The 115,343-nt window shown below is 41.7% G+C and carries 120 protein-coding genes and 7 pseudogenes (2 of these 127 running past the window's edge); 60 read left to right on the forward strand and 67 right to left on the reverse strand.

All coding sequences use genetic code 11. The annotated features are described in order from the left end of the window. From AB1I63_04105 to AB1I63_04115, 3 genes and pseudogenes are all read right to left on the reverse strand, one after another. Nucleotides 1-105 (reverse strand): annotated as a pseudogene (locus AB1I63_04105) (GTP pyrophosphokinase); it reaches 27 nt to the left of the window's first position. A gap of 16 nt (nucleotides 106-121) precedes the next feature. Further along, a complete protein-coding gene (locus tag AB1I63_04110; protein MEW4354071.1) occupies nucleotides 122-952 on the reverse strand; it encodes an EbhA in 831 nt (276 codons plus the stop codon). An 88-nt stretch (nucleotides 953-1,040) separates the two neighbouring features. Continuing rightward, nucleotides 1,041-1,721 carry a helix-turn-helix transcriptional regulator gene (locus AB1I63_04115; GenBank protein ID MEW4354072.1) on the reverse strand — a complete coding sequence of 227 codons (681 nt, stop codon included), beginning with the start codon at nucleotides 1,719-1,721 and terminating at the stop codon, nucleotides 1,041-1,043. A gap of 161 nt (nucleotides 1,722-1,882) precedes the next feature. Between AB1I63_04115 and AB1I63_04120 the strand changes: the two are divergent. The 5 genes and pseudogenes from AB1I63_04120 to AB1I63_04140 all read left to right on the forward strand — a co-directional run bounded on the left by AB1I63_04120 (nucleotide 1,883) and on the right by AB1I63_04140 (nucleotide 4,116). Then, nucleotides 1,883-2,081 (forward strand): annotated as a pseudogene (locus AB1I63_04120) (helix-turn-helix transcriptional regulator). Between the two features lie 59 nt (nucleotides 2,082-2,140). Next, nucleotides 2,141-2,482, forward strand: a complete 342-nt coding sequence (locus AB1I63_04125; protein ID MEW4354073.1) for a hypothetical protein — start codon at nucleotides 2,141-2,143, stop codon at nucleotides 2,480-2,482. A gap of 12 nt (nucleotides 2,483-2,494) precedes the next feature. Continuing rightward, entirely contained in the window at nucleotides 2,495-3,214 is a 720-nt protein-coding gene (locus AB1I63_04130) for a Rha family transcriptional regulator (protein ID MEW4354074.1), read from the forward strand. A 269-nt stretch (nucleotides 3,215-3,483) separates the two neighbouring features. Beyond that, nucleotides 3,484-3,663 carry a hypothetical protein gene (locus AB1I63_04135; GenBank protein ID MEW4354075.1) on the forward strand — a complete coding sequence of 60 codons (180 nt, stop codon included), beginning with the start codon at nucleotides 3,484-3,486 and terminating at the stop codon, nucleotides 3,661-3,663. A gap of 150 nt (nucleotides 3,664-3,813) precedes the next feature. Continuing rightward, a complete protein-coding gene (locus tag AB1I63_04140; protein ID MEW4354076.1) occupies nucleotides 3,814-4,116 on the forward strand; it encodes a hypothetical protein in 303 nt (100 codons plus the stop codon). Nucleotides 4,117-4,440: 324 nt separating this feature from the next. Here AB1I63_04140 and AB1I63_04145 read toward each other — a convergent pair whose 3' ends face one another. Continuing rightward, entirely contained in the window at nucleotides 4,441-5,694 is a 1,254-nt protein-coding gene (locus AB1I63_04145; GenBank protein MEW4354077.1) for an IS110 family transposase, read from the reverse strand. A gap of 356 nt (nucleotides 5,695-6,050) precedes the next feature. Between AB1I63_04145 and AB1I63_04150 the strand changes: the two genes are divergently transcribed. From AB1I63_04150 to AB1I63_04175, 6 genes are all read left to right on the forward strand, one after another. Continuing rightward, nucleotides 6,051-6,311: a hypothetical protein gene (locus AB1I63_04150; GenBank protein MEW4354078.1), complete on the forward strand. Its 261-nt coding sequence runs from the start codon at nucleotides 6,051-6,053 to the stop codon at nucleotides 6,309-6,311. A gap of 130 nt (nucleotides 6,312-6,441) precedes the next feature. Next, nucleotides 6,442-6,927 carry a hypothetical protein gene (locus tag AB1I63_04155; protein MEW4354079.1) on the forward strand — a complete coding sequence of 162 codons (486 nt, stop codon included), beginning with the start codon at nucleotides 6,442-6,444 and terminating at the stop codon, nucleotides 6,925-6,927. Between the two features lie 24 nt (nucleotides 6,928-6,951). Further along, a complete protein-coding gene (locus tag AB1I63_04160) occupies nucleotides 6,952-7,158 on the forward strand; it encodes a hypothetical protein (protein MEW4354080.1) in 207 nt (68 codons plus the stop codon). Between the two features lie 133 nt (nucleotides 7,159-7,291). Continuing rightward, nucleotides 7,292-7,495 (forward strand): hypothetical protein, encoded by a 204-nt coding sequence (locus tag AB1I63_04165; GenBank protein MEW4354081.1) that lies wholly within the window; start codon nucleotides 7,292-7,294, stop codon nucleotides 7,493-7,495. A gap of 158 nt (nucleotides 7,496-7,653) precedes the next feature. Further along, nucleotides 7,654-8,475, forward strand: coding sequence for a phage replisome organizer N-terminal domain-containing protein (locus tag AB1I63_04170; GenBank protein ID MEW4354082.1), 822 nt, complete (start codon nucleotides 7,654-7,656; stop codon nucleotides 8,473-8,475). A 10-nt stretch (nucleotides 8,476-8,485) separates the two neighbouring features. Beyond that, nucleotides 8,486-9,310 carry an ATP-binding protein gene (locus AB1I63_04175; GenBank protein MEW4354083.1) on the forward strand — a complete coding sequence of 275 codons (825 nt, stop codon included), beginning with the start codon at nucleotides 8,486-8,488 and terminating at the stop codon, nucleotides 9,308-9,310. Nucleotides 9,311-10,007: 697 nt separating this feature from the next. Here AB1I63_04175 and AB1I63_04180 read toward each other — a convergent pair. After that, on the reverse strand, nucleotides 10,008-10,877 hold the full coding sequence (locus AB1I63_04180) for an IS982 family transposase (GenBank protein MEW4354084.1): 870 nt from the start codon (nucleotides 10,875-10,877) through the stop codon (nucleotides 10,008-10,010). Nucleotides 10,878-11,483: 606 nt separating this feature from the next. Between AB1I63_04180 and AB1I63_04185 the strand changes: the two genes are divergently transcribed. The 5 genes and pseudogenes from AB1I63_04185 to AB1I63_04205 all read left to right on the forward strand — a co-directional run bounded on the left by AB1I63_04185 (nucleotide 11,484) and on the right by AB1I63_04205 (nucleotide 13,533). Further along, on the forward strand, nucleotides 11,484-11,843 hold the full coding sequence (locus tag AB1I63_04185; protein ID MEW4354085.1) for a DUF1492 domain-containing protein: 360 nt from the start codon (nucleotides 11,484-11,486) through the stop codon (nucleotides 11,841-11,843). Then, nucleotides 11,824-12,237 carry a transcriptional regulator gene (locus AB1I63_04190; GenBank protein MEW4354086.1) on the forward strand — a complete coding sequence of 138 codons (414 nt, stop codon included), beginning with the start codon at nucleotides 11,824-11,826 and terminating at the stop codon, nucleotides 12,235-12,237. Before AB1I63_04185 ends, AB1I63_04190 begins: the two co-directional genes overlap by 20 nt. Before the next feature lie 362 nt (nucleotides 12,238-12,599). After that, a complete protein-coding gene (locus tag AB1I63_04195; protein ID MEW4354087.1) occupies nucleotides 12,600-12,788 on the forward strand; it encodes a type II toxin-antitoxin system HicA family toxin in 189 nt (62 codons plus the stop codon). Nucleotides 12,789-12,842: 54 nt separating this feature from the next. Continuing rightward, the gene (locus AB1I63_04200) at nucleotides 12,843-13,247 is read left to right on the forward strand and encodes a type II toxin-antitoxin system HicB family antitoxin (protein ID MEW4354088.1); all 405 of its coding nucleotides are present in this window, start codon (nucleotides 12,843-12,845) and stop codon (nucleotides 13,245-13,247) included. A gap of 73 nt (nucleotides 13,248-13,320) precedes the next feature. Beyond that, nucleotides 13,321-13,533, forward strand: a pseudogene (locus tag AB1I63_04205) (type II toxin-antitoxin system HicB family antitoxin). 221 nt (nucleotides 13,534-13,754) lie between these two features. Here the strand turns inward: AB1I63_04205 and AB1I63_04210 are convergent. Beyond that, nucleotides 13,755-14,925 (reverse strand): annotated as a pseudogene (locus AB1I63_04210) (IS4 family transposase). A 356-nt stretch (nucleotides 14,926-15,281) separates the two neighbouring features. Further along, complete coding sequence (locus AB1I63_04215) at nucleotides 15,282-15,494, reverse strand: YdbC family protein (protein ID MEW4354089.1); 213 nt, start codon at nucleotides 15,492-15,494, stop codon at nucleotides 15,282-15,284. Between the two features lie 88 nt (nucleotides 15,495-15,582). On the opposite strand from AB1I63_04215, the gene AB1I63_04220 reads away from it, so the two are divergent. Next, entirely contained in the window at nucleotides 15,583-15,918 is a 336-nt protein-coding gene (locus AB1I63_04220) for a hypothetical protein (GenBank protein ID MEW4354090.1), read from the forward strand. A gap of 20 nt (nucleotides 15,919-15,938) precedes the next feature. Here AB1I63_04220 and AB1I63_04225 read toward each other — a convergent pair whose 3' ends face one another. Together AB1I63_04225 and AB1I63_04230 are read right to left on the reverse strand one after the other, a co-directional pair. Continuing rightward, nucleotides 15,939-17,225: a U32 family peptidase gene (locus tag AB1I63_04225; GenBank protein MEW4354091.1), complete on the reverse strand. Its 1,287-nt coding sequence runs from the start codon at nucleotides 17,223-17,225 to the stop codon at nucleotides 15,939-15,941. A 156-nt stretch (nucleotides 17,226-17,381) separates the two neighbouring features. Next, complete coding sequence (locus AB1I63_04230; GenBank protein ID MEW4354092.1) at nucleotides 17,382-18,311, reverse strand: peptidase U32 family protein; 930 nt, start codon at nucleotides 18,309-18,311, stop codon at nucleotides 17,382-17,384. Between the two features lie 135 nt (nucleotides 18,312-18,446). Here AB1I63_04230 and AB1I63_04235 point away from each other — a divergent pair, with 135 nt between their 5' ends. Beyond that, on the forward strand, nucleotides 18,447-18,752 hold the full coding sequence (locus AB1I63_04235; protein ID MEW4354093.1) for a DUF3270 family protein: 306 nt from the start codon (nucleotides 18,447-18,449) through the stop codon (nucleotides 18,750-18,752). Between the two features lie 25 nt (nucleotides 18,753-18,777). Here the strand turns inward: AB1I63_04235 and AB1I63_04240 are convergent, their stop codons facing one another. The 8 genes from AB1I63_04240 to AB1I63_04275 all read right to left on the reverse strand — a co-directional run bounded on the left by AB1I63_04240 (nucleotide 18,778) and on the right by AB1I63_04275 (nucleotide 36,061). Further along, nucleotides 18,778-19,569 carry a C39 family peptidase gene (locus tag AB1I63_04240; protein MEW4354094.1) on the reverse strand — a complete coding sequence of 264 codons (792 nt, stop codon included), beginning with the start codon at nucleotides 19,567-19,569 and terminating at the stop codon, nucleotides 18,778-18,780. 61 nt (nucleotides 19,570-19,630) lie between these two features. Next, nucleotides 19,631-20,062: a YtxH domain-containing protein gene (locus tag AB1I63_04245; protein MEW4354095.1), complete on the reverse strand. Its 432-nt coding sequence runs from the start codon at nucleotides 20,060-20,062 to the stop codon at nucleotides 19,631-19,633. Nucleotides 20,063-20,079: 17 nt separating this feature from the next. Then, complete coding sequence (locus tag AB1I63_04250; protein MEW4354096.1) at nucleotides 20,080-20,469, reverse strand: DUF948 domain-containing protein; 390 nt, start codon at nucleotides 20,467-20,469, stop codon at nucleotides 20,080-20,082. Between the two features lie 13 nt (nucleotides 20,470-20,482). Next, complete coding sequence (gene lgt, locus AB1I63_04255; protein MEW4354097.1) at nucleotides 20,483-21,259, reverse strand: prolipoprotein diacylglyceryl transferase; 777 nt, start codon at nucleotides 21,257-21,259, stop codon at nucleotides 20,483-20,485. Continuing rightward, complete coding sequence (hprK, locus tag AB1I63_04260; protein ID MEW4354098.1) at nucleotides 21,256-22,188, reverse strand: HPr(Ser) kinase/phosphatase; 933 nt, start codon at nucleotides 22,186-22,188, stop codon at nucleotides 21,256-21,258. The genes lgt and hprK overlap by 4 nt, the downstream gene beginning before the upstream one ends. A 130-nt stretch (nucleotides 22,189-22,318) precedes the next feature. Next, entirely contained in the window at nucleotides 22,319-23,959 is a 1,641-nt protein-coding gene (locus AB1I63_04265) for a hypothetical protein (protein MEW4354099.1), read from the reverse strand. Continuing rightward, nucleotides 23,940-24,692, reverse strand: a complete 753-nt coding sequence (locus AB1I63_04270; protein ID MEW4354100.1) for an ABC transporter ATP-binding protein — start codon at nucleotides 24,690-24,692, stop codon at nucleotides 23,940-23,942. Before AB1I63_04270 ends, AB1I63_04265 begins: the two co-directional genes overlap by 20 nt. A gap of 425 nt (nucleotides 24,693-25,117) precedes the next feature. Beyond that, nucleotides 25,118-36,061, reverse strand: coding sequence for a GEVED domain-containing protein (locus AB1I63_04275; protein MEW4354101.1), 10,944 nt, complete (start codon nucleotides 36,059-36,061; stop codon nucleotides 25,118-25,120). 577 nt (nucleotides 36,062-36,638) lie between these two features. On the opposite strand from AB1I63_04275, the gene AB1I63_04280 reads away from it, so the two are divergent. Further along, the gene (locus tag AB1I63_04280; protein MEW4354102.1) at nucleotides 36,639-37,502 is read left to right on the forward strand and encodes an IS982 family transposase; all 864 of its coding nucleotides are present in this window, start codon (nucleotides 36,639-36,641) and stop codon (nucleotides 37,500-37,502) included. A 103-nt stretch (nucleotides 37,503-37,605) separates the two neighbouring features. On the opposite strand, the gene AB1I63_04285 is transcribed toward AB1I63_04280, so the two are convergent. After that, nucleotides 37,606-38,025 (reverse strand): GNAT family protein, encoded by a 420-nt coding sequence (locus AB1I63_04285; GenBank protein ID MEW4354103.1) that lies wholly within the window; start codon nucleotides 38,023-38,025, stop codon nucleotides 37,606-37,608. Between the two features lie 219 nt (nucleotides 38,026-38,244). Continuing rightward, nucleotides 38,245-40,233, reverse strand: coding sequence for an excinuclease ABC subunit UvrB (uvrB, locus tag AB1I63_04290; GenBank protein MEW4354104.1), 1,989 nt, complete (start codon nucleotides 40,231-40,233; stop codon nucleotides 38,245-38,247). Nucleotides 40,234-40,394: 161 nt separating this feature from the next. On the opposite strand from uvrB, the gene AB1I63_04295 reads away from it, so the two are divergent. Both AB1I63_04295 and AB1I63_04300 read left to right on the forward strand, forming a co-directional pair. Continuing rightward, complete coding sequence (locus AB1I63_04295) at nucleotides 40,395-42,566, forward strand: ABC transporter substrate-binding protein/permease (GenBank protein ID MEW4354105.1); 2,172 nt, start codon at nucleotides 40,395-40,397, stop codon at nucleotides 42,564-42,566. Further along, nucleotides 42,566-43,306, forward strand: coding sequence for an amino acid ABC transporter ATP-binding protein (locus tag AB1I63_04300; GenBank protein MEW4354106.1), 741 nt, complete (start codon nucleotides 42,566-42,568; stop codon nucleotides 43,304-43,306). The genes AB1I63_04295 and AB1I63_04300 overlap by 1 nt, the downstream gene beginning before the upstream one ends. 186 nt (nucleotides 43,307-43,492) lie before the next feature. On the opposite strand, the gene AB1I63_04305 is transcribed toward AB1I63_04300, so the two are convergent. The 12 genes from AB1I63_04305 to rplK all read right to left on the reverse strand — a co-directional run bounded on the left by AB1I63_04305 (nucleotide 43,493) and on the right by rplK (nucleotide 52,369). After that, entirely contained in the window at nucleotides 43,493-43,975 is a 483-nt protein-coding gene (locus tag AB1I63_04305; protein MEW4354107.1) for an 8-oxo-dGTP diphosphatase, read from the reverse strand. Nucleotide 43,976: 1 nt separating this feature from the next. After that, nucleotides 43,977-45,074, reverse strand: coding sequence for an FAD-dependent oxidoreductase (locus AB1I63_04310; GenBank protein ID MEW4354108.1), 1,098 nt, complete (start codon nucleotides 45,072-45,074; stop codon nucleotides 43,977-43,979). Nucleotides 45,075-45,082: 8 nt separating this feature from the next. After that, the gene (locus AB1I63_04315) at nucleotides 45,083-45,877 is read right to left on the reverse strand and encodes a Nif3-like dinuclear metal center hexameric protein (GenBank protein ID MEW4354109.1); all 795 of its coding nucleotides are present in this window, start codon (nucleotides 45,875-45,877) and stop codon (nucleotides 45,083-45,085) included. Next, on the reverse strand, nucleotides 45,864-46,553 hold the full coding sequence (locus AB1I63_04320) for a tRNA (adenine(22)-N(1))-methyltransferase TrmK (protein MEW4354110.1): 690 nt from the start codon (nucleotides 46,551-46,553) through the stop codon (nucleotides 45,864-45,866). Before AB1I63_04320 ends, AB1I63_04315 begins: the two co-directional genes overlap by 14 nt. A 93-nt stretch (nucleotides 46,554-46,646) precedes the next feature. Further along, entirely contained in the window at nucleotides 46,647-47,252 is a 606-nt protein-coding gene (sodA, locus tag AB1I63_04325; GenBank protein ID MEW4354111.1) for a superoxide dismutase SodA, read from the reverse strand. Nucleotides 47,253-47,322: 70 nt separating this feature from the next. Beyond that, nucleotides 47,323-48,360 (reverse strand): DNA polymerase III subunit delta, encoded by a 1,038-nt coding sequence (holA, locus tag AB1I63_04330; protein MEW4354112.1) that lies wholly within the window; start codon nucleotides 48,358-48,360, stop codon nucleotides 47,323-47,325. A 10-nt stretch (nucleotides 48,361-48,370) separates the two neighbouring features. Next, nucleotides 48,371-49,231: an RNA-binding virulence regulatory protein CvfB gene (gene cvfB / locus AB1I63_04335; protein ID MEW4354113.1), complete on the reverse strand. Its 861-nt coding sequence runs from the start codon at nucleotides 49,229-49,231 to the stop codon at nucleotides 48,371-48,373. A 103-nt stretch (nucleotides 49,232-49,334) separates the two neighbouring features. After that, the gene (gene frr / locus AB1I63_04340; GenBank protein ID MEW4354114.1) at nucleotides 49,335-49,892 is read right to left on the reverse strand and encodes a ribosome recycling factor; all 558 of its coding nucleotides are present in this window, start codon (nucleotides 49,890-49,892) and stop codon (nucleotides 49,335-49,337) included. Nucleotides 49,893-49,911: 19 nt separating this feature from the next. Continuing rightward, the gene (locus AB1I63_04345; GenBank protein MEW4354115.1) at nucleotides 49,912-50,298 is read right to left on the reverse strand and encodes a VOC family protein; all 387 of its coding nucleotides are present in this window, start codon (nucleotides 50,296-50,298) and stop codon (nucleotides 49,912-49,914) included. A gap of 11 nt (nucleotides 50,299-50,309) precedes the next feature. Next, nucleotides 50,310-51,035, reverse strand: coding sequence for a UMP kinase (pyrH, locus tag AB1I63_04350; GenBank protein MEW4354116.1), 726 nt, complete (start codon nucleotides 51,033-51,035; stop codon nucleotides 50,310-50,312). Between the two features lie 120 nt (nucleotides 51,036-51,155). Next, nucleotides 51,156-51,845 (reverse strand): 50S ribosomal protein L1, encoded by a 690-nt coding sequence (rplA, locus tag AB1I63_04355; GenBank protein ID MEW4354117.1) that lies wholly within the window; start codon nucleotides 51,843-51,845, stop codon nucleotides 51,156-51,158. 98 nt (nucleotides 51,846-51,943) lie between these two features. Beyond that, entirely contained in the window at nucleotides 51,944-52,369 is a 426-nt protein-coding gene (gene rplK, locus AB1I63_04360) for a 50S ribosomal protein L11 (GenBank protein MEW4354118.1), read from the reverse strand. Nucleotides 52,370-52,567: 198 nt separating this feature from the next. Between rplK and AB1I63_04365 the strand changes: the two genes are divergently transcribed. Continuing rightward, nucleotides 52,568-52,921, forward strand: a complete 354-nt coding sequence (locus tag AB1I63_04365; GenBank protein MEW4354119.1) for a DUF3397 family protein — start codon at nucleotides 52,568-52,570, stop codon at nucleotides 52,919-52,921. A gap of 68 nt (nucleotides 52,922-52,989) precedes the next feature. On the opposite strand, the gene AB1I63_04370 is transcribed toward AB1I63_04365, so the two are convergent. From AB1I63_04370 to AB1I63_04405, 8 genes are all read right to left on the reverse strand, one after another. Further along, nucleotides 52,990-53,376 (reverse strand): VOC family protein, encoded by a 387-nt coding sequence (locus AB1I63_04370; protein MEW4354120.1) that lies wholly within the window; start codon nucleotides 53,374-53,376, stop codon nucleotides 52,990-52,992. 7 nt (nucleotides 53,377-53,383) lie between these two features. Then, nucleotides 53,384-55,675 (reverse strand): DNA translocase FtsK, encoded by a 2,292-nt coding sequence (locus AB1I63_04375; GenBank protein MEW4354121.1) that lies wholly within the window; start codon nucleotides 55,673-55,675, stop codon nucleotides 53,384-53,386. A gap of 281 nt (nucleotides 55,676-55,956) precedes the next feature. Continuing rightward, nucleotides 55,957-57,216: a LysM peptidoglycan-binding domain-containing protein gene (locus AB1I63_04380; protein MEW4354122.1), complete on the reverse strand. Its 1,260-nt coding sequence runs from the start codon at nucleotides 57,214-57,216 to the stop codon at nucleotides 55,957-55,959. 186 nt (nucleotides 57,217-57,402) lie between these two features. Then, nucleotides 57,403-57,621, reverse strand: coding sequence for a PspC domain-containing protein (locus AB1I63_04385; GenBank protein ID MEW4354123.1), 219 nt, complete (start codon nucleotides 57,619-57,621; stop codon nucleotides 57,403-57,405). Between the two features lie 80 nt (nucleotides 57,622-57,701). Beyond that, the gene (locus tag AB1I63_04390) at nucleotides 57,702-58,241 is read right to left on the reverse strand and encodes a hypothetical protein (protein MEW4354124.1); all 540 of its coding nucleotides are present in this window, start codon (nucleotides 58,239-58,241) and stop codon (nucleotides 57,702-57,704) included. 3 nt (nucleotides 58,242-58,244) lie between these two features. Next, complete coding sequence (locus tag AB1I63_04395; protein MEW4354125.1) at nucleotides 58,245-58,658, reverse strand: VOC family protein; 414 nt, start codon at nucleotides 58,656-58,658, stop codon at nucleotides 58,245-58,247. 124 nt (nucleotides 58,659-58,782) lie between these two features. Then, nucleotides 58,783-59,115: a DUF2500 domain-containing protein gene (locus AB1I63_04400; GenBank protein ID MEW4354126.1), complete on the reverse strand. Its 333-nt coding sequence runs from the start codon at nucleotides 59,113-59,115 to the stop codon at nucleotides 58,783-58,785. A 7-nt stretch (nucleotides 59,116-59,122) separates the two neighbouring features. Next, nucleotides 59,123-59,455, reverse strand: coding sequence for a DUF2500 domain-containing protein (locus AB1I63_04405; GenBank protein MEW4354127.1), 333 nt, complete (start codon nucleotides 59,453-59,455; stop codon nucleotides 59,123-59,125). Between the two features lie 130 nt (nucleotides 59,456-59,585). On the opposite strand from AB1I63_04405, the gene AB1I63_04410 reads away from it, so the two are divergent. Continuing rightward, on the forward strand, nucleotides 59,586-60,386 hold the full coding sequence (locus AB1I63_04410) for a peptidylprolyl isomerase (protein MEW4354128.1): 801 nt from the start codon (nucleotides 59,586-59,588) through the stop codon (nucleotides 60,384-60,386). A gap of 90 nt (nucleotides 60,387-60,476) precedes the next feature. On the opposite strand, the gene AB1I63_04415 is transcribed toward AB1I63_04410, so the two are convergent. The 5 genes from AB1I63_04415 to AB1I63_04435 all read right to left on the reverse strand — a co-directional run bounded on the left by AB1I63_04415 (nucleotide 60,477) and on the right by AB1I63_04435 (nucleotide 64,291). Then, nucleotides 60,477-61,556 carry a serine hydrolase gene (locus AB1I63_04415; protein ID MEW4354129.1) on the reverse strand — a complete coding sequence of 360 codons (1,080 nt, stop codon included), beginning with the start codon at nucleotides 61,554-61,556 and terminating at the stop codon, nucleotides 60,477-60,479. 126 nt (nucleotides 61,557-61,682) lie between these two features. After that, nucleotides 61,683-62,516 (reverse strand): DNA/RNA non-specific endonuclease, encoded by an 834-nt coding sequence (locus AB1I63_04420; GenBank protein MEW4354130.1) that lies wholly within the window; start codon nucleotides 62,514-62,516, stop codon nucleotides 61,683-61,685. 62 nt (nucleotides 62,517-62,578) lie between these two features. Next, a complete protein-coding gene (locus AB1I63_04425) occupies nucleotides 62,579-62,767 on the reverse strand; it encodes a DNA-directed RNA polymerase subunit beta (GenBank protein ID MEW4354131.1) in 189 nt (62 codons plus the stop codon). After that, nucleotides 62,757-64,040, reverse strand: a complete 1,284-nt coding sequence (murA, locus tag AB1I63_04430) for a UDP-N-acetylglucosamine 1-carboxyvinyltransferase (GenBank protein ID MEW4354132.1) — start codon at nucleotides 64,038-64,040, stop codon at nucleotides 62,757-62,759. The genes AB1I63_04425 and murA overlap by 11 nt, the downstream gene beginning before the upstream one ends. Nucleotides 64,041-64,060: 20 nt before the next feature. Then, on the reverse strand, nucleotides 64,061-64,291 hold the full coding sequence (locus tag AB1I63_04435) for a DUF1146 family protein (GenBank protein ID MEW4354133.1): 231 nt from the start codon (nucleotides 64,289-64,291) through the stop codon (nucleotides 64,061-64,063). Nucleotides 64,292-64,410: 119 nt separating this feature from the next. Here AB1I63_04435 and AB1I63_04440 point away from each other — a divergent pair, with 119 nt between their 5' ends. Together AB1I63_04440 and AB1I63_04445 are read left to right on the forward strand one after the other, a co-directional pair. Beyond that, nucleotides 64,411-64,857: a MarR family transcriptional regulator gene (locus AB1I63_04440; protein MEW4354134.1), complete on the forward strand. Its 447-nt coding sequence runs from the start codon at nucleotides 64,411-64,413 to the stop codon at nucleotides 64,855-64,857. Between the two features lie 62 nt (nucleotides 64,858-64,919). Then, complete coding sequence (locus tag AB1I63_04445; protein ID MEW4354135.1) at nucleotides 64,920-65,471, forward strand: NADPH-dependent FMN reductase; 552 nt, start codon at nucleotides 64,920-64,922, stop codon at nucleotides 65,469-65,471. Between the two features lie 213 nt (nucleotides 65,472-65,684). Here the strand turns inward: AB1I63_04445 and yaaA are convergent, their stop codons facing one another. Beyond that, nucleotides 65,685-66,413: a peroxide stress protein YaaA gene (yaaA, locus tag AB1I63_04450; GenBank protein ID MEW4354136.1), complete on the reverse strand. Its 729-nt coding sequence runs from the start codon at nucleotides 66,411-66,413 to the stop codon at nucleotides 65,685-65,687. An 85-nt stretch (nucleotides 66,414-66,498) separates the two neighbouring features. On the opposite strand from yaaA, the gene AB1I63_04455 reads away from it, so the two are divergent. The 3 genes from AB1I63_04455 to AB1I63_04465 all read left to right on the forward strand — a co-directional run bounded on the left by AB1I63_04455 (nucleotide 66,499) and on the right by AB1I63_04465 (nucleotide 68,743). Beyond that, the gene (locus tag AB1I63_04455; GenBank protein ID MEW4354137.1) at nucleotides 66,499-66,960 is read left to right on the forward strand and encodes a DUF1836 domain-containing protein; all 462 of its coding nucleotides are present in this window, start codon (nucleotides 66,499-66,501) and stop codon (nucleotides 66,958-66,960) included. Beyond that, nucleotides 66,938-67,585 (forward strand): hemolysin III family protein, encoded by a 648-nt coding sequence (locus AB1I63_04460; protein ID MEW4354138.1) that lies wholly within the window; start codon nucleotides 66,938-66,940, stop codon nucleotides 67,583-67,585. The genes AB1I63_04455 and AB1I63_04460 overlap by 23 nt, the downstream gene beginning before the upstream one ends. Nucleotides 67,586-67,711: 126 nt before the next feature. Continuing rightward, nucleotides 67,712-68,743, forward strand: a complete 1,032-nt coding sequence (locus AB1I63_04465) for a DNA/RNA non-specific endonuclease (GenBank protein ID MEW4354139.1) — start codon at nucleotides 67,712-67,714, stop codon at nucleotides 68,741-68,743. A 441-nt stretch (nucleotides 68,744-69,184) separates the two neighbouring features. Here AB1I63_04465 and rlmD read toward each other — a convergent pair whose 3' ends face one another. The 6 genes from rlmD to AB1I63_04495 all read right to left on the reverse strand — a co-directional run bounded on the left by rlmD (nucleotide 69,185) and on the right by AB1I63_04495 (nucleotide 75,255). Next, the gene (rlmD, locus tag AB1I63_04470) at nucleotides 69,185-70,543 is read right to left on the reverse strand and encodes a 23S rRNA (uracil(1939)-C(5))-methyltransferase RlmD (GenBank protein ID MEW4354140.1); all 1,359 of its coding nucleotides are present in this window, start codon (nucleotides 70,541-70,543) and stop codon (nucleotides 69,185-69,187) included. Nucleotides 70,544-70,620: 77 nt separating this feature from the next. Further along, nucleotides 70,621-71,874: an LCP family protein gene (locus AB1I63_04475; protein MEW4354141.1), complete on the reverse strand. Its 1,254-nt coding sequence runs from the start codon at nucleotides 71,872-71,874 to the stop codon at nucleotides 70,621-70,623. Between the two features lie 12 nt (nucleotides 71,875-71,886). Continuing rightward, entirely contained in the window at nucleotides 71,887-72,720 is an 834-nt protein-coding gene (gene pheA, locus AB1I63_04480) for a prephenate dehydratase (GenBank protein MEW4354142.1), read from the reverse strand. After that, a complete protein-coding gene (locus tag AB1I63_04485; GenBank protein MEW4354143.1) occupies nucleotides 72,717-73,193 on the reverse strand; it encodes a shikimate kinase in 477 nt (158 codons plus the stop codon). The genes pheA and AB1I63_04485 overlap by 4 nt, the downstream gene beginning before the upstream one ends. Next, nucleotides 73,186-74,469: a 3-phosphoshikimate 1-carboxyvinyltransferase gene (gene aroA / locus AB1I63_04490; protein ID MEW4354144.1), complete on the reverse strand. Its 1,284-nt coding sequence runs from the start codon at nucleotides 74,467-74,469 to the stop codon at nucleotides 73,186-73,188. Before aroA ends, AB1I63_04485 begins: the two co-directional genes overlap by 8 nt. Nucleotides 74,470-74,916: 447 nt before the next feature. Continuing rightward, nucleotides 74,917-75,255 (reverse strand): YlbF/YmcA family competence regulator, encoded by a 339-nt coding sequence (locus tag AB1I63_04495; protein ID MEW4354145.1) that lies wholly within the window; start codon nucleotides 75,253-75,255, stop codon nucleotides 74,917-74,919. Nucleotides 75,256-75,558: 303 nt separating this feature from the next. On the opposite strand from AB1I63_04495, the gene AB1I63_04500 reads away from it, so the two are divergent. Beyond that, complete coding sequence (locus AB1I63_04500; protein ID MEW4354146.1) at nucleotides 75,559-76,788, forward strand: IS110 family transposase; 1,230 nt, start codon at nucleotides 75,559-75,561, stop codon at nucleotides 76,786-76,788. Nucleotides 76,789-76,885: 97 nt separating this feature from the next. Here the strand turns inward: AB1I63_04500 and AB1I63_04505 are convergent, their stop codons facing one another. The 6 genes from AB1I63_04505 to AB1I63_04530 form a co-directional block, all read right to left on the reverse strand. Continuing rightward, nucleotides 76,886-77,992 carry a prephenate dehydrogenase gene (locus tag AB1I63_04505; GenBank protein MEW4354147.1) on the reverse strand — a complete coding sequence of 369 codons (1,107 nt, stop codon included), beginning with the start codon at nucleotides 77,990-77,992 and terminating at the stop codon, nucleotides 76,886-76,888. A 388-nt stretch (nucleotides 77,993-78,380) separates the two neighbouring features. Next, on the reverse strand, nucleotides 78,381-79,547 hold the full coding sequence (gene aroC, locus AB1I63_04510) for a chorismate synthase (GenBank protein MEW4354148.1): 1,167 nt from the start codon (nucleotides 79,545-79,547) through the stop codon (nucleotides 78,381-78,383). Between the two features lie 48 nt (nucleotides 79,548-79,595). After that, a complete protein-coding gene (gene aroB / locus AB1I63_04515) occupies nucleotides 79,596-80,663 on the reverse strand; it encodes a 3-dehydroquinate synthase (protein ID MEW4354149.1) in 1,068 nt (355 codons plus the stop codon). 9 nt (nucleotides 80,664-80,672) lie between these two features. After that, on the reverse strand, nucleotides 80,673-81,527 hold the full coding sequence (locus AB1I63_04520) for a shikimate dehydrogenase (protein MEW4354150.1): 855 nt from the start codon (nucleotides 81,525-81,527) through the stop codon (nucleotides 80,673-80,675). Next, a complete protein-coding gene (gene aroD, locus AB1I63_04525; protein ID MEW4354151.1) occupies nucleotides 81,517-82,194 on the reverse strand; it encodes a type I 3-dehydroquinate dehydratase in 678 nt (225 codons plus the stop codon). The genes AB1I63_04520 and aroD overlap by 11 nt, the downstream gene beginning before the upstream one ends. Beyond that, nucleotides 82,191-83,354: a class I SAM-dependent rRNA methyltransferase gene (locus tag AB1I63_04530; protein MEW4354152.1), complete on the reverse strand. Its 1,164-nt coding sequence runs from the start codon at nucleotides 83,352-83,354 to the stop codon at nucleotides 82,191-82,193. The genes aroD and AB1I63_04530 overlap by 4 nt, the downstream gene beginning before the upstream one ends. Nucleotides 83,355-83,530: 176 nt before the next feature. Here AB1I63_04530 and AB1I63_04535 point away from each other — a divergent pair, with 176 nt between their 5' ends. After that, a complete protein-coding gene (locus tag AB1I63_04535; GenBank protein ID MEW4354153.1) occupies nucleotides 83,531-85,726 on the forward strand; it encodes an LTA synthase family protein in 2,196 nt (731 codons plus the stop codon). 54 nt (nucleotides 85,727-85,780) lie between these two features. Here AB1I63_04535 and AB1I63_04540 read toward each other — a convergent pair whose 3' ends face one another. The 3 genes from AB1I63_04540 to AB1I63_04550 form a co-directional block, all read right to left on the reverse strand. Beyond that, nucleotides 85,781-86,116, reverse strand: a complete 336-nt coding sequence (locus AB1I63_04540; GenBank protein ID MEW4354154.1) for a hypothetical protein — start codon at nucleotides 86,114-86,116, stop codon at nucleotides 85,781-85,783. A 406-nt stretch (nucleotides 86,117-86,522) separates the two neighbouring features. Further along, entirely contained in the window at nucleotides 86,523-88,061 is a 1,539-nt protein-coding gene (locus AB1I63_04545) for an ABC-F family ATP-binding cassette domain-containing protein (protein MEW4354155.1), read from the reverse strand. 118 nt (nucleotides 88,062-88,179) lie between these two features. Beyond that, nucleotides 88,180-89,088 carry an LPXTG cell wall anchor domain-containing protein gene (locus tag AB1I63_04550; GenBank protein ID MEW4354156.1) on the reverse strand — a complete coding sequence of 303 codons (909 nt, stop codon included), beginning with the start codon at nucleotides 89,086-89,088 and terminating at the stop codon, nucleotides 88,180-88,182. A gap of 70 nt (nucleotides 89,089-89,158) precedes the next feature. Between AB1I63_04550 and AB1I63_04555 the strand changes: the two genes are divergently transcribed. The 19 genes from AB1I63_04555 to AB1I63_04645 all read left to right on the forward strand — a co-directional run bounded on the left by AB1I63_04555 (nucleotide 89,159) and on the right by AB1I63_04645 (nucleotide 99,022). Then, the gene (locus tag AB1I63_04555; GenBank protein MEW4354157.1) at nucleotides 89,159-89,575 is read left to right on the forward strand and encodes a hypothetical protein; all 417 of its coding nucleotides are present in this window, start codon (nucleotides 89,159-89,161) and stop codon (nucleotides 89,573-89,575) included. Between the two features lie 207 nt (nucleotides 89,576-89,782). After that, complete coding sequence (locus tag AB1I63_04560; GenBank protein ID MEW4354158.1) at nucleotides 89,783-89,977, forward strand: hypothetical protein; 195 nt, start codon at nucleotides 89,783-89,785, stop codon at nucleotides 89,975-89,977. 270 nt (nucleotides 89,978-90,247) lie between these two features. Then, nucleotides 90,248-90,556 carry a hypothetical protein gene (locus AB1I63_04565; protein MEW4354159.1) on the forward strand — a complete coding sequence of 103 codons (309 nt, stop codon included), beginning with the start codon at nucleotides 90,248-90,250 and terminating at the stop codon, nucleotides 90,554-90,556. Nucleotides 90,557-90,601: 45 nt separating this feature from the next. Then, complete coding sequence (locus AB1I63_04570) at nucleotides 90,602-90,898, forward strand: hypothetical protein (protein ID MEW4354160.1); 297 nt, start codon at nucleotides 90,602-90,604, stop codon at nucleotides 90,896-90,898. 270 nt (nucleotides 90,899-91,168) lie between these two features. Next, complete coding sequence (locus AB1I63_04575; protein ID MEW4354161.1) at nucleotides 91,169-91,819, forward strand: hypothetical protein; 651 nt, start codon at nucleotides 91,169-91,171, stop codon at nucleotides 91,817-91,819. A 21-nt stretch (nucleotides 91,820-91,840) separates the two neighbouring features. After that, nucleotides 91,841-92,398 (forward strand): hypothetical protein, encoded by a 558-nt coding sequence (locus AB1I63_04580; protein ID MEW4354162.1) that lies wholly within the window; start codon nucleotides 91,841-91,843, stop codon nucleotides 92,396-92,398. A 45-nt stretch (nucleotides 92,399-92,443) separates the two neighbouring features. Beyond that, the gene (locus AB1I63_04585; GenBank protein MEW4354163.1) at nucleotides 92,444-92,740 is read left to right on the forward strand and encodes a hypothetical protein; all 297 of its coding nucleotides are present in this window, start codon (nucleotides 92,444-92,446) and stop codon (nucleotides 92,738-92,740) included. A gap of 21 nt (nucleotides 92,741-92,761) precedes the next feature. Continuing rightward, the gene (locus AB1I63_04590; protein MEW4354164.1) at nucleotides 92,762-93,319 is read left to right on the forward strand and encodes a hypothetical protein; all 558 of its coding nucleotides are present in this window, start codon (nucleotides 92,762-92,764) and stop codon (nucleotides 93,317-93,319) included. 198 nt (nucleotides 93,320-93,517) lie between these two features. After that, nucleotides 93,518-94,240 (forward strand): hypothetical protein, encoded by a 723-nt coding sequence (locus AB1I63_04595; GenBank protein ID MEW4354165.1) that lies wholly within the window; start codon nucleotides 93,518-93,520, stop codon nucleotides 94,238-94,240. Between the two features lie 141 nt (nucleotides 94,241-94,381). After that, the gene (locus AB1I63_04600) at nucleotides 94,382-94,771 is read left to right on the forward strand and encodes a hypothetical protein (GenBank protein MEW4354166.1); all 390 of its coding nucleotides are present in this window, start codon (nucleotides 94,382-94,384) and stop codon (nucleotides 94,769-94,771) included. A gap of 87 nt (nucleotides 94,772-94,858) precedes the next feature. Beyond that, nucleotides 94,859-95,161, forward strand: a complete 303-nt coding sequence (locus AB1I63_04605; protein ID MEW4354167.1) for a hypothetical protein — start codon at nucleotides 94,859-94,861, stop codon at nucleotides 95,159-95,161. Nucleotides 95,162-95,206: 45 nt separating this feature from the next. Further along, the gene (locus AB1I63_04610) at nucleotides 95,207-95,503 is read left to right on the forward strand and encodes a hypothetical protein (protein MEW4354168.1); all 297 of its coding nucleotides are present in this window, start codon (nucleotides 95,207-95,209) and stop codon (nucleotides 95,501-95,503) included. A gap of 159 nt (nucleotides 95,504-95,662) precedes the next feature. Then, the gene (locus AB1I63_04615; GenBank protein ID MEW4354169.1) at nucleotides 95,663-96,136 is read left to right on the forward strand and encodes a hypothetical protein; all 474 of its coding nucleotides are present in this window, start codon (nucleotides 95,663-95,665) and stop codon (nucleotides 96,134-96,136) included. Nucleotides 96,137-96,223: 87 nt separating this feature from the next. Next, a complete protein-coding gene (locus AB1I63_04620) occupies nucleotides 96,224-96,424 on the forward strand; it encodes a hypothetical protein (protein ID MEW4354170.1) in 201 nt (66 codons plus the stop codon). A 9-nt stretch (nucleotides 96,425-96,433) separates the two neighbouring features. Next, nucleotides 96,434-97,003 carry a hypothetical protein gene (locus AB1I63_04625; GenBank protein MEW4354171.1) on the forward strand — a complete coding sequence of 190 codons (570 nt, stop codon included), beginning with the start codon at nucleotides 96,434-96,436 and terminating at the stop codon, nucleotides 97,001-97,003. Between the two features lie 153 nt (nucleotides 97,004-97,156). After that, on the forward strand, nucleotides 97,157-97,345 hold the full coding sequence (locus tag AB1I63_04630; GenBank protein ID MEW4354172.1) for a hypothetical protein: 189 nt from the start codon (nucleotides 97,157-97,159) through the stop codon (nucleotides 97,343-97,345). 168 nt (nucleotides 97,346-97,513) lie between these two features. Next, nucleotides 97,514-97,924, forward strand: coding sequence for a hypothetical protein (locus AB1I63_04635; protein MEW4354173.1), 411 nt, complete (start codon nucleotides 97,514-97,516; stop codon nucleotides 97,922-97,924). A gap of 21 nt (nucleotides 97,925-97,945) precedes the next feature. Beyond that, a complete protein-coding gene (locus tag AB1I63_04640) occupies nucleotides 97,946-98,845 on the forward strand; it encodes a hypothetical protein (GenBank protein MEW4354174.1) in 900 nt (299 codons plus the stop codon). A gap of 45 nt (nucleotides 98,846-98,890) precedes the next feature. Continuing rightward, complete coding sequence (locus AB1I63_04645; protein MEW4354175.1) at nucleotides 98,891-99,022, forward strand: hypothetical protein; 132 nt, start codon at nucleotides 98,891-98,893, stop codon at nucleotides 99,020-99,022. A gap of 293 nt (nucleotides 99,023-99,315) precedes the next feature. Here AB1I63_04645 and AB1I63_04650 read toward each other — a convergent pair. Beyond that, nucleotides 99,316-100,227 (reverse strand): annotated as a pseudogene (locus AB1I63_04650) (hypothetical protein). Between AB1I63_04650 and AB1I63_04655 the strand changes: the two are divergent. Beyond that, nucleotides 100,133-100,507: a hypothetical protein gene (locus AB1I63_04655; protein MEW4354176.1), complete on the forward strand. Its 375-nt coding sequence runs from the start codon at nucleotides 100,133-100,135 to the stop codon at nucleotides 100,505-100,507. The pseudogene AB1I63_04650 and the gene AB1I63_04655 overlap by 95 nt on opposite strands. Before the next feature lie 401 nt (nucleotides 100,508-100,908). Here AB1I63_04655 and AB1I63_04660 read toward each other — a convergent pair. After that, nucleotides 100,909-101,055, reverse strand: a pseudogene (locus AB1I63_04660) (KxYKxGKxW signal peptide domain-containing protein). Between the two features lie 379 nt (nucleotides 101,056-101,434). Between AB1I63_04660 and AB1I63_04665 the strand changes: the two are divergent. Continuing rightward, on the forward strand, nucleotides 101,435-102,694 hold the full coding sequence (locus AB1I63_04665; protein ID MEW4354177.1) for an ISL3 family transposase: 1,260 nt from the start codon (nucleotides 101,435-101,437) through the stop codon (nucleotides 102,692-102,694). A gap of 87 nt (nucleotides 102,695-102,781) precedes the next feature. On the opposite strand, the gene AB1I63_04670 is transcribed toward AB1I63_04665, so the two are convergent. Further along, nucleotides 102,782-103,372 carry an LPXTG cell wall anchor domain-containing protein gene (locus tag AB1I63_04670; GenBank protein ID MEW4354178.1) on the reverse strand — a complete coding sequence of 197 codons (591 nt, stop codon included), beginning with the start codon at nucleotides 103,370-103,372 and terminating at the stop codon, nucleotides 102,782-102,784. Here AB1I63_04670 and AB1I63_04675 point away from each other — a divergent pair. The 9 genes from AB1I63_04675 to AB1I63_04715 all read left to right on the forward strand — a co-directional run bounded on the left by AB1I63_04675 (nucleotide 103,344) and on the right by AB1I63_04715 (nucleotide 110,234). Continuing rightward, nucleotides 103,344-103,640, forward strand: coding sequence for a hypothetical protein (locus AB1I63_04675; protein ID MEW4354179.1), 297 nt, complete (start codon nucleotides 103,344-103,346; stop codon nucleotides 103,638-103,640). The two genes, AB1I63_04670 and AB1I63_04675, sit on opposite strands and share 29 nt — an antisense overlap. Before the next feature lie 36 nt (nucleotides 103,641-103,676). Further along, entirely contained in the window at nucleotides 103,677-103,955 is a 279-nt protein-coding gene (locus tag AB1I63_04680; protein MEW4354180.1) for a hypothetical protein, read from the forward strand. A 600-nt stretch (nucleotides 103,956-104,555) separates the two neighbouring features. Further along, nucleotides 104,556-106,229, forward strand: coding sequence for a hypothetical protein (locus tag AB1I63_04685; protein MEW4354181.1), 1,674 nt, complete (start codon nucleotides 104,556-104,558; stop codon nucleotides 106,227-106,229). A gap of 36 nt (nucleotides 106,230-106,265) precedes the next feature. Next, nucleotides 106,266-106,580 carry a hypothetical protein gene (locus tag AB1I63_04690; GenBank protein MEW4354182.1) on the forward strand — a complete coding sequence of 105 codons (315 nt, stop codon included), beginning with the start codon at nucleotides 106,266-106,268 and terminating at the stop codon, nucleotides 106,578-106,580. Nucleotides 106,581-106,583: 3 nt separating this feature from the next. Then, nucleotides 106,584-106,949, forward strand: a complete 366-nt coding sequence (locus AB1I63_04695) for a hypothetical protein (protein MEW4354183.1) — start codon at nucleotides 106,584-106,586, stop codon at nucleotides 106,947-106,949. Nucleotides 106,950-107,180: 231 nt separating this feature from the next. After that, nucleotides 107,181-107,495 (forward strand): hypothetical protein, encoded by a 315-nt coding sequence (locus AB1I63_04700; protein MEW4354184.1) that lies wholly within the window; start codon nucleotides 107,181-107,183, stop codon nucleotides 107,493-107,495. A 3-nt stretch (nucleotides 107,496-107,498) separates the two neighbouring features. Next, a complete protein-coding gene (locus AB1I63_04705; GenBank protein MEW4354185.1) occupies nucleotides 107,499-108,059 on the forward strand; it encodes a hypothetical protein in 561 nt (186 codons plus the stop codon). Nucleotides 108,060-108,095: 36 nt separating this feature from the next. Continuing rightward, the gene (locus AB1I63_04710; protein ID MEW4354186.1) at nucleotides 108,096-109,196 is read left to right on the forward strand and encodes a hypothetical protein; all 1,101 of its coding nucleotides are present in this window, start codon (nucleotides 108,096-108,098) and stop codon (nucleotides 109,194-109,196) included. 504 nt (nucleotides 109,197-109,700) lie between these two features. Continuing rightward, on the forward strand, nucleotides 109,701-110,234 hold the full coding sequence (locus AB1I63_04715) for a hypothetical protein (GenBank protein ID MEW4354187.1): 534 nt from the start codon (nucleotides 109,701-109,703) through the stop codon (nucleotides 110,232-110,234). 188 nt (nucleotides 110,235-110,422) lie between these two features. Here the strand turns inward: AB1I63_04715 and AB1I63_04720 are convergent. The 4 genes and pseudogenes from AB1I63_04720 to secA2 all read right to left on the reverse strand — a co-directional run. Then, nucleotides 110,423-110,578: pseudogene (locus AB1I63_04720) on the reverse strand (KxYKxGKxW signal peptide domain-containing protein). Between the two features lie 324 nt (nucleotides 110,579-110,902). Further along, entirely contained in the window at nucleotides 110,903-112,222 is a 1,320-nt protein-coding gene (gene gtfB / locus AB1I63_04725) for an accessory Sec system glycosylation chaperone GtfB (GenBank protein ID MEW4354188.1), read from the reverse strand. Continuing rightward, nucleotides 112,215-113,717, reverse strand: coding sequence for an accessory Sec system glycosyltransferase GtfA (gene gtfA, locus AB1I63_04730; GenBank protein MEW4354189.1), 1,503 nt, complete (start codon nucleotides 113,715-113,717; stop codon nucleotides 112,215-112,217). Before gtfA ends, gtfB begins: the two co-directional genes overlap by 8 nt. Before the next feature lie 15 nt (nucleotides 113,718-113,732). Then, on the reverse strand, nucleotides 113,733-115,343 hold the 3' portion of the coding sequence (secA2, locus tag AB1I63_04735; GenBank protein MEW4354190.1) for an accessory Sec system translocase SecA2. It continues 789 nt past the right edge of the window; only the last 1,611 of its 2,400 coding nucleotides appear in the window; the start codon falls outside the window, past its right edge — the gene reads right to left on this strand; its stop codon occupies nucleotides 113,733-113,735.

The following is a 115,343-nucleotide window of genomic DNA, read 5'->3' on the forward strand; positions in this document are numbered from 1 at the left end:
CTTTAAGTTTACTTTTTCAACCTTACCGGTTTCAAAATAATCTTGAGAGTAGGCGAGATGTATTCGGTTGATTTCAGCTATTAGGCGTTCTACTTTTTCTAGCATTGTGGCTCCTTTTGATTTATTTAAGTTCTTTAAGTTCGATTAGTTTTTTATAAATTTTATCTGTTAGTTCTTTTTGCTGGCTTGCTGTTAGATGTCTTGATGTACGAATTACAATAGTTCCATAAACATAGTGAGAACCAGGGTCTAATAAGCCTTGACCGTCAAACGCACTAAGATAAGTATTTCTTTTCTCAGCATCTTCAGTTGTACCGTAAACTTCAATATTTCCTCCGCCATCATTGCCTTTGGCTACAATATCAGCCCCTTCAACAGGGATAGTGACTTGATTATCAATAAAATAGACCGAGGCAGTATATCCTCCTTGTTTGTTTAGCTTCCCGTTTGGATCGTTGGATTCTGTAACCGATTGAATTTCTTTGATAGTATCAAGTTCTTTCAAGCGTTCTTCTACAAATGTTTGAGACGGATTTGTAATTTGCTTTAATTGAGTAACACTATTCTGATATTCTTTTATAGCAGCAGCAATTTTCGTTTCAATTTCCGTATAATCTAAGGGTTGTTCAAGTTCCTCTGTTTGCTTAAGAATATCTTCGGTTTTCTTTGCTATTTCAGGGATTTTTCTTTTTTCCTTGTCGGCTTCTTCCACAGTCGCTTTTAAGTAGTCTAGCGTCTTATCCTCTAATGGTTTTTCGCCCGTTTTTACAAGCTCTTGAGCTTCAGTTATTGAACTCTCTAGCTTTTTATTTTTATCAACAACTTTCTCTTCGGCTGCTTCAAAGGCTTTTACAGCTTGCTGATGTGGTGCAAAGATATAAAAATAATACGCAACTGCAGCTAATACCATGATTGCTGATACAGAAATAATCCAGATTTTTTTATTTTTCATTTTGTTTTCTCCTTGATGTATATGTGGCGGGAATAATCAAATTGTGGCGCGTGGGTTAGTTTGAAACGGCTACGGTATGCCTTGAGGGTTAGTCAATTTTGACAGTTTTATCAATTTGGACTTCTTTAGGAACGTGAGAGCTTCCGTAATTATCAAAAAATGAGATAAGAACTTTGTCATTTTTATTTAGTTTAATTTTAGTTAAATATTCCTTTGTGGGATGAAAGTCATATCTATAGGCAGAAATCACAGTTTCAGAATTTATATAATGTTTTTTTAATATTTCGATTACATCATTGTAAAAGTGTGTTTTAAACGCCACTGGCAAAGATGACACGAAATTATAAAAATCCTTGTACCCAAAATTTCCACTATCTTCATCTAGAGATAAGCGTACCCAAAGTTTTACAGTTTCATCATCGGTTGGTGAGTCGATGTGTTTGGGGGAGAAAAAGAAAAGGTTAAAGATATAAATTCGCTCACTGTGAATAGATTTTAGATTTATAGCGATTATGTTATCGCTCTCTTCTTTGTATTCATAATTCTCTTTGTTATAAATCTTCCAAATATATGGACTATACACAAAAAAATCTTTCAACTCAATTCCCAAATAATTACAGAGTTTGTCAACTGTATCAAATTGAACCCCTTTACCTGTATTTTCAGATAGTGCCATTAGAGTTGTTTTTGAAATGCCTGTATCTTCATATACATCAGCAATTTTTAAACCTCTCTCAGCCATCAGTACAGCAAAATTTGTCTTTATCATAGTTACTTTCCTCCATAGCTAGATTATAACCTATATTGTAAAAAAAAACAAATATCAAAAAAATATAATAGACTATTGACAAATATTTTTTAATGGTGTAATATGTTTTTTGTTAGCGAGTTCGCTAAAATATAACAAATATCAAAAAGGAGGATGGAAGTTTGAAAAATAATTTTCGAGTTATTCTAGCCAAGCAACGGAAAAAGGTTGCTGATGTTCATACTGGTACAGGTATTTCTAAAAGTACCTTAACTGCTATCTATTATGAGCGTTCAAAAAAATCCTAGCATGGAAACCATGACTAAGATTGCAAACTTTTTGAATGTAACGCTAGATGAGCTTATCACTACCCAGCACTAAGATTTTTCACTACCTTTCACCCATGAAAAATCTGAAACTAATTAGAAACGAGGTACACAATGGAACTTAAAATTATTACAACACACGATATGCCAGCTATTGGCAGTCAATCACTCGCTAAAGAGTTTGACAAGGAACATAGCGACATTATCGGAGCTATTGAAAAGATGATTGACCTGATGACAGAGGAAAAAGACAATCTGAAATCACTAATCCCGTCAGATATTGACATCAATAACTATTTCATCAAAGACACGAACGGCTATTTCATCACTCAAAACGGTTTTGCTCTGTTAGTCGGTGAAGTTCAGCTAGATTCCCAAAAATCTTTTGAAGTGATGATGAAACTGATAACAGAGCGAGAGATTATCGAGCAAAATAAAAAGGCATTTGGATTTTAAAGGAGGAACTCAATGGATTTAGGAATTATTTTGAGAGATAGGACCTTGGTAGTAAGTAGCTTACAAGTTGCGGAAGTTTTTGGAAAAAGACACAAGCGGGTATTAGAGGATATAAGAATCAAGATTGAAAGATTAAAAAAAGGTGAGCCCAAAATTGGGCTCACGCCAAAAGATGAAGTAGATACGTACTTTTGGGAAGAAACTTACACAGATAGCCAAGGTAAAAAACGTCCTATTTATTTTATGACACAAAAAGGATGCACTTACTTAGTTATGGGTTATACAGGAGAAAAAGCCGATGCATATCAGTGCGCTTACATTGAAGAATTTGACCGCATGCAAAAAGCCCTTGAACATCAAACCATCGCAGACCCCGAAAACCCAACGCCAGCCCAGCTAGTCGAGATCATCCGTGACCGCCTATCACGCGCTGACATCATCATCCAACCAAAGGATGACGAGCTAGGGCGGGACTACTTCGCTATCGGTATCTATGGCTTGCTCCGCTACTACGGACATGATAAGAGTATCTCCTACCCCTATATTCGCTCTATCCGCCCTAAGGTGATGGAGATTGGCTTGGCAGAGTTCGAGGAAATCGTAAACTATTGTGCGGTTAAGAAAAAGCTAAAACTGCCCTATGTTCGTGCGACCCTAAAGGATTGGCAGCCGTCAGAGGTTGACCAGCTACGCCCACCAATATTTGGTATTGCTGGACTCTTGACAGTATGACAGACACAAAAAAACGCACCACAGGGCGCGTGAGAGCAACAAAAAAAGGCTTAGCAGTCGGCAAACTCTCAAGCCTTTAAACACCAACTAAAACAAAATACAACAGGCAAGCCGTAAGAGTTTTAGTGAATTTATTTGATTAGATTATACCATAAGAACTTTGAAAACTGAATAGAGTACGCAAATTTTAAAAAAAAGTTTGGTTTAGGGGTTGACTTATGTATCCACGTTAGTATATAATTTTTTTGTGGATACAGAAAGGAGAAAAAATGACCACATCTAAAAAGATTGGCAGACCTACCACAAATCCAAAAAATCAAAGTAAACGTGTGAGAATGACTGATGAACAAGTAGAAATGCTTGAATATTGTGTAAAAGCAACAGGCAAAACTCAAACAGATATTTTGATGATAGGACTTGAAAAAGTCTACCATGAGCTAAAAAAATAGCGTATAACCCGCCTTCGCCAAAATTTGGGCTATACACTATCGCAGCACCCACAAAGTAGGTACGTAAATATTATACCATGCGTACTCTATTTTGTGAACCCAAAATTTACAGAAAGGTAGTACGCTTTTTGTGTACTCAAAAATAGAAATATGGGCTACTTACCAGAAGAACGTGAAACGGTTATTCGTTACGATGAGTTTGACAATTGTTGGTTCTTTGAAAGCAATGTAAGACGACATGTTACAAAGATTTTAAAAATGGAACATGCTTTTGATAGTGTAGAAAAAGAGCTTGAGAATGATTTTTGTATCTACGTTCGGGCAAAACTTTCAAATTTAGAAGATTTTTCAGTCAATCCGTTTGTAAAAAACAAAAGGAAGTTATCCGAGGAACAAAAAGCAGAGATAAGCCGACGGGCTAAAATGCGTTTTTCTTCTGATAACGAAGCATAGGGCTTTAAAAAACAGAACTGAAATATCTCCCTAAGGTAAATATATCCGAGAACATTTCAGAAGCTGAAAACAGCAATTAGAGCCGTTAAAAACGACAAACAAAAAAGGCTTAGAGAGCGACCAAACTTCCTAGCCTTTAAACAAAGCACGAAGAAACACCGCTTAGGTATTTCTTTGTGCCCCTATTATACCACAAGTCTAGTGGTAAAAAGTCAAGAAAAAGTTGAATAACTTTTAGTTAATTTTCTAGAAAAAAGGGTGCAGTAAAAACACCTAGTGAAAATCGCTTTTTTCACTAGCTTATCCAAGGACTTGTGCCGATAATCAATTATCTTCCATAAGCCTCCTTGGTGGCGTATAGAGTTGGCGGTTGCGTAGTAGCACATCCACCAGACGCACAAACTTTCTAGCAGTTAAGACGATGGCTCTTTTGTGTTGGTGTTTAGGCACTTCTTGATACTTCTTCTTGTAAAAGGCTTGATATTCGCTATCATGTCGTCTGACAGAGTTGGCGGCTTCAACTAAGTAATAACGGAGATAGCGGTTGCCTCGTTTCACAAGGTCAGTATTTGGAGAATGAGCGTTCCCAGATTGATTCTGTTTCCAGTTCAATCCCGCATATTTAGCGACTTGAGGATGGTCTTTAAAGCGTTCAATCTGTCCAATCTCAGCGATAATCCCTGCAGCGTAGACTTTCCCGACACCAGGTATAGAGGTTAGACATTGATATTCAGGAATGACCTCTACCATATCCTCGATAGCTTTATCAATATCCTTAATCATCTTCTCAAGATGTCGCATTTCTCTAGCTAATAATCCAAGCACCACATTGACGGAATCCTGTTGGAGTTTAGAGAGTCGATAAGACCCACGAATAGCAGCTTGAATGGCTTTCGCTAATTTCTCAGGCGCTTTAAATCGGCCTCTTCCCATTTTTTGGATGAAGTCAGCCAAGTCATTGAGTGGAATATTAGCCAAGTCATCAAGAGTATAGTCTTCCGTCATCAAAGAGATGACAGTGCTAGACCAGAGATTGGTAGTTAGCTCTTCATTCTTGATTTCAGTTGATAAGGTATTGCACTTATAATAAATATTTTCAATAAAGTGCTGTTTGGTTCTTGTTAGCTGTTCAATGAGTTGAAGTCTCGTTCTAGTCAGATGTTGGAGGGCAAGGTATTTCTCTTCTTTGAGAAAGGCAGGGGAAAAGCGCTCAATCCGAAAATAATCAGCGATGTAGAAGGCATCAATGGTATCATTTTTGCTTTCTTCAAAGGCTTCGCGATATTTCTTAATCTTATTGGGCTGTTCCACCATCACTTCAACGTTAAGAGCCTTCAATTGACTATCTTCATGAAAGAACATAGCAGGGTGAAAGCTATAGAGACTAGTTGCTTCCATGCCGATGACGATTCGTTCAAAGATATGGATTTCATGAAGCTGAAGGATCTTTTCCTTAATTTCAGAAGCACCAGCTAGGTCATTAGAAAGAGAAGCTGTAAAGGGAGTTGTTGTATCACTGAGCATGATACAGACATCAAGTTTGGTAGAGCTAACATCTAAACCGACAAAACATTTCATTTGGAAGGTCTCCTTTCATATGGATTTGGAAAATTTCTTGACTACTGTAAGGTTCCCCAGAAACACCTTGAACCAACAGCCTCGCATAATAGAATTCACATCACTAGCTCACCTGCCGCCTGTACGCTACTAAGTACAGAAGTGAGACTAGTGGAAACAGCTAGTGTGTTGGAAGTAGGGACAAGGCTTGGGTAACAGACTTTCTTCGGAAGTCTAAGCAACAAGGAGGAGAAGAAACAACCATGAGTCCATTCCATGACTCTATTGTTCTGGAAAACCTTGCAATAGTCAAGTTAAAAATTGTTAAAACTTGGGATTAAAAATCCCCATAAACTTATTTTACGAGGAGGGAGAAAATGGAATCAATTTTGAGCGAATCCGCAAGTCATGAGCTTGTGAGGGGAACACTGGAGCTAGCCAAAGAACTAGCGAGGGAAGAAATCGAGCGAGAAAGGCGCAAACCTTTACGACAAGGGGAGATCATGGAGCTCTACCGCTTTGATTTTAAATACATGGAATATCTCAAAAGTCTTGGTTTAAAACATCGCAGACAAGGCAAATCTATCTACTATGATGTCCGAGACGTTGACAATTTACTAGAAAAACTAAAAGAATAACGATTAAGCTTGCCCGCATAATTAAGAAAACAAATACAGCCAGCTTGGCTACTTAAAACAAAAATAATTGGATCGTAAACAACCGCATGAAGCCCGAGAGGGTTAACAGAAAAATGAATTGAGGGGAAATATGGAAGCAACATCAACGCTAGCAACTATTACAGATAGGTTAACCATCATTAAAGATAGTCTATCAGGCTTTAGAAATATGAACGCTAAGAGACAGTTAAAAGCATTGATAGCAAATCTTGATGATTTATATAATGACGTGGCAGAACTTGAATTAAGCACAATTAAGCGAGATGAAAGCGCCGAATATCAATTGATTAAGAAAAATGCGATACGGCGTGTGATTGAAGACATAGAGGGCAGAGAAAAAAGATACGCTAATTCCTGGTGCGTTATGAATGAAGATTATAAAACGTACACCGAGTTAGCTCAATTTGATGGCTTTCTTTTCCTAGATGCCTATTTAAAAGAAAAATCAAAAGATAATAAGTATCCTATGGATAGCAGCCACGTAGCAAATTACATTGTATCGCTGATTAGGGATGATATACATCGCAAAAACGAAGGTTTGCCTAACAACCTTGACTATTGGACTGGGAGCTTGTAAAAAATAAGAATTAGGAGGACAGCCATGCTAGATGAACTTAACCTACCGCTTGACCAAGTGATCATTTTGACAGTTGTCACGTTGACTATTGCCATCTATTTATGGCGTCATCTAGGCTATTTTCAGCTGGATACAGAGACAAAAAGCGAGCGAGTGGACAAATATACCAAGGAGGAGCTAAACCCTTGCTACGGGGCTTATATCCAGCTTGGCATGAGACGAAGCAATTAGGAGGGACCGAATGACCTTACCAGAGAATTATAGGCGCGTGCTTGAGCTTATCCCAAAAGGGAGTGAGTGACCGATTACAAATCGAGAGGTGCAAGAGACAACAGGACTAAGTGAACGAGCGATACGAGAAATTGTGCAACGGCTGACTGTCCGCTATAAAATCCCTATCGGTATCTTACGAAATCACACACCAGGCTACTACTTTCCCACCAATGACGCGGGACGCTTCCAAGGCATGGTAGAACTGGATAAGCAGGTCACAGAGGAACAAAAACGCCTTGAAGTGATTAAGTACGGAAATCTGAATGAACAGGATAAATATTTGAAAGGGGGCTAATATGGAAATCCTTATCATAGACGGCAACAACTGGCGAGGGAAGGCGCACTACTCGCCTAGCCTAGATATTATCTATATCAGCGACAAGGTATCAAAAGACGAGCACGCGCAGCTAATCCATACAATAAAGCAAAAAGGGACTATTTGGAGGTGAGACGGTGGCAAAAACAAAAATTTATTTTTGGCTAAAGGTGGATAAGAAATTTTTTGACAATATTTTCATCAAACGATTAAAAAATATGGCGGGCGGTTATACGATGACTGTTATCTATATCCGCTTGATGTTGGAAAGCCTAGAAAGTGATTGCATTTTGTACTATGAAGGCTATTTTGAAAATCTCGCTGAAGAGCTAGCTCTCAAATTAGATGTTAGCGAGGACGACATCAATATGACATTAGCCTATTTTACGAAATGTGGATTAGTTCAAATTGACACAGAAGGAAATGCTGAATTGCCACAAGCTAAGGCCATGATCCAACAGGAAACGGACCAAGCTGCATACATACGAGAATATCGGAAAAATAAACGTCTGGAAAGTGCAAAATCTTACAATGTAAACCCAAAGTCTAACAACGTTGAAAAGTGTAAGACAGAGATAGAGATAGAGAAAGATATAAAGTTAGATATAGAGCAACAGCTACAGCTAGAAAAGGCTGCTGGCTCTGTTGGAAATCCAATCTTTGAAAAACTAAAGGAGGCTTTCGGTGAAATGTCTATATCTGGAACGATTGCTGAGGAGGTTGAGGAATTGCTTAGAGTACATGGCGAGGCTCTACTCATGCACGCCCTGAATGAAACCATCTTAAATGGCGGTAGGTCTATCAGATATACCCGTTCTATCTTGGAACGTTGGCAGGGTCAAGGCTTGCGAACTGTTGAACAAGTTGAGCAAAACAAGCAGGCTTACAAGAATAAACAATACAAGACCGATGGTATCCCCTTTGACCAATTAGGCAGGGCGGAAGATTTAGGATTTTAGGAGGTAGAAAATGCAACAGATAACCCATCACATCACAGATAGGCTATGCCCAAAACACCACGTATATACATGGCAATTAAATGAAAAAGTGAGAGCCACTGATCGAAAAGAGCCTTACTATGCAGAAGAATGTCCCGTCTGTTTTCAGGAAAAGATAGATAGGGAACTGGCAGAGCTAACGGGTGAATCTATGCTAAATGCTGAGCTATCAAAAACTTATGATCTCTTTGAGCGAAAAAGTATCATCACGCCTAAATTACAGCTAGCGAGTTATAGGACGTTCACGGTAGGCAATGAGATAGACAAGCAGGCAAAAAAATTCGGCTTGCGGCTCAATGAGTATTATTTCAAAAACGAAGGCACAGGCAACGCTATTTTACAGGGACGTCCGGGAGTTGGGAAAAGCCATCTGACGCTGGCTATCGCTCGGAAATTGAATGAGGATTGGAAAGCTATCAAGAAACCTAAAAGCGTGCTATTTATGCCCGTTAATCGGCTTTTTCAGACGATACAAGCCAGCTTTAACAAATCGGATGGCGTTAGCCGTGATGATATGATGAAACTACTGGAGCGCGTGGATTATCTCTTTTTGGATGACTTAGGGAAAGAGACAACCTTTGGAAACCATGGCAACGAGGCTAGCAACTGGAAACAAGAATTCTTGTATGAGCTGCTGGATATGAGAGGTAAGACCATCATCAACACCAATCTAAACGGTGAGCAGTTGAAAAAAGTTTATGATCCATCATTGATTAGCCGTATCATGGATGGAGTCGGTAAAAACATCTTCGTCTATCCAGAACATGCCGAGGACAGACGAAAACTCCCCTTCTAGCGATTTTAAGGGCAAGGCGGTAGAATTTACCGCCCAAGCCTTACACGCGCTAAAAGGGGCGAAATATGGACGATTTGAGGGTATCAGAAAGGAGCAAACACTATGAACTACTACCACTATCAGACAGGGGCAAGGGATTTGACCACAGCCGAGAGGAAGCACGCGCTTCTTCTTTTTTGCTATAATGAGTTAAGCAAATAGATTTGGGCATTTAAACGTATATAGGGAGTAGCTAGGAATGAAAGTAGCTAGAATTAGTATTGAGGATTTCACCCGACCCTTGAAGAAAACAGGGGAAACTAAATTTCAGATCAAAGCCGTAGAGGTTGATTTGGAGGAGCTAACGATCAGATACGGTCAAAACACCTTTACTCTTGAGCAAATATCAGGAACAAAAGGAGGATACCGCTACTTCTTTTCTTGTCCTCAATGTGGCAGACGGTGCAGGGTGATGTATGAAGTCCGTAAGTTCTACGCTTGCGGAACATGTCAAGATATTCATAGGGACACACTAAACCGCACCAAGACAGATTGTACTTACTATTGGGAAAGAGCGCTGAGGGAAACCAGAAAAGTACAACCAGACTATAAGCCAAAATTGGGTGGCTATGTATTTGACAGCTTCCCGAGCAGACCTAAGCGCATGAGATTAGCTACCTACTTGAAGCATTGGCGGAAGTATATAGAACTCGTGGTGCTAGTTAATCTCGAAGTATCTCAGATTGTAAGCCAGTATAATTTGCTCCAGCCTTAACTGCAGACCTGCTAAACTTCTAGTCAGTGTGTGTTCTATATCAAAAAGACCGCAAAGCTCTGAGAAGCGAGTCTCAATGGTTCGTCTCATAGCCATCAATTTCCAATGATTATGTTGTTTAGCTCCTGCCATATTTTGGCGCAAGGGAGTCCATAGATGATAGCCTTTTTGGGTCAAATGATCTTTAAGTTCCTTACTAAGATAGCCTAAATCTGCCAAAATATAAGGTTGTCGGCAATTTTCTAGTAAGTCATCAACTGCCCTAATATCATGGACTGATGCAGGTGTCACAACATAATTCAGAATATAGCCTGATAAAGTTACCAGCATGTGTACTTTGAATCCATAGAACCACAGACGTTTGGAAGCATTGTAGCCAATATCTGCTAAGTCGTTAAAAATACGTGTTCTATAGTTACGGATAGGTTGGCAAAGTGGCAAGGGAAAGGGAAAGCTATCTATAATAACAATGGAACCAGGTGAGATTTGAGTATTCATTGCTTGTCTAATGACTTGAACTAACCAAATCAACTGTCTTGCTCGTCTATTAAAACGGCTTCGTTCAAGAAGATGACCACAAGGAAATAAGTAACAGAGACGGTAGAAATGACGTTGTGACTTAATCCCTAGTTCAGCTTGCAAGAGAAGTAAGACTAATAGAGATTGATCTGAAACCTTAGATAGACTGACATTATGACGATGTTTGAAAGATTTAGGACAATAATCCCTATACAGTTGATGGCAAATTTTTGATAATTGCTTCAAATTCCATTGTAAGTGATGAGATTTAGCGGTATACTGTAAGTGGCTCATTTGGACTTCCTCCTGTTTGTTTCGGCACTTACAGTATAGTCCTTTTGGGCTTTTTATTGTAGTTTGAAATTAACTAGCACCACGAGTATATAGATTATCTAGACAAAGGGGATAGGTATTGGTTGAGTTGATAGCTGTTACTGACAAGCGCGGCCATATTTTGCCGGTAGGTCTGAAAAGTTCCTACATAATCTGCTAAAATATGACTGCTGATTTTTATTGACTTTTTCCAAATAAATACGGAACGGGTGCAGATTACAAAAATAAACAAATGGTAAGGTTCAGATAAGGGACAAGGGGTAAAAAAAGTACTAAGGTTTGGGGAGATTTAGGGGAGGTGTAGGGAATAAAACGGATGAGGTCTAGGCTAGGTGGAAATGGTGAGGTTTTGGTTAGGTACAGGGAATTGAACAGCAGACGAATAGCAGGAAATTGTAAAAAGATGATTGGTGCATGAAGTCGTAACAAATCGTAACTTTTTTCAACCAGCGGCGCGTGCTTGAAGCTTGAACGAAGCTCGAGAAAATCAAAAAAGCCAACACTTCTGCGCTGACTCCTTGTGATGTAATAACTCCACTAACTATTATATCACAAATGGGGCGTACTATGGATTTAAAACAGAGATTAGAAGAACTATACACAGCCGAATTATTGATAGCCACCTTTGAAGATGGGCTGGAAAAAGATAGGCAGCTATACAACTCCCTACCGTCTGCTTTGGCCGAGGTTGAGCAGAACCATTTAAAGCATATCGAGGAGCTAAGAGAACAGCAGAGAGCCACGCTGGAGCTTATCGATAAGCTGGACAATCCAATCTATCAGACGCTACTACTTGAACGCTATCGGAATGGCAGAAGCTGGAAAGAGGTAGCAGGTATTATTAACTATTCGCTTACCACCACATACAGACTACACAAGCAAGCCTTAGAGCGTCTGGAGGTCATCTATGAACAAGAAACAAATTAGACAGTACGCTGACCGCAAACTAAAAGAGTTTAGACGTTGGCAGAGGATTGCAAGAAGTCTTGATTTGGCCTATTCTGATGATTATATCTTACAAGCAGAAAGCAACGATTTTCAGCCCGTGGAACGCTTGAAAATTAACCAAGAGATAGCAGAGCAAGAACTGAATGCGATAAAGTCAGCAATAAATAGCATTGATAACAAACGACTACGCCAACTGCTGATACTGAACTATCTGGAGCGTAAAGAGCTGAAAGACGTCCGTCGGTTGATTGAGAGACAAAATAAACCTTATGAACCAATCAAAGAAAGCCAATGCAACTATCTCAAAAATAAGGCTTTACTAGCTTTTGCCAAACACTACAGAAGTGGAGCGCTTGAAACGTTGTCAGATTGAAATTTTGCTAGGTTCTAGCCATTGTTTTAGCTTATCCGATAAATTAACCATGGACACACTAAAAGCCCGTATAAGCGATTTTAGGGGCTTTTTCTGATGTTCGGAAATACCCCCGCTGATTTTGAACGGGGCGTGTATTGTTCGGAAATAAAGAACGCTGCCCTTTTCCGTGCGAAAAATTCCCTTTTTGAAATTTTGAAATAAAGAGAAAATCCTTTATTATTGGGCTTTTGAGATAAGAAAATAGGGGAAAACCTACCAGCTAGAAAAAACAAAACATGTGTAGAAAACACGCGCAAACAATTGACAAGTGTTCAAAACAAGTGTATAATATAATTAAAGATAAGGAAAGGAGATAGCTAATGACCACAAGGCGAGAACTTGAAAAATTAGCAAAAGCTAAGGGGTTCTATCCAACGGATAAAGGTAAAGGGTCGCACACACTTTGGGAGCATGAAGACGGGCGGACAATTCTCATCAGTAACCCAAAACAGAAAGACTACAAGCCTAAAACCTTAAACAACGTTCTTAAAGTCCTAAATGGGAAATAGGGGGTAAATCCTACCCCTACTCTTTTAGAGTGGTCGTTAGCGAACTATCAGATCATGAAATACACTTACCTAGCACTTTTTGAAGTGGATAAAGAAAACGGCGGATATACAATTACTTTCCCAGACTTCCATGGAGCAATCAGCGAGGCAGACACGCTAAACGAGGCTATCTATAATGCCCGTGAAGTGCTTGAAATCTATACAATCATGTTTGAAGACGAGGGCAAGGCTTTTCCAGCCCCTTCTAGCTTTAAGGCATTAGCTGGGGAGCTCTCTAGTGATGAGGACATCTTGCAGGCCATTTCAGTAGATACCGAGCTTGTCCGTGAGCGTGAACGGTCTAGAGTGGTCAACAAGACTGTTACGCTACCAAGCTGGCTTGTGGAAGTTGGGAAAGAAAACAAAATCAATTTCAGCCAGTTATTACAAAAAGCAATCCGTGAAGAATTGCAGGTATAACTAACCTTTAGAAGCAACGGAGGTAGCGAGATGTTAGTTACTTATCCAGCCTTATTTTATTATGACGATACTCAAAGATGACGAAGAATTAAAAATGACTTATGCCCCAGAAAAATCTTTTATTTCTCTTGTAATGGTCAATGTTGCAGAGTATCTAGGAAGTCAAGAGCCAATCAAAAAGACCCTCACTATCCCACGTTGGGCGGATAAGTTAGGGCGTGAGTTAGGCTTGAACTTCTCTCAAACACTCACCGAAGCAATCGCTGATAAAAAATTACAAGCCTAGCCACGCGCTAGCTTTTCGGACACAGTGAAATTTGGTATAATATACTTATCAGCAATCAAAAAAAGCCTACTTGGCTTCCAATGTCATTAAGCTAAGAGTTTAAAATAGATACCAACTATTCCAACATGTAGCTATTTCGCTTACATTTGGAGTAGTTTTTGTCCGTTCAGAGAATTTTGGGCGCACAAAAAGAACTGCTCCTACTCCCTTTTTTCACCGATTTATGGTACTCTATAAGTGAAACTAACAGCAGCTTGAGTTTTTATCTTTCTTGGGAATTGCCGATTGGGGCGAATAATAGATAAATGCTTGGCAATGAAGGTTTCTAACTGGAAGGAAGTGATCACTCCCCTTAAAAATCGTAAGCAAGCATAAGAGGCGTCTGAAAAGCATATCTGATAATCGTAACGACTTTTAGGCTTATGGATAGCGATAAGGGAAGTTAGCCATTGGCAGAAATTGAAATCGATGAAGCGTGCAAAGATTTCTTGGAGAATCCCTTCCTTTTTTTTCGCGTGAAAATGAACGAGTCCCATACTGTATTTAAGATCACGAAAACGAGTCTCTATGCTCCATCTACTGGCATAGAGCTCTTTTAATGTTGAAGGCGGATAGTCCGTGTTTGTCACGAGGGTTTCATATTGTCCTTTGGCAATCTCTATACGCACAATGCGAAAGTCAAGCCGATAACAAATGGTTGGCTCCTTTTTATGATTATACTTTGGTAAGAAGTCAAAGGTAACGTTACTGGGTAAAAAGCGAAACTGATTTGGCAAGTCTTGATAGACTTGTTTCATCTCCTTCGTTTGCTTCCGACAAAGATTTAAATGAATGGTTTCATCAAAGCACGGTGTGTCTGGGAGTATCAATCTAGACTTGATGGATTGACGCCCATCTCGAATCCGGATAATGTAGAACCACCCCCTTTCTTGACAATGGGCCATCACATGATAGGCTTCATATCCTCTGTCCAGAATAACGAGTGCTTGTTCGAAAGGGAGAGTTCTCCATCATGTTCAGAAAAGCAGCACGTTCATCTTGGTCTCGTTTGTCTTGAATCAGAAGGTCATGATATATTCCATTCGTTATATCATATAGAGCATTGATGTGAATCAAGTTATAAGGCGTACTCTCTGGGCTATTTTGGACAAGGGTTCCTGAGTCCAATCGATTTCTAGGGATACAGACATCGCTCCCATCAACAGCTAGTATCGGGAGGGCGTTAGATAGGCTATCGCCTCCCATTGCCAGCAGGGCATAGAGCATGGTCTTCAAATCAAGAGGACTAGTACGACTAAACGCTGTAGCGGGATGATGAATAAAGTCTTGAGAATGTGACACAATAGAAGAGATACAATCCAATAAGTGATGTTTAACCTGCTTCAATTTCATAAGAATCACCTCTTTTTCTTTTAGTGTAGCACAAAAAAAGAACCTACTACTCAAATTTCGAGTAATAGATTCTTTAACTTAATGACATTGACTTGGCTTCTACTTTTGCACTCTTAATAATACGGGCAAGCGTTGCGAAAATGATTGCGACATATAAAAATTTATGATAAATGTTGAAAACTATATCATCATGAAAAAGCTTGATATGACTGAGTTTTCGAATTATCTAAATCTATACATAATATAAATTGTAATAAATACGGTCTCAAATAATGATCAAGAATGGTTCTCAGAACCATTCTTTTTTATCCTCTAAAAAACACTTGCAGTGACAACTACAAGCGTTCAAAAATGATTTAGTTTCTAAAGGCATCCAGCATGACTTGGAATTCTTCATTTGACAGGGTAATGCCTTTGCCCATCTTGGTATGGTCAGGACTCCACGTACGAATATCGTACTTAGCAGCAGCACCATTAAAGCTTACGCGATTTAACTCCTTGGTCCAGCCTTTTTCATTTTCTGATAAAACGAGGAGATGTTCCTCAATTTCGAATTTAAAATCTGCCATTTTATTCTCCTTTTCATTTTCTTTCCTGATTTATTCGTAAACATTTTACATTTCCAATCAGTTTTTATATAATATATTGTAACAAGTTATGGAGAATTTAGCTATGAAAAAATTTCTCAAGATGATTTTACACAGGGCACATGAGTTTGTCAGCGATCAAGAACCGATAAAAGAAAGCTCCATTGAGCAAACGGATATTTTGCGTGTCATTCGGATCGCTCTGCAAAGAAAATCAGGTATTCATGTCATTTTTTCTGATAAGAGTTTTACGGGAGATATTGTCAAGTACGATGAAGAGCGCCAGCAATTGATTGTCAAGAATTTCAAAAAAAATATTTCAACCATTATTCGAATTGCAGATATTAAGCGAATTCGCTTGGTGCCAGATACGATTAGCCAAGCACAGAAAAGAGCCGATTCTTAGAACGGCTCTTTTTTGTTTGATTAAGCACGAATGGTTTGGCTAGTGCCATCTTCCTTGTAGAGATTGATAAGCCCCTCTTTTCGACTTCGCACCATATCTCCAGGGCAAACTGCAGTCGGCATAGCGATGGTTAAAAGCTCCATTGGATTGGGCGCACGGTCAATCTTATTGCCCTTAGCGTCATGCAAATCCGTAATAACAGCATCAAAATGGCGGAAACCTGGACCATAAAACTCAACTTGATCTCCTTCGTTGATGACATTTCTTTGGCGAATGGTTGCTACTTGCTTGTCCGCATCGTAAGATACCACTTCTGCGACAAACTTGTATTCTGGAATTTTCCGGCGAGCGCCAAACAACTGCTCATTTTCAGATGGAATTCCATAGTAAAATCCTGTTGCCAATTCACGCTGGGCAACTTTCCACATCTCATCCACCAAGTCTTGCTTGATAGACTCAAATTTTTCTGGACTCTCTAAGTAAGCATCCACAGCTGCCTTGTAACAATTTGAGACGGTAGAAACATAGTGAATGGACTTCATCCGTCCTTCAATTTTTAAGCTATCAACTCCATTTTCAATCATATCTGGAATATGGTCAATCATACTCATATCAACCGCACTCATGGAAAATTCTTCTGGAATTTCACCTTTTAGGCTCTTACGTTCTTGTCCAAAGGGCATATCGTATAAATCGTATTTCCAGCGGCAAGACTGAGAGCAACCGCCACGGTTGGCATCACGCAAGCTCATGTGGTTGGATAAGGTACAGCGTCCTGAATAGGAAATGCACATCGCTCCGTGAACAAAGGCTTCAATTTCCACATCAGTATTGCGACGAATTTCAGCTAATTCTTCCATGGAAACTTCACGCGCCAAGACAACACGGGTCAAGCCCAACTCTTTCCAAAATTCCAAGGTTTCATAGTTGGTTGCACTAGCCTGTGTTGATAAATGGACTTCAAGCTCTGGGGCTTCAGTACAAGCAATCGCAATCAAGGCAGGGTCTGATACAATCACTGCTGCAATCCCAATATCTCTCAATTTTCGGAACCACTCACCAGCTCCAACTTCATTGCCCTCATGGGTGACCATGTTGGCTGCGACATAGACCTTAGCTCCATGTTCGCGTGCGAACTGGATTCCCTCTTCCATCTCTTCAAAGGTGAAATTTCCCGCGCGGCTCCGCAATCCATAGGCTTGTCCACCAATATAAACTGCATCCGCTCCATAACGAATGGCGACTTTTAACTTCTCTAAAGTACCAGCAGGTGCTAAGACCTCTGGACGTTTCAATGTTTTTGTCATCATATCCTCCTATTTGCAATATAAAAGTTTGATGTTTCCCTTTCATTGTATAGTAAAAATTGGTCAAAATCAAGATAAAGTCAAGTGTTTTCACAATTCTAATTTTCAGATTATTTCACTTTACGAAAAAAATCGGCTATCTGCCGATTTTTAACTTTATTGAACCTTGTCTGGGGCAAATTCGTAAAAGCCTGTATCAAGGAAACGATTTTTAGGATGTAATTGATGGATTTTTTCATCAAACAAAAAGGATTGGTTAGCTGTAAATTCACCTTTTTCTAACAAGTTTCTAGCTTCGACAAAAAGAGCGGCAATGGCTACGAAATTCTCCCCTGGTGTGTAGAGACCTTCTAATTTCCAATGGGTGAAGCCATGTTCGACCAATTCATCGAGCTTTGTCATCATATCAAGATCATTGTTAGCAAAAATGTGCGTGCCATGATTGTCCTCAAAAATCGAATAGTGACTCTCTGGATCTCCCGGCTCTGCTAAAAACAAATCTCTCTCACGGCTCTTTTCATCGTCAATCTTTGTAAAATTGTAGTAATTTTGCAATAGAGGCCGCTTAGAATGATGAATGACACTAGCTCCATAAACAAGGATTTCAGCAGGAATTTCTAAAATCTCTTCCATTTGAAAAAGCTCAGCCGAAGGGATTTCACGCGCTAAAACAGCTTCACTAGCTCCTGCCTTTTCTCCCCAAAAGTTAATCTGACGGCTGCTAGCCACCATCGTTGACGCATCATAAATCGTTTTAAACGAATAACCATCTCGCTTCAACACATAAAAAACACCCGCATCGCCCACTGTAATGTAGTCTGTTTGAATTTCTTCTAAGAAATCAAGAAAGGGCTTGATACGGTTCATCATATCTTGGTGCATGAGGGCATTGACAGCCACTGTCAACTCCTTACCCGCTCCGTGAACGACCTCTGCAATCTCTCTTAACTCCTCATAAGAGAAGGTATGTGGCAACCGAAGGCCAAAATCCTTTTCCCCCACATAAATGCGGTCCACACCTAATTCTACCAATGCTTTTGCTTGTGCAAGGCTCTCAGCCGTTGCTGTAATGATAATTTTTTCCATACTTAAAAGTATAGCACTTTTCGATTCCTCTTTCCAACTTTTTTTGAAAAAGAGACTTATTTCTTTTGTAACATTTTTGTAACATACTTTATCTCCAAAACATGGTAAAATAGTAAAGTATCGTAAGGAGAGAGTATGAACGCTAGAAGATTTCAGTCCCAAGAAGCGGACTACCAGTACGAGTATGATGAGATAAAACAAGAACAAACCTCCCTCTATGAAGAGTATTCCCCAGAAGCAGAACTAAGTCCAGATTTAAAAGAATTACTATTTTTTGTAAACATCGCTGTTTTTTGTGTATTAACAGCTCTCTTTAGTTTTCTCTTTTTATCATTGAAGTTCAATGCTTTTCTGGCTTTTGCTTGTGCCATGGGAGCGAGTTTAGGCTTGTTAAAAACCTACCAAACGATCCAAGAACACTATAAAAAACAGGAGGAGTAGCCACAACTACTCCTCTTATTTCTATTTACCAAGCATAATTGGGTTCTTCACAAACCACCATAGCTTCTAGTAATTCCTCTGGAGTAATTTTTTGCAGTCCTCCATAGATCGGATCCTGCACACTTTCCAAAGGATCAACATAGTAAATCGCAGCAATGTCCTTGCCATCAGCTGTTAGTTCATAGCCTGTTCCAATGACATTGTGTTCCCCCTTATGGCCAGGGTAAACTTTAGCAATTTCCATGGTATAGTACATAGGATAACCATCATCAATATTTTTCTTGAGACGTTCTTTAAAAAGACGCATGTCGTCTGAGCTGCTATCGCTTGAACTCACCTTAGCAAGACGATAGCCTGCCTGACCTTCTTTGGGAATTTCATAGCCAAATAAATGCTTGTTCAATATCTGAACAGCATTTTTATTATGCGTTCCAAAGGAATCATCGGTCTCCATCTCTTCTGCCAGCTGCTCTTGCGATACTTGAATCCCTTGACTCTCTAATATCATACTCACAGTCGTTGGAGCACAGGTGTACCATTTTCGTTGCACCTGCATGGGCACTTCCAAGCACCGTTTGAGAGAAGTCAGCTGACTTGTCGCTTCTTGTGATGTCTCTTTCATAGAAGAGCTGGGCTGACTTGCTTCTTTCTCGCTTGTTTCTACAAGCGATGAAACAGTAACATTCATCGTCTCCTTCTCACTACTTTTTTTGATGATTTCAGAGGACGAAGATAAGGATTTTTCTTGATTTTTTTGACTACAAGCACTCAAGACAAAGCTTGTCAAAATAATCATTCCTAGTGTTTTTATCTTCATAAATCACCTCTTTTTATAAAGCGTTTACATTTGTTGTAAGAATAATAAGGCTCTCGCCTTATTATTCTTCGTCTAAATCAATTTCGATGACAATCTCTTCATCCGCTGCATCATCAACTACATCAACGGTTTCTTCCTTAACAGTGGATACAATGTCTTGATCATTGAGTTTACCTTTGATTTCTTCAAACTTATCTTGTGAGAAATCAATAACCTGTTTGGTTGTTTCTTTGACAGATTCCAAGATTGTTTCTCCTGTAATCTCCCCATTTTCAACCTTTTCTTTAGTTTCAGAGATTGTACTTGCTGCTTGGTTTGAAAATTCTGTCCATGTATCGACGGCTTGTACCTTAAAATCTTCTGGATTTTCCTTAACATCATTGACAAAATCTACGACTTTAGCGGTTACTTCTTTTCCTTTTTTACTGGTCAAAAAAGCTGCCGCTGCTGCTCCTGAAATCGTCCCTAAAAGGATAGAGGATAATTTTCCCATATGCTCAACCTACTTTCTTATTTTTTCTTTTTAAAAACTTTGGAAGCCATGCGAAAGGCGGATAATCCTGCACTTGCTTTCAAACTATTTTTCCCGGCTACGGTAGCTTTCTGACTCAAATGACGGGCAGAAGTGTTCAATTCTGATACTGACTCAGAAAGGTCTGCTACTGCGGTAAAGAGAGGATCAATGGTTGCCACCTTGCCGTTAATATCATCTGCCAAGACATTAACCTTAGCTAGCAATTCATTGGTTTGGTACAAGGTAACATTGACATCACTGGTCAAGACTTGAACCGTTTTTTCTGCTTCCTCGACCACATGTCCGATTTTCTTCACCAATAAAATCACATAGATAATCAAGGCAACTAAGGCAACTGCGACTAAACTATAAGCAATTTCTAACATATATTCTCCAATTCTATTCGTAATAAGGGGTATCTTGTTTGCGATGTTGGTAGATAGTAAGGGCAAGACCTATCACGATTAAAATCGCTGATAACCACTGAGACACACGCAATCCACCAAGCATCAGACTATCTGTCCTCATCCCCTCAATCATCATCCGACCAATCCCATACCAAATGAGGTAAAAAGCGGTAACATCTCCACGTTTCAAGAAATGAGGACGTCTGCGCAAGACCATAATCAAGGCAAAACCAAGCAGATTCCACAGAGATTCATATAAAAAGGTTGGCTGGCGGTACTGACCATCAATATACATCTGATTGCGGATAAAACTTGGTAAATAATCCAGATTCTTCACAATAGCACCGTAAGCTTCCTGATTAAAGAAATTCCCCCAGCGTCCCAAACTTTGGGCAATCATGACACCTGGAGCTGCAATATCCAAAAAATCCAAAGGATTGATGAGCTTGCGCTGCGAAAAGACATACAAGACCAAAGCTCCTGTCAAAAGCCCACCATAGATGGCAATTCCACCATTCCAAATCTCAATAATCTCGCCCAAATGCTGGCTGTAATAATCCCAGCTAAAGACTACATAATAGAGCCTTGCTCCCACTAAAGATAAGGGAAAAGCAAGCAGGATAAAATCCAAGACATCATCTGGAAAAATATTCTTGCGTGGCGCTTCTTTGCGAGCCAGATAAACCGCCACTAAGAGACCTGTGATGATACAAATGGCATACCAACGAATGCTCAAGGGACCGAACTGAATCGCTATCGGATCAATCATTCTTTCACCTCATTTTCGCGAATCAAATTTGTCAAGCGCTCTTCAAAGGTCTTGGTCGCATCAAATCCCATTTCTTTGGCACGGAAATTCATGGCTGCCGCTTCAATCACGACAGAGATATTCCGCCCTGTTTTAACAGGAATACGAATGCGAGGAATGGATACACCGGACACTTCAAACTCTTCGGCGTTATTGCCCAAACGGTCAAATGTTTTGGTTGTATCGTAGTTTTCCAAGTAAACAGCCAGCTGAACTTGAGAAGAATCCTTGACCGCACTTGCTCCGTAAAGGCTCATAACATCAATAATCCCCACGCCACGGATTTCTAACAAGTGTTTGAGAATTTCAGCAGGTTCTCCCCACAAGGTAGATTCATCCTTGGCATAGATATCCACACGATCATCAGCGACCAAGCGATGACCACGCTTGACAAGCTCTAATCCTGTCTCGCTCTTTCCAATACCGCTATCTCCCTGAATCAAGACCCCCATGCCATAAATATCCATCAGAACTCCATGAATGCTGGTCCTTGTTGCCAAGCGTGAATCCAAGTAAGCTGAGATTTCCCCTGACAAGCGACTCGTTGGCACATGACTACTCACGATTGGCACACGCTTTTCCTTAGCTGCTTCAAGCATTTCCTCAGGAATCTCTAAATTGCGCGCCACAATCATCATCGGCGTTTCTTCCTGCAACATTTTAAGCAACACTTGATAACGATTATGAGAAGTCATCTTGGTGAGGTAGGACCACTCCTTCATCCCCATGAGCTGAATCCGCTCAGGAGTATAATAATCAAAATACCCCGTCATCTCAAGCCCCGGACGGGCAATATCAGATGTGGTAATTTCTTTTTCCAACATTTCCTCGTCTCCATAGACCAAGGTTAAACGGACTTTTTTTAGTAAATCTTTGACTTTTACGCTCATACTTCCCCCTTTTTCTTCTCTTTCCATTATAGCAAATTTTTTAGATTTCGTATGCCAAAAGCCCTGTTTATGGACTGAAAAAAGAAAAAGCAGGAGATTTCAAAGATACTCCTTTGAAATCCTACCTGCTTTAATCAGCCATATCGTCTAATTTTTTCAAATAATAAATCATAGCCCAAATGGATAAGCTTAACACAACTATGAAAACAAGCACTGTCAAAACATAGCCCATATGCTCTGGTAGATGATAAATCATGATGGTTGCAAAAATAGCAATAGCCATATAAGCACAAAATGCAAGCATGGCCAACAGCATCTTAAGGGTGTTATTGCCACGGTTAAAGAGCTCTGTGACATTGGACCAATTGGTCACCATGTGCTTCTTATCCCACTGATAGCCCCAAGCACTCCATCCTAGGGAGGTTATAACCCAAACTACTACCATTAAGAACGTTATGGAAAGAGGCAAGCCCATAAAGAGACAGAATATCAAAAGTAAGATAAGCGGAACGATAGATTGTAAAAGAGTCAGATACCAGAATTTTAAGCGCATATAGCGTTTCATATCAATCGGTAAGACCTTTAAATAATCATAATTTTCACGTTCAAGTGACAAACCAATAGCGGTCAGATTTGCTCCTCCAACACTCACACTAGCAATAAAAACTGTTAATAAGATAAAGGTCACCCCATAACGCAAAGAAAAGAAGGAAGTAAACAGCTCAGGATGCCGCACATCTCCAGATATAAGCACAGGGAGACAGAACATGTAAGCTAGTAAACTCGGCATCAAGACGGACTGTAAAAATACAGATCCATCACTAATGAGATTGAGCTGGTAACGCCAGACAAAATTTGGAAAATCCTTGACACTGCCGAGCGATAAAGCCTTGCTACGTTTGACTTTATTGACAATGGAAGTCGTCTTTACTGCTGCCTCATAAAATTCTGGTAATACTTTCTTATAAATCACAAAGCCTAATAAGGCAGTCACCAAAAGCCAAGCACCGATTCCTAGAAGTGAGTCTTTAGAAAATGGGGCTACTCCAAAATCATGAAAAGGTTTCATAAATGGGAAGTAACTGCTACTATCCACTATCGTTCCATCTTCACTAATCCTGCTATTTCCCATATTTGCTAGTATAATGGCTCCAAAACCAACGAGACTGGCAATCGCAATAAAAAGGTTTGATAAGATTTTCTTATACTGACGAAAAATGCTGGTCTTGGTCACAAAATGCACACCCACTAAAAGCAAGAAGGACAAATTAACAAAAATCAGAGCACTAGATAGAAGGACAATTAGAATCGAAAGCCAAATGGGATTACCTGCTTGAAGCTGAAGTCCGATGATGTAAGCCACAATCGGAAAGACCCCTATCAAGCAGGGAAGTAAGACCGAAATGCCTTTTCCAAGCATAATCTCTGCTTCACTAAAAGCGTAGGGACGATAGGCTTGCAAATCTTTGCTCTCATAAAAGACATTGTAGAAGGATAAAAATCCTTGTGAAAAAATATAGAGGAAAAACATACCAATCAGATTTGTAAAAATACCTGGAAACTCTGGCAGAGGAAAGACCACCGCCTGCATCCCAAACAAGAAGAGATAGAGAATCCCTACACTTCCATAGGTCAAAATTAGCCTTTTTGCTACATTGAGAGGTTTAGTTGGATTTTTTGCTTGTTTTCTCCGATATTGGGCAAGGTTAGAAGGCGGTACAGAGTAGAGAATATTGATTCTTGTTAGGGTTTTAATAGCTTTCAGACGCATCTTCGCTCACCTCTTCTCTTCGACCTGCTAAATCCAGATAAATCGTTTCTAAAGATTTTTCTGGATGTTGACCTTTTAGTTCCTGAATCGTGCCAAAAAAGATGAGCTCTCCTTTTTTCAAAATAGCGATACGATCACACAGTTGCTCAGCGACTTCTAAGACATGGGTTGAAAAAAGGACGGTATTTCCCTTATCCGCATGCTCACGCATCATCTGCTTGAGATCAAAGGCTGCCTGCGGATCTAGCCCAGTCAACGGCTCATCCAAGACCCAAATATCAGGATCTGACAAGAGTGCTCCGATGACAAAGACTTTTTGACGCATCCCGTGAGAAAAAGACTCAATCACTTCATATCGATGACTTGCAAAATCAAACAAATCTAGCAAGCTTTCTAAACGACCTTGGAATTCCACTGTTTCCATATCGTAAGCTGTCGCCACCAACTCCCAAAATTCATTTGCCGTCAAACGCAAGAATAAATCCGGAGAATCTGCTACATAACCAATTTTTTGCTTAATCGCCAACCGATTTTCCGAGAGTTCGTCTCCATCGACAAAGATCTGTCCCCTTGTTGGATTGATGACACTGACCAGCGACTTAATCGTCGTGGACTTACCTGCCCCATTGTGACCAATCAAGCCGACAATCTCTCCACTGTTAATGGTCAAATTGAGCTGATTGAGCGCAATCTTATCGTCATATACCTTGGTTACATCCTTAAATTCAATCATCTGAATTCTCCTTTTCTATTTTTCACTTGCTTTCCTTCATCAAACAGGAAAACAACCAATGGCTCTTATGCTAGAACTATCACAATCTCACGATTCGGATATTTCTTGAGGATAGACGGTCATGCTTTTGTGAAAATTTTATATTAAATTTATTATAACATATTTTTTAAAGATGGATGAAAAATATTCAACATTTTAATAAAAAATAAGAGAGGATATAATCCTCTCTCATCTTATTTCCGTCGTTTTTGGATGTCTTCAGTATCTTCTACTGCAAACGCTACTACAAACAGTGGTTCGTTTATCTGAATTCCCCGAAATAGTAGTCATATGTCAGTCGCATTTTTACTGCAAAGACACGATTCTTGTAAAAGTAAGATTGTGAATCAAGAGATTGGTCTTTTATATACTCAATCTATCTAAGACTAATCTTCTTTTTTACGACGTTTTGTCACTCCAAGAAGTCCAAGACCTGCTGAAAGTGCTCCAAGAAGTGTCAATGCTGAAGAGCTTTCACCTGTCTTCGGTAAAGTTTCCATCTTCTTCTCTGCTACTTGAGCTGGTACTTCTTTTGAAACTGGTGCTTGTGGAATTACTGGTGCAGCTGGTTTAGCAGGCTCAGCTGGTACATCCACTCCTGGTTCTTGTGGTTTTGGTGCCACAAAGACTGGTACTTCTACCTCTACCAACTCTCCATTTGGCAATTCAACTGTTACTGTGACGCTTGGTTGTTTACCTGGGATTTCAGTTGTTGGAATCTTACCAACTTTACTAATCTTAGCTCCGTCTGGCAATTTCACATTTTTAGCCACATCATCTGGCGTGATTGGTGTATCTTGCTCAACGATGATTGGATCTGTTGGAATGGCTGGGGTTACTGGTTTCGGTGTGACAACTACTGTCTTCTTAACTTCAGTTGTCAAGCCACCCTTATCAGTCACTACGAAGGTCACTTCATACACACCTGGAACATTGTAATCAACTGGGTTATCCTTGATCATTACGGTAACATCCGTTCCGTCTTCCTTGTCATTTAGAATGACAGAAGCAATCAAATCTTCATCAGTGATTGGTGTGCTACCTTGTAGTACGGTTACCGTTGGTGAGGTTCCGGTTGGCGGTGTATTTGGTACAACTGGTTTTGGTGTCACAAATACTGGTACTTCTACCTCTACCAACTCTCCATTTGGCAATTCAACTGTCACTGTGACGCTTGGTTGTTTACCTGGGATTTCAGTCGTTGGAATCTTACCAACTTTACTAATCTTAGCACCATCTGGTAATTTCACATTTTTAGCCACATCATCTGGCGTGATTGGTGTATCTTGCTCAACGATGATTGGATCTGTTGGAATGGCTGGAGTTACTGGTTTCGGTGTGACAACCACTGTCTTCTTAACTTCAGTTGTCAAGCCCCCCTTGTCAGTTACTACGAAGGTCACTTCATACACACCTGGCACATCGTAATTAACTGGGTTATCCTTGATCGTTACGGTAACATCCGTTCCGTCTTCCTTGTCATTTGGAGTGACTGAAGCAATCAAGTCTTCATCGCTGATTGGCGTGCTGCCTTGTGATACGGTTACAGCTGGCGATGTACCTGTTGGAGGTGTATTTGGTACAACTGGTTTCGGTGTGACAAAGACTGGTACTTCAACATCTACCAAATCTCCATTTGGCAATTCAACTGTCACTGTGACGCTTGGTTGTTTACCTGGAATTTCAGTTGTTGGAATCTTACCAACTTTACTAATCTTAGCTCCGTCTGGCAATTTCACATTTTTAGCCACATCATCTGGCGTGATTGGTGTATCTTGCTCAACGATGATTGGATCTGTTGGAATGGCTGGAGTTACTGGTTTCGGTGTGACAACTACTGTCTTCTTAACTTCAGTTGTCAAGCCTCCCTTATCTGTCACCTCGAAGGTCACTTCATACACACCTGGCACATCGTAATTAACTGGGTTATCTTTGATCGTTACGGTAACATCTGTACCATCTTCTTTGTCATTTGGAATGACTGAAGAAATCAAGTCTTCATCAGTGATTGGCGTGCTGCCTTGTGGTACGGTTATTGTTGGTGAGGTGCCAGTTGGTGGAGTGTTTGGCGTTACAACCACTGTCTTCTTAACTTCAGTTGTCAAGCCTCCCTTGTCTGTCACCACGAAGGTTACTTCATAAGTGCCTGGAACGTTGTAATCAACTGGGTTATCTTTGATCGTTACGGTAACATCTGTACCATCTTCTTTGTCATTTGGAATGACTGAAGAAATCAAGTCTTCATCAGTGATTGGCGTGCTGCCTTGTGATACGGTTACAGCTGGCGATGTACCTGTTGGAGGTGTATTTGGTACAACTGGTTTCGGTGTGACAAAGACTGGTACTTCAACATCTACCAAATCTCCATTTGGCAATTCAACTGTCACTGTGACGCTTGGTTGTTTACCTGGAATTTCAGTTGTTGGAATCTTACCAACTTTACTAATCTTAGCTCCGTCTGGCAATTTCACATTTTTAGCCACATCATCTGGCGTGATTGGTGTATCTTGCTCAACGATGATTGGATCTGTTGGAATGGCTGGAGTTACTGGTTTCGGTGTGACAACTACTGTCTTCTTAACTTCAGTTGTCAAGCCTCCCTTATCTGTCACCTCGAAGGTCACTTCATACACACCTGGCACATCGTAATTAACTGGGTTATCTTTGATCGTTACGGTAACATCTGTACCATCTTCTTTGTCATTTGGAATGACTGAAGAAATCAAGTCTTCATCAGTGATTGGCGTGCTGCCTTGTGGTACGGTTATTGTTGGTGAGGTGCCAGTTGGTGGAGTGTTTGGCGTTACAACCACTGTCTTCTTAACTTCAGTTGTCAAGCCTCCCTTGTCTGTCACCACGAAGGTTACTTCATAAGTGCCTGGAACGTTGTAATCAACTGGGTTATCCTTGATTGTTACGGTAACATCTGTTCCGTCTTCCTTATCATTTGGTACAACTGAAGAAATCAAGTCTTCATCAGTGATTGGTGTGCTTCCTTGTGGTACGGTTACTGTTGGTGACGTACCAGTTGGTGGAGTGTTTGGTGTGACAACTACGGTCTTCTTAACTTCGGTTGTCAAACCACCCTTATCTGTCACTACGAAGGTTACTTCATAAGTGCCTGGAACGTTATAATCAACTGGGTTATCCTTGATTGTTACGGTAACATCTGTGCCGTCTTCCTTGTCATTTGGAATGACTGAAGAAATCAAGTCTTCATCAGTGATTGGCGTGCTGCCTTGTGGTACGGTTACTGTTGGTGACGTACCGGTTGGTGGGGTGTTTGGTGTTACAACCACTGTCTTCTTAACTTCGGTTGTCAAACCACCCTTATCTGTCACTACGAAGGTTACTTCATAAGTGCCTGGAACGTTGTAATCAACTGGGTTATCCTTGATTGTTACGGTAACATCTGTGCCATCTTCCTTGTCATTTGGAATAACTGAAGAAATCAAGTCTTCATCAGTAATTGGCGTGCTACCTTGTGGTACGGTTACGGTTGGTGAAGTGCCAGTTGGTGGAGTGTTTGGCGTGACAACCACTGTCTTCTTGACTTCGGTTGTCAAACCACCCTTATCTGTCACCACGAAGGTTACTTCATAAGTGCCTGGAACGTTATAATCAACTGGGTTATCCTTGATTGTTACGGTAACATCTGTTCCGTCTTCCTTGTCATTTGGAATGACTGAAGAAATCAAGTCTTCATCAGTGATTGACGTGCTGCCTTGTGGTACGGTTACTGTTGGTGACGTACCGGTTGGTGGGGTGTTTGGTGTTACACCTGGTGTGTAAGTTGATTTAGCTGGTGTGCCATTCTTATCTTTAGCGATAACTGTTACACCTGTTCCAGTTCCTGTAAAGTCTTTTTCTGGAGTGAAGGTTACCTTACCTGTTGGATCAACAGTGTAGGTTCCTTCACCTGGAATCGTTACACTTGTGACTTCGTCACCTGTCTTAGGATCAATCAACTTAGCTGGATTAGAAGCGTCTGGAACAAGTGGAGTTCCATCACCATTCTTGAAGGTTGGAGTTCCTTCTTGCTCTTCACCTTGTTTTCCTGTTGAAGTCACATTTTCACCTGTTGGGGTTACTGGAGTGACAGTCGGGGTGTACTTAGCGGTGACTGGCGTACCGTTCTTATCTGTACGTTTCACTTCAACCCCTGAACCTTTACCTAAGAAGCTTGGGTCTGGCGTAAAGGTTACGTTTCCATCTTCATCAACTGTGTAGGTTCCTTCACTTGGAATTGTTACACTTGTGACTTCGTCACCTGTCTTAGGATCAATCAACTTAGCTGGCTCGTCGCTCAATGGTACAAGCTCATCGCCTTCCTTGAAGACTGGAGTTCCTGTTTGTTCTTCGCCTTGCTTACCTGTTGAAGTTGCATCTTCGCCTGTTGGGGTTACACCTTCTACTGTTGGAGTGTATTTAGCTGTGACTGGAGTACCATTTGAATCTGTACGCTTCACTTCAACACCTGAACCTTCGCCTGTGAAGCTTGGGTCTGGAGTGAAGGTTACGTTTCCATCTTCATCAACTGTGTAGGTTCCTTCGCCTGGAATGGTGACGCTTGTAACTTCGTCACCTGTCTTAGGATCAATCAACTTAGCTGGCTCGTCACTCAATGGTACAAGCTCGTCACCTTCCTTGAAGACTGGAGTGCCTGTTTGTGTTTGACCTTGCTTACCTGTTGAAGTGGCGTCTTCGCCTGTTGGTGTTACACCTTCTACAGTTGGGTTGTACTTAGCGGTGACTGGGGTTCCGTTCTTATCTGTACGTTTCACAGTGACACCTGTTCCATCGCCTGTGAAGCTTGGATCTGGAGTGAAGGTTACCTTACCTGTTGGATCAACTGTGTAGGTTCCTTCGCCTGGAATGGTGACGCTTGTAACTTCGTCACCTGTCTTAGGATCAATCAACTTAGCTGGCTCGTCACTCAATGGTACAAGCTCATCGCCTTCCTTGAAGACCGGAGTGCCAGTCTGTTCTTGACCTTGCTTACCTGTTGAAGTGGCATCTTCGCCTGTTGGTGTTACGCCTTCTACTGTTGGGGTGTATTTAGCGGTCACTGGAGTACCATTTGAATCTGTACGTTTCACAGTGACACCTGTTCCATCACCTGTGAAACTTGGGTCTGGAGTGAAGGTCACATTTCCATCTTCATCAACTATGTAGGTTCCTTCGCCTGGAATGGTGACGCTTGTAACTTCGTCACCTGTCTTAGGATCAATCAACTTAGCTGGCTCGTCACTCAATGGTACAAGCTCGTCACCTTCCTTGAAGACTGGAGTGCCTGTTTGTGTTTGACCTTGCTTACCTGTTGAAGTGGCGTCTTCGCCTGTTGGTGTTACACCTTCTACAGTTGGGCTGTACTTAGCGGTGACTGGCGTACCGTTTGAATCGGTCGCTTGAACTGTAACAGGATCTGGCGTTCCTACAAAGTCTTTATTTGGTTGGAATGTTACCTCACCTGTTGCTGGATCAAGTGTATATGTACCAACTTGTTTTCCATCTTTCATAGCTGGAATCGTAGTTGCATCCGTTGGTTTACCAGTCTCTGGATCGATTAACTTAGCTGGATTTTCAGCTGAGATAGTAACTGGTACTGCTGGATCTCCACCTTCAAAGGTCGGTGTACCAGTCTGTTCTTGACCTTGTTTACCTGTTGAAGTTGTATCTTCACCTGTTGGTTTCACTTCGGTTACTGTTGGACTGTACTTAGCGGTTGCTGGCGTACCGTTCGCATCTGTTGCTTGGACAGTTACCGGATCTGGTGTTCCTACAAAGTCTTTATTTGGTTTAAAGGTTACTTCTCCTGTTGCTGAATCAATTGTATAGGTACCAACTTGTTTTCCATCTTTCATGGCTGGAATCGTAGTCGCATCCGTTGGTTTACCAGTCTCTGGATCAATCAACTTGGCTGGATTATCAGCTGAAATTGTAACAGGAACTGAATCATCACCTGGTTTGAAAGTTGGAGTACCAGTTTGTTCTTGTCCTTGAACACCAACTGATGAAGTATTTTCTCCTGTTGGTTTTACTGGAGTTACTGTTGGGGTATAAGTCGTAGTAACTGCTGTGCCATTTGCATCTGCTGCTTGGATAGTCACTGCTGGTGCTTCACCTACAAAGTCTTTTTCTGGCGTGAAGACCACGACACCATCTACAATTTCATAAGTTCCGACTTTCTTGCCGTCTTTCATGACTTCAACAGTAGAAGCTGGTTTTCCATCTGCATCTAGAAGCGTCACTGTTGCTGGATCTACCTTAACAACCTTATCACCGTCTTTGAAGTTGATTGTTTTTGCACTATCATCCTCACCAAAGGTAATTGGAGAACTTTGTTTAGCACCTTGAAGTCCTGTTGTTGCAGAAGGTTCTGCAGTTGGCTTCACTTCGGTTACGGTTGGGGTGTAAGTTGCGGTTGCTGGTGTACCATTCACGTCTTTCGCTTGAACTGTAATCGCATCTGGAGTACCTACAAAGTCTGGGTTTGGTGTGAAGGTGACCTTACCAGTGGCTGGATCAAGCGTATATGTACCAACTTGTTTTCCATCTTTCAGAGCTGGAAGTTCGGTTGCATCTGTTTCTTTTCCAGTGGTCGGATCGATAAACTTAGCTGGATTGTCAGATGAGATTGTAACTGGTACTGCTACATCGCCACCTTCAAAGCTTGGAGTGCCTTCTTGTGTTTGTCCTTGAACACCTGTTGAGGTTGTATCCTTACCTGTTGGAATTACTTCGGTTACGGTTGGGGTGTAAGTTGCGGTTGCTGGTGTACCATTCGCGTCTTTCGCTTGAACTGTAATCGCATCTGGAGTACCTACGAAGTCTGGGTTTGGTGTAAAGGTAACCTTACCAGTCGCTGGATCAAGCGTATATGTACCAACTTGTTTTCCATCTTTCAGAGCTGGAAGTTCGGTTGCATCTGTTTCTTTTCCAGTGGTCGGATCGATAAACTTAGCTGGATTGTCAGATGAGATTGTAACTGGTACTGCTACATCACCACCTTCAAAGCTTGGAGTGCCTTCTTGTGTTTGTCCTTGAACACCTGTTGAGGTTGTATCCTTACCTGTTGGAGTTACTTCGGTTACGGTTGGGGTGTAAGTTGTTTCAACTTTTGTACCATTCTTATCTGTCGCTTGTAATTTAGCTGGTTGAGGTGTTCCGACAAATGTTGCATCTGGAGTGAAGATAATAGCTCCATCCTTAAGTTCATAGCTACCGATAACATTCCCTTTTTCATCCAAAGCATCTGTCTTGGTAACTGCTTGACCATTCGCATCAAGTAATTTCACACTTGCTGGATCAATTGGAGCTGTGGATGCTCCTTCTTTGAAGTTGACAGAATTTGGTTGGCTGTCATCTCCAAAGACAATCGGAGACGTTTGAGTAGCTCCTTGAATTCCTGATGTTTTAGAAGGATCTGCTGTTGGCGTAATTGGATCTACAGTTGGCGTGTAAGTCGTTTCTGCTTCATCACCACTTGCATCTGAAATACGAACACGAACTGGATTTTTAACGGTTCCAGTGAAACTTCCTATCGGTTGGAAGGTAATAATACCATCCTCTCCTAACGTGTAGGTTCCTTCACCATCCACTGTCACAGTCTTGGTTGGATTGCCTGAAGCATCAAGAAGAGTAAGGCTTGTCATATCAAGCTTTTCTTTGTCCGTTTCAGTAGTGGTTGGATTTCCTTGAGCATCTGTTGTGTACTCTTTAAACATCGCTTTTGCATCTGTTGTTTGAGCAATACCTTGAGGGCCTTTGGTTTCTGCTGGAGTTCCTTTTGGCTTGTTATTGATAACAGTTGGTGTGTAAGTCGCTGTTGCTTCATCACCACTTGTATCTGCGATACGAACAGTGACAGAAGTCGCTGTACCTTCATATCCTTTGTTCGGAGTGAAAGTAATGACACCATCTGCCAATGTATACATTCCTTCTGCTACTGTTACAGTTGTTGCAGGAGCTCCTGAAGCATCTAATAAGGTAAGGCTGTCTTTGTTAAGTGCTTCTTTGTCCGTTACCGTCTCTGTTGGATTTCCTTGGTCATCTACTGTGTATTCTTTGAACATTTCAAGAGCGTTTTGTGTTTGTGGAACATCTACATAGTCTGAGGTCTCTTTGTTTTCACCTTTTGGTTTGTTATTGATAACAGTTGGGGTGTAAGTCGCTGTTGCTTCATCACCACTTGTATCTGCGATACGAACAGTGACAGAAGTCGCTGTACCTTCATATCCTTTGTTCGGAGTGAAGGTAATCACACCATCTGACAATGTATAAGTTCCTTCTACTACTGTCACAGTTGTTGCAGGAGAGCCAGAGGCATCTATCAAGGTAAGGCTGTCTTTATTAAGCGCTTCTTTGTCCGTTACCGTCTCTGTTGGATTTCCTTGGTCATCTACTGTGTACTCTTTGAACATTTCAAGAGCGTTTTGTGTTTGTGGAACATCTACATAGTCTGAGGTCTCTTTGTTTTCACCTTTTGGTTTGTTATTGATAACAGTTGGAATATATACCGCATCCATGCTTGGTGTTGTATATGTATGACTTCCATCATTGATATTTGGCAGTTCAATCTCAGAAGCGTTTACATCTGCTGCCGTCCAAGCTGTCGTTGCTTTATTTTTATCTGTGACGCGAAGAGCTACCCCTTTCGCTGTTCCTGTAAAGCTTACTTCTGGTGTGAAGGTAATAGTCTTACCTGTTACGACATAAGTTCCTTGACCAGGCTCTGTCCATGTATCTACAAGATTACCACTTGGATCTACAATTTTCACCTCGGCAGTGTCTTCAATGATATTATCTTGATCAAAATCATACTCTTGACGACCATAAGCTGTAAACTCAATACGACCATTATCCGATGTATCTACAACAGGATTTGTACCACCCACACGGAACTCGATGTTCATCGTTTGTTTTTCACCAACATAGCCTTTTGATGTTTCCTTATCCCCACGTGGTGGATGAGTCACTTGAACTTCAAAATCTTCAACTTCCCCTGTATAGGCAATTCCTGTTGGCTTTTCAATATCGAACTGATTCAAAGCAATACGTGTACGAATAGCAACTTTTCGAACAGACGGATCAACCATCTGTGGAACGTTATTCCATGTAAGATCATAGTCTCCTTGAGCATTGACCGTCAAAAGCTCTGAGCGTTCGCTATCGTCAAACTTACCATCATTATTAAAGTCTGCCCACGCATAAACAAAAGCTTCTGCATTGGCATTTGGACTTGCTTTGATTTTAAGCGTATAAGTGCTTTCATCTGCTTTATGAAGTTTATAGGTTTCTTCTCCACTAGCCGTCACATGAACTTCTGCATCGCCTACTAATTGACGCGCTCCTTCATCTGCTTCATTAAAGAGATCGTCTGTTTTAAATCTCTCTTTTGGAGCATCTTCAGCTGCAATATCCAAATCTGCTTTTCTACTTCCAAGATACGGTTGGCTTACCTTATCTGAGATGATATGAGACGCCGCTCCATAAGACTCTGGCGCATCTCCCTCGTCAAAAGCGATTACCCCAAGCATTAGGGACTGCTGACCTGATGTCATAATATAGACTTCTGCATTTTTGGCATTACGGGAGATTACAATTGGAAGCGAGCGATTATTTTGACTGGTAGCTACTGGTCCAAAGACATTCGTTCCAATACCATCTCCGGTTCTAAAGTCCCCAATTGTCCCAGTCCTATCTTTACGACCTTCTAAGGTGATCCGTGAAGCTTCTGGATTGACATTGGCTAAGTATTCCAAACGAACATCTACTGGATTTGCACCTGTAGCTGCTTTATCCTTCAAAAAATACAAGCTAGAATCAAAAGTAAGTGGATAGTAAGAACCTTTTGTATTAGCATTGGAGAGTTCTCCCAAGAGTTCAAATGGTTCACCGTCTGCCACATACATCTCTATCTCACCACCACCGGCTTCTTCACCAGTTGTCATAAAGATAGCCGATGGCACTTCTCGACCCAGGTAAGTCGCTTTTACGCTGAATTGAACCCCAACATCAGCACCATTTACATTAGTACCAACGGTTGGCTTAGCTCCTGCATTAATTCCTACTTTAGCAGCCGCTGAGTAGAATCCTTGAGGAAGAACCAATACCTCTTTAGGTGCGTTCTTATCCCCAAGCGTGTTATTAATCGCATTTGGATCATAGGTAGATTCAGCATCCGTTCCTTCTACACGCTGACGATAAGTTTCAGAAGCTCTAAAAGGCTTTAATCCTGTTACTTCCACACGAACGACGTAACCAGGGAAGATTTCTTTTTCAAAGTATGACCCTACTTGAAGAGCTTGTTGGTTTCCAACTGTCTTTAAATTGTGAGCTGCTGTTGGATCACCCCAGTCCAACCATGTCAACTGTTTAATCAGATTCGCATGGTCTTTCTTGGCTTCTTCTTTGAAGACCTGAGAATTTTGTGCCTGAGATGTCGTATAGTTGTACTCGCCTTCGGTCTTTTCTGTCGGAAGCGATCTAAATCCAGTGTAAGCTTCTGTATCGTTGTTTCCAGCTGCTGCTTGGTCATCACGGACAACATTGATATTAACAAGATTCTTACGTCCACCACGCTCCACCACAACCGCTGCTTGAACTTCTGCTTGATTTTCTGCCAACTTATAGCCTTGAAGAGCAGGCTGTACTTTCAAATCTGTTTTTGCATCAACAGAAATATGAAACTCAACTGCTTCTTCCTGTGGAAGAGTTGTTTTCTCTGAAACTGAGTGATTTGAGGCATAAACAACGTCACCTGACTCTTGGTTTGTATAAGTCACCTTGTAAGTAGTTGCTGCCACACGCTCTGAAACGACCGCTATTTCAGCTAGTTTTGCAACTTCTTCTTTTGAAGATACTACTTTTTCAGCTAGCTTTGCTTCTACTGGTTTTGTAGATTTTACTTTTAATGTTTCCTCAACTTTTACTTCTTCAGCTACTGGTTTTGTTTCATCAGTCTTTGATACTTCCTCTACTGACTTTGCTTCCTCAGCCTTTGGTGCTTCCTCTACTGGCTTTGCTTCCTCAGCCTTTGGTGCTTCCTCTACTGACTTTGCTTCATCAGCCTTTGGTACTTCCTCTACTGACTTTGCTTCATCAGTTGAAGTTTGCTCAGTAACTACGGTTTCTGTTGAGTCACCTACTGTTGAGATAGTGGCATCACCATTTGACACCACTTCAATCGCCGGTTTAGCCTCAACAACTTCGGCATTCTCCAAAGCTTGAATCTGAGGAGTTACTAATAAGAATGAACCTAAAAATACAGAGCCTACACCAATCTTAAACTTCCGAATTGAAAAACGGTCTTTTTTCTGATACGACATCGTTTCTCCTCCTTTTAGTAATATAAATATGAATCAGTTTTTATATTTAATACTACTTAGTGATACAATTATTTTAGAAAAAGTCATAACCAGAAAAAGTGTCTATTTTTATTTTTTGCTCTGCTTGAATAGATCTTAAAATCTAATATCACTAATTGTCTATAATATAAAATACCTATCAATAATACAATATCATATTGATGCTTAAATTCCGAATATTTTTGACTTGTTTATAGACACTTTTGATATTTTGAACAATTTCTGAGGTTTCTAGGATATTTTTATAAAATTTCCTAGCATAAATTACTTTTTAGACAGCAAAAAATCTCTAAATCAAACTTTAGAGATTTTTCATCACTTATAAATCAATACCTTTTCTCACAAAATAGATACCACAATTAGTTCTAGCTAGTGCAGATTTGAATTTCCCATCCAGTTCAATCTGCTAACTTAAAGCCAACGGCTCGCTTGCTACTTTTTATCAATATTTACTCGTGGTGCTAGTTAATTTCAAACTACAATAAAAAACTCAAAAAGACTATACTGTAAGTGCCGAAACAAACAGGAGGAAGTCCAAATGAGCCACTTACAGTATACCGCTAAATCTCATCACTTACAATGGAATTTGAAGCAATTATCAAAAATTTGTCATCAACTGTATAGGGATTATTGTCCTAAATCTTTCAAACATCGTCATAATGTCAGTCTATCTAAGGTTTCAGATCAATCTCTATTAGTCTTACTTCTCTTGCAAGCTGAACTAGGGATTAAGTCACAACGTCATTTCTACCGTCTCTGTTACTTATTTCCTTGTGGTCATCTTCTTGAACGAAGCCGTTTTAATAGACGAGCAAGACAGTTGATTTGGTTAGTTCAAGTCATTAGACAAGCAATGAATACTAAAATCTCACCTGGTTCCATTGTTATTATAGATAGCTTTCCCTTGCCACTTTGCCAACCTACCCGTAACTATAGAACACGTATTTTTAACGACTTAGCAGATATTGGCTACAATGCTTCCAAACATCTGTGGTTCTATGGATTCAAAGTACACATGCTGGTAACTTTATCAGGCTATATTCTGAATTATGTTGTGACACCTGCATCAGTCCATGATATTAGGGCAGTTGATGACTTACTAGAAAATTGCCGACAACCTTATATTTTGGCAGATTTAGGCTATCTTAGTAAGGAACTTAAAGATCATTTGACCCAAAAAGGCTATCATCTATGGACTCCCTTACGCCAAAATATGGCAGGAGCTAAACAACATAATCATTGGAAATTGATGGCTATGAGACGAACCATTGAGACTCGCTTCTCAGAGCTTTGCGGTCTTTTTGATATAGAACACACACTGACTAGAAGTTTAGCAGGTCTGCAGTTAAGGCTGGAGCAAATTATACTGGCTTACAATCTGAGATACTTCGAGATTAACTAGCACCACGAGTAATATTTATATGTATTTACCACCAATCCATTTTCATAAAAGACAGAACTTCACTGGATGCCATCTGTCAAGAGTACTACTACTGGACTTACCTCTAGATTACTGTAAAATCAATCTGATATTTCCTCTTTTTCTTGCTAAGTCTTTGAAACCATTCATCTCGCAAGACACCATATGTCATACTATCATAGTAAATACCTTCAAAAAAGCGAACTTTACAAATCCGACCTTCCTGCTTGAAGCCCACTTTCTCAGCCAAGCGCATCATGTCGTGATTGCCACTCCAAGTCGTAAGACCAATGTGCTCTAACTCTGGAAAGTCTACAAAGGTCTTTGAAACCCAAAGGGGCAAGGCATAGGTACCATACCCCTGTCCCCAATCTGTCTCATCGTAGAGTGCTAAGCCAATCTCTAGCCACCTTGTTTCCCTACTTTCCCAATAACGAGACACCGTTCCAATCAGTCGATTTCCTGCAAAAATCCCAGCTCGATTGGGGCTGCAAGAAACGCTCATACATGCCACTTGCACGAAAGTCTTGGAAAGTAGGAAAAGATTGATAGTCTCTAAACATTTAGGATGCTGACCAAGTCAGCTTTAGCCACAACTTTCGATAGTTCGCTGGACTATCGAAACGTCATACTCTTTCCATCTAGGTTTCTCCTTAGAATAACCAATTTCCTATAATGCCTCTAAATACTTTTCTTCTAAAAGAACGAATGTGAATCTTCATATCTAATCCAAAGCCTTGATTTCCAAAATCATGTCGCGGAGTTGGGCTGCGAGTTCGAAGTCTAGGAGTCCTGCTGCTTCCTGCATCTGACCTTCTAGCTTCTTAATCATGTCTTTACGCTCTTGCTTATTGAGACTTTCAATGTCGACCGTTTCTTCCTTATCAGGAAGGACTGCCTTGGTCACGCTAATCAAATCGCGGATTTCTTTCTTGATAGTCTGCGGAACAATGCCGTGTTTTTCATTGTAGTCCATTTGAATTTGACGACGGCGGGCGGTCTCATCCATGGCACGCTGCATGGATTCCGTAATCTTGTCCGCATACATAAGGACATGGCCTTCGCTATTGCGGGCTGCACGTCCAATGGTCTGAATCAGACCGCGCTCGTTGCGCAAAAATCCTTCCTTGTCTGCATCCAAAATCGCAACCAGACTCACCTCTGGCACGTCAATCCCCTCCCGCAGGAGGTTGATTCCGATGAGGACATCGAAAACGCCCAAGCGGAGATCGCGAATAATCTCTGTCCGCTCCAAAGTCTTGATATCACTATGCATGTACTTGACCTTGACGCCCATTTCTTTGAGATAGTCGGTCAAGTCTTCTGCCATTTTCTTGGTCAGGGTTGTGATAAAGGTCCGCTCACCTTTTTCCACACGCGCGTTAATCTCACCTAGCAAGTCGTCCATTTGTCCCATGGTTGGACGAACTTCAACTTCAGGATCTAGGAGCCCTGTCGGCCGAATAATTTGCTCGACAATAGTATCAGTCTGCTCATTTTCATAATCACCTGGTGTCGCAGACACATAGACAATCTGATGCACATGACTTTCAAATTCCTCACGGCGCAGCGGACGGTTATCAAGCGCACTAGGCAGGCGAAAACCATAATTAACCAGCATCTCCTTACGCGAACGGTCACCGTTATACATCCCCTTGATTTGCCCCATAGTCATGTGGCTTTCGTCAATCATAATCAGAAAATCATCTGGGAAAAAATCAAGCAGGGTATAAGGCGGCTCACCTTCGCTACGCCCGTCCATATGGCGAGAGTAATTTTCGACCCCGTTGGTGTAGCCCATTTCCCGTAGCATCTCAATATCATACTCTGTCCGCTGTTTGAGACGTTGGGCTTCAAGGAGCTTGCCTTCTTTTTCAAAGAGTTCTAGCTGATCCGCAAGTTCTGCTTGAATCTTGCTAATGGCTGTTTCCATATAATCATCACTGGTCACAAAGTGCGTAGCAGGGAAAATTGCCAAGTGATCCACTTCTCCCAAGACCTGCCCTGTCAGAGCCTCAATCTCACGAATCCGATCAATCTCATCACCGAAAAATTCCACTCGAAAGGCATGCTCGTCTCGGCTAGCTGGGAAAATCTCGACCACATCGCCACGGACACGGAAACGTCCACGCTGAAAGTCAATATCATTGCGCTCAAACTGAATATCGACCAAATCATTGAGCAGCTTATCTCGTGAGATTTCAAGCCCTGGACGCAGGCTCACCACGCTATCCGCATATTCCTTGGGCGAACCCAGACCGTAGATACAAGAGACAGACGCCACCACAATCACATCGTTACGCTCTAAAAGCGCTGAGGTTGCCGAGTGGCGAAGTTTATCGATCTCATCATTGACCGAGCTGTCCTTTTCGATATAAGTATCACTAGACGGCACATAGGCTTCTGGCTGGTAGTAATCATAGTAGGAAACGAAATACTCGACGGCATTTTCGGGGAAAAATTCCTTGAACTCGCCGTAGAGCTGTCCTGCCAAGGTCTTGTTATGGGCGATAACAAGGGTCGGCTTATTCACCCGAGAAATGACCTGACTCATGGTATAGGTCTTCCCTGTCCCTGTTGCTCCTAGTAAAATCTGAGCTTTTTCGCCCCCCTCAATATTATCAACCAAGGTCTCAATCGCCTCTGGTTGATCACCTGAAGGCTGGTATTTGGACACTAATTTAAACTTATTATTTGTTATTCTATCAATCATAGGTTACCTCTTTCTTCTATTTTATCATAAGTTTTTAGTCAGGTCATTTTTCATCTCTAAATCACTTCATGTCATGTTATCTTACATGAGAAATATTAAAATTTGCCAAAAACAGTTTTTTTTGCTATAATCGTAAACATATCTTATAGAAGGAGACAACCATGAAGAAAAAAATACTAGCATTATTGCTGTTTTTATTTCCAATCTTGGCTGTGAGCAGTATAAATGCTGACACGATCAAAATCGTTTCAGACACTGCCTATGCCCCATTTGAATTTAAAGATTCAGACCAAACTTACAAAGGAATCGACGTTGATATTATCAACAAAGTAGCCGAGCTTAAAGGCTGGGATATTGATATGACTTTCCCAGGCTTTGATGCCGCAGTAAATGCTGTCCAAGCAGGACAGGCTGATGCCATCATGGCAGGAATGACCAAGACAAAAGAACGTGAAAAAGTCTTTACCATGTCAGATACCTACTATGATACCAAGGTCGTCATCGCAACCACCAAGGCAAATACCATAAGCACCTATGAACAACTCCGTGGCAAGACTGTCGGAGTCAAAAACGGTACAGCTGCACAGCGCTTCCTTGAAAAAATCAAGGACCAATATGGCTTTACCATCAAAACCTTTGATACAGGTGATTTGATGTACAACAGCCTCTCAGCTGGTGCGATTGATGCTGTTATGGATGATAAGCCAGTTATCGAATACGCTATCAATAAAGGTCAAGACCTCAAAATCGATATGGACGGTGAAGCAGTCGGTAGCTTTGCCTTTGGGGTGAAAAAAGGAAGCAAATACGAATACCTCATCACTGAGTTCAACGAAGCTTTATCCCAAATGAAAAAAGACGGTAGCCTAGAGCAAATCATCAGCAAGTGGACTTCATCAAGTGAAAGTGCAACAACCACTACTCCAGAAACCACTACACCAGCTGGACAAAAGGCTACACCTGTCAAAGCCAAATATACCATCGTCAGCGATTCGTCATTTGCACCTTTCGTTTTCCAAAATGACAACAATCAATACACTGGTATTGATATGGACTTGATTAAGGCGATTGCCAAAGACCAAGGTTTCTCAATCGACATTAGCAATCCTGGTTTTGACGCTGCCTTAAATGCGATTCAATCAGGTCAAGCAGACGGTATGATTGCAGGTATGTCTGTAACCGACGCCCGCAAAGAAACCTTTGATTTCTCAGAGCCTTACTACACGTCTAATGCCATCCTTGCAGTAAAAGAAAATAGCAAGATTAGCAGCTACGAAGAGTTAAAAGGAAAGACTGTTGGCGTTAAAAACGGTACAGCTTCTCAAACCTTCCTTACAGAAAACCAAGACAAATACGGTTATAAAATCAAGACTTTTGCAGAAGCTTCAGCTATGTACGATAGCCTCAATGCTGGATCTGTCGTAGCGGTTATGGACGACGAACCTGTTGTCAAATACTCTATCAGCCAAGGTCAAAAATTAAAAACCCCTATCGCTGGGACTCCTATCGGAGATATGGCATTTGCTGTGAAAAAAGGCAGCAATCCTGAACTGATCGAAATGTTCAACAACGGACTTGCCAACCTAAAAGCAAGCGGTGAGTATCAAGCAATTCTTAATAAATACCTCGCTAAAGAATCTTCATCTGAAGCAGAAGCAGTCGATGAAACAACTATTCTAGGACTGCTTAAAAACAATTATAAACAGCTCTTGAGCGGACTTGGTGTCACACTTGCTCTTGCCCTTGTATCCTTTGCTATTGCCATTGTCATCGGGATTATCTTTGGAATGTTCAGCGTAAGTCCTATCAAAGGTCTTCGCATTCTTTCTGAAATCTTTGTCGATGTCATCCGTGGGATTCCACTCATGATTCTTGCAGCCTTTATCTTCTGGGGGATTCCAAACCTCATCGAATCAATGACTGGCCAACAAAGCCCAATCAATGACTTTGTTGCAGGAACTATCGCCCTTTCTCTAAACGCAGGAGCGTACATCGCGGAAATCGTCCGTGGGGGGATTCAAGCCGTACCATCTGGACAAATGGAAGCCAGCCGCAGCCTTGGAATTTCTTACAGCAAGACTATGAGAAAGATTATTCTTCCACAAGCGACTAAGATTATGTTGCCAAACTTTGTCAACCAATTTGTCATTGCACTGAAAGATACAACCATCGTATCGGCTATCGGTCTTGTGGAACTCTTCCAAACAGGGAAGATCATCATCGCACGAAACTACCAAAGTTTCAAAATGTATGCGATTCTTGCAGTCTTCTACCTCATCATTATCACGCTCTTGACTAGACTAGCAAAACGCTTAGAAAAGAGGATTAAATAATGGCAAAACTAAAAATTGATGTCAATGACTTGCACAAATACTACGGGGAAAACGAAGTCTTAAAAGGCATTACCACTAAATTCTACGAAGGCGATGTGGTTTGTATCATCGGACCTTCTGGTTCTGGAAAATCCACCTTCCTACGCAGTCTCAATCTCCTTGAAGATGTGACTAGCGGTCATATCACCGTCAATGGTTATGATTTGACAGAAAAGTCAACCAATGTCGATGTGGTCCGTGAAGATATCGGAATGGTCTTTCAACACTTCAACCTCTTCCCACACATGACGGTTTTAGAAAATATCACATTTGCCCCAGTTGAGCACAAGCGTTACAGCCAAGCTGAGGCTGATAAGATCGGTATGGACTTACTGGAGAAGGTAGGGCTTGCAGACAAGGCAGATGCAATGCCAGATAGCCTTTCTGGAGGTCAGAAACAACGTGTAGCCATTGCAAGAGGGCTTGCAATGAATCCAGACATTATGCTCTTTGATGAACCTACATCAGCCCTTGACCCTGAAATGGTCGGCGATGTATTAAACGTTATGAAAGAGCTAGCTGAGCAAGGCATGACCATGATTATCGTCACACATGAAATGGGATTTGCCCGTCAAGTGGCGAACCGCGTGATTTTCACCGCAGACGGTGAATTCCTTGAGGACGGTACACCTGACCAAATCTTTGACAATCCGCAACATCCGCGTCTCAAAGATTTCTTAGACAAAGTCTTAAATGTCTAGTGGATTGACACTAGATTATCACTAAAAAATCCGTTTGGAACAAATTTCCAAACGGATTTTTATAGTTGTTTAGTTTTGATTTAGTACGAGGCAACGAGTCGCAGGCATAACTAGAGTTAGGCAAGATGAGTTAACGACGTAATAAATTAAAACTAAATGACTATACTATTCACATTCAAATAGAGACTATTTACTCCCTTCATCGTACAAAATAGTCTTGGTTTCAGCGATACAGTGGCGGTCCTCATCCCAATAATGAATCCGCTCAAACGATCCTTTTCGCCAATAAAGTGGAAGGCGCTCTCGAATATCATCCTGCATGTCTAGGCTATCTAGTTCCTTGATAGACCACCATTTGGGTTGCCCTTCTCGTGATTCACTGAGTAATTCCCCTTCAAAGTCCTCGCAGAGAAAATCATAATAGACATAGCGCTCTGGCTTTTTTGGATTGGTAAAGCCAGAAATGCCCTTGAGTTGCAAATTGAGAGCTGTCAAGCCTGTCTCTTCCTTTAATTCTCGCTTAGCAGCCTCAAAGAATGACTCTGGAAATTCAATCTTTCCACCTGGCTGAATCCAGCCCTTAAGATCATCATGCTGGCGATTGAGTAACAGAACTTGATCGCCTTTTTTTACACAAATATTGACATAATTTACAATGTTTTCTGCCATCCTAGCCTCTTTTCTGAACATAACTGCTCACAGGATAGTCACAGCTATCTAGCCATCCTTTTTCCCCCTGCACCATTTGGGCTAATTCATAGCCAATTAAAGGCCCTGTTGTCAAACCTGAGGAGCCTAAACCACTCGCCACATACAATGCTTTTTCATGGGGAACTGAGCCGTAAAAAGGCGAAAAATCGCTCGTATAGGCACGAATACCCACGCGCTCACGAATCTTACTAGCTTGTGCTAATACTGGATAATAGATCATCGCTTCTGCTTCCAAAGCTTCTAAAACAGCTTGCTCTGGTGTGAGGTCAAATCCACGGTCATTCTCATGGCTAGCTCCAACACTCATCTTGCCACCAAGAAAAGGAATGATATCTAGCTCCCCCTCTGGCATGACGACAGGATAATCATTTGTCTCCATCTCTAACTGATAATCTCGTAACTGCCCTTTTTGCGGTCTGACATCGACCTCATAGCTCAAAGGAGACAAAAGCTGACCCAACCAAGCCCCTGCTGTCACAAGCACACAGTCAAACAGCTGTCCGTCCACCTCATAGCCATCTGGAGTACGCTGTAAGCATACCTTTTTCTTTATCTTTGTCACTCCACTTGCAGCAAGAAGAGTTGAGGTCAGCTGGCTCCCTTCCACACGTGCACCACCGCTCGCATATAAAAGCTTCTCAAACCCTTGTAGACTTGGAAAGACAGCGTTCACTTCTTCTCTATTGATGATTTTCAGCTCTCCGATTAAAGGAGATTCTGTTCGTCTGCTCTTCCCCAATTCATAGAGTTCTTCTAGTTTCTCTTCATTTTTCTTGAGAAGATAGACACCTGATTGTTGGTAAAAATCTGTTGAAAAACCATCAGCTTTTAAATCTTCTACCAATGTCTGATAAAAATCTGCTCCCAAACGAGCCATTTTGTACCAGGCTTTATTGCGGCGCTTAGAAAACCACGGGCTGATAATTCCTGCTGCTGCCTTGGTTGCCTGCCCCACTCCCTCATCAAACACTGTCATCTCATAGTCTGTTACTTTTGAAAGATAATAGGCAGCGGTTGAGCCGACAATGCCCGCTCCGATAATTGCAATTTTCTTCATCCTGACTCCTAAAGATGGGAGAATGGATTGGTACTAGCTTGACTAGCCAAAATGTCCACGTCCCACTTCTCCTCTTTTTTCCATTCTTCAAACAAAGCTGCTAAACGACTGACAAAGAGCACCTCAATATAATGACCCGGATCAAGCGCCAAGAGCCCTTCTGATAGCATATCTTGCGCCGTATGGTAGTAAATATCTCCTGTGATATAGACATCTGCTTGCTTTTTCACAGCATCGCGGAAAAAAGAATCCCCACTACCACCACAAATGGCCACTCTCTCAATCATCTTCTCTTCATCATTCCCGTAGGAAATCATGCGCAAACTATCAAGTCCAAAGACTTCCTTAACTTTCTGAGCAAATCTTCCAAAAGACTGAGGAGAAATCCGTCCAACCCGCCCAATGCCTTCATTGGGAGCTATCTCACGCAAGACATCTTCCACCTCAACCTCCAGCAATTCGCAGAACCAATCATTCAAACCACCTTTGACCACATCAATATTGGTATGACTGACATAAACAGCAATATCGTGCTTGATTAAATCCATATAGATTTGATTTTGAGGACTGTCCGCACAGAGATGTTTAATCGGTCGAAAAATCGGAGCATGTTTGACAATCAACAAATCCACTTGTTTTTCAATCGCTTCCTGAACGGTCTGCTCTCGTACATCTAAAGCCAACATGACTTTTTTAATATCCTTGTTAAGAGTTCCAATCTGAAGCCCTACACTATCGCCCTCCATTGATAATTCCTGAGGGCAAAAAGCCTCATAGCGTTTGATAACATCACTTGCTAACATCTAAAATCTCCTTGATTTCTTGAATCTTATGAGCCAGTTGACTCCGCTCTGTTTCATGCTTTTCAGGAATACGAGACAGGGCTAGACTGAGCTTTTCCTGCTCCTGCTGCCATTTTTGCTGAAAAATAGCTGATTTTCCCTTTAGCAAATAAGGACCAAAGCTCAATTCTTGGCTCGAGAGCGTTTGTTCTCCTTTTTCAGCCACTAAAATTTCATAGATTTTCCCAGCTTCTTCTAAAATGTCTTCTGCCACAATTACCCAGCCATGTGTATTTAGCCAGCTACGAAGTCGTTTTTCATGGTTATTGGGCTGTAAAATCAAGCGATTCAGGCCCGATAGCTTTTCTTCATCAGCAGCGAGAATTTCTGAAATCAAGCGTCCTCCCATTCCTGCAACTACCAAGGTATCCATCTCATCATCCTTATCAAAAGCCTCTAAGCCATTAGCCAAACGAACCTCAATCTTTTCTGTCATCAAGTGATCCGCCACATTTTGGCAAGCCGACTGGTAAGGACCTGCCACCACTTCACCTGCCACTGCTTTTTCTAGCGCTCCTTTTTGCATGAGATAAATCGGAAGATACGCATGATCACTCCCCACATCTACTAATCTTGCTCCAGGAGGAACAAAGCTTGCCACAGCTGCCAATCGTTTTGAAATCTGTTTTTTTTGCATATCACTTCTCATTTCTAGTCTAATCCTCTCTAGTATAGCATGTTTAGAGACAGAAAAAAAGAGGAGAAGGTCTCCCTTTCCTCTTCGGATGGATTATTTAGCTGCTGCGTACAGTTCATCTACCTTATTCCAGTTAATCACTGAGAAAAATGCCTTGATATAATCTGGACGTACATTGCGGTATTTGACATAGTAAGCATGTTCCCACACATCCAAGCCCAAGATTGGTGTTTTACCTTCTGAGATTGGTGTGTCTTGATTAGCTGTTGAGGTTACTTCTAGCTTGCCTTCTTTGTTCACCACAAGCCAAGCCCAACCAGAACCAAAACGAGTCGTTGCTGCTTGTGTGAAAGCTGCTTGGAATTCTTCAAAAGAGCCAAATGTTGCTGCAATATCTGCCGCAAGCTCAGCAGATGGTTCAGTTGTTGCAGGTGTCATAAGCTCCCAGAAAAGAGCATGGTTCAAATGACCACCACCATTATTGATAACCGCTTGGCGGATATCTGCTGGGATAGACTCCACATCTGCCAAGAGTTTTTCTAGGTCCTCACCGATTTCAGGGTGTTTTTCAAGAGCAGCATTGACATTTGCTACATAGGTCGCATGGTGTTTGTCATGGTGCAAATGCATGGTTTCCGCATCAATATAAGGCTCCAAAGCATCATAAGCATAAGGAAGGTCTGGTAAAATAATCGCCATTGGTATTCTCCTTTTCGATTTCTTCTATAAAAATGATAACGCAATCACCTCAAATGTTCAAGAGATTTGTTTAGAAATTCTCTTGAGCAATCTTTAAAAGCGCAAGGTCAAAAAGATAATCCTTGTCATAAACTCCAGATTTAATCTGATAATCTGTCTCAATCAAGCATGAAATAGCATTTTGTAAAAAGGACAAGCTGAGCCTCCGACTATCTCGCAACGCATATTTAACCTGATAAGGATTGACTTTTCGACCGAGATACTGAGACAAGTCTGAGGCTATCTGCACCTCACTCCTTGCTTCTTTTGACAATAGCTTAACTTGAAGGAAAGTCCGAAATTGTCCTAACATAATGGCAATCAGCTTGATTTCATCCTCACCTTGCAGTCGCAAATCTTGCACCAAGCTCCTTGCTAGATCAATCTTTCGACTTAAAATCAGCTGAGTCAGATCAAAGATATTGTCCTGAAGCGTCTTTGGAATAGCTTCGACAATATCCTCCGACGAGATTGTACCCGTCTCTTTATAGCTCTCTAAAAAGGCTAGATTTTTGCTCATTTCACTGAATTGAAAACTGGATTTAAGCAGCAATTCCTCAAAAACCTGTGGAGCAAATTGGAGTCCTTTTTCATGAGCCAGCTGGCTAAAATAATTCCGAATCTCTTCTTCTTTAGGCTCATTTGCCTCTATGAGCTTACCATCTCGCTTGAGTAATTTGACCAAGCGCCGTTTGCTGTCTAGTTTTCCTTCTGAAAAGATAATCAAGCGAGTCGTCGGAACTGGCTCCTCCAAGTAAGCCTCAAAAGCCTTTAAATCCTCATCAGACAGATAGCGCTTTTTAGCAGTGGTCAAATCAAGAAAGTGATCCAAAATCACCAACTTTTCATCCTCAAAAAAGGGCAGGCTAATCAAATCATTTTCCACATCAGAGTACTGCGCCTCTTTCATATCAAAATAAGAGATATTCAAGTCTGCGCGATCATAGCCTATCTTATCCAGAAACACACGCTTTAGCTCTTCAAACTGACCCACATCATCACCTGTCAATACCGTTAAACTAGGCAAATTTGCCCTTGTTAGGGTTTGAATGGTCTCAATTGCTAACATGGTTATCTTCCTACTTACTGATCAATTCAGTTCCAAAGGCATCTTGCTTGATTTTCTTTGCTTTCATCAAACCTCCCAAGGCTTTTTTGAATTGACCTTTTGAAATGCCAAAAACTGCCTTGATGTCTGCTGGATCTGACTTGTCATTTAAGGTCATAAAACCACCATTGCTTTCCAGATAGGTCAAAATCATCTGAGCATCGTTTTCCAACATTTCAAAGGAACGTGGTTTGATAGACAGATTTAACGTGCGATCAATGTCTCTAAAACCAATCACACGCGCATCCAAGACCTGCCCAAGGCGTGGTTCTGCATAGCGTTCACTGGGATGAATAAAGCCAAGCATATTATTTTCAGGCAAGTAGACAAACGTACCAGATAGCTTCAAGCGATAGACAATAGCTGGCCAATTTTGATTGTGCATATTGTCATAGGCAGGCTTAGCTAGGCGCTGAAAATCCATCTGATCAGCCAAAATTCCCCAAATGCGGTCCTTGCTGTCCACTTCATATCGAATGTAGAGTTTGTCTCCTTTTTTAGGCCACAATTCTTTTAGCTCTGGTAAAATATCCAAAGACACCACCACTTGCTTATCCGGAAGCCCAGTATCCACAAACACTCCTAAATCCTTGCGGACATCTGTCACTTCTCCCCAGCCAAACGTTGTTTGCGTCGTTGCTACCTCACGCGTTGTCAAGCGTAATTTTTGCTTATAATCCGTATAAGCAAAGCCTTTGACACTTTCTCCAATCGCATGCTCACCTTCTGCCTTATCAAGAGCATAGGTCGCTCCATCCTTTTGGACAAAGTAAAACTGAGCATTTTCATCAATAATCATCCCTGTAATAAAGGTTGCTAGATTTGTATTCATCATTTTCTTTCTATTTTGAGTATTGTTTATACAAAAGACGGTAAAACTGTTTTAGCCAATCTTTCATAAACAAAAGGCAGGGAAACCTCCCTGCCCCATAACATTACACTTCCAACAACTCTTTTTCTTTGGTTGCTGTCATTTCATCGATATGTTTCACGGCATCATCCGTTACTTTTTGGATGTCTTTTTCAAGACCTTTCAATTCATCTTCTGTAATTTCTTTGGCTTTTTCTTGCTTTTTCGCTTCATCCATAGCATCACGGCGGATATTACGGATAGCAATTTTTGCATTTTCGCCCACTTTTTTCACTTCTTTGGCTAATTCTTTCCGTGTTTCCTCTGTCAAGGCTGGAATCACCAAGCGAATGACAGAACCATCACTAGCTGGCGTAATTCCCAAGTCAGAAGCGTTAATCGCACGTTCAATGTCTTTCACGGATGACTTATCAAATGGAGTCACCAAAAGCACACGCGCTTCTGGAATCGTGATAGAAGCGATTTGATTCAAAGGCGTATCCACCCCGTAGTATTCTACACTGATACGATCCAACAAACTCGCATTAGCACGACCTGCACGAATCCCTCCAAACTCACGCGCCAAACTCTGATGAGAATGCGACATTCTCTCTTTTGCTTTTTCTACAATTGTATTTGCCATTTTTTCTTCTCCTTATTGTTCAATAATTCATTTCACCTGGGACCAAGATATCCCAGCTAATTCCAAAACGATCGATGACATGTCCACATTCGTCTCCCCAGTCTTGTAGAGAAAAGGGAAGGATAACCTCTCCATCCTCAGCTAATTGACTAAAGATAGACTTCGCTTTCTCCTGACTATCGAATGCAGCCACTAAACTGATAGAAGAAAAGCGATTCGAAACTTTTTCATCCACATCACTAGCTGACATCAATAAGCCACCCAAGTCAAGACAGGCATTGATCAGATGGTTCGTATCAGGATCTACCAATACAGGTCCAACAAAGTCTGTCTCAAATACTTTCGTGTAAAAGGTCATTGCTTCTAAAGCTCTACCGTTAAAACGAAGATAGACATTTACTTTCATCGTTGTCTCCATTATAAATTGTTTGAAACTGTTGTTCCGATTTGTTCCCCAAAGACCACACGTTTAATATTGCCTGGCTCATTCATATTAAAGACGACAAGGTCAATATCATTATCCATAGAAAGGGTAGAAGCTGTTGAGTCCATGATTCGTAAACCTTTGTTAATCACATCACGGTGGGTCAACTCATCAAATTTCACAGCTGTCTTGTCTTTTTTCGGATCGGCATTATAAACACCGTCCACCCCATTTTTCGCCATGAGAATCGCTTCTGCTTCAATCTCAGCTGCACGAAGAGCTGCAGTGGTATCTGTTGAAAAATAAGGAGAACCCGTTCCAGCTCCAAAAATCACAATACGACCTTTTTCCAAGTGACGAAGGGCACGTCCTCGAACAAAGGGCTCTGCTACCTGCTGCATGGCAATTGCTGTCTGCACTCGCGTATCAACTCCGACTTGCTTAAGAGAGTCTGCCATAACGAGGGCATTCATCACCGTTCCAAGCATACCAGTGTAGTCTGCCTGCACACGATCCATACCAGCTTCTGCTGCTGGCTCCCCACGCCAAAGGTTTCCACCACCAATTACCAAGGCAATTTCAATTCCTAGACTATGAACTTCTTTAATCTCTTCTGCCATTTTTTGAACAGTGGCAATATCGATCCCCACACCACGTTCACCCGCTAAGGCTTCACCAGATAGTTTAATCAAAATACGTTTATATTTAGGATTTCCCATTTTTACTCTCCTTATTTTATCTTTATTATTTTACCACATTTTCTGGCTTTTATATAGCGAAATTCCTCAATTTCTGAAAAATTCTCCAGAAAAAAACTCTGCTAAAAGCAGAGCTTCTCATTATAGTGAGTTTGTATCAACCTTGATTCCGATACCTTGAGTAGTCGTGATGGTAAGGTTAGTCATGTAAGTCCCTTTGGCAGTAGCTGGTTTTGCTTTTACCATTACTTCATGGAAAGCTTTGAAGTTTTCAACCAATTTATCTGCATCAAATGATACTTTACCGATAATTGCTTGTACGTTACCTGCTTTGTCAGCACGGTAAGTAATTTTACCACCTTTAGACTCTTCAACTGCTTTTGCAACATCCATTGTTACAGTACCAGTTTTAGGGTTTGGCATCAAGTTACGAGGTCCAAGGACACGTCCAAGACGTCCTACAAGTGCCATCATATCAGGTGTTGCGATAACAACATCAAAATCCAACCAACCGTCGTTGATTTTTGCAACAAGGTCATCTTCACCTACGAAATCTGCACCTGCTGCTTTTGCTTCTTCAGCTTTTGCACCACGTGCAAAAACAAGAACGCGTTGAGTTTTACCAGTTCCGTTTGGCAATACCATTGCACCACGGATTTGTTGGTCAGCTTTACGAACGTCGATATTCAAGTTATAAGCAACTTCTACAGTTGCATCAAATTTTGCAAAGTTAGTTTCTTTTGCAAGAGCCACAGCTTCTTCTACGCTGTATGCTTTTGTGCTGTCGATTTTTTCAAGAGCAGCACGAAGTTGTTTGCTTTTTTTAGCCATTTTCTATTCTCCTTGTAAGTAGTGGTTCAATCGATTTTCATCTCCCACGTCACTCATCAGAAATGATGAAGTCTTGCGGGTTTTCGGGATGTTATTGATTAGTCAACAACAGTGAATCCCATAGAACGAGCAGTACCTTCGATCATACGCATTGCAGACTCAATGTTTGCAGCGTTCAAATCTGGCATTTTAGTTTCAGCAATTTCTTGTACTTGTGCACGAGTAACTGTTGCAACTTTCGTTTTATTTGGTGTACCTGAACCTTTTTCAACACCTGCAGCTTTTTTCAAAAGAACAGCAGCTGGTGGTGTTTTCGTGATGAATGTAAATGATTTATCTTCATACACTGAGATAACAACTGGGATGATCATACCAGCTTGATCAGCTGTACGAGCGTTAAACTCTTTTGTGAATCCCATGATATTGATCCCTGCTTGACCAAGTGCTGGTCCAACTGGTGGAGCTGGTGTCGCTTTACCGGCAGGAATTTGCAATTTTACAAGTTTTTCGACTTTTTTAGCCATTTTAAAAAATCCTCCTTTGTGGTTTTTGCGGTAATGGTTAGATTTTTACCTCCCACAAGTATGCCCTTTGACATACCTTATTAGTCTAGCATATTCAAAAAAGAAATGCAAGAATTTTGTAAGGATATTTTAAAATATTTTTGGATAAAATCCTCTTCTTTACTTTACATTCTCCTCATTTCTTTATACAATAAGATTATGACAGTCTTAAAAATTGCAGCCGTTTTATTTATTTTTTTAACGCTCATCGTATCTATTATTATTGCAAAAGTATTTCGCCTAAGAAAGTTCGGAATGAATTTTGCCGACTTGGCTTTTCCCCTGTTTGCTTTGGAATTTTACGTCATTTCGGATAAATCCTTTTACCATAGCTGGCTTCCGCAGTTAGGCTTTTCGCTTTCTCTGCTCGCTATTACTATCATCCTTTATTTTTTACGAAAAAAGCGCTCTTTTTACTATCCAAAGTTCTTTAAATTCTTCTCTCGAGCAGGGTTTATCCTGACTTTCTTTCTCTACTTAGCCTTGGTTATCACTCTCTTTTTACAAACATAAACAGCTAGTTCTATCTGAACTAGCTGTTTTTTCTTATGAGGCTTCTGTCTCAAACTTGTATCACTCTCTTACTCATGAATCTCTAAGGGAAGACCATCTGGGTCAAAAAAGAAAGCCATCTTCTTCCCATCAAAGTCATCATAGCGCAATTCAGTATGTGAAATACCTAGCTCATCAAACTCCGCCAGGCAAGCCTCGACATCTCGCACCCGAAAAGCCAAATGCCGTAAGCCTGTATGTTCTGGATTAGGAAGAGCAGGGCGCAAGGGGGCATCTTCCTTGATAAAGATTTCAAGTACCAAGTCTCCTTGTACAACATTCATCAAAATATCCTTTTTTTCAGGTCTGTGATATTCATCCCGTAGCTGAAAGCCTAATTTCTCAATATAAAAAGTTTTAGTCTTCTCATAATCGTGTCCGATAATGGCGATGTGATGTGTCTTTGCTAAATCCATATATCTCCTACTCTTGTTGCAGTACTTTTCGTGGTTTCGTGCCTTCTGCTGATCCGATAACTCCTGCTGCTTCTAACTCTTCCATAAGACGTGTTGCTCGGTTAAAACCAACCGACAAACGGCGTTGAATCATGGAAGCACTGGCTTTTTGCGTTTCAATGACAAGGGTCTTTGCGTCTTCAAAAAGCGGATCCCCAGCATTGCCATCACTAGAATTCCCGTCAAAGTCTCCTTCTGTAACCTCACCTGGATCAAAGGATTCATCATACTCTGCTTCCGCTTGATTTTTGATAAAGTCAACAATCCGCTCTACATCATCATCTGAAATGAAGGAACCTTGCAGGCGCACCGGATGATTTTCATCAATCGGTTTAAAAAGCATATCTCCGCGTCCCAATAGTTTTTCTGCCCCATTTTCATCTAAAATAGTCCTGCTATCTGTCCCACTTGATACCGCAAAGGCAATCCGAGAGGGAACATTTGCCTTAATCAAGCCAGAGATGACATCAACCGACGGACGCTGCGTCGCTAGAATCATGTGAATACCAGCTGCACGCGCCTTTTGACCCAAGCGAATGATGGCATCCTCAACTTCCTTGCTTGCGACCATCATGAGATCCGCCAACTCATCGACAATGACGACAATCAACGGCAGAGGAATCTGCTTGTACTCTGTCTGAGCATTGTATTCTTCCACCTTAGCATTAAAGCCTGCAATGTTTCGTGCCCCTACTTTTGAGAACAATTCATAACGATTTTCCATTTCATCGACCACCTTTTGAAGAGCCCGCGAAGCTTTTCGAGGATTGGTCACAACTGGAATCAAAAGGTGTGGAATGTCATTATAAACAGAAAGTTCAACCATTTTGGGGTCCACCATCATAAACTTAACCTGATCTGGGCGTGCTTTCATGAGAATGCTGGAAATGATACCATTAACCGCTACCGACTTCCCTGAACCAGTTGACCCTGCTACTAACAGATGAGGCATTTTTGCCAAATCAAAGGAACGAGATGAGCCATTCACAGCCTTTCCAAGTGGAATTTCAAGAAGCTTCGTTGGATCTGTCTTTGACTGCTCCCAAAGCTCTCTAAAGGATACCGTTGCAACCTCAGAGTTTGGCACTTCAATCCCTACTAATGATTTCCCTGGGATAGGCGCTTCGATTCGCACATCCTTGGCTGCTAAAGCCAAAGCCAAGTCATCTGCTAGGTTGGAGATACGATTGACCCGTACACCGACTGCTGGCTTCACTTCATACTTGGTGACAGACGGTCCAATCTCTGCTCGCTCCACCGTCGCTTTAATTCCAAAGCTGGCAAAGGTTTCCTCCAAGATTTTGATATTTTCTCGAACGATTTTCTTTTCTTTGGATTGATTTTTAGGCTTATCCGGAGCAAAAAGCGATAGACTCGGTAACTTATAGTCCAAGTGCTCCTTGGGAGTAGGCGCAAAAGAGACCTCTATCTCCTCTCCCTCATCTTCCAAATCTGTCTCCTCATCAAATCCAGATGGTTCTTGCTCATCATAGTCCACAATCTCAGGTTCTACTATTTCTTCCATAATGACTGGCGTATGAGCGAGAACATCATCTTCAAAGATTTCGCCAGTTTCTATATCCACAGTCCTCTCAGTAAGCTCCAGCTCCTTTAAGCGCGCTTGTTCTTCTTTTTCTGCAAATTTCTTCTGACGCTTGATTTCTCGCTCTTGTTGCCACTCGTGAAAGCGTGTCATCGCATGCTCTGCCACATCATAAATGGACCATGGACTCATGAGAAGAGCACCTAATAAAATCAAGAGTAAGCCAATAAAATAAGACCCTATATTTGAAAATAAAAAGGCAATAGGTCCATATAAGATCGCTCCAAAGAGACCACCCCCAGCAAAGGACTTAACTTGAAAAGCCAATAGATCCGTCACAATCCGTGACAAGGTCGTAGAGAACACTTGTCCTTTGACATTCACTGCCATGACAAAATAAGCCTCAAAGATGAGAGCTAGACCTGCAAAAAAACTTAAAAAGCCAGACTTAGCTCCTTCGGTTTTATCTATCTTTTTAAAAGCAAAAAGATAGCACAAACTAGCTGCGATAAGGACATAGGCTAAACTTCCCACTAACAGTCGAATGAGATTATAAAGCGTCACTCCAACAGCTCCCAAACGAAGAGCCGCAAAAAGGAGTAAAAAAACTGCTAAAATCGTTAAAAGCATCCGTTTCAATGCTTTTTGCCGTTCCAATTCTGCCTTTGTCGGACGTCTCGTTGTCCGTGTATTTTTCTTCTTTTTCTGTGTTGCCATATCTTCATTATATCACATTTTAGACGCATACTCTATCAAAATCAAAGCAAAGGATTCCAACACGACATTGCATAGTTGTTTAGTTTTGATTTAGTACGAGACAACGAGTCGCTGGCATAACTTAGATTAGCTGAGGATTATTGCATAATCCCTATTTCCAACCTTAAACAGTCCACTGGACTGTTTAAGCAAGACGAGTTAACGATGTAATAAATGAAAACTAAATAACTATAACATCAAGAAAAAAACCTCGAAAGTAAACCTTTCGAGGCACATTGTTATTATGGATTCATAGATACATGAACGTGGTCAAAGTGGTTGGCTGTCACACCGCCACGATCTGGCATTGGATTCCAAGTATTAGCTGGTCCGTAGATGCTATCGTATGGTGCATAGAAACGTTGTTTCCAGATGATATAAGAAATATCCTTGCTTCCGATATTGTTAATCGCATAGTCTGCCACTTGATCTCCAAGCGCGCTATTATTTCCTACCATAAAGTCAACTGCCAATCCTTTACCATGGTCATCACCAGACCCTGGACGGTAGAGACTAAATGAAGTAATACCATAAGCACTTGCTACTTCTTCTTTGAAGGCTGCTGTTTGTGGTTGAAGCCCTGCATTTTCAGGATTTGCTGCCGCAATTCCTGCGTAATCTGTTGCCGCTGGAGCTGCATAAGTTGACTGAGCTGGAGCTGGTTGTGCCACTTCTGGAGTTGCTACTGTCGCTGGTTCACTAGCTACTGCTGGTTCTGACATTTCAACTGCTGGAGCTGCTACATCCATTTGAGGGGCTGATGGTGCTTCCTCTGTTACAGCTGGAGTTGTTGCTGGTTGAGTTGCTTCTACTGGCTGCTCTTCTTTCATCTCTTCAGAAGCTGGGGTTGCTTCAGCTGGAGCTGACGTTTCTACTGCTGCTGATTCATTTTCAACCGCTGGAGCTGCTGCATCCATCTGAGGGGCTGATGGTGCTGCTTCTGTTGCAGTAGGAGCTACTTCTGGTTGAGCTGCTTCTGGCTGCTCTTCTTTCATCTCTGCAGGAGCTGGGGTTTCAACTACTGGAGCTGCTGTTTCAGTCGCAGGCATAGAAGCTGTTACTTCTTCCACAGGTTTTGTCATATCCTCAACAACCACAGCTTGATCGTTAACAACGACTTGATTCGTATCTAAATCAGCCTTTGCAGTTACTTGCTCAGATACTGGTGCTGTTGCTGGAGTTTGAATTTCTACACCTGTAATTTCATTTTTTTCGTTTGATGTAATCGTCAAAACTGTATCAGGGTAAATCAAGTTAACATTTGCAATTTTATTGATATTTGCAAGAACATTCAAATCAAGATCAAAGGCTTCTGCAATCGTGCTCAATGTATCTCCGTATTTGACTGTGTAGCTTTGTTTATTCTCACTACGCATCATATCTGCCTTGATTTCTTCCACTGAACGTGGTGTCCAATCTTTCATCACTTCGTCTGCTTGAGCGCTGACTACTGGGGCAAATGATAATGCTAAAGTAGATAAAAGCATTGCTTTTTTATTCATTTTAAATTTCATGAAAAAATTTCCTCTTTCTTTTAGTACGAAACTATCATACCATACTTTTGAAAATTCGACAGCTTTTTTCTATCGTTTTTACAGAACTGTCTAATTCATGTAATATTTTGAAATATTTCCTATGTGTTCTGTCATTTATCACTTTGTTGTAACTTGATTTTTTACAGATAGGCTTTAATAAAAAATAGCATCATCTGAGCTAGAGCCATCATCTACTGGTAACACTGCCCATAAAATCAAATAAGGCAATAAACCTGCACCATAGACAAAGAATGCAATTCCCCAAATCAAACGAATTGGTGTTGGATCGCTGTCAAAATAATTGGCTACTCCTGCACAAACTCCTGCAATCTTCTTGTTTCGACCATCTCTCATCAATCGTTTTTTAGGCATGTATTTGTCCCCTTCGTTCTTTTTCTCTCTATTATAGCAAAAAACTGGCTAGCTGAGCCAGTTTTATAAGAATATTGCTACTAAAATTTCTTCTTGGGGTGGCGGTCAATCACCTCAGGATTTGCTGCAAGAACAGCTTCTCCCTTATCCGTCAATTTATAGCCTCGTACACTAAAGGCTTGAGCTAATTCATTTTCTGAAAAATGCTCTTTTAAGGCAAGGTTCAAGTCTGCTGCTTTCATCTTGGAGAGACCTGTAATGCCTTTCCTTTTTAAGATATTTTTCTTCATAGTCGCATTGAGATGATCAAGCGAATCAAAAGCTGTCTCCAGATAAGCATAGCCCTTGTCCACCAAATCCTCTAAGTGCTTTTTGGCATCAATACCATACGTGTACTCAAAATACTTAGGAAAAACAGAATCCGTTGTAAACGTATCAAACTGAATCCGCCACAAGAGAATAATATCCCCCGCCAAAAGTCCATCAGCTAATAGCTCCATATTGCGTTTAGGAACAGGCTTTGCATCAAGCAACCAAGTAGCCAAATCACGATCAGGTGCAATATAGGGCATACGGGCGTGGTCCTTATAAAGATCTTTTACCTGCTCTTCTGCTGTCACGTTTTATCCCACCTCCGTTGAGATTTGCCACATCATGCCAAACTTATCTTCTAAATTCGCATAGGCAGGGCTCCAAAATGTTTCCTGCAATTCCAAATGAATCTTACGAGCATCTTGGCTCAATTTGCCGTAAATCTCTTGGGCACTTTCGATGCTATCCACGATAATCGCAGCGGTCATATTGTAGCCATGCTTGTAGGTAAAGTCAGGATTTTCATCTGAAATCATCAACCGTTGCTCACCAACTTTCAACTGGGCATTCATCAAGAGATGAGCGCGATCAGCTGGGCAATCTGGAATTTGTTCACCCCATGTGATAGAAGATAGAACTTCTGCACCAAGGGCATCCTTGTAAAATTCCACTGCTTCTTGTCCGTTACCATCTGTCACCAAATAAATTTCTAGTGCTTTAATCATATTATTTCCTCATTTTCTTTTTCTAACAGCTATCCTACAAAGAACAACATCACCCCGTATTCAATTGGTCTGTCCTTATTATACTACATTTCTTACAAAGTTAAAACTAAAACACCCTAAACCTCTACTGCCTTTTAAAATCAAGAAATCGTGTCCCTTGAAAACTTAATTCTCCCTTATCTCCCTCGGCTAATAGACCATAGAGTTCTCCGTCTACCCAGAATTCTTTACGCTCACCAGCTCCCCATTCAAAGGTAACATAATAACGCGTTGAAGCATAGCGCCCACGACGAAGATCAGTTCTTTTGCCAATCAAGTTAGCCTGATACACTTCTTTTTTAGCTGCATTATTTTTTAACTCTTCGCTCATGGACTTTAGAATTGTCCAAAACAGACCAATCAAAAAAAGAGAGAGAATCACAAAAATAGCCATTTTGTTATCATCATATGGATTCATCTTCCTTTTATCTCCTTCTGAAATCAAGGAATCGTGTCCCTTGAAAGCTTAATTCTCCTTTGTCCCCCTCCACTGATAAGGCATAGACTTGGCTTTTCACTCGAAATTCTCTACGTTCGCCATTTATCAACTCAAAGGTCAAATAGTAGGACGTATAGGCAGTTTCGCTACCACCGACATGCATTCGCTTACTAATGACTGTCGCTTCTGCTACTTCTTGAGGAGACGTGCTATTTTTCATTCCTTCAAAAATGCTAGTAGCCACCCTCCATAGAAAAATGCCCAAAATAGTGATAACAATAAATAAAAACCATGTTGGCATCATTGAAACTGGATCCATATTCCTATCCTACCTTTCATTGTTCTTATTATAACAAATTTTACTAAAAAACAACAGTTTCATCCAATTTTTGAAAAAGAATCCAATTCGTGCTACAATAAGGATAATTCATCAACAGGAAAGGAAATCTATGAAAAAATTACTCTTACTGGGCTGCCTAGCAAGTCTCACCCTATCTGGCTGTACAGATGTAAAACGTGCCCTTCGAGGGGATAATTATGTGGATTCTAGCCTTGCAGCAGAGGCAAATACCAAAGCTTCTGAGCAATACGCCAAAGACCTCAAAGATGCCCTCACCAATAAAAATGCTGTCTTTCCTCAACTAAGTGATACAGTTGAAAAAGACCAAGCTGAAGTCAAGATTAAGACCACGGAAGGCGATATTCGGATTAAATTGTTTCCAACCTATGCACCTTTAGCCGTCGAAAACTTCCTCACTCATGCTAAAGAGGGCTATTACAACGGAGTGATTTTCCACCGCGTCATTAAAGACTTCATGATCCAAACAGGAGATCCAAAAGGAAATGGAACAGGCGGAGAATCCATCTGGAGCGGCAAAGACCCTAATATTGATAAGGGGCAAGGATTTAAAAATGAAATCTCACCTTATCTCTACAACATCCGTGGAGCCCTTGCCATGGCAAATGCTGGAGCTGACACCAATGGTAGCCAATTTTTCATCAACCAAAATGCGCAAAATCAAGCTGGAAAACTCTCACCACAGAAATACCCAGAAAAGATAATCAAAGCTTATGAAAAAGGTGGAAATCCAAGCCTAGATGGTGGATATACCGTCTTTGGACAAGTCATTGAAGGCATGGATGTCGTTGATAAAATCGCAGCCACAGAGACCGGAGAGCAAGACAAACCAACTTCTGATATCAAAATCGAAGGTATTGATATTATCAAAGATTATGATTTTATGAAATAACTATCTACTAAATCCAGCTAAAACTTAGTAGATTTTCCAAATTTGCCCCCAACATGATAAAAATAACGACTGATTCCTCAGTCGTTATTTTTATCCGTTATTCATATTCACACGATGCCATTCATTGATTACATAACAAATCTGACCGACTTGATACATCCCGACGGCACTCAAGACATTACTCTCTGGAGTTGTTCCTCCAAGCCCTGCGGTATAAAGAGAAACAAGATAAGGACTTTTCTCCATGATAATCGCATCAACATTCAAAGCCTCACGCACATAGCCAGGTTTTTGGTAGATGGTCACACCATTAACAAACATCTTATAGTACTCACCTGGAAAAGAAATACCGATAAAATTCAACAAATCTTGATATTTCTCTTGGTGCTTCCACAGATAGTCTAAAACTTGAATATAATAACTGGTTGTCGTTTTATTTTCTTGGCTAATAGTCGGGATTTCAGCAGATTTTGATTTTCCGTAGCGGTCAAACATACTAAATGCCTTTTCCATCCCTCCCAAACGCTCTGCAAGAGCATAGGCAGGAGTATTTTCCGAATATACAAGAGAGTATTCCTGCATATCTGGAATCGTCATCTCACCAGCAAATGCAGCTACATAATTATCATGCTCCCCTTCATATTCGTAATCCGTATGGGTAATATCAAATTTTTCTGTTAGAGAAAGCTTCCCTTTTTCAACCTCATCCACTACTAGCATATTAAGAGGAAGTTTATATGTGCTTCCTGCCGTCATTGGTTGCGTATCATTCAGCGAGAATGTGTCTCCAGTCGCTATATCTTGATAGGTAAAAGCAATGCTAGATGGATCAATTCCTGCTTCTGCAAGATAAGCTTGAACAACCTCTACCAAACCCATATTGGCATAGTCATAGTACAACCCATAGGACTCCATAGTCTCTCTGTCTGCTTCCATCACCGCCTGTTTTTCTTCCATCGTTTTAGGCTCTGCTTTGGCCGCATTTTTTTCTGTCTCTGTTGCCGTTGGCTTAATGAGATGGTCTCGCTCTACTACCTGTTTTAAGGTTTCATTGGCAGACTCGTTTCCTGTTGCCTTGGTTTCTTGACCCTTATATAAAAATAGGAAAAACAAAAGGCAAGATAAGCCCAATCCAACGCTTGCTAAAATCGTTACAATTTTTTTACTCATGGCATCTCCTAACTCCATTTATTATAAAAAATTCTTCCAAAAATGACAAGAAAAATGGCAAATTTTTTTACTAAAAAAATCCATAAAAAATAGATATGTAAAAAAGGCTTAGAACAGCCTTTTCTCTTACGGTACCAATCTCACTTCCCCTGTTTGGTAATTGAGAGCAATTCCTTTTTGAACATTAGGAATAAAGACATTAAACTCCAAACTGCCATCACTTGATTTGGCTTCAATCTGTGAACCTACTGGCACCAAATCTTGCTCAGTTTGATAAAGCAAAGTGACACGATAGCGCACTCGTTTATTCTGATCCAAAGCCTTTCGGACCTTGGTTTCATAAAAATTCTGCCCTGTTGAATCAGATCGATTCGCTTGATTTGCCCAGGCAGTTTGAACGGCAATATTTTCAGGATTGCTCGTTGAGGCATCAAAGCCCTTGAGATTACCAATCAGGGCATAGCCTAGTAAGTGCCCACGATCCACCGCATGACTATATTCGCCTGAGAGATTTCGCAACTGATGCCAGCCTGCAGGCGTCCAGCTGGTTGTGCCGTTACCTGTTTCTTCTCGCTTTTTATACTGGCGAGTAGCTTTTGTCATCAAGCTATTTGCCACAGTCGGAACTATCTTTCCACCGACGGTTTTGACCTTATTATCCGCATAAGGTTGACTGGCCACATTGGCGTTAAGATCCGTGTGATTGCTATTGACAACAAAAGCTCCTGCCCCATTCCACTCTAGTCCTCCTTTTACTTGCCTACGAATCGCGTCTGTTAGGACACTTTCAGCTAAGGCTTGATCAGGTGTTGCTACGCTTTCTGATCTAGTCTGCTGGACTTGTTCATTTGGGAGAAAGCCACCTTGGTCACCAATATAGTAGCCACCTGCCGCTAAGGCTAAACTAAGAAGCAGACCAACCAAGGTTTGCTGGCTTTTTTTTCTCATCTTTCTTGCCATGATTTCCTTTCTCATCACAGAAAAAGACCAAGCTCAGCTGTTACTAAGCTCTCTTAGCCTCTTCATTTTCCTGTAAATTTATCCACTAAACCTTGCCACTTTTCAGGAGATAAAATCGCCCAAGCATTCTCTCCATTGCCCACAAGGCTGTATCCAATCATCAGACCTGCACAAAAAAGAAGAAATCCCACAAAGAGAACCAAAGCGATCAACCCCAACTGTTTACCAATATATGAAAAATTAGCTTTCATCGTCGTCTTCCTTCACTCGTTGAATATCCGCTCCTAAACTTGCTAGCTTTTCATGGAAGCGATAATAGCCACGGTCCAAATGTTGAAGTTGACCAACCTTAGTCTCACCATTAGCTACCAAGCCTGTCAAAATAAGAGCTGCACTTGCTCGTAAATCTGTCGACATGACTTCCGCACCTTGGAGCTGCTGCCCGCCAACAATGCGTGCCGTATCTCGCATAATATCCGAGTGAAGTCCCATCCGACGCATTTCTTCTAGATGTTGGAAACGATTTTCAAAGACCGTTTCTGTCATGATAGACTCACCTTGCGCCACTGTCATCAAGGCTGTAAATTGCGCCTGCATATCCGTTGGAAAGCCTGGATGAGGTTGAGTTTTAACATGAACTGCTTTCAACTTACCAGACTCTGCTTGAATACGAATACCATTTTCTTCTTCTGTGACGGTCACACCCATTTCCTGCATTTTCGCAAGGAGCGGACGATTGTGCTCAAAAATCGCATCTTTTATAAGAACATTTCCTCCCGTCATCGCAGCTGCGACCATGAATGTTCCAGCTTCAATACGGTCTTGCACCACACTATGAGTCGCTCCGTGTAGCTCTTTCACACCTGTAATCGTCAAGGTCTCAGTCCCTGCACCGCGTACATCTGCGCCCATTTTATTGAGCAAGACTGCCAAATCGACAATTTCTGGCTCTCTAGCAGCATTTTCAATTACCGTTACACCATCAGCCAAGGTCGCTGCCATCATGATGTTTTGTGTCGCTCCCACGCTAGGGAAATCCATGTAAATATGCGCTCCGTGCAAACGGTCAGCTTTCGCTTCGATAAAACCAGCTGTTTGGTGAATTTCAGCACCCATGGCTTCTAATCCTTTTAAATGAAGATCAATCGGGCGACTCCCAATCGTACATCCACCTGGCATAGAGACCTTTGCATGACCATTACGTGCCAAAATCGGTCCTAATACCACAATAGAAGCCCGCATTTTGCTGACATACTTATAAGGAGCTTCTTCTGTAATTGGCTGGCTAGCATCCACTGTGATGACTTTCTTGTCTTGGTCAAAATCAACTGTCGTATGCAACCCACGCACCACATGATTCATAGTGAAGACATCTGATAAGACAGGAACATTGGTCAAGACAGTTTTTCCACTGCTTACCAAAACGGTCGCTGCAAGAAGAGGCAAGACTGCATTTTTTGCCCCTTCAATCTCCACTGTTCCCTCTAATCGTGTATTGCCACCTTTGATGACGATTTTATCCATAATTTCTACACTACTCTTTCTCATAAATTTGTTAAAAAAGCTTCTCTACCTAGCTGGTATAAGCTGATGAAAAATGAACTCAATAAATAGCCCATCATCACACTCAACAGAAAAATCAATAAACGAATTTTCACACTATTCTCAGCTGTTACTTTTAAATACTTGTCCCACTGCACGAGACTTGAGAGCAAATGAAAGGACAGATAGATAAAAAATAAATGACTACTGAGAATAAATACTAATTGAATCATAGACCTATTATACCAAAAATCTCTAAAAATCCAAATCTGCAACACTGAGCCTCAAAATACTAGATAGTAATATCAAAAAAATTCTTGCTTTATCAAGTATTTCTTAGTAAAATATACATATGAAACAAATGCTTGAACTTTTAAAAAAACACGAGCTAGATCTAAAGACAATGATTGTCTTTAAAAAAGCAGAAAGAACACTTCTACCTTTTGAAAATCGAACCTTTAAAGAGCACCAGCTCACACCGACTCAGTTTGCAGTATTAGAAACCTTATATAGCAAGGGAAATTTACGCATTCAAGATCTGATTGATAAAATTCTGGCTACCTCTGGTAATATGACAGTCGTCATCAAAAACATGGTCCGAGATGGTCTTATCTTTCGCACCTGTGATCCAAATGATCGCAGATCTTTTCTTGTCGGTCTGACTCCTGAAGGACGCACAAAGATCGAGGCGATCCTGCCTGATCATATTGCAAATATCCAGCAAGCCATGACTGTTTTAGATGAGCAAGATAAAAAAGATTTAATTCGTATTTTAAAGAAATTTAAAAATCTGAGCTAAATTATTGCTAATTAGTACTTTTTGTTGTAATATATTTTCATACAACAAAAAGGAGAAATACTATGTCTAAAAAAATCTTATTTATCGTCGGTTCCCTTCGCCAAGGTTCGTTTAACCACCAAATGGCACAAATAGCTGAAAAAGCCCTAGCTGGAGGTGCGGAAGTTTCTTACCTTGATTACAGCCAAGTTCCTTTGATGAACCAAGACCTTGAAGTTCCAGCACCTAGCGCTGTTGCTGCAGCACGCGAAGCAGTTCTCGCAGTAGATGCTATCTGGATCTTCTCACCTGTCTACAACTGGTCTATCCCAGGTGTTGTGAAAAACCTTCTTGACTGGCTCTCTCGTGCCCTTGATTTGTCTGATACGACAAGTGCTTCAGCCCTTCATGAGAAATTCGTCACAGTTTCTTCTGTGGCAAATGGAACTTCTCCAGAAGAAGTCTTCAAAGATTACCGTAAACTCTTGCCATTCATCCGTATGCAAGTCGTTGAACCATTCACAGGTGCTCCTGTCAATCCAGAAGCTTGGGGAACAGGGGAATTAGTTCTTTCTGAAGAAAAAACAGCTGAATTAGCTGCACAAGCAGAAGCACTTCTTGCAGCGATTCAATAACCTATCTTTTATAATCCATCCTAAAAAAAGTTGGACCAAATGGTCCAACTTTTTTATATAGTTGTTTAATTTTGATTTAGTACGAGGCAACGAGTCGCAGGCATAACTGAAACTACTGAGGATTATGAGATAATCCTTATTTCCAACCTCCAACAGTCTCCCAGACTGTTGGAGCAAGACGAGTTAACGACGTAATAAATGAAAACTAAATGACTATACTGTTTTGACAAAGACATATTCCTGATCATGCGATAAATCTTCTCGGAAAGAAAAGCCAGCAAAACTCATGTCTTTTATCACCGCAAGATCTTCTACTTGATGTTCCATCAAAGCCGTAAGAAATTGTCCTCTTGCTTTTTTAGAAATCGTCGAATGAACCTTGAGCTGCCCTTCTTTTTCTTCTAAGAATTTAAACCGAATCATCTTATCTCGATTCACCTTTGAAAAAACCATCTCAAACTCACTAGACAAGAGAGAAAGTAGCACATCTTCTCCTTTTACCGCAGCATCGAACTCCTCTTTCCAATGCTGTTTTAAACTCTTGCCAGCTACTTTTAGCTTCATCATAAAATCAAGACGATGAGGAGAAATGGTTCCATAAGCAGGGATCACACCATACAAACTCGATGTAATCAAAAGATGGTCTTCTAAATAATTCTTTTCAGCAAACTCCAAATTTTGACGTCTGATATTTCGATACATAAGCCCGTCAAACAATTCCAAAGCTGGATAGGTTTTCGCTGTTTGTGTCTTTAAAGCTTGGATATGCTGATACTCTTCTTCTGCACGCTCTTCCTTTATCTGATATAATGTTGCCAAATCTTGGACAGTATAAGCGGCTAGATCCTCTAGCACTGCTTGGCTAGCTACTGATAAAGGTTCTCTCCTTGTCGTTTCAACATTTAGATTCATTTCTTTTGCGGTGGGAATTAAAATTTTCATATATTTATTGTACAAAACTTGACATTTAAAGTCAATTACTTTATAATCTAGTTATAAAGACTAGATAAAAAAGGAGTTGATAATCATGAATAAACCCTCTATCCCCCTGTGGGAAGAATTACCCGATCTTGACCTCTATCTCGATCAGGTCCTGCTCTATATCAATCAAATCAACCAACAGGTCTTTACGAGCCTAGACAAACCCTTAACTTCCTCCATGATTAACAATTATGTCAAACACGGCTATATTCAAAAGCCCGTCAAGAAAAAATACAATCAAGCCCAACTTGCTCGTCTGTTAGCACTGACAATACTCAAGCAGGTATTTCCGATTCCAGATATTGCAGAAACGATTGAGCTACTGTTAGAAACACGAACTTCTCAAGAACTCTATGACGAATTTGCAACTTGTATGAATCAACACTCAAAAAGCGAAGCACATCCCGCCATTCAAAGCGCCTGCCAAACGGTTCAACTCTTTCATCAAACTAGAATCATCAGCCTCACCTTGAAAGGAGACTCTCATGAAACAAGCCCTCAAACTTAGTCCACAACTCAGCTTTGGCGAAGAAGTAGCAAATAGCATTACCCACGCTGTTGGAAGCCTTGCTATGCTGATTTTACTGCCTATCTCGTCTGCCTATGCCTATGAGACTCATGGTCTTCTATCTTCTATCGGTGTTTCAATTTTCGTCATCAGCCTCTTTCTCATGTTTCTATCTTCGACGATCTATCACTCTATGGCCTATGGATCAACTCACAAGTATATCTTGCGAATCATTGACCACTCTATGATTTATATCGCTATCGCAGGAAGCTATACACCTGTTGTTTTGACCTTGATGAATAACTGGCTAGGCTACCTCATCATTACCATCCAGTGGGGAGCGACTCTCTTTGGTATTCTCTATAAAATCTTTGCCAAAGAAGTCAATGAAAAATTCAGCCTGGCTTTGTATCTCATCATGGGCTGGTTAGTTGTTTTCATCATTCCTCCTATTATCAGCCAAACAACTCCACTCTTTTGGGGATTGATGTTAGCTGGCGGACTTTGTTATACTGTGGGAGCAGGATTTTATGCCAAACGCAGACCCTATTTCCATATGATTTGGCATTTATTTATCTTAGCTGCATCTGTCTTGCAGTATTTAGCTATCGTTTATTTTATGTAGAATAGCTCAAAAGATTGAACGAAATTTGTTCAATTTTTTTAGTCTTTCATTGATAAAGCGCTTTCGAAAGAGTATAATAATAGTATAAAACTTGTTAAATCATTCGCTGATCAAGGAGAATTGATAATGAAAAAATCTTCTAAATGGCTTCTCGCCACACTAGCCTTATTGAGTCTTAACCTTTTTGTCTCATCAAATAAGACCAACACTTTCACCCCTTCTATCGTTTATGCTGAGAACTTTGCTCCTGTAATCGCTGAAGATGGGACCCTTTCCTTTACTGGTCAAAAACAAGTACTACTAGGTGAATTAGATTCCCTAAAACGTGCTACATCTGCACATATTCAGCTACAAGATAAGGACGAACCTAAGAAACAACAAGAACCAAAAATCAAGTATGATCCCGTAGGCTGGCATAATTTTAAATTTGCATACAATGATGGCAAGAAAAAAGCTTGGCTTATGCATCGTGGACATTTGATCGGCTATCAATTTAGTGGATTGACCAATGAAAAACGAAACTTAGCGCCCATGACAGCTTGGTTGAATGCTGGTAACTTCAAGGGTACAGATGAGAAGAATCAAGAGAGCATGCTCTACTATGAGAATCAATTGGACAACTGGTTGGCCATTCATCCAAACTACTGGTTAGATTATAAAGTCACGCCGATTTATACAGATAAGGAACTTCTACCACGCCAAATCAAGTTGCAGTATGTTGGCTTGGATGAACATGGACAAAAACTGGAAATTAAAGTAGGAGGTAAAGAAACGGTTGATGAACACGGTATTACGACCGTTATACTCGACAATCTCTCTCCAAATGCAACAATTGATTATGCCACAGGCAAAGCAAGCCCTATTGACATGGCTAAAAAAGCCGAAGAAGAAAAGAAAGCTGCCGAGCAACGACAGCTAGAAGAAACTCAAAAATCTGAAGAGCAAATCGTTCCTCCTGAACAAAATCTTCCTGAAGCTGCTCCTCAAGAAGCAAACCAACAAGAAGAACGAACAGTCTATATTGCTCGCTATGGTGCAGCAGATGTCTATTGGTATGATACAGGAAACATGCCTAAAAACACTCGCCTAGACCGCGTGATTTCCATGACCGAATCAGAAGCTATCGCCCAAGGTAAGCGGCATACAAGTAAAGAATGATTATCTAAAATTTTGCCTCCTCAACAGAAAAAAGATACTACATTCGATGAGTTTAACAAGCAAGAAAATAGCGCCCAATGAGGTGCTATTTTTATGTACTTCTTTCCTGTTCCAAACTCAAGCGCTAAAATAAACACTTTATTAGAATGAGACAGTAATCACCGATACACTAACGCTAGCATCATCTCTTCAAGGAAATAGTGAGTGAATGTACTTCCTTTTTTGCCATTATAAAAGATTCTGTTCAGACTAGGGACAAATCTATTCTCACAAACAAACTATTTTTAAAAAACACACCTTCTTTGTGTAAATGGAAATACATTTCTAACATTATCCACATCAATCCCACTACCTCAGTCATGGAAGTTGAACTGATACTTCTCTCAAAAAGGCAAAAAAGGCTTAAAATCAAGCCTTTTCTTCACTTTGAAACCGTGGACTTTATCTCTCCTTCACGAGCAGACTAACACACTCCACATGATGCGTCTGCGGAAATAGATCGACAGGCTGAATCTTACTAAGATGATAGCCTAATTCTTGGTAAAGTTTGAGGTCGCGGGCGAGAGTTGCGACATTGCAAGAAACGTAGACAATCTTGTCTGGATTCATATGGCAGCTAGCCTTAATAAAGCTCTCTGTCAGGCCTTTGCGCGGTGGATCAACGACAATGACATTGGCTTCGATACCTTCTTTGACCCAGTTGCTCATAGCATTTTCAGCCGTATCACAGACATAGTGAGCGTTTGTAATGCCATTTAGCTCTGCATTGCGCTTGCTATTTTCTACCGCTTGAGGCACGACTTCGACACCATAGACAGCTTTTACGTGCTTGGCAAAGGAAAGTCCAATCGTTCCGATCCCAGAGTAGGCATCAACAACAATGTCATTAGGCTTAACATCCGCAAAATCAATGGCTGTCTGGTAGAGTTTCTCTGCCATTTCGGTATTGACCTGATAAAAGGACGGAGCTGAAATTTCAAATGTGTTGCCCAGCATCTGGTCAGTGATACAATCCTTACCATAAAGCAGACGAAACTCCTGCCCAAAGATGACATTGGTGTCACGGTCATTGATGTTTTGCATGATGGAGCTAATCTGCGGGAATTGGGCTACCAAAAGCTCTATCAGCTGTTCAATGCGAAAGACTTTCGGACGAGTGGTGACTAAAACTACCATGATATCACCTGTATAATGCCCACGGCGAACAATGATATTGCGAATAAGACCTGATTTTTCCTCTTCATTATAGGGTTTAAGGTCAAAACGGCGCAGCAAATCACGCACAGCTACAATCACTTGATCAATCTCAGGATGCTGGATATAAAAATCCTCAATCGGCATTAAATCGTGGGAATTCTTACGGAAAAATCCTGTTTCTAGCTGACCATTGACACGACGTACAGGGACTTGTGCCTTGTTACGGTAAGCAAAAGGCTGATCCATACCAAGCGTGAGTGGCACCTCTATGTCCTTAATCCCTGCAATCTTATACAGGCTATCTTTGACCTGCTTAGTTTTAAATTGGAGCTGTGCTTCATAGTTTAAATGCCCCAAATCTGCAATTCCAGCTCGCAAATAAGTCGTATCAATCGCTTCATTGCGCTCAGGTGATGTGGTGAGATATTCTTCCAATCTTCCATAGCCAATTTTTTTATTGACCTTGAGCACGCGCATGGAAATCATCTCACCTGGCAGGGCATTTTCCACAAAAAAGACCAAGCCGTCTACTTTTGCGACCCCTAGCCCCTCGTGGCTCAAATCCACAATCTCTACTTCTACAATATCATTTTTTTTCATCATATTTTCATTTCTTTCTGTTCAAAAAACTAAAGGTTGGGGAATCCCCAACCTTTTCATTATACCATAAAGCGGATAAACTAGCGTAATCCTAACTGTGCTAATTTTTTCTTATAGGCTTCAAAATCAATAAGAAGAGCTTGTCCACCATACATATCATAGGCATCTTCCCAGTCACCATTTTCAGGAACTGTCACTTTTTCAATCCCATTTTTAGCATCTCCGATTACTCCCAAGCCATTGGTTAATAAGAAACTATACGGAATATTGGTTGAAGTGAGAGCAAAGACTTTCCCAGCTGCTTCAGAGCCTGTGAAGAGCTTGGTTGGATCCTTCACCTGTGAAAAAATGGCTACCATGACTTCTTGCTGGCGACGAGTTCGACCAAAGTCCCCTTCGTCGTCCTTACGAAAACGAGCATAGTTGAGAAGAGTTCGTCCGTCCATACGCTGCTTTCCGACACGAATAGTCTGATTTGGTACAATACCGTCTTTCATATTCAAATCATCTGGAACTTCTACTTCATCCACTTCTTGACCATCAACGGTTGAAAAACTAGCATTCATCTCTACTCCATTTGGAAAGAGGGTATCAATCGCTGTTGCAAACGTTGAGAAATCCACCAAAGCATAGTATTTAATCCTCAAATCAAAGTTATCCTTAAGCATTTCACGCACCAACTCTGCTCCCTGTTGATTGTCTTGCTCTCCAATCGAGTAAGCCACATTCAACTTTTGATCATATTCATCTCCTTGGCTAACGCCATCAATATGAACAAGAGTATCTCGCATAAAGCTGACCAATTTCATCTTCTTGTCTTTTCCACCGACATTTAAGACCATTATGGAATCCGTCCGTGTGTCCGTCGAAGACTCACCAATACGACCATCCGTTCCTAGAATTAAGATATTGACCCCATCTGCTGTATTTTCTCCATGAAAGACTTCTGTTTGAGCTGCTTTTTGATTGCCATGTCCGCCCATCAAGCCTTTAACAAACATGAACATCATACCACAAAGGATAAAAATAAATGCCAGTGCTACCCATTTCACAATCCGTTTAAATTTCCGCTTTTTAGGAGACTGTCTTTTTCTCGCTTTGAAAGACATTATATGATCGTGCTCCCTAGAGTATTTGGGTAAACCTAGATCTGTATAGCCAAAGTCAGTTGCTACTTCTTCTTGATGTACCTGTTTAAAAACATTCCCCTGCTCTTTCTTTCGTAAATACTCATATTCTTGCATTTCTTTTTCATTGAGATAATGGAAATTTTGATAGAGGTATTGAAGTCTTAAACTCTCATGATGATTGAGACGGTCTGATTTCTTTGGCATACTTTCTCCAATCTACTGCTCTTTGATATGATAGACTTGATAGTTTCCTAAAACTTTATAAGTAATTCCAATCGTTTGTAGCTCCTCAGCTGCAAAGGAAATCAACTCTTCTTTCGCTCCATTAACATCAAGAATAAAGAAATATTCTCCCAAGGCTGTTTTTAGAGGTCTACTTTCAATCTTGGTCAAATCAATTCCTCGCCACGCAAAGGTTGATAGGGCTTTATAAAGAGCACCTGGAAGATTGTCTGGCAATGTAAGTGCAAAACTGATTTTCTTTTCCTGACTAGATAAATCAAGCTTTGGGGCATTTTCTCCTAAAATCCAAAAACGTGTGTAGTTCTCAGACATTTCCTGAATATCCTGCCCGATAATCTCAAGCCCGTACTCCTTAGCAGCAGAGCGCGGTGCAATCGCTGCATAGGGCTTTTCTGGATGAGCTGCCACAAAACGAGCAGCATAGGCGGTACTCGCCGTCATGTCAATACCAGCCTTAGGATAATGGGTATCAATATACTTTTTCCCTTGGGCAATCGCTTGAGGATGAGAGAGAATTTTCTCAATCTCCTTTTCTTTTGACGTCGCAAGAAGTTGCTGCTGAATAGGTTGCACAATTTCTGCTACTGCATGGATAGTTGCCTGATGAAAGAGATAATCCAAGGTTTCATGGACACTACCTTCAATGGAATTCTCCACAGGGACAATCGAATAAGCGACTTCTCCTCGCTCATACGCCTTCATGACCTCGGTAATGGTGGAATACCCCTGCAAGTCTTCTTGTGGAAAAGCTACTTCTGCCACATGATGAGAAAAGGAGCCTTTAGGACCTAGATAGGCAATCTTCATCGCAACACCTCCGCCAATTCTTCTGGTGATTTTCCTTCAACCTCTAAAATCCGTGTTGCTACCTCTTCATACCAGGCTTGCCTCTCAAGATAGATAGCGCGCAGACTTTCCTTGCTGTTTTTCAGAAATAAGGGTCTTTCATTTGTGCTGTCTTTAGCAATGCGCTCATAAAGCGTTTCAAAATCAGCTTTCAGATAAATACAAGCATCCCCTTGCTTGAGTAGTTCTCGGTTTTCAGCCCGCATCACAATGCCACCGCCTGTGGATATCCACGTTTTTTCTGCTAACAAGTCCTTTAGCAAGGCTGTTTCTTCCTGCCGAAAAGCAGCTTCTCCATATTTCTCAAAATACTCTGTAATCGGCATGCCAAGCTTTTCCACTAATAAAGCATCCATATCTACGAAATCTGCATCTAAAAGCCTAGCCAGGGTGGATTTCCCTGCTCCCATAAAGCCGAGTAAAAATTTAGCCATGAAGCAAGCCCTCTAAATCTTCAAAGAAACTTGGATAGCTGGTCTTAATCGCTTCTGCGCGCTCCAAATGCACCTCCCCATCTTGTACCAAAAGACTAGCAATCGCTGTCATCATACCGATTCGGTGATCACCAAAGGTATTGACAGTTGCGCCGTGAAGCGGTGTTTTTCCTTTGATAATCATACCGTCCTCGGTCGGTGTAATATCTGCTCCCATGCTATTTAAAGCATCAGCCACTACCTGAATGCGATCCGTTTCCTTGACCTTTAGCTCCTCAGCATCACGAATCACCGTTGTACCATTTGCCTGAGTTGCTAACAGAGCAATAATCGGCAACTCATCAATCAAGCGTGGAATGATGTCTCCAGCAATTTCCGTTCCTACTAGTTCAGAGGTTTCTACTGTCATCGTAGCAGATTTAGCAAGTTCATCCACTTGAGTGAGGCTTATCTTTCCTCCCATGGCTTTGATAACATCCAAAATTCCTGTTCTGGTCTCTGCAATACCTACATTCTCAAGTACAATCTTAGCATTTGGCACAATGAGACCTGCCACCAACCAGAAAGCTGCACTTGAAATATCTCCCGGTACTTGCACTTCTTGAGCCTTAAAGGTCTGTCCACCTTTTACTCGGATTTCCTTGCCATTGATGTGAATATCTCCACCAAACTGGCGAATCATATCCTCAGTATGATTGCGAGTCAGGTCTTTTTCGATAATGACCGACTCTCCATCTGCCTGTAAGGCTGCAAAAATGAGGGCAGACTTGACCTGAGCTGAGGCGACTGGCAACTGATAGTGAATCGGCTGTAAAGCCTTTGTCCCCTTCATCGTAAGCGGTGGCAAATCTCGCTCAGTCTGTCCAGAAATGCTCACCCCCATTTGTCGCAAAGGAATCGTGACACGATCCATAGGACGCTTTGAAAGACTATCGTCTCCAAACATCTCTACTTCAAAATCCTGCCCTGCTAAAACACCTGAAATCAAACGAATAGATGTTCCAGAATTTCCCATATCAAGTGGCTTTGTAGGACGCTGCAAACCATCAAATCCAACACCGTGGATCTCAACGACATCACCCTTGTCTTCAATTTTCACTCCCATGTCACGAAAAACCTGCATGGTAGAGAGGACATCCTCTCCTCGTAAAATGCCGTAAACTTTTGTCACACCTTGTGCCAAACTTCCAAACATAATCGAGCGATGGCTGATGGACTTATCTCCCGGTACTCGAATGCTCCCCGCCAATGCTCTCGCTTGCGTTCTCAATTTCATCTCTCTTCCTCTTACTTTCATGCTTTTTATTATTTTACCATAAAAAGAAGAGGGATACAAAAGCAAACCTAAACTGCACACGCTTTCAATATTGTAAAAAATGTGTAAAAAATAGGAATGAAATCAATCATGATTTCAAAGAAATCGCTTTCCCTCAGTCCTTTTATAGTTGTTTAGTTTGGATTTAGTACGAGGCAATGAGTCGTAGGCATAACTAGAGTTAGGCAAGACGAGTTAACGATGTAATAAATTAAAACTAAACAACTATATTTGTAAACTCTAGCTAATATAGTCGACTAGAAGCATTGAACTCGACGACAAACCTCGCTTTCGGCTTTCTAGGCTCAGGTATCAATAGTCACTTCCCTGACTATTGATATACGTCAAACTGTGCAAATAATAAAAAGAAAGAGGCTGGATACTTTTGTACCAACCTCATGGTTTATATTACTTCATCACTTCTTGTATAGGACCAAAGATAATACGTTCAATATCTGCTAGGTAAACAGATAATTGCTGTTGATTCCCAAAGAAGGTTGCAAGAGCAGGATTTCCTTGGATTTTTTCTCCAAAAGCTTGCAATTTTTCTTGAATTTCTGGCGTTGGCATTTGACCTGCTTGCGCCATTACTTGCAATTCATTTTGAAAAGCAAGATAGTCTTCCAAGATTTGCTTCGCTGTGCTATCTGCATCGACTGCCTTTTTGCTTTCAACAACAGCCTTGTATTCTGGCAATTCACGCACTGCGCGTTCTAATTGGTTTGCAATATCATAAATGTTTGACATAATTATAATTCATTCCTTTCGTTTCACTCAAGGCACAACACTGAATGAAAAAGTGCTATGCTCTTTATTTTTGTCTATAATAACAGTGAGAAGCCCTATCACTACTACAAATCACGGGGAGGAGAGTAAGTGAGTAGTTCAGCTACTACCTCGAATAATTATAGGTGTGGTTCTTCCTATCAAGCACAACTAACTGTGACTAAGAGCACGTAAACTTATATTTGGATAAGCGACTCGTTTGTGAAAGGGAAGAGCAGTCAAGGGATAGGAGCTTCTCTACTTTTGAGAAAGGAGTTTCCTCCTATGTTAAAAATCGTTTATCCTAATTGTTGTGGAATTGATGTGCATAAAACTTTTGTCGTAGCAGTTATTGCCATCACCAATAGTCAAGGAATTACTGAGTACCATCGTAAACGCTTCTCCACCTTTACCAATGGACTCACTCAGCTACGTGATTGGTTGGAATATTATTCCTGCTTCGATGTCTGTATGGAATCTACTGGTAAATACTCGATTCCTGTTTTCAATATCCTAGAAGAACAGACCAATGTCTGCTTAGCTCATCCCAAATATGTCAAAGCTATTCGAGGAAAGAAAACCGACAAGAAAGATGCGCAATGGATAGCCGACCTCTTCAAGCATGATTTAGTTGCTTCTAGCTTTATTCCCCCGCTCAAAATCAGACAATTACGTGACCTATTTCGCTATCGAATGAAATTAACACAACTTCAAGTTAGCGAGAAAAATCGTTACCAAAACTGCCTAACTTGGTCTAATCTTCAAATTGCAAGTGTCGTTTCCGATGTCTTCGGAAAGAGTGCTCAAGCTATTATTACAAGCATCCTTGACAATCCTGAAGAGAAACCAAACATTGAACAACTCGTTCACAAGAGAATGAAGGATAAAGTGCAAGACTTGGAAATCGCTACGGAAGGCGAATTAACACCTGAACAAGCTGAGAAAATCAGAGTCATCAAAGCCCACTATGATGCCCTAGCTATCTGTAAAGAAGACTTAGAAGCAATGATTCGGGAATTGGGAAAAGAATATCAAGAACAGGTCAAGTTAATTCAAACTGTGCCTGGTTTCAAAGAGGAACTCTCTGCACTCAGAATCATTTCTGAAATAGGGGACGATATGACTGTCTTTGATTCTGCTGGAAAACTCTGTTCCTGGGCTGGACTTGTCCCTGCCAACAATGAAAGTGCGGGGAAGAAATATTCTACTCGTATTTCTAAAGGTGGACAATACCTCAAACCTTTTCTCGTTCAAATTGCTAATGCTATTGTTAGGTCTGATAAACATCCTGAATTCAGAAACAAATATCTCAAGCTAAAGAAACGTCGTGGGCACAGAAAAGCTATCATCGCTATCTGTCGCAGATTACTGGTTTCTGTGTACCAAGTGCTACGGAAACAAGAAGACTACAATCCTGTTTTACAAGGACTGACCGAAATACGAAATCCTGATAAAACGATGTCTGTTCAAGACGCTGTTCGTTTTGCACAACAGCACGGATTCAATGTCGCTTAATCTCAAAAATCAGGTTTCAACACCTCTTTTTAGTGCGCCCAAAATTAGGATAAACAATAAATCAATTAGCTTTTATTTTTTTTCAAACTTCTCCTTTTTAATCAATAAATACTTGGTAAGGGGTGTTGGTTTCAATGATATGAGCAGATTTTTCCAAATCTTCGCGATTTTTAAAGGTAATCTGCAAAATACCGTTGATGTCTTCTCGATTTTCTTCGTTGATGTGGATGTTGACCACAGAAGTGCCACGCAAAAGCTCTAAAATGCCCAAAATAGCATCTTCTTCGTCCGGCACATTGACAAAGAGGTCATAAAAGCTATCAACACCAGCTCGTTTGTGGATGTTCATTTCCTTGCGCTTCAGACGACCATGGTTGAAAAACTCCCACACTTTGTCCTCTTCTTCTGCTCGGATCAGCTCTGCTACCTTGTCCAATCGAAGTTTAAAATCCTCTATTCGCTGTAAGATTTCCTCTTTATTGGTCATCAAAATCGAGGTCCACATTCCCGGCTCGCTTTCTGCGATCCGCGTCATATCTCGAAAACCACCTGCTGCAAAATGCTGAACCATTTCATGATTCTCCGCATAAGCAGCAGCCTGCTCCATGAGACTAGACGCTAGAACATGGGGAAAATGGCTAATTTGACTGGTGACTCTATCATGCTCTGCTGCATCAATCTCAATAAAACGAGCATGGAGTCCTGATAGAAGCTCTTTCAAGGTCGGAATCGTTTCCTCACCTGTCAAACGTGACGGTGTGAAAATATAATAAGCATTTTCAAACAAATTCACATCTGCTGCACTTGCCCCAGACTTGTGACTCCCTGCCATGGGGTGTCCTCCAACAAAGGAAATCCCAGGCTGAGCTAGGTAGGTTTCTGCTGCTGTTACGATTTCAAGCTTTGTTGAGCCAGCGTCCGTCACGATCGCTCCTTTTTTCAGGGGAACAGTCGCCAAATCTCTCAAAAAATCAATAGTCTGCTGGATTGGCACGGCTAAAATAATCACATCCGCTTTTGGAGCTAGGGAAAGAAAATCATCCGTTGCCTGATCAACCATGCCCTTTTCCAGTGCTATTTGCCGTGATTGCTCGCCTCGATTGTAGCCCCAGACTTCAATCTCTGGATGGTCCCGCTTGATGCCTAGTGCGATAGACGCCCCAATTAAACCTAGACCTGCAATATATACAACTTTCGTCTCCACTATTTCTCCTTCCTCAAACAGGATTTATTCGCATGCAATCAATGATTATGCATACCTTACAACATTCAACATCTAACGAACATCCACAATTAAGAAATGGGGAAGGTGAGACTCAATCGAGGTTGGGACAAAAGTACCCAACTTCTTTATTTTTATAGTTTGAACAGTTTGACGCAGTAGTTGTCGGGCTTGTAAAACATTCATAAATCAATATTCTACAAGCCGCGTCAACCTTGCGGGGGTGGGACTACAAAATCGATTTCTACGAAATCACGATTTTTGTCCCACTACCTTTTCTCACTCCTTTATCTCAAAATTCGGACTAAAGCTCAGATCGAACTGAAATTCAATGATGTCAGAATGTGATTGTTGATAAGTCTAACGAGTATTAAAAGCCTTTCACATAGGCACGGTGAGCTTCCACCGCTTCTTTTAATTCCTCCATATTATCAGAAGAAAATTTATCTAAGACTTCTGCTGCAAGGACGGTGGCAACCACGCTTTCCATAACAACTCCTGCTGCTGGAAGAGCCGTTGGGTCGCTTCGCTCCACTGTCGCCTTGTACGGTTCGTGCGTCTCAATATCCACACTCATCAAAGGTTTATAAAGAGTCGGAATCGGCTTCATCACGCCACGAATGACGATTGGCTCGCCATTGGTCATCCCGCCTTCAAATCCACCGAGATTATTGGTCCGACGGGTAAAGCCGTGTTCTTGCGACCACAAAATCTCATCCATGACTTGGCTTCCTTTCAGACGTCCTGCTTCAAAGCCTACTCCAAATTCAACTCCCTTAAAGGCATTGATTGAAACCACTCCTTGGGCGAGTTTGGCATCTAACTTGCGATCCCATTGGACAAAGGAACCCAGTCCCACCGGCACTCCTCCGACAATCGTCTCAACAATCCCGCCAATGGTATCCCCATCTTTCTTGATTTGGTCAATATAGGCCTTGATTTCTGCTTCTTTTTCAGGATTGACAATCGACACTTCAGACTCTCGTGCAAGACGCTTAATCTCAGCAACACTCAAGCCATCTGGCACCTCCACATCGATCCCTCCAAAGGTCACGATATGGCTAGCCACATCCATCCCAAGCTCTTCTAAAATGCGCTTTGCAACAGATCCAACTGCCACGCGCATAGTCGTTTCACGCGCACTAGAGCGCTCGAGGGAATTGCGCAAATCAGAAAAGCGGTACTTCATCCCTCCGACCAAGTCTGCATGCCCAGGACGTGGTTTGGTAATCTTACGCAGTCCTTTTTTCTTGTCTTCTACATCTGCGACATTCATAATGTCCAACCATTTCTTATGATCCAGATTCGTGACGTTCAGGGTAATCGGTCCTCCCATGGTCAAGCCATGACGGACTCCTGAAGTGATTTCCACCTGATCACTTTCGATTTTCATACGCTCTCCACGACCGTAGCCACCTTGGCGGCGTTTTAATTCCGCATTGATGTAGTCAGCACTCAAAGGAAGTCCTGCTGGGACTCCTTCGATAATCGCTGTCAAACGTGGTCCGTGCGACTCTCCTGCTGTTAAATATCTCATCTCATTCTCCCTCTACATTTTCTCATTCTTAGGTTAACAAGGCTGAATTTAAGCTTTCAAATACTCTTTCAAATCTAGCAATGGCACTTCGTGGATCTGAGCTGTGCCAATCTCTGGTACTAAAACTAGCTTGATATTGGCTCCTCTTGCTTTCTTATCATGCAGCAGTGCTTGATAGAGTTCCTCTTCCTGCCCAGCTTGATAGCTGATTGGTAAGCCAAACTTTTCACACATGCTCATGATGTCTTGCGTCAAGCCTTGCTGGATGAAGCCTTTTCTTTCTGCCACACGAGAAATCTGTACCATGCCCATAGCCACGGCCTCACCATGCATCACCTGTCCATAACCAGCAGACGCTTCAATCGCGTGCCCAATCGTATGCCCAAAATTCAGATACAAACGAACGCCGTTATCCAACTCATCTTCCACTACGACTCTTCGCTTAACATTGCAGGAATGATAGATAATACTCTCCGCATGTTCATAGATGGATTCCACACTACCATCCATCTCCTCTAATTCTTGCCAAAGCTCTTTATCAGCAATCAAGCCATACTTGATGACCTCTCCCATGCCTTCAATTAATTCACGCTTGCCAAGGGTTTCTAAGGTCTCAGGGTCAATCAAGACACCGTCTGGCTGAGCAAAAGTGCCAACCATATTTTTAGCAAAGGGTGTATTCACTCCTGTTTTTCCTCCGATGGAAGAGTCGACTTGTGCTGTCAAGCTTGTCGCGATCTGCACAAAATGAATTCCCCGCATGTAGGTCGAAGCCACAAAGCCAGCCAAATCACCAACAACGCCACCCCCAAGAGCGACAATACCGTCACTGCGTGTCATACCAACCTTGACCAAAAACTCATAGACCTTATTGACCGTCTTTAAGTTCTTGCTTGCTTCTCCTTCTAAAAAGTCAAAGACATAGGTCTCAAAACCAGCATCTTCTAGGCTTAATTTGACTTTTTCTGCATAGAGACTAGCCACATGATTATCTGTCACGATGACCACTTTTTGCGCTTGCCACAGCTCTTTCAACCAAGAACCAGCTTTTCTTAAACTCCCTTTTTCAATCACAATATCATAGGGATGATGGGGTAAATCTACTCTTAATTTCATCTTACTCTCCTATTTATAGCGTTTTTCTAATAGTTGCCAAATCTCATCTGTCGGCATTTCTTTTTCGGTCCACAGCTCAAAAGCACTCGCTGCTTGGTAAAGAAGCATGCCCAAACCATTGACCGTTTGATTGCCTTGCTTTTTCGCCCAAGCTAAAAAAGGTGTCTCAAAAGGCTGATAAATGACATCTGCCACCAAGGTCTCTGGTTTCAAAGAGAGGGAGCTAGCTAAAGGCAGGGTTTTGCCATCCATTCCTAGACTGGTACTATTGACCAAAAGATCAGCCTGTGCTAGCTGTTCTTGTAAAAACGATTCGTCTTCTAGCGAATGAACAAGGATAGCTGTCTGCGTCTTTTCAGCAATCACTTCTACATTTTTTTTGACCCTATCCACAGAAGAAGAGCGGGTAAAAATCACAATTTCTCTTGCATCTTGCAAAGCCGCTTCGGCAATAATCGCCATCCCAGCTCCCCCTGCTCCTAGAATGAGCATGGTTTTGCCTTTTATAGAAAAAGAGGGCAGGCTTCTGAAAAAGCCCTGTCCATCTGTATTGTATCCTATCAAACGCCCCTTTTTATGCACCACAGTATTCACCGCCCCAATCAAGCGAGCAGCAGGCGTCACCTCATCCAAATACGGCATTACCGCTTGTTTATAAGGCATGGAAAGATTGATACCAAACATGTTATAACGCTTGATATTTTGCAGCGTTTCTGCCAAATCTTCTTTGTCAATCTCCCAAGCGACATAGACGCCATTAACCTTAGTTGCTTTAAAAGCATGGTTATGGATAAACGGTGAAATACTGTGCTTAATGGGATTTGCCACCACAGCAGCTAAGCGTGTATAGCCATCAATCCGCATCCAAAATCTCCCGAATCCGTTTCATGCTTTGGAGCGAAATCTGCCCTGGCGCACTTGCTTCATCAATACTAGCAAATGACCAGCTAGAGCCCATAACATCAGCTGCCACACGCGATACTTTTCCGATTTTTCCCATAGAAATGCTGACGAATTCCTGATCTGGATTCAGTGTCTTAAAGCCGCGTGTATAATTCATCAAATCAAGCACATCCTGCTCCTGACGAGCCATAACCGACACTTTTACCACTTTTGGTGTTAAGCTGGTTAATTCTGATAAAATTTCCATCATATTTTCAGGCATTTTTTCAAAATTATGGTAACTAAGGACTAAATTTGGAAAATCAAGCATCTGCTCAAATACATCTTTATGTGAAAAATACTCAAAATCCACATAATCGGGCTGGTAAAGGCTAGAGACTTCTTTAATGATTGCGACATATTCTTCATCTGATAAGGCGATTTCTCCCCCTTCTGCCTGTGTGCGCAAGGTAAAAATCAACTCACGACCAGCAAATTTTTCAAAAATCGCGGGAGCCACTGTCAAAATATCGCTTTTAGGCAGAAAATCTGCTCGCCATTCGATGATATCAGCATCTTCATAGCGCGACTGATCGATTTTTTCTGCCTCCTCTAAACTTCTGGGCATGACTGATACGACTAATTTCATTTGTCCACCTTAATTGTAAATACCTTGAGGTAGTTACTACTTTCATCTTTTTTATTATAAGCAAAATCTGCTGGTAAACCGTACTCAGAAAGATAGGTATGTAGTATCTTTCCAAATCCTTTTTCAATTTCTTGTTTAAAGCGTTTGTAAGAGAGATTGGCTGCATTGGTACTCGTAATGAGAATCCCGTTTGGCGCTAAAATCTCTAAGCTTTCCTCAATCAATTTATGATAATCCTTAGCGACTGAAAACGTCCGCTTTTTATTGCGTGCGAAACTAGGCGGATCTAAAACGATAACATCATACATCAAACCGTGCCGTTTCGCATATTTGAAATACTCAAATACATCCATGACTACCAAACGGTGATTGTCCATATCTAAGCTATTTGCCACAAAATGAGCTTCTGATAACTCGCGGCTGCGCTTTGCTAGATCAACAGAGGTCGTCTCACGCGCTCCTCCGATCGATGCAGCAACTGAAAATGCCGCGGTATAGGAAAACATATTTAATAGCGACTTATCAGCTGCTAGACCGTCAACAAGAGAGCTTCGCACCTCATGCTGATCCAGAAAAATCCCCGTCATCAAACCATCGTTTAAAAAGACTTGATAAAAAACACCATTTTCAAGGACTAAAAAGGGCTCTTCCTGCTCTTGACCATACAGATACGCAGACTCGTATTCAAGCCCCTTAAAACGAATCTTCTCATAAGCGCCTAAAATCTCTGGATAGATTTTTTGAAAAGCAGAGATAATGACTTCTTTTAGCTGATAAACATAGGCATTGTACCACGAAAAGACCGCATGCTCGCCGTATAAATCAATCGTAAAACCACCAAACCCATCTCCCTCTTGATTAAAGAGCCGATAAGCCGTCGTATTTGTATCCTCTTGATAAGCTGTCCGCTTAGCCTTTGCTTTGTTCAACAGCTCCTCAAAAAATGCTTGATCAAAAGAGACAGAGCCTCTCGTCACAAACCAACCCACTCCCTTGTGTTGAAGAGAGAGGTAGCCCGTACCTAAGAAAGCACCCTTACGATTGTAGAATTTTACTGCTTGATTGCTGAACGAGAGGTCTGAAAAATCGTCCTTTTCCAAAATCCATCTGCCTCGATTTAGCTTTTCTTCTGCCGAAGATTGAAGAGTCACTTGTTTCATAGACCTATTATACCAAATTTTGTGACTTTTCTCAAAATAATGTCTAAATATAGGATAAAAAATCTCCCATACTTTCTCGACCACTCCTTTTTGGGCTAAATAGAGAAGATTTTTTTATTTTATGTTATACTTTAAATGATGAAAATTTTAGGAAATAAGACAAGGATGTACATATTGTGAAAAAAACAGCTCGATTTATGCTCCGATTCATGAGCACTCGGCTAGGTTTTGTCTTAACCTTGCTCATATTGTACTGGTTCAAAACCATGTGGGCCTATACAATTGATTTTGATTTAGATATTAAGGGACTCTATCAGGTATTTCTAGCAATGCTCAATCCCATTCCTTTGGGACTGCTTCTGATTGGTCTTGCCCTTTACGTTAAAAGGACAAAGTTATTTTATGGTTTCGCCATTGCCATTTATCTGATGCTCTTTGCTTGGCTGATGTCAAATGCCATCTACTACCGAGAATTTAGTGATTTTGTGACGGTGAATACCATGTTAGCCTCAAGCAGTGTCTCGGCTGGACTCGGCGAAGCAGCCCTAGAGCTTTTTCGTCCTTGGGATTTGGTCTATGTGATTGACTTTCCAGTCCTTGCTTTCTTGCTTTACAAAAAGTATATTCGCCTTGATGAGCGAGTGTTTAACAAGCGAGCAAGCTTTGCAGTGACTGCTTTGTCCAGCATGCTCTTTTCTGCTAATCTCTTTCTAGCAGAAATCGACCGTCCAGAGCTATTGACCCGTGGATTTTCCAACTACTATGTCGTACGGGCTCTCGGTCTTCCAGCTTTTTTAGGGTATAGCGGCAATCAAACGTATAGCGCCAATAAAGAGCGCTCAAAAGCCAGTGCTGAGGACCTCAAGCCTGTCGAAGACTATATCGCTAGCCACTATGCCAAACCAAATCCTGACTATTATGGTATTGCTAAAGGGCGTAATGTTTTCTATATCCATCTGGAGAGTTTCCAACAATTTTTGATTGACTATAAACTGACAGCAGATGGTAAAGAATACGAAGTCACACCGTTTCTAAACTCGATCTATCATTCCAACTCGACCTTTGCCTTTCCAAATGTCTTTAACCAAGTCAAGGCTGGAAAGACTTCCGATGCTGAAACGATGATTGAAACAGGATTGTTTGGTCTTAACCAAGGTTCCTTTATGGTCAACTACGGAGGCACCAATACCCAGCAAGCAGCTCCCTTTATCCTATCCCAACAGGGATATCAATCAAGCGCTGTCTTTCATGGGAATGCAGGAAGCTTTTGGAACCGCAACACAACTTATAAGCAATGGGGATACAATTATTTCTTTGACTCATCTTACTTCACCAAGCAAGATGACACCAACTCCTTCCAATATGGCTTAAATGATAAGATTATGTTGAAGGACTCCATCAAGTACCTAGAGCGAATGCAGCAGCCTTTCTACGCTAAGTTTATCACCGTTTCCAATCACTATCCTTACACGACTAGCTTGATTGGAGATGAGGTGGGCTTTCCCTTGGCAGATACCAAGGACGAAACCATCAATGGCTACTTTGCAACAGCCAATTATCTGGATGCAGCGATAAAATCCTTCTTTGATTACCTAAAGGCAGCAGGTCTATATGAGAATTCAGTCATTGTCCTTTATGGGGACCACTACGGGATTTCCAATTCTAGAAATCCTGCCTTGGCACCGTTGATTGGCAAGAACTCTGAAACTTGGTCGAGCTATGATAATGCCATGCTCCAGCGTATTCCGTATATGGTAGTGGTTCCAGGGACTGATAAAGGGAAAGTCATTCCAACCTATGGCGGAGAGATTGATATGCTTCCAACCTTGGAACACCTCTTAGGAATCGACTCTAGTCAGTATCTACAAGTAGGACAAGATTTGCTCTCGAAAGAGCACCAACAAATCGTCGCCTTTCGTTCGTCCAACTACTTTGTCACTCCCAAATACACCAGTTACAGTGGTAGAACTTACTATACTGAAACAGGAGAGGAAATTACTCTCCCTGATGAGTCAACCAAGGCAGAGTTAGATAAGATTCGCGAGGCAGCTAATACCCAGCTAAAAATGAGCGACGCTATCCAGACAGGAGACCTTCTGCGCTTCTACACTGCAGATGGCTTAGGACGAGTGGACACTAAGCAGTACTCTTACAATAATTCGATGAAAGCCTTGAAAAAGATCGAAGAAGAAAAGGGAGAAAAATCCACCAGCTTATACAGCAAACGTGGAAATATCTCCTCTGTTGATCTCTTCAACTCACCGACCTACAAGGCTCTTCACCCTGAGCAATTCGCCCCAACACCAAGCAGCGAAAGTGGATCATCCACAGATGAGTCTAGTTCCTCTACTAGCTCTAGCGCAAGTCCGTAAAAACCTTCAGATGGATATCATCTGAAGGTTTTTTCTATGTTCAGTTGGTCTATTTTATAAAATATGATTGACTTTTAGCCATAGAGCTCGAATAGTTCCATGGAAGCTAATTCCCGCTATGCAATGGTGATAAAATTCTACATGTCTTAAATCTTCATCATGAGGATTGCCAAACCTTAGCCATGCTAAATCAGGATCAAATTCTCTAACCCAGCCACTTGTATCTAACCTATGACTATCACCCGATTCTATCGAAAATTCTTCAGATAGAGCAAGTTTTCCACGATGAAAATCTAGCAAGCTTAAGGATTTCTCTATCCATGCACTACTTGGGAAAAATCCCCAGACTTGTGTCGATAAACGATTCTTTAAATTGAAGCCTACAAACATTATCTTCCAACAAAAAAGTAATATCTGAGTTTAAAGGAGGTAAACTATCAAAACTATGCTCCTTCTCACTATAAATCAAATTTCCTTCTAAAACATCTGATACATCCTCTATGACCTGAAACATAGTGTCTCCTTTCTGTCATCAAAAATAAGCCCTAAAATTCCAAAAAATCATTGACGAAACTTCTATCCTCAACTGGGAACTTCTCCATCCTCTCCTTTTTATCATTGTAGCATTAAACCATTCCTTCTATGATATATTTACCTCAAAAGGGAGTCTCTCTTACAATCAGTACACGCTTCATCTTAAGTAAGACATGTTAACGTCGTTATACATTAAAACTAAATAACTATAACCAAAAACGAACGATAAGCAGCCGTCATCCGTGTGCTTATCATTCGTTTTTTATAGCTTGTTAAAATCCCAAATCTGATCCATCCAACCTTCGTAAAAATCAGGTTCATGGCAAACCATGAGAATGCTGCCTTTAAATTCCTTCAAGGCACGTTTTAACTCTTCCTTTGCGTCTACATCCAAGTGGTTGGTCGGCTCATCTAGCACCAAGACATTGTTTTCACGATTCATCAACAGACACAAGCGAACCTTGGCCTGCTCTCCTCCAGACAAGACCTGGATTTGGCTTTCAATGTGCTTTGAGGTAAGACCACATCTTGCTAGGGCGGCACGAACTTCTGCTTGATTTAAGGCTGGAAAAGCATTCCAGACAGCTTCTAGTGGTGTCTGACGATTGCCACCCTCTACTTCTTGCTCAAAATAGCCCAGCTCAAGGTAATCACCTCGCTCCACCTCACCAGAAATAGCCGGAATAATGCCTAATAAACTCTTCAACAAGGTCGTCTTTCCAATCCCGTTGGCTCCGATAATCGCCACCTTTTGATTGCGTTCAAAGGTCAGATTGAGCGGTTTGGTCAAGGGCTTGCCATAGCCAATTTGCAAATCTTTGGCTTGAAAGATAAAGCGTCCTGGAGTGCGTGCCACTTTAAAATCAAAAGAAGGTTTTGGTTTTTCTGCCTGCAATTCAATGACATCCATCTTGTCCAATTTTTTCTGACGAGACATTGCCATATTTCGAGTGGCAACACGTGCCTTGTTTCGATTGACAAAGTCTTTCAAGTCAGCAATTTCCTTTTGCTGACGTTCGTAGGCTGCTTCTAATTGCGCTTTCTTCATGGCATAGACTTCTTGGAATTGATAGTAATCGCCTGTATAGCGTGTCAAATGCAGATTTTCTACATGATAGACAATGTTAATCACATCATTTAAGAAAGGAATATCATGAGAAATAAGGACAAAGGCATTTTCATAATTCTGCAAATAACGCTTGAGCCAATCAATATGTTCTGCATCTAAATAGTTAGTCGGCTCATCAAGTAGCAAGATGTCAGGCTTTTCAAGCAAGAGCTTGGTCAAGAGAACCTTGGTCCGCTGACCGCCACTGAGTGAGGTTACATCTGTGTCCATGCCAAAATCCATTACCCCTAAGGCACGAGCGACTTCATCAATCTTAGCATCTAAAGTATAAAAATCACGACTCTCCAGACGATCTTGAAGCTCGCCCACCTCTTCCATAAGAGCATCCATATCGGCACCTTCATCTGCCATGGATAGGTAAATTTCGTTGATTCGCTCTTCTGTCTTAAAAAGTTCATCAAAAGCTGTCCTTAAGACATCACGTACAGATTGCCCCTCTTTTAGCACAGCATGCTGATCCAAATAACCAACCGTCACATAGCGAGCCCACTCAACCTTTCCTTCATCAGGCTGGCGTTGCCCTGTGACAATGCTCATAAAGGTGGATTTCCCTTCTCCATTTGCCCCGACAAGACCAATATGCTCCCCCTTTAGCAAACGAAAGGACACATCCTCAAAAATCGCACGGTCTCCAAAACCATGGCTTAAATTCTTTACTTCTAAAATACTCATACTCTTCCTCGTTCTTGATATTCTTTTGCTATTATATCATCTTCTCACACTCTTTGACAACTATAAAAAGAGCAGCACTATGGCTACTCTTTTTATCGAACATTCTTTCTGAGAATTTTTAATCTTCTAGTGATTGTTCTTTCTTTTTCTTGCGACCAAGCGCTGCTAAGCTTGCTACAATTCCAAGAGTTCCAAGAAGACCTGCATGATTTGATTCCATACCTGTCTTAGGTAAGAGTGCTCTTTGTGAACCCTTAGATACAGCATTCATCGTTGATGCTGAGGCAAGTGCTGCAAGCGATACTGACAGACTTTCGCTGGTTGAAAGACTTGTACTCATCGATTCTGAGGTACTTACACTCATTGAAGCTGAATGGCTTAGTGAGTTTGAAATAGACTCTGATACTGCATTTGATGCACTTGTTGAGGTGCTTACGGACTCACTTACCAATACACTTTCACTCATTGATAGACTCGTTGAGGCTGAAAGTGATGCACTTGCAGATTGACTGACACTGAAGCTACTTGATGCCGATACAGACACACTGTTCAAGGCAGAGATGGATGCTGAATGGCTTAGTGAGAGTGAGATAGACTCCGATACTGCGTTTGATGCACTTGTTGAGGTACTTATAGACTCACTCAGCGATACACTTTCACTCATCAATAGACTCGTTGATGCTGAAATGGATGCACTTGCAGATTGACTGACACTGAAGCTACTTGATGCTGATACAGACACACTGTTCAAAGCGGAGATTGAAAGAGAAGTAGATTCTGACAAGGATACTGATTCAGATACAACTGCTGATACTGATTCGCTCAAGCTTGTTGATGCAGAGGCTGACAATGAAGCTTTCTCAGATACAGACATAGATTCTGATGCTGATACTGAAGCGGATTCAGAATCACGACCTGATACGCTCATTGATGCTGAGGCACTCACTGAGTTAGAAAGCGAATCACGGTTTGAATTGCTGAGTGATGCACTTTCACTATCCAGCTTGTCATTGTTAGACAATGACAAGGATGCACTCATTGACTCACTGACTGAAGTTGAAGCACTCATCGACTGACTATCTCGTACAGACTCTGAAATGGATTCACTTGCTGATACAGACATTGACTTAGATGTTGAAGCTGAAGTCGATGCTGATGCGCTTACGCTTGTTGACTCTGACAAGGAATTACGTGTTGAATCGCTTGCAGATGTTGAAGCGCTCAAGCGTGTTGACTCAGATAGTGAAGCAGACATTGAAGCTGAATTGTACTCAGAAAGTGATGTTGACAATGAGATTGAATTTGACTCGTCAAGTTGTGAATTCGATGCCAATTCTGACAAGCTTGTTGAGAAGCTTTCTGAAGCAGATACAGATGCAGAGGTGCTTTCTGAGTTGTATGCTGAGACAGACGTGCTTTCTGATACGCTCAAGGAGTCTGAAGCTACTGAGTTTGACGCTGACTCGCTTGATGAAATCGATGCTGAAATTGACTCAGATAATTCTGTTGATTGACGCATAGAAGCTGATTCTGACGCTGTTGTAGACTCAGATACTGAGACGGATGTTGAAGCACTTACTGAGCCAGAAATACTTACTGATGTTGAAAGGCTAGTACTTGTAAAAGCACTAATAGATGCCGAGGTACTTACGCTAATTGAAGCACTTGCTGACACAGACTCGCTGTCACTGATTGATTGGCTCGCACTAATTGATAATGACGTGCTTACGGACTGGCTCTCGCTCAAGCTGCTTGAGGCTGAAAGCGATACCTTGTTCAAGTCGGAAATCGAGGTTGAAGTGGATTCGCTCAAGCGGGCTGAGTCTGAATTCACCTTAGAGAGAAGCTCACTCAAGTTCTTAGAGGCTGATTCTGAAACGGATGCCTTTCCTGCGACGGAAGTTGAGAGCGATTGAGACGCCGATGTCGATTCAGAATCACGAGTTGCTACACTCATTGAGGCTGATTCACTGACTGAGTTAGACAATGAATCACGGGTCGAAGCGCTCAAGGACAAGCTGTTACTATCCACCTTCGGATTGTCAGACAAGGATAGCGAAATCGAGAGGCTCTCATTTACAGACATGCTTGCACTTGTCGATTGACTCGCACCAACAGAAGCTGAAGATAGTTCTGATGCTGATTCTGACGCAGATTTAGAGGCAGACGCAGAAGCTGATATCACAGTGCTTGCGCTTGCAGATTCTGAAAGCGACTTACGAGCTTATTCACTAGCTTTCGTTGATTCACTCAAGCGAGCTTCTTCGGACGTTGATGCCGATTTCGAAGCCAAGTTGAAGTTTGAAAGTGATTCTGACAAGCTGGTTGAACTTGATTCATCCAATTGTGAATCCTTCGCTAACTCTGACAAGCTAGTTGAGAAGCTCTCTGATGTAGAATTTGAAGCTTTCGTGCTCTTCTCTACTGCTTCTGAAACCGATTCTGAATTCATCACGCTGATAAAGTCTGACGCTGTTGAGTTTGATTCTGATTGAACCACGGATGTCGATGCCGAGATTGATTCGGACAAGTCTGTCGACTTGCGCTTCACAACTGCTTCTGAAGCTGAAGTTGATTCTGACGCGGATGCAGCTGTCGATTTAGCAGTGGATTCAGACGCCGATACCGAATCTGACTTGGCTGCTGAGTTCGACTGGCTATCGCTCAATGACGTTGAGGCTGAAAGCGATACCTTGTTCAAATCTGAAATTGAGGTCGAAGTCGACTCACTCAAGCGGGTTGAATCAGAATTCACCTTAGAGAGAAGCTCACTCAAGCTCTTAGACGCTGATTCTGAAACGGATGCTTTTCCTGCGACAGAGGTTGAGAGAGACTGAGACGCCGATGTCGATTCTGAATTGCGTTTCGTTGCACTTTCAGAAGCTGATTTACTTGCCGAATCAGAGAGCGAATCACGTTTCGCAGCACTCAAGGACAAGCTGTTACTGTCCACATTTGGATTGTTAGACAAGGATTCAGAGGCATTCAAGGATTCCTTGCTTGATGTACTTGCGCTGTCGGACTGACTGTCACGGACTAAGTCTGATGCTCTTTCTGACACAGACTCAGACATCGACTTAGACGCAGATGCGCTCGTTGAAACCACCGTGCTTGCGCTTGCGGATTCTGAAAGCGACTTACGAGCTGAGTCACTGTTCTTGGTTGACTCACTCAAGCGGGCTTCTTCAGACGTCGAAGCGGATTTCGAAGCCAGGTTAAAGTTTGAAAGTGACTCAGATAGGGATGTTGAGCTTGATTCATCCAGCTGTGAATCCTTCACTAGCTCTGACAGGCTAGTTGAGAAGCTCTCTGATGTAGAATTTGAAGCTTTCGTGCTCTTCTCTACTGCTTCTGAAACCGATTCTGAATTCATCACGCTGATGAAGTCTGACGCTGTTGAGTTTGATTCGGATTGGACCACAGAGGTTGATGCCGAAATAGACTCAGACAGGTCTGTCGACTTGCGCTTCACAACTGATTCACTTGCGGAAGTGGATTCAGATGCGGATGCAGCTGTCGATTTGGCAGTAGACTCTGAAGCCGATACCGAATCTGACTTGGCAGCTGAGTTCGACTGGCTCTCGCTCAAGCTACTTGAGGCAGAAAGTGATACCTTGTTCAAGTCGGAAATCGAGGTTGAAGTGGACTCACTCAAGCGAGTTGAATCGGAGTTCACCTTCGCTAGAGATTCGCTAAAACTCTTAGAGGCTGATCCTGAAACGGATGCCTTCCCTGCGACAGAAATTGAGAGCGATTGAGACGCTGAGGTCGATTCTGAATTGCGTTTCGTTGCACTTTCAGACGCGGACTTGCTTGCCGAATCAGAGAGCGAATCACGCTTAGCTGCACTCAAGGACAAGCTGTTACTATCAACGTTAGGATTGTTAGACAAGGACTCAGAGGCATTCAAGGATTCCTTGCTTGAGGTACTTACACTGTCGGACTGGCTGTCGCGGACTGAGCTTGATGTCATTTCAGAAGTTGAAACCGACATTGATTTAGATGTCGAAGCACTTGTCGAAACCACGGTGCTTGCGCTTGCGGATTCCGACAGAGATTTGCGGGCTGATTCACTAGCTTTCGTTGACTCACTCAAGCGAGCTTCTTCAGACATTGAAGCAGATTTCGATGCCAGGTTGAAGTTTGACAGTGATTCTGACAAGCTAGTTGAACTTGAATCATCCAGTTGTGAATCCTTCACTAGCTCAGACAGGCTAGTTGAGAAGCTCTCTGACGTTGAGTTTGAAGCTTTCGTACTCTTCGCCACTGCTTCTGAGACAGATTCTGAGTTCATGACGCTCACTGAGTCAGACGCTGTTGAGTTTGATTCGGATTGAACCACAGATGTCGATGCCGAGATTGATTCAGACAGATCTGTCGACTTGCGCTTCACAACTGATTCACTTGCGGAAGTGGATTCAGATGCGGATGCAGCTGTCGATTTGGCAGTAGACTCTGAAGCCGATACCGAATCTGACTTGGCAGCTGAGTTCGACTGGCTCTCGCTCAAGCTACTTGAGGCAGAAAGTGATACCTTGTTCAAGTCGGAAATCGAGGTTGAAGTGGACTCACTCAAGCGAGTTGAATCGGAGTTCACCTTCGCTAGAGATTCGCTAAAACTCTTAGAGGCTGATCCTGAAACGGATGCCTTCCCTGCGACAGAAATTGAGAGCGATTGAGACGCTGAGGTCGATTCTGAATTGCGTTTCGTTGCACTTTCAGACGCGGACTTGCTTGCCGAATCAGAGAGCGAATCACGCTTAGCTGCACTCAAGGACAAGCTGTTACTATCAACGTTAGGATTGTTAGACAAGGACTCAGAGGCATTCAAGGATTCCTTGCTTGAGGTACTTGCACTGTCGGACTGGCTGTCGCGGACTGAGCTTGATGTCATTTCAGAAGTTGAAACCGACATTGATTTAGATGTCGAAGCACTTGTCGAAACCACGGTGCTTGCGCTTGCGGATTCCGACAGAGATTTGCGGGCTGATTCACTAGCTTTCGTTGACTCACTCAAGCGAGCTTCTTCAGACATTGAAGCCGATTTCGAAGCCAAGTTGAAGTTCGAAAGTGATTCTGATAAGCTAGTTGAGCTTGATTCATCCAGCTGTGAATCCTTCACTAGCTCAGACAAACTAGTTGAGAAGCTTTCAGACGCTGAGGTTGATTCCTTAGTGCTCTTTTCTACTGCTTCTGAAACCGATTCTGAATTCATGACACTGACTGAGTCTGACGCTGTTGAATTGGATTCAGATTGAACCACAGATGTCGATGCCGAGATGGACTCGGACAGGTCTGTTGACTTGCGCTTCACAACTGACTCACTTGCGGATGTGGATTCAGACGCTGAGAGTTCCGCTGATTTAGCAGTGGATTCAGACGCCGATACCGAATCTGACTTGGCAGCTGAGTCAGATTGACTCTCGCTCAAGCTGCTTGACGCTGAAAGCGATACCTTGTTCAATTCGGAAATTGAAGTCGAAGTGGACTCACTCAAGCGAGTGGAATCTGAATTCACCTTCACTAGAGACTCGCTCAAGCTCTTAGACGCTGATTCTGACAAGGATGCTTTCCCTGCAACAGAGGTTGAAAGCGATTGGGATGCAGAGAGCGATTCTGAATTGCGTTTCGCTGCACTTTCAGATGCGGACTTACTTACCGAATCAGAGAGCGAATCACGTTTCGCTACACTCAAGGACAAGCTGTCACTATCCACTTTCGGGTTGTTAGACAGAGATTCCGATGCACTCAAGGATTCCTTGCTTGAGCTACTTGCGCTCTCAGACTGGCTATCACGGACTGAATCTGATGCTCTTTCTGACACGGACTCGGACATTGATTTAGAAGCCGATGCGCTCGTAGATACCACCGTGCTTGCGCTTGCGGATTCTGACAGAGATTTGCGAGCAGAGTCGCTAGCTTTCGTTGACTCACTCAAGCGAGCTTCTTCAGATGTTGAAGCCGATTTCGAAGCCAAGTTGAAGTTCGAAAGTGATTCTGATAAGCTAGTTGAACTTGAATCATCCAGTTGTGAATCCCTCACTAGCTCAGACAGGCTAGTTGAGAAGCTCTCTGAGGCAGAGGTTGAGGCCTTAGTGCTCTTTTCTACTGCTTCTGAAACCGATTCCGAATTCATGACGCTGATGGAATCTGACGCTGTTGAATTGGATTCAGATTGAACCACTGAGGTTGAGGCCGAGATCGACTCTGACAGGTCTGTCGACTTACGTTGAACCACTGATTCTGAAGCTGAAGTAGATTCTGAGGCTGATGAAGCTGTAGATTTAGCAGTTGATTCAGAGGCGGATACTGATTCTGACTTGGCTGCAGAGTTTGATTGGCTTTCACTTAATGACGTTGAGGCAGAAAGCGATACCTTATTCAAGTCTGAAATTGAGGTCGAAGTCGACTCGCTCAAGCTGATTGAATCAGAGTTCACCTTAGCCAGAGACTCGCTCAGGCTCTTAGAGGCAGACTCTGAGACTGAGCCTTTTCCTGCAACAGAAGTTGAAAGCGATTGGGACGCCGAGTTCGATTCAGAATCGCGTTTCGTTGCACTTTCAGAAGCCGACTGGCTTACTGACTCAGACAATGAGTCACGATTCGAAGCGCTCAAGGACAAGCTGTCACTATCCACTTTCGGATTATTAGACAAGGATTCAGATGCACTCAAGGATTCCTTGCTTAAAGTACTTGCGCTCTCAGACTGACTGTCACGGACTGAATCTGAGGTCATCTCAGAAGCTGATTCAGACATTGACTTAGATGCCGATGCGCTTGTCGAGACCACTGTACTTGTGCTAGCAGATTCTGAAAGTGACTTACGAGCGGATTCACTAGCCTTGGTTGACTCGCTCAAGCGTTCTGATTCAGATGTGGAAGCCGAGTTCGAAGCCAAGTTGAAGTTCGACAAGGATTCTGACAAGCTAGTTGAACTTGAGTCATCCAGTTGTGAATCCTTCACTAGTTCTGACAGGCTGGTCGAGAAGCTCTCTGAGGCAGAGATGGAAGCCTTGGTGCTCCTTTCTACTGCTTCTGAAACCGATTCTGAATTCATGACGCTGACAGAGTCTGACGCTGTTGAATTGGATTCAGATTGAACCACTGAGGTTGAGGCCGAGATTGACTCAGACAGGTCTGTCGACTTGCGCTTCACAGCTGACTCACTTGCGGATGTGGATTCAGAGGCTGAGATTTCCGCCGATTTAGCTGTTGATTCAGACGCGGATACTGATTCTGACTTGGCTGCAGAGTTTGATTGGCTCTCACTCAAGCTACTTGATGCCGAAACAGACACGCTATTCAAGTTTGAGATTGAGATAGATGAAGATTCTGATAAGGAGACTGATACAGATACTAGAGTTGATACTGATTCACTCAGGCTCTTAGAGGCAGATTCTGAAACTGACCCTTTTCCTGCAACAGAGGTCGATAGTGATTGAGAAGCCGAGGTCGATTCGGAATCGCGTTTCGTTGCACTTTCAAAATCCGATTGGCTTACTGACTCAGACAATGAGTCACGATTCGAAGCGCTCAAGGACAAGCTGTCACTATCCACTTTCGGATTATTAGACAAGGATTCAGATGCACTCAATGATTCCTTGCTTGAGCTACTTGCACTCTTGGACTGGCTGTCACGGACTGAATCTGACATCATCTCAGAAGCTGAAACTGACATTGACTTAGATACCGATGCGCTTGTCGATTCTACAGTGCTTGCGCTAGCTGATTCTGAAAGTGATGTGCGGGCTGAGTCACTAGCTTTCGTTGACTCGCTCAAGCGTTCTGATTCAGATGTGGAAGCCGATTCGGAAGCCCAGTTGAAGTTTGAAAGCGACTCAGAAAGTGATGTCGAACTGGATTCATCTAGTTGTGAATCCTTCACTAACTCAGACAGGCTAGTTGAGAAGCTCTCTGATGCAGAGGTTGAGGCCTTAGTGCTCTCTTCTGCTGCTTCTGAAACAGATTCCGAATTCATGACGCTGATGGAATCTGACACTGTTGAGTTCGACTCAGATTGGACAACTGATGTCGAAGCGGAAATAGACTCAGACAGGTCTGTCGACTTACGTTGAACAACTGATTCTGAAGCTGAAGTAGATTCTGAGGCTGATGAAGCTGTAGATTTAGCAGTTGATTCAGAGGCGGATACTGATTCTGACTTGGCTGCAGAGTTTGATTGGCTTTCGCTCAATGAAGTTGATGCGGAAACAGACACACTGTTCAAGTTTGAAATTGATATTGATGTAGATTCTGATAAGGAGTCTGACACTGATACTAGAGTTGATACTGATTCACTCAAGCTCTTAGAGGCAGAATCTGAGACTGCCCCTTTTCCTGCAACAGAAGTTGAAAGCGATTGAGAAGCCGATGTGGATTCTGAATCGCGTTTCATTGCACTTTCCGAAGCGGACTTGCTTACAGATTCAGACAATGAATCTCGGGTTGAAGCGCTCAAGGACAAGCTGTCACTATCCACTTTCGGATTGTTAGACAAGGATTCAGATGCACTTAAGGATTCCTTGCTTGAGCTGCTTGCGCTCTCAGACTGGCTATCACGGACTGAATCTGATGTTCTCTCTGACTCGGACTCGGACATTGACTTGGATGTCGATGCGCTTGTCGAAACCACAGTACTTGCACTAGCAGATTCTGAAAGTGACTTACGAGCTGATTCACTAGCCTTCGTTGACTCACTCAAGCGTTCTGATTCAGATGTAGAAGCCGATGTTGATGCCAAGTTGAAGTTCGACAAGGATTCTGACAAGCTAGTTGAACTTGATTCATCCAGTTGTGAATCCTTGACTAGTTCTGATAGGCTAGTTGAGAAGCTCTCAGATGCAGAGGTTGAAGCTTTCGTGCTCTTCTCTACTGCTTCTGAAACCGATTCTGAATTCATGACGCTGATGGAATCTGACGCTGTTGAGTTCGACTCAGATTGAACCACTGATGTCGAAGCGGAAATAGACTCAGACAGGTCTGTCGACTTGCGTTGAACCACGGATTCTGAAACTGAAGTAGACTCAGAGGCTGATGAAGCTGTAGATTTAGCAGTTGATTCAGACGCAGATACTGATTCTGACGTTGCTGCTGAATTGGATTGGCTTTCACTTAATGACGTTGATGCAGAAAGCGATACCTTGTTCAAGTCGGAAATTGAAGTCGAAGTGGACTCACTCAAGCGAATTGAATCGGAATTCACCTTCGCTAGAGACTCGCTCAAGCTCTTAGAGGCTGATTCTGACAAGGAGGCTTTCCCTGCGACGGAAGTTGAGAGCGATTGAGACGCCGATGTCGATTCGGAATTGCGTTTCGTTGCACTTTCAGAAGCTGATTTACTTGCCGAATCAGAGAGTGAATCACGCTTAGCTGCGCTCAAGGATAAGCTGTCACTGTCCACTTTCGGATTGTTAGACAAGGATTCAGAGGCATTCAAGGATTCCTTACTTGACGTGCTTGCACTGTCGGACTGGCTGTTGCGGACTGAGTCTGCTGCTCTTTCTGACACGGACTCAGACATCGACTTAGACGCAGCCGCGCTCGTTGAAACCACCGTGCTTGCGCTTGCAGATTCTGAAAGCGACTTGCGAGCGGAATCACTAGCTTTCGTTGATTCACTCAAGCGAGCTTCTTCAGACGTCGAAGCGGATTTCGAAGCCAGGTTGAAGTTCGAAAGTGATTCTGACAAGCTAGTTGAACTTGAATCATCCAATTGTGAATCTTTCGCTAGCTCTGACAGGCTAGTTGAGAAGCTCTCAGACGCTGAGGTGGAAGCTTTCGTGCTCTTCGCCACTGCTTCTGAGACCGATTCTGAGTTCATAACGCTCACTGAGTCAGACGCTGTTGAGTTGGATTCCGATTGAACCACGGAAGTTGATGCCGAGATGGACTCGGACAAGTCTGTTGACTTGCGCTTCACAACTGATTCTGAAGATGATGTAGATTCGGACGCTGAATTTTCTGCTGATTTCGCAGTGGATTCTGACGCCGATACTGATTCTGACTTAGCAGCTGAGTCCGACTGGCTCTCGCTCAATGACGTTGACGCTGAAAGCGATACCTTGTTCAAGTCGGAAATGGAAGTCGAAGTCGATTCACTCAAACGGGTTGAGTCTGAATTCACCTTCACTAGAGACTCGCTCAAGCTCTTAGACGCTGATTCTGACAAGGATGCTTTCCCTGCAACAGAGGTTGAAAGCGATTGGGATGCAGAGAGCGATTCTGAATTGCGTTTCGCTGCACTTTCAGATGCGGACTTACTTACCGAATCAGAGAGCGAATCACGTTTCGCTACACTCAAGGACAAGCTGTCACTATCCACTTTCGGGTTGTTAGACAGAGATTCCGATGCACTCAAGGATTCCTTGCTTGAGGTGCTGGCGCTCTCGGACTGGCTATCGCGGACTGAGCTTGATGTCATCTCAGAAGTTGAAACTGACATCGACTTAGACACAGATGCCGAAGCTGATACCACCGTACTTGCGCTTGCGGATTCTGAAAGCGACTTACGGGCTGAGTCACTATCCATCATTGACTCACTCAAGCGTTCTGATTCTGACGTTGAAGCTGATTTCGACGCCAAGTTGAAGGTCGAAAGTGATTCTGACAAGCTGGTTGAGCTTGATTCATCTAATTGTGAATCTTTCACTAGCTCAGACAAGCTAGTTGAGAAGCTCTCAGACACTGAGGTTGATGCCTTGGTGCTCTTCTCCACTGCTTCTGAAACCGATTCTGAGTTCATGACGCTGATGGAATCTGACGCTGTTGAGTTGGATTCAGATTGAGCCACGGACGTTGATGCCGAGATAGACTCAGATAGGTCTGTCGACTTGCGTTTCACAACTGACTCACTTGCGGATGTGGATTCAGAGGCGGACGCAGCTGTCGATTTCACAGTGGATTCAGACGCCGATACTGATTCTGACGTTGCTGCTGAAGCGGAATCACTAACCGTCTTGTAGCGATCATAATAAGAATAAGTAATCGTTTGAACGCCTTCTTTGTAAGAAACAGTATTGCCACTCACAAAACCTGAAGCTGTCGAAACGTTGGTTTGTTTCAATTCATAGCGCTGACCATAGTCAACACCATTGATGACAATCGTTTCTTTCAACTTCACATCTTCTGTCAAATCACGTGTTTCACCATTTGGAGCAGAAAAAACTTTTTCCTCACGAATCTCAGCACCTGTCTCATCATTTACGAATCTGACCTGAATGAGAGATCCTGCTGCCGTATATTCAAAGGATTCCAACTTAATCTGCTGGAGGTTCGTTCCTGATGCTGTAGAGGCAAAGACGCTGAAGGCAAATTTCTCTTTCCCTTGCGCATCACCTGTTACCAGACGTGCATCTTTCAACCAACCCCGTGGGTCTTTTGTCATTTCCCCACCATTATCATAGCTTACCCGTAAAGTAGGAAAGCGATTATCAGGTGTTCGAGGAAAATAGGAAAACGTTACATCACGAAACGCATTATCTAAAACAGCCGTAGAAAGAGCGCGCGTATTATCAGTTGAAACAACACCATCCTTATTATAAAAGTATCCCATAAAAGGAGTGCTCTTATGTCTGTCTGGATCAGCATTAAAATACTGCTTCTCACCACTGGTCGTTGATGGCTGATCAAAGACAGTGTCAAACTTAAATCCAAAGGAATTTTTGACATTTTCACCACCCAAACCGAGAGTTGGTCCAGCTCCATTTCCTGAAGCATTGCCTACCTCACCGATGGCACCTGTCGTGAATAAAAATGAAATACCGTCACCACCTGAATGCCCCGTTGGATTGTAAATCTTATCAAAAGCATCACCCAATTTAATCTTCGCTTTAAAGGTGAAAGGCTGATTCAAATCCACTTTCGTATTTAAAGTATAAGATCCAGCTTGATTGGCTGCATTTTCTGTCAGAGTGACAACTCCTTCAGAGTCAATCTTAGCATTTCCTCTAGTGGTAAAAAATTCACTTTGATTGGCTGCAGTCACAGTAATCCGTGTCTTCTCATCTGTCAAAGTTGCATTTTCCAAGGTAATCGGTGTATAGCTCTCGCCTGATGAAGCCGCAAAGAAATAGGTGCCACTTGGAATAGGCAGTCCTTCCAGTGCCGAACGACGTGTCCGAACGCGAGGCGTTTCTGTTGTGGAACGAGAAGCCGTACTTGCCAACACAGCATTGGTCAGATTTGTGGATGTGCTTGGCACAATCTTTTCAATCGCTTCAGAGACAGTCTTAGGCGCTTCGACTAATTCAGAGATGGAACTAGCTGCCAAAGCGACATCAGAAGCTACTTCTACTTCTGCACTTGTTGAGGTAGATGCCACAGTTGAAGTTTCAGTAATTGCCTCTGAAGCAGCACGAGAAACCTCCGCAGAAGCACTCCTTGAACCACTAATTGACGTCGATAAAGAATCACTCTCTGAGCTGGCTAATGAAAGACTAGCTGATTGACTTAAGCTCTCTGAGAAACTTGCACTTGTTGATTTACTTTCTGATGTAGAAAGCGAATGAGAAAAACTCTCAGATTCACTAGACGATAGAGACTGAAAACTCTCAGAGCTGCTCGTCTTCACTTCTGATTGAGATTGCATTTGAAGCAAAGAATCTGAGCTCTGAGAAAGACTCCCCTCACTACTATCCTTACCATCTAATACAACCTTATCTTGACCAGCTACAAGCCCTTCAGGACTTACTTGTAATTCCTCTGCCACTGTTGATACATCATCTGAAGCATAGACCGAGGATTGAAGCAGACCAGCTCCACCTAAAGCCCCCATCGAAATCAAAGCCTTTAAATAAGCTGATGTGTTGGATTCTATCATATCTGCAGAATCAAGATTTGCCACCACTTCTTCCGTAGCATTTTTTGATCCTAAAATTCTCATTAAACCAAGTTGCGATAAGACCGTACGAACCCATTGTTTACCAGACTTGTGTAATTTTACACGGCTCTTACGATCGATTTCATTGAATTCCCTATTGAACTTTTTGAGATTCATATATCCACCCTTACTTAATAATATAAAATATCCCTACCATTTTATCACACTTACACCCCCATACTCAACCCTAATGACTCGGTAGAATCAAGTTTTTTCAAAGGATTCATGCCTAAATTTAAAACTTATATTTATTCTTTTTCAATTAGGCAATCTAACAGTTATCTCAAAGAAAATTCTCAATTTTTCCATTTCGACATCAAAATAAGAGACTGGATACATGTCCAGTCTCTTATATAACCTATAATGAGATTCTGGCTCTATAATTTCTGTAGTGGGTAACTTCCACTGAAGAGATTATAGGGCTTTTTCAGTGTAGAAAAAAAGTCCCATATAATCTATAATGAAAAGCGACGAAACTCACATTAGAAAGAATCATATGGAACGACTTAATAATACCACAAATCTTATCGGAATTAAAGATAAAAATATCACCATCACTTCTGCTTACAAGGTTAAATCCCATATCCTCCTTCAAGCAACCTTAGATTATCCTGCTCCTCCTTGTCCTCACTGCCAAGGAAAGATGATAAAGTATGACTTCCAACGAGAATCCTCTATTCCTATTCTCGATCTTCAAGGATTTCCTACTCTTCTAAAACTGAGAAAACGCCGCTTTAAATGCAAGTGTTGTCTACGTGTATCTGTTTCTCAAACGCCTCTCGTCAAGAAACATCATCAAATTTCTCAACCTGTCTGGGATAAAATCACTCAACTACATACGGAAAAACTAACGAACTCTGATATTGCTAGAAAACTTCATATCTCTGTCTCTGTTGTACAGAGAAAACTGAATCAATTCTCCTTCAAGGAACAGTTCTCACAATTACCTAAAATCCTCTCTTGGGATGAATTCTCACGCAATAAGGGGAAGCTGGCATTTATCGCTCAGGATTTTCAAACCAAAAAGATTATCACTATTCTTGAGAACAATCGGCAAACAACCATTAAAAACTACTTCCTCAAATACACGAGAGAGATGAGAGAAAACGTCAAAATCGTAACTGTAGATATGTCTGGTAACTACATTCCTATCATTAAATTCTTATTCCCGAAAGCAAAGATTGTTCTGGATCGTTTTCATATTATTCAGCACCTGAGCCGAGCTATGATGGCTACTCGGATTGCCATTATGAAGAACCATGACAGGGGCTCCCTTCCTTATCGAGCTATGAAACATCATTGGAGAATCCTCCAAAAGGACAGCCGAAAACTCTCTAACAAACTCTTTTATTCTCGAACCTTTAGGCAAACCTTAACCCCTAGAGAAGTAGTTCAAAAAACCTTAGACTTGTCAGAGGAACTAAGGCACTATTATGACCTTTATCAACTCTTGATGTTCCATTTTCAAGAGAAGAACAGTGAGGCTTTCTTCGGACTGATAGAAGACTATTTACCTACTGTGAATTCTACTTTCAGAACAGTCTTTACAACCTTTCTCAAATACAGACAATACATTACCAATGCACTTGAATTACCTTATTCAAACGCTAAGCTAGAAGCTACTAACAAACTTATCAAAGACATCAAACGACAAGCTTTCGGTTTCCGAAACTTCAAAAACTTTAAAACAAAAATTCTCATCGCTTTAAATATACAAAAAGAGAGAACCAATCTGATTCTCTCTCGTATGGGATAATACTTCACCCACTACAGTTGACAAAGTGCCGAGATTCTTCATTCAATCAAAGATATCTCTATCTTCTGATACGTATACGAATGACTCTTAATCTTCTAGTGATTGCTCTTTCTTTTTCTTGCGACCAAGCGCTGCCAATCCTGCTAAAGCTCCCATAGCTCCAAGAAGACCTGCATGATTTGATTCCATACCTGTCTTAGGCAAGCTAGTTGAACGTTTCATAGCTGACTCAGACGCCTGTGCTGAACTTGAAGCAGAAAGACTTGCTGAGATACTTGCACTTGTTGACATGCTTGTACTCATAGATGCTGAAGTACTTGCTGAAAGGCTAGCACTCATTGACGCACTTGTGCTCATTGAGGCTGATACACTTGCAGATTGACTTGCACTCAAGCTTGTTGAAGCTGAGACAGACACACTGTTCAATGCTGAGATTGATGCAGATGTTGATGCTGACAAGGATACTGATTCAGATACAACTGCTGATACTGACTCGCTCAAGCTTGTTGATGCAGATGCTGAGAGTGATGCTTTCTCAGATACAGACATAGATTCTGATACTGACGCTGAAGTTGATACAGAATCACGACCTGCCATACTCATTGATGCAGATGCGCTAGCTGAGTTAGAAAGCGAATCACGGCTTGAGTTGCTGAGTGACAAGCTATCGCTATCCACGTTTGGATTGTTCGACAATGAGGCTGATGCTGAGATAGACTCGCTCACTGATGTGCTTGCGCTAACTGACTCACTATCACGCACTGATGCTGATGTTGATTCACTTGCAGATACTGACATTGACTTAGATGTTGACGCTGAAGTCGATGCTGATGAGCTGATTGAAGCTGACTCTGATAGTGACTTACGTGCTGACTCGCTTGCAGATGTTGATTCACTCAAGCGTGTTGACTCTGACAATGAAGCTGACATTGAAGCTGAGTTGTAGCTTGAAAGTGACTCTGATAATGACATTGAGCTTGATTTGTCAATGTGTGAGTTAGACGCCAATTCTGACAAGCTGGTTGAGAAGCTTTCTGAAGCAGATACTGATGCAGATGTGCTTGCTGAGTTGTATGCTGATACAGATGTGCTTGCTGATGCGCTCAATGAGTCTGAAGCTGTTGAGTTAGATGCTGACTCACTTGCTGAGAGTGATGCTGAAATTGACTCAGACAAGTCTGTTGATTGGCGATTTGATACAGACTCAGAAGCTGAGATTGATTCAGATACGGAGACAGAATCTGACATGCTTACTGATTGACTGACGCTCAATGATGTTGAAGCAGATGCAGACACACTATTCAATGCTGAGAGTGATGCAGAGGTTGATGCTGACAAGGATGCTGATTCAGATACAACTGCTGATACTGACTCGCTCAAGCTTATTGATGTAGATGCTGAGAGTGATGCTTTCTCAGATACAGACATAGATTCTGATACTGACGCTGAAGTTGATACAGAATCACGACCTGCCATACTCATTGATGCAGATGCGCTAGCTGAGTTAGAAAGCGAATCACGGCTTGAGTTGCTGAGTGACAAGCTGTCGCTATCCACATTTGGATTGTTCGACAATGATGCAGATGCTGAGATTGACTCGCTCATTGATGTGCTTGCACTCATAGACTGACTATCACGCACTGATGCTGATGTTGATTCAGACGCTGATACTGACATTGACTTAGACATAGATGCTGAAGTCGATGCTGATGAGCTGATTGAAGCTGACTCTGATAGTGAATTACGTGCTGACTCGCTTGCACTTGTTGATTCACTCAAGCGTGTTGACTCAGACAATGAAGCTGAAATTGAAGCTGAGTTGTAGCTTGAAAGTGACTCTGATAATGACATTGAGCTTGATTTGTCAATTTGTGAGTTAGACGCCAATTCTGACAAGCTTGTTGAGAAGCTTTCTGAAGCTGATACTGATGCAGAGGTTGAAGCTGAGTTGTACGCTGACACAGATGTGCTTGCTGATGCGCTCAATGAGTCTGAAGCTGTTGAGTTAGACGCTGACTCACTTGCAGAGATTGAAGCTGAAATTGACTCAGACAAGTCTGTTGATTGGTGCATAGAAGCTGATTCAGATGCTGATACTGATGCTGACGCTGACATTGAAGATGATGTGCTAGTTGATACTGATACTGACGCACTGTTCAATGCAGAGATTGACGCTGATGTTGATTCTGACAAGGATACTGATTCAGATACAACTGCTGATACAGACTCGCTCAAGCTTGTTGAGGCAGATGCTGAGAGTGAAGCTTTCTCAGATACAGACATTGACTCAGATGCTGATACTGAAGCTGATTCAGAATCACGACCTGCTACACTCATTGATGCAGATGTGCTAGCTGAGTTAGAAAGCGAATCACGGCTTGAATTGCTGAGTGACAAGCTATCACTATCCACATTTGGATTGTTCGACAATGATGCAGATGCTGAGATAGACTCGCTCACTGATGTGCTTACACTCATAGATTGGCTGTCACGCACTGATGCAGATGTTGATTCACTTGCTGATACTGACATTGACTTAGACATAGACGCTGAAGTCGATGCTGATGAGCTGATTGAAGCTGACTCTGATAGTGACTTACGTGTTGAATCGCTTGCAGATGTTGAAGCGCTCAAGCGTGTTGACTCAGATAGTGAAGCAGACATTGAAGCTGAATTGTACTCAGAAAGTGATGTTGACAATGAGATTGAATTTGACTCGTCAAGTTGTGAATTCGATGCCAATTCTGACAAGCTTGTTGAGAAGCTTTCTGAAGCTGATACTGATGCTGATGTTGAAGCTGAGTTGTATGCTGATACAGATGTGCTTGCTGATGCACTCAATGAGTCTGAAGCTGTTGAGTTCGACGCTGACTCACTTGCTGAGATCGACGCTGAGATAGACTCAGACAAGTCTGTTGATTGGCGCATAGAAACTGATTCTGACGCTGATACTGATGCTGACGCTGACATTGAAGATGACGCGCTAGTTGATACGGATACTGACGCACTATTCAATGCTGAGATTGATGCAGATGTTGATTCTGACAAGGATACTGATTCAGATACAACCGCTGATACTGACTCACTCAAGCTTATTGATGCGGATGCTGAGAGTGAAGCTTTCTCAGATACAGAAGTTGAAAGCGACTTAGATGCTGAGGTTGATTCAGAATCACGTTGTTCTACACTTGTTGAAGCAGATTTGCTAACTGAGTTAGAAAGCGAATCACGGCTTGAGTTACTGAGTGACAAGCTGTCGCTATCCACATTTGGATTGTTCGATAATGAGGCTGAGGCTGAAATTGACTCGCTCACTGATGTGCTTGCGCTCACTGACTCACTATCACGTACTGATGCAGATGTTGATTCAGACGCTGATACTGACATTGACTTAGACATAGATGCTGAAGTCGATGCGGATGAGCTGATTGAAGCTGACTCTGACAATGAATTGCGTGCTGACTCGCTTGCACTTGTTGATTCACTCAAGCGTGTTGATTCAGATACTGAAGCTGACATTGAAGCTGAGTTATAGCTTGAAAGTGATTCAGATAGTGACATTGAGCTTGATTTGTCAATTTGTGAATTAGACGCCAATTCTGACAAGCTTGTTGAGAAGCTTTCTGAAGCTGATACTGACGCTGATGTGCTTGCTGAGTTATACTCTGATACAGATGTGCTTGCTGATGCACTCAATGAATCAGACGCTGTTGAGTTAGACGCTGACTCACTTGCTGAGATCGATGCTGAAATTGATTCAGACAAATCTGTTGATTGGCGCATAGAAGCTGATTCAGACGCTGACGTAGACTCAGATGCTGAAATCGAATCTGACAAGGATACTGATTCAGATACGGATGCAGAACCTGACATACTTACTGATTGACTGTTGCTCAATGATGTTGAAGCAGATACAGACGCACTGTTCAATGCTGAGATTGATGCTGATGTTGATTCTGACAAGGATACTGATTCAGATACAACTGCTGATACTGACTCGCTCAAGCTTGTTGATGCAGATGCTGAGAGTGATGCTTTCTCAGATACAGAAGTTGAAAGTGACTTAGATGCTGATGTTGATTCAGAATCACGACCTGATACGCTCATTGATGCTGAGGCACTCACTGAGTTAGAAAGCGAATCACGGTTTGAATTGCTGAGTGACAGACTGTCGCTATCAACGTTTGAATTGCTAGCTAGTGACATCGATGCACTTTCTGACTCGCTAACTGATACTGAGGCACTCATAGATTGACTATCACGCACTGATGCAGATGTTGATTCACTTGCTGATACTGACATTGACTTAGACATAGACGCTGAAGTCGATGCGGATGAGCTGATTGAAGCTGACTCTGATAGTGAATTGCGTGCTGACTCGCTTGCACTTGTTGATTCACTCAAGCGTGTTGATTCAGATACTGAAGCTGACATTGAAGCTGAGTTATAGCTTGAAAGTGATTCAGATAATGACATTGAACTTGATTTGTCAATTTGTGAGTTAGACGCCAATTCTGACAAGCTTGTTGAGAAGCTTTCTGAAGCAGATACTGATGCTGATGTTGAAGCTGAGTTGTATGCTGATACAGATGTGCTTGCTGATGCGCTCAATGAGTCTGAAGCTGTTGAGTTCGACGCTGACTCACTTGCTGAGATAGACGCTGAGACAGACTCAGACAATTCTGTTGATTGGCGCATAGAAGCTGATTCTGACGCTGACGTAGACTCAGATGCTGAAATCGAATCTGATAACGAAACTGATTCAGATACGGATGCAGAACCTGACATACTTACGGATTGACTGTTGCTCAATGATGTTGAAGCAGATACAGACATGCTGTTCAATGCTGAGATTGATGCAGATGTTGATTCTGACAAGGATACTGATTCAGACACGACCGCTGAGACAGACTCGCTCAAGCTTGTTGATGCTGATTCTGACAATGAAGCTTTCTCAGATACAGAAGTTGAAAGCGACTTAGATGCTGAGGTTGATTCAGAATCACGTTGTTCTACACTTGTTGAAGCAGATTTGCTAACTGAGTTAGAAAGCGAATCACGGCTTGAGTTACTGAGTGACAAGCTGTCGCTATCCACATTTGGATTGTTCGATAATGAGGCTGAGGCTGAAATTGACTCGCTCACTGATGTGCTTGCGCTCACTGACTCACTATCACGTACTGATGCAGATGTTGATTCAGACGCTGATACTGACATTGACTTAGACATAGATGCTGAAGTCGATGCGGATGAGCTGATTGAAGCTGACTCTGACAATGAATTGCGTGCTGACTCGCTTGCACTTGTTGATTCACTCAAGCGTGTTGATTCAGATACTGAAGCTGACATTGAAGCTGAGTTATAGCTTGAAAGTGATTCAGATAGTGACATTGAGCTTGATTTGTCAATTTGTGAATTAGACGCCAATTCTGACAAGCTTGTTGAGAAGCTTTCTGAAGCTGATACTGATGCAGAAGTGCTTGCTGAGTTGTACGCTGATACAGATGTGCTTGCTGATGCACTCAATGAGTCTGAAGCTGTTGAGTTAGATGCTGACTCACTTGCTGAAAGTGAAGCCGAAATTGACTCAGACAATTCTGTTGATTGGCGCATAGAAGCTGATTCAGACGCTGACGTAGACTCAGATGTTGAAACTGAGGTTGAGGCACTTACTGAAGCAGAAAAACTTGTTGAGGTTGAAAGGCTTGCACTTGTGGAAGCACTGATCGATGCTGATGTACTTGCTGACGTTGATGCGGACTTACTGATTGATCCAGATGTACTTGCACTAATAGAAGCACTTGTTGAAACTGAGGTACTTGTCGAAGCCGAAATGCTTGCACTTGTGGAAGCTGATGTACTTGCGCTTGTTGAAACTGAAGTGCTTGTCGAAGCCGAAATGCTTGCTGACGTTGATGCACTAGTAGACGCAGAGGCGCTCGCACTTTTTGAAATGCTTGCACTTGTGGAAGCGCTGGTCGATGTTGAAGTACTTGCTGATGTTGACAAGGACTTGCTTGTTGATTCACTTGCTGAAAGTGAAGCAGATTTGCTTGCGCTTGTTGAAGTAGAAGCGGATTTACTTGTAGACTCACTCGCTGATGTTGAAGCGGACTTGCTCGCACTTGTTGAAGTAGAGGCAGATTTGCTTGTAGACTCACTCGCTGAAAGTGAAGCGGATTTGCTTGCACTTGTTGAAGTAGAAGCGGATTTACTTGTAGACTCACTTGCTGAAAGTGAAGCGGATTTGCTTGTACTTATTGAAGTAGAGGTAGACTTGCTTGTAGACTCACTTGCTGATGTTGAAGCGGATTTGCTTGCGCTAAGTGACGCTGATGTACTATCTTTCACAGAATTAGAAAGACTTGTACTTGCTGAGTTTGAACCATTTTGCGCAGTACTTTGTGATTCACTTGTGGACTCACTCAATGAAGTCTCTTCTTTAGCCCTCTTGATTGCCTCTTTATCAACATTCAAGTTCATAACTACCTTATCGGTATAGATTGGAGTACCTGAACCAAATTTATTACCACTATTTGGGTCAGCATTCCGCGCGAAAAGCATGACCGCATTTGAGTATTTATCCAAATCATTATAGTTATTCAATTTGGTTTGGAAACTCAAATGGATTGTATCTTTACCATTTTTAGAATCTTTGCCGTCAGAAATGTAGCGTTGATAAGTACCTGGATGAGTAATTATTCCCCCAGCATCATGGGTACCTAAAGCTTCTGCACCTGCACGATGCATATTTCCACTCTTACCTTCTGACGTAGTATAGCTCATTCCAGCTGGGTATTCAAAATCAGACTCTAATTTATTGATATAGGTATAGATATGGCGTGAATCGATTGGAACAACCGTTGAGGTAGTGTAATCCATATCCCAGTAAATCGTTTTGGTCGTTGGATCATAGGTAATTCTAAAGTTTTTAACCTCTGCTGTTGTTGATGAACCATGTTCTTGACTAACAGTGTAAATATCGATACGTTCTGATGTTGCACGAGTGCTAACAGCACGGAATTGTGGTCCATTGATAGCCGCACGGAAACCAGTGGAAGCTACTGCTGCGTTTGTAACATTCGTAGCTGTCATTGATGTCGTTACCGCAATCGCTTCAGATACAGTTTTCGGTGCTTCTGAAGTCGCTACTGAGGTACTTGCTTCTGAGACAGTTGCTTTTTCTGATACTTCTGAAGCACTTGTCACAATAGAGGCTACTGCTTCACTTGTTACAGTTGATTCAGTTGTTGATGCTGTTGATTCAGAAGTAGCTGAAGTTGATGTACTAGCTGATTTCAACGCACTCATAGACTCACTTGCTTTTACACTTTCTGAGACTGAGTTGCTTACTGACTCACTTGCTTTTACAGATGTTGACGTGCTAAGGCTTTCAGATGTTGAAAGACTCACGGACTCACTTGCTGCAGTTGAAGCTGAGGTTGATTCCACACCATTTTCAGATACAGATGTGACTTCACTGACAGACTCAGATGAGGTAGAAACTTCGCTCTCTTTTGTCAATGTAACCTTATCTTGACCAGCAACAACTCCTTCAGGAGCTGCTTGTAATTCCTCTGCTGCTGGAGCTAGATCGTCTGAGGCAAAGACTTGTGCATGAGTAAGGGCTGCTCCCCCACCAACAACTCCCAGAGAAACCAGGGCTTTCAGATAAGCTGCGCTATTTGATTCGATCAAATCTGCACTATCCATGTCAGCAACGACTTGCTCTGCTGCATTTTTAGTCCCTAGGACTCGCATTAGACCAAGTTGCGATAAAACTGTTCGCACCCAGTTTTTACCTGATTTGTGCAATTTGACACGACTTTTACGGTCGATCTCATCAAATTCTCGATTGAACTTTTTGCGGTTCATATAATCCATCCTTAAATAAAAAATTTCTTGAATATTTTACCATACTTACATAGTAAATACAAGTCTAACGTTTATCTATTTTTTATATAACAAACATAAATTTCACCCCCCCCCCAGGATTTTTTACGCATAAAAATAGCATTATTGTATAAATGTTGTTGTTTTTATGAATATAAAACCTTTTGTAAGCCTTTTCTTTGGATGTTAAGTATTTTGGAAATTCTTTTTAATCTATCAAAACTTTTTGATCGTTTTTTTACTTAAATAAAATAAGAACACATCATTTCCACTATAAAATAGGAGGCTAAGATGATATCTCAGCCTCTATTTTTCTTAATGAATTTGTGCTTTATAACGTTTTTCACTGCTTGTATTTGCATGATTTCTTTGCTCTTCTAATCCGTCTTCGATCTGCTCAGGATGAGTTAAATACATCTTCAGACTAGCAATCAAATTCTCTGAATGTTCCGGAGAGAAGCGATGGTTGGTAGCAATATACCGATCATCGTGAAGAGTATTTTCAAAAGCAAAAATCAATGATTGATATTCAAAAGCTGCGCGTACAGCTGATAGAATTTCCGTATGATGATTGATATCCAAGTAAATGCTGGTGGACTCCAACAATTCTTGCGCTTTTGCAACAGTAATACTTGGATACAACCGTACATTCGCATAACGAGAGAGTGACATGAGCTTACTAGACATCTCCGTTAGAGCAGCAATATGAATCGTCAACTCTGGAAGAGCTTGAATCAAGGTCTCCACCTGCTCAATCTGATCCGAATTCGTCAAAATTAACGCCTCCGGTACAAAATCATTCTTTTCTTTGAATGGATATTGGAGACCCAAATAAGCAACTTTTTCTCTATCCTCTTTTGATAACAGTGGCAACATGTCTTGATAGGTCGCTTGATCTTGAACTAGGATGTTCGTTTCTCGATTCGTACCCTCCAAAAGAGTTTGCATATTCCCTGGAATACCGTCTATAATTGGCTCCTGCCAGAAGAGAACATCACGTCCCGCTGTTTCCAAAGATAGAGCGACAAAGAAAGGAGTCGCAAGGGAATTATAAAAAATTCGATCGAGCGTAAAGCCAGCTTCTTCTAGGTAAAAGCGAATAAATTCTTGTTTATGGTGGAAGATATGATTCTGACCTTGATAAGTCAGAAAGAGATCTCCTGTCACATGATTCTCTAAGATGACTTCTTTTCCATCTCGGTCATAATAAGAGGTCTTAAGCCACACACCTTCTTCATCCATACTGGTTTGTGCAAATTTATAGCCAAAGCGGTTATAGCGATCTACAAAGCGCACACGCCCTTTGCTATCCAGCCAATCCACACTTTGAACCAAACGATTGTGCCCTGCTGCCCAATAATGAATCGTCGCTTTTTTCTCATGGAAATTATAGACTTCCGCCTGTTGATTGGTTGCTTGAATTTCCCAAAATTTAGGAAGCTCAATATCATTAAAATACCGTGGATGACCTACTGCATCTGCAAATCCTGTAAAAAAGAGATAGGGAGACGTCACATCTTCTGGTAAAAATCCATCGTCTTCAATGACAACAGTTGGATGCGTGTAACCTGATTTTAAGAGGGAAAAATGCAAATCCCAGCTTGCTTGATTGTAATGGTCAAATAAGTTAATCATGCGTCATCTCCTCTACTAAATCCTTCCATGTTTGCTCCACTTTCTCATCCAGATAATTCTCTGCGATTTCATAAGACACCTCATGGAAATCTGAAAGATTTTCCTGATTGAAAATAGAGATGATTTTCTCAGCAAAACTATGAACCAGCTTCTCTTCTTCGTGGCTTTCAAATTTTGGTAGCAAATAGCCATTTTCTCCATCTTTTACAAAGGTTTGATTCCCATAAGGAACATCAAAACCAATGATTGGAAGACCTGAGCCAATCGCCTCAAGCAAGGTCAGGCCAAATCCTTCACTGGTAGAAGCAGCTAAATATACTTGATAATGTTGATAGATATCTGTTAAATCATGATGTCCTTTTAAATGGATAAACTCACCAGCACCCAGCTCCTCAATCAACTGACGAAGCTTTTGCTCCTCGCCACCAGCGCCATAAATATCAAAAGTCAATTCTGGCAATACTTTTTGAGCTTGACTGACGGCTTGAACCAACCAATCAATGTGCTTTTCTGAAGCCAAACGAGAAGCCGTAACTAAAGAGAATGGCTTGCGTGCTTTTTCTGGACGATGCAAACTCGCAAGACTTCCCACTGGAATCGTGCGAATCTGTGGCGTCCGATTTTCAAATGTCTCAAATTGCTCCAACATAGTTTCCTTCTGACGATCTGTTGCCACCAAGAAGAAATCCACATCATCAGAATACGTAAATTGGTAATCGTAGAAATTATTCCAAAGAATCGTATGATCTGTCACCGCATTTGCACTGTAATGCTCTGCATGCACAACTACCCCCAATTTTGCAGGGGTGTGGTATTGAAAGACAGCTTGTCCCACACCTGTTGCTCGATCTAAAATCACGATGTCTTTTTCTGTCAAGGAAAGGGATTGCATGAAATAAACCATGAACTCTTCTTTTGAGTAGCAAATACGATTTGGAAAACGATAAATCGGATACTCTCCGATTAGCTCATCATAAGCCACACTTCCATCTTCGTTGTAAAAACTTCTTTGGTAAAGAGTCGCTCGATTGTCCTTAGGAATATAATATTCACTAAAGGTCTTTTGATAGGTATAAAAGTCTTTTCTGATCAGATTCCCACGAGAGACAATCTCCACACATCGAACAATCTCTGTCTCCTCACTTTTTCTATAAATGGTAATAAAATCATTTTCACTGAAAAAGAGTCTGACAATCGCGCCATCTACCTCTTCTCTGACAATCTGAGCCGGATGTTCCTTACGAATATCCGCAACAGCCACACTTGAAGGCGCTATCTTCATATCTGTAAAGTGAGAATAAAGCCAAATGATTTCCTCATCTTTAAAGCCAATATTACGAGTTAAATCACAGATATTATCCTGTGAAAAAAAATCTGTAAAGATAAATTTCGCTGGAATATCTAACTTCCGCAAAACCTTTCCACGATAGGCTTGAGCATATTCGACCCCACTACTGGCCCAGCCAATGCCTAAATTGATATTATAAACTGTCATAGTTTCCTTTCCTCATTAGGCAAAGTAGATTTCTACTTCACCTTTTTTATTGTAAGAGACTTCACTGAGAAGTATGTTGCGAACAAGCAAGCGATAAACCTCTTGCTTCATGCGTTCATAAGACGAAAGTGCATCTTTATGATATTCAAAAATTGGGTTTCGCTGGGCAGTTGTACGAGCGCTGACAACTGTCTTAAGCTGTTGCAAGTAGTCAACTTCCTCAATCCAAGCCTCATCAATGGCTTTTAAAATCGCGGTTCGTTGAAACTGTTCAAAATCCTGTTCTAAGAAATCAACTTTTTGTTGCCATTCGTCTTTTGCAATCCGAAGAAGACCTTCTCGTACAGACTCTTCATCTGTAAAATCATCTATCGCATGAATCAAGCGGCTATGATAGGACAAATTGTCAAAGATAAATCGTTTAACAACTAATTCTGTTAAATTTTCTTCTTTCTCTAAAAAGTCGCAAATACTCTTTTCAATCATCTCCCAGATATTAAAATCTTCCTGACTGCCATAGATGAGCTCATCTCTTTGCGCATAAATCATCTCACGTTGAACCTTGACGCTCTCGTCATACTCCAGTGTTGTTTTTCGTGACTGCCGTCCCATATTTTCACTCTTCATCTGAGCATGTTTGATGAGTTTGCCAAATTTCCTTCCTGACAATTCTTTTGGTTGATTGGCTTCACGCTTGGTTTGGTGTTTCTTGAGATATTTTTGAGACCATTCATCTCCATTTTTCACCACAAGGTCATCTTCTAGGGAAACAAAGAATTGGCTAAAACCAGGATCACCTTGGCGACCGGAACGTCCACGCATCTGCAGATCCATTCGCTCATTGTCCATCCGCTCTGTTCCAATAACAGCAAGCCCCCCTAATTCCTTGACGCCTGCTCCTAGCTTAATGTCCGTTCCTCGTCCTGCCATATTGGTCGCAACAGTGACAGCACCTAATTGACCCGCTTCTGCAATCATCTGTGCTTCTTTGACAGCATGGTGGGCATTTAAAAGACTATGTGGAATGGACTCCATCAAGAGGATTTCTGAATAAAGCTCTGACATCCGTACAGATCCTGTCACAATCAAGATAGGTTGACCTGTCGCATGAATCTTCTTAATAAAGGCTATGATAGCTTCAATCTTTTCTGGCAAGGTCGTATAAATCTTATCTGGCAGATCTTTTCTCTGAATCGGCTTATTGGTCGGAATACGAATCACTTCCATGTTATAGGTTTCTACGAATTCATCCTCCGCAGTCTTTCCTGTACCTGTCATACCAGCTAATATCTTAAACTTAAGAAACAAATTTTGATAGGTGATGGACGCCATCGCTCGCATCTCATGAGAAATCTCCACTCTCTCCTTGGCTTCAAGCGCTTGGTGTTGCCCTCCTTGTAACTTTGTCGATTCTAAAATGCGACCGTTACTGATATCCACCAATTTGACCTCATCTTTGCCTTTTTTACCAGGTTCGACCACATAGTCTTTTCCTTTTTCAAACAAATGATGGGCATTCAAGGCTAATTTGACCCGCCGTACCAGATCAAAATTATCTTTGCTAAACAATTTCTCAACTGAAAAATAGCGCTCAGCAGCATCAATCCCTTTTTGCGTAAGCCAGAT

The organism is Streptococcus pneumoniae, from assembly GCA_040719455.1.
In the GTDB taxonomy this organism is placed as follows: Bacteria; Bacillota; Bacilli; order Lactobacillales; family Streptococcaceae; genus Streptococcus; species Streptococcus pneumoniae_G.

What these genes read in the sequence shown, in the direction of transcription:
- AB1I63_04190 (MEW4354086.1), top strand. Translation starts at nt 11,824, where the DNA reads ATGAACAAGAAACAAATTAGACAGTACGCTGACCGCAAACTAAAAGAG.
- AB1I63_04150 (MEW4354078.1), top strand. Translation starts at nt 6,051, where the DNA reads ATGGAATCAATTTTGAGCGAATCCGCAAGTCATGAGCTTGTGAGGGGA.
- AB1I63_04420 (MEW4354130.1), bottom strand. Translation starts at nt 62,516, where the DNA reads ATGGCAAGAAAGATGAGAAAAAAAAGCCAGCAAACCTTGGTTGGTCTG.
- AB1I63_04485 (MEW4354143.1), bottom strand. Translation starts at nt 73,193, where the DNA reads ATGGCTAAATTTTTACTCGGCTTTATGGGAGCAGGGAAATCCACCCTG.
- AB1I63_04180 (MEW4354084.1), bottom strand. Translation starts at nt 10,877, where the DNA reads ATGAGCCACTTACAGTATACCGCTAAATCTCATCACTTACAATGGAAT.
- AB1I63_04115 (MEW4354072.1), bottom strand. Translation starts at nt 1,721, where the DNA reads ATGATAAAGACAAATTTTGCTGTACTGATGGCTGAGAGAGGTTTAAAA.
- AB1I63_04665 (MEW4354177.1), top strand. Translation starts at nt 101,435, where the DNA reads ATGGAACGACTTAATAATACCACAAATCTTATCGGAATTAAAGATAAA.
- AB1I63_04465 (MEW4354139.1), top strand. Translation starts at nt 67,712, where the DNA reads ATGAAAAAATCTTCTAAATGGCTTCTCGCCACACTAGCCTTATTGAGT.
- AB1I63_04275 (MEW4354101.1), bottom strand. Translation starts at nt 36,061, where the DNA reads ATGTCGTATCAGAAAAAAGACCGTTTTTCAATTCGGAAGTTTAAGATT.
- AB1I63_04110 (MEW4354071.1), bottom strand. Translation starts at nt 952, where the DNA reads ATGAAAAATAAAAAAATCTGGATTATTTCTGTATCAGCAATCATGGTA.
- AB1I63_04305 (MEW4354107.1), bottom strand. Translation starts at nt 43,975, where the DNA reads ATGGCAGAAAACATTGTAAATTATGTCAATATTTGTGTAAAAAAAGGC.
- AB1I63_04140 (MEW4354076.1), top strand. Translation starts at nt 3,814, where the DNA reads ATGGGCTACTTACCAGAAGAACGTGAAACGGTTATTCGTTACGATGAG.
- AB1I63_04245 (MEW4354095.1), bottom strand. Translation starts at nt 20,062, where the DNA reads ATGGGAAAATTATCCTCTATCCTTTTAGGGACGATTTCAGGAGCAGCA.
- AB1I63_04445 (MEW4354135.1), top strand. Translation starts at nt 64,920, where the DNA reads ATGTCTAAAAAAATCTTATTTATCGTCGGTTCCCTTCGCCAAGGTTCG.
- AB1I63_04225 (MEW4354091.1), bottom strand. Translation starts at nt 17,225, where the DNA reads ATGACAAAAACATTGAAACGTCCAGAGGTCTTAGCACCTGCTGGTACT.
- AB1I63_04410 (MEW4354128.1), top strand. Translation starts at nt 59,586, where the DNA reads ATGAAAAAATTACTCTTACTGGGCTGCCTAGCAAGTCTCACCCTATCT.
- AB1I63_04345 (MEW4354115.1), bottom strand. Translation starts at nt 50,298, where the DNA reads ATGAAAGTAAATGTCTATCTTCGTTTTAACGGTAGAGCTTTAGAAGCA.
- AB1I63_04405 (MEW4354127.1), bottom strand. Translation starts at nt 59,455, where the DNA reads ATGGATCCAGTTTCAATGATGCCAACATGGTTTTTATTTATTGTTATC.
- pheA (MEW4354142.1), bottom strand. Translation starts at nt 72,720, where the DNA reads ATGAAGATTGCCTATCTAGGTCCTAAAGGCTCCTTTTCTCATCATGTG.
- AB1I63_04400 (MEW4354126.1), bottom strand. Translation starts at nt 59,115, where the DNA reads ATGAATCCATATGATGATAACAAAATGGCTATTTTTGTGATTCTCTCT.
- AB1I63_04265 (MEW4354099.1), bottom strand. Translation starts at nt 23,959, where the DNA reads ATGCGTCTGAAAGCTATTAAAACCCTAACAAGAATCAATATTCTCTAC.
- AB1I63_04545 (MEW4354155.1), bottom strand. Translation starts at nt 88,061, where the DNA reads ATGAGTATTTTAGAAGTAAAGAATTTAAGCCATGGTTTTGGAGACCGT.
- AB1I63_04235 (MEW4354093.1), top strand. Translation starts at nt 18,447, where the DNA reads ATGAACGCTAGAAGATTTCAGTCCCAAGAAGCGGACTACCAGTACGAG.
- AB1I63_04435 (MEW4354133.1), bottom strand. Translation starts at nt 64,291, where the DNA reads ATGATTCAATTAGTATTTATTCTCAGTAGTCATTTATTTTTTATCTAT.
- AB1I63_04200 (MEW4354088.1), top strand. Translation starts at nt 12,843, where the DNA reads ATGAAATACACTTACCTAGCACTTTTTGAAGTGGATAAAGAAAACGGC.
- AB1I63_04270 (MEW4354100.1), bottom strand. Translation starts at nt 24,692, where the DNA reads ATGATTGAATTTAAGGATGTAACCAAGGTATATGACGATAAGATTGCG.
- AB1I63_04315 (MEW4354109.1), bottom strand. Translation starts at nt 45,877, where the DNA reads ATGTTAGCAAGTGATGTTATCAAACGCTATGAGGCTTTTTGCCCTCAG.
- AB1I63_04395 (MEW4354125.1), bottom strand. Translation starts at nt 58,658, where the DNA reads ATGATTAAAGCACTAGAAATTTATTTGGTGACAGATGGTAACGGACAA.
- pyrH (MEW4354116.1), bottom strand. Translation starts at nt 51,035, where the DNA reads ATGGGAAATCCTAAATATAAACGTATTTTGATTAAACTATCTGGTGAA.
- rplA (MEW4354117.1), bottom strand. Translation starts at nt 51,845, where the DNA reads ATGGCTAAAAAAAGCAAACAACTTCGTGCTGCTCTTGAAAAAATCGAC.
- AB1I63_04640 (MEW4354174.1), top strand. Translation starts at nt 97,946, where the DNA reads ATGGACTCGGACAAGTCTGTTGACTTGCGCTTCACAACTGATTCTGAA.
- AB1I63_04370 (MEW4354120.1), bottom strand. Translation starts at nt 53,376, where the DNA reads ATGGATTTAGCAAAGACACATCACATCGCCATTATCGGACACGATTAT.
- frr (MEW4354114.1), bottom strand. Translation starts at nt 49,892, where the DNA reads ATGGCAAATACAATTGTAGAAAAAGCAAAAGAGAGAATGTCGCATTCT.
- AB1I63_04300 (MEW4354106.1), top strand. Translation starts at nt 42,566, where the DNA reads ATGGCAAAACTAAAAATTGATGTCAATGACTTGCACAAATACTACGGG.
- AB1I63_04530 (MEW4354152.1), bottom strand. Translation starts at nt 83,354, where the DNA reads ATGAAACAAGTGACTCTTCAATCTTCGGCAGAAGAAAAGCTAAATCGA.
- AB1I63_04240 (MEW4354094.1), bottom strand. Translation starts at nt 19,569, where the DNA reads ATGAAGATAAAAACACTAGGAATGATTATTTTGACAAGCTTTGTCTTG.
- AB1I63_04160 (MEW4354080.1), top strand. Translation starts at nt 6,952, where the DNA reads ATGCTAGATGAACTTAACCTACCGCTTGACCAAGTGATCATTTTGACA.
- AB1I63_04520 (MEW4354150.1), bottom strand. Translation starts at nt 81,527, where the DNA reads ATGCGGATTGATGGCTATACACGCTTAGCTGCTGTGGTGGCAAATCCC.
- AB1I63_04220 (MEW4354090.1), top strand. Translation starts at nt 15,583, where the DNA reads ATGGAGAATTTAGCTATGAAAAAATTTCTCAAGATGATTTTACACAGG.
- AB1I63_04125 (MEW4354073.1), top strand. Translation starts at nt 2,141, where the DNA reads ATGGAACTTAAAATTATTACAACACACGATATGCCAGCTATTGGCAGT.
- AB1I63_04365 (MEW4354119.1), top strand. Translation starts at nt 52,568, where the DNA reads ATGACAGTCTTAAAAATTGCAGCCGTTTTATTTATTTTTTTAACGCTC.
- AB1I63_04145 (MEW4354077.1), bottom strand. Translation starts at nt 5,694, where the DNA reads ATGAAATGTTTTGTCGGTTTAGATGTTAGCTCTACCAAACTTGATGTC.
- AB1I63_04285 (MEW4354103.1), bottom strand. Translation starts at nt 38,025, where the DNA reads ATGAGCGTTTCTTGCAGCCCCAATCGAGCTGGGATTTTTGCAGGAAAT.
- AB1I63_04555 (MEW4354157.1), top strand. Translation starts at nt 89,159, where the DNA reads ATGGATTCACTTGCTGATACAGACATTGACTTAGATGTTGAAGCTGAA.
- AB1I63_04495 (MEW4354145.1), bottom strand. Translation starts at nt 75,255, where the DNA reads ATGTCAAACATTTATGATATTGCAAACCAATTAGAACGCGCAGTGCGT.
- AB1I63_04380 (MEW4354122.1), bottom strand. Translation starts at nt 57,216, where the DNA reads ATGAATAAAAAAGCAATGCTTTTATCTACTTTAGCATTATCATTTGCC.
- AB1I63_04175 (MEW4354083.1), top strand. Translation starts at nt 8,486, where the DNA reads ATGCAACAGATAACCCATCACATCACAGATAGGCTATGCCCAAAACAC.
- aroD (MEW4354151.1), bottom strand. Translation starts at nt 82,194, where the DNA reads ATGAAATTAGTCGTATCAGTCATGCCCAGAAGTTTAGAGGAGGCAGAA.
- gtfA (MEW4354189.1), bottom strand. Translation starts at nt 113,717, where the DNA reads ATGACAGTTTATAATATCAATTTAGGCATTGGCTGGGCCAGTAGTGGG.
- AB1I63_04440 (MEW4354134.1), top strand. Translation starts at nt 64,411, where the DNA reads ATGAAACAAATGCTTGAACTTTTAAAAAAACACGAGCTAGATCTAAAG.
- aroA (MEW4354144.1), bottom strand. Translation starts at nt 74,469, where the DNA reads ATGAAATTGAGAACGCAAGCGAGAGCATTGGCGGGGAGCATTCGAGTA.
- rlmD (MEW4354140.1), bottom strand. Translation starts at nt 70,543, where the DNA reads ATGATGAAAAAAAATGATATTGTAGAAGTAGAGATTGTGGATTTGAGC.
- AB1I63_04295 (MEW4354105.1), top strand. Translation starts at nt 40,395, where the DNA reads ATGAAGAAAAAAATACTAGCATTATTGCTGTTTTTATTTCCAATCTTG.
- AB1I63_04460 (MEW4354138.1), top strand. Translation starts at nt 66,938, where the DNA reads ATGAAACAAGCCCTCAAACTTAGTCCACAACTCAGCTTTGGCGAAGAA.
- AB1I63_04385 (MEW4354123.1), bottom strand. Translation starts at nt 57,621, where the DNA reads ATGCCTAAAAAACGATTGATGAGAGATGGTCGAAACAAGAAGATTGCA.
- AB1I63_04475 (MEW4354141.1), bottom strand. Translation starts at nt 71,874, where the DNA reads ATGCCAAAGAAATCAGACCGTCTCAATCATCATGAGAGTTTAAGACTT.
- AB1I63_04500 (MEW4354146.1), top strand. Translation starts at nt 75,559, where the DNA reads ATGTTAAAAATCGTTTATCCTAATTGTTGTGGAATTGATGTGCATAAA.
- rplK (MEW4354118.1), bottom strand. Translation starts at nt 52,369, where the DNA reads ATGGCTAAAAAAGTCGAAAAACTTGTAAAATTGCAAATTCCTGCCGGT.
- AB1I63_04195 (MEW4354087.1), top strand. Translation starts at nt 12,600, where the DNA reads ATGACCACAAGGCGAGAACTTGAAAAATTAGCAAAAGCTAAGGGGTTC.
- AB1I63_04185 (MEW4354085.1), top strand. Translation starts at nt 11,484, where the DNA reads ATGGATTTAAAACAGAGATTAGAAGAACTATACACAGCCGAATTATTG.
- hprK (MEW4354098.1), bottom strand. Translation starts at nt 22,188, where the DNA reads ATGAGCGTAAAAGTCAAAGATTTACTAAAAAAAGTCCGTTTAACCTTG.
- AB1I63_04250 (MEW4354096.1), bottom strand. Translation starts at nt 20,469, where the DNA reads ATGTTAGAAATTGCTTATAGTTTAGTCGCAGTTGCCTTAGTTGCCTTG.
- sodA (MEW4354111.1), bottom strand. Translation starts at nt 47,252, where the DNA reads ATGGCGATTATTTTACCAGACCTTCCTTATGCTTATGATGCTTTGGAG.
- AB1I63_04310 (MEW4354108.1), bottom strand. Translation starts at nt 45,074, where the DNA reads ATGAAGAAAATTGCAATTATCGGAGCGGGCATTGTCGGCTCAACCGCT.
- AB1I63_04130 (MEW4354074.1), top strand. Translation starts at nt 2,495, where the DNA reads ATGGATTTAGGAATTATTTTGAGAGATAGGACCTTGGTAGTAAGTAGC.
- AB1I63_04155 (MEW4354079.1), top strand. Translation starts at nt 6,442, where the DNA reads ATGGAAGCAACATCAACGCTAGCAACTATTACAGATAGGTTAACCATC.
- cvfB (MEW4354113.1), bottom strand. Translation starts at nt 49,231, where the DNA reads ATGAATACAAATCTAGCAACCTTTATTACAGGGATGATTATTGATGAA.
- AB1I63_04215 (MEW4354089.1), bottom strand. Translation starts at nt 15,494, where the DNA reads ATGGCAGATTTTAAATTCGAAATTGAGGAACATCTCCTCGTTTTATCA.
- yaaA (MEW4354136.1), bottom strand. Translation starts at nt 66,413, where the DNA reads ATGAAAATTTTAATTCCCACCGCAAAAGAAATGAATCTAAATGTTGAA.
- AB1I63_04135 (MEW4354075.1), top strand. Translation starts at nt 3,484, where the DNA reads ATGACCACATCTAAAAAGATTGGCAGACCTACCACAAATCCAAAAAAT.
- murA (MEW4354132.1), bottom strand. Translation starts at nt 64,040, where the DNA reads ATGGATAAAATCGTCATCAAAGGTGGCAATACACGATTAGAGGGAACA.
- AB1I63_04230 (MEW4354092.1), bottom strand. Translation starts at nt 18,311, where the DNA reads ATGGAAAAAATTATCATTACAGCAACGGCTGAGAGCCTTGCACAAGCA.
- AB1I63_04425 (MEW4354131.1), bottom strand. Translation starts at nt 62,767, where the DNA reads ATGAAAGCTAATTTTTCATATATTGGTAAACAGTTGGGGTTGATCGCT.
- uvrB (MEW4354104.1), bottom strand. Translation starts at nt 40,233, where the DNA reads ATGATTGATAGAATAACAAATAATAAGTTTAAATTAGTGTCCAAATAC.
- AB1I63_04320 (MEW4354110.1), bottom strand. Translation starts at nt 46,553, where the DNA reads ATGCAAAAAAAACAGATTTCAAAACGATTGGCAGCTGTGGCAAGCTTT.
- holA (MEW4354112.1), bottom strand. Translation starts at nt 48,360, where the DNA reads ATGTTAGCAATTGAGACCATTCAAACCCTAACAAGGGCAAATTTGCCT.
- AB1I63_04455 (MEW4354137.1), top strand. Translation starts at nt 66,499, where the DNA reads ATGAATAAACCCTCTATCCCCCTGTGGGAAGAATTACCCGATCTTGAC.
- AB1I63_04280 (MEW4354102.1), top strand. Translation starts at nt 36,639, where the DNA reads ATGAGCCACTTACAGTATACCGCTAAATCTCATCACTTACAATGGAAT.
- gtfB (MEW4354188.1), bottom strand. Translation starts at nt 112,222, where the DNA reads ATGATTAACTTATTTGACCATTACAATCAAGCAAGCTGGGATTTGCAT.
- aroB (MEW4354149.1), bottom strand. Translation starts at nt 80,663, where the DNA reads ATGAAATTAAGAGTAGATTTACCCCATCATCCCTATGATATTGTGATT.
- lgt (MEW4354097.1), bottom strand. Translation starts at nt 21,259, where the DNA reads ATGATTGATCCGATAGCGATTCAGTTCGGTCCCTTGAGCATTCGTTGG.
- AB1I63_04375 (MEW4354121.1), bottom strand. Translation starts at nt 55,675, where the DNA reads ATGGCAACACAGAAAAAGAAGAAAAATACACGGACAACGAGACGTCCG.
- AB1I63_04540 (MEW4354154.1), bottom strand. Translation starts at nt 86,116, where the DNA reads ATGTTTGTAGGCTTCAATTTAAAGAATCGTTTATCGACACAAGTCTGG.
- aroC (MEW4354148.1), bottom strand. Translation starts at nt 79,547, where the DNA reads ATGAGATATTTAACAGCAGGAGAGTCGCACGGACCACGTTTGACAGCG.
- AB1I63_04415 (MEW4354129.1), bottom strand. Translation starts at nt 61,556, where the DNA reads ATGAGTAAAAAAATTGTAACGATTTTAGCAAGCGTTGGATTGGGCTTA.